Annotated in this window: 94 protein-coding genes and 1 other annotated feature (2 of these 95 running past the window's edge); of the genes, 53 read left to right on the forward strand and 41 right to left on the reverse strand. The window is 42.8% G+C overall.

What is annotated here, in order from left to right:
- The 5 genes from LDO73_RS03040 to LDO73_RS03060 all read right to left on the reverse strand — a co-directional run.
- A protein-coding gene (locus tag LDO73_RS03040) for a M16 family metallopeptidase (protein WP_224060135.1) crosses the window boundary here: on the reverse strand, window positions 1–1,896 show its 5' portion. It extends 894 nt beyond the left edge of the window; the window shows 1,896 of its 2,790 coding nt (coding positions 1–1,896); its start codon is at window positions 1,894–1,896; its stop codon lies off the left edge, out of view.
- Window positions 1,886–3,592: an ABC transporter ATP-binding protein/permease gene (locus LDO73_RS03045; protein ID WP_224060136.1), complete on the reverse strand. Its 1,707-nt coding sequence runs from the start codon at window positions 3,590–3,592 to the stop codon at window positions 1,886–1,888. Before LDO73_RS03045 ends, LDO73_RS03040 begins: the two co-directional genes overlap by 11 nt.
- 47 nt (window positions 3,593–3,639) lie before the next feature.
- Entirely contained in the window at window positions 3,640–6,414 is a 2,775-nt protein-coding gene (locus tag LDO73_RS03050; protein WP_224060137.1) for a secretin and TonB N-terminal domain-containing protein, read from the reverse strand.
- Between the two features lie 118 nt (window positions 6,415–6,532).
- On the reverse strand, window positions 6,533–7,534 hold the full coding sequence (locus LDO73_RS03055) for a FecR family protein (protein ID WP_224060138.1): 1,002 nt from the start codon (window positions 7,532–7,534) through the stop codon (window positions 6,533–6,535).
- Window positions 7,534–8,070, reverse strand: coding sequence for an RNA polymerase sigma factor (locus LDO73_RS03060; protein ID WP_224060139.1), 537 nt, complete (start codon window positions 8,068–8,070; stop codon window positions 7,534–7,536). The genes LDO73_RS03055 and LDO73_RS03060 overlap by 1 nt, the downstream gene beginning before the upstream one ends.
- Window positions 8,071–8,235: 165 nt before the next feature.
- On the opposite strand from LDO73_RS03060, the gene LDO73_RS03065 reads away from it, so the two are divergent.
- Window positions 8,236–9,018 carry an energy transducer TonB gene (locus LDO73_RS03065; protein WP_224060140.1) on the forward strand — a complete coding sequence of 261 codons (783 nt, stop codon included), beginning with the start codon at window positions 8,236–8,238 and terminating at the stop codon, window positions 9,016–9,018.
- Between the two features lie 13 nt (window positions 9,019–9,031).
- Here the strand turns inward: LDO73_RS03065 and LDO73_RS03070 are convergent, their stop codons facing one another.
- Window positions 9,032–9,793 carry an AhpA/YtjB family protein gene (locus tag LDO73_RS03070; RefSeq protein ID WP_224060141.1) on the reverse strand — a complete coding sequence of 254 codons (762 nt, stop codon included), beginning with the start codon at window positions 9,791–9,793 and terminating at the stop codon, window positions 9,032–9,034.
- A gap of 140 nt (window positions 9,794–9,933) precedes the next feature.
- Here LDO73_RS03070 and serB point away from each other — a divergent pair, with 140 nt between their 5' ends.
- From serB to nadR, 3 genes are all read left to right on the forward strand, one after another.
- Window positions 9,934–10,911, forward strand: coding sequence for a phosphoserine phosphatase (serB, locus tag LDO73_RS03075; protein WP_036950248.1), 978 nt, complete (start codon window positions 9,934–9,936; stop codon window positions 10,909–10,911).
- Window positions 10,912–11,118: 207 nt separating this feature from the next.
- Window positions 11,119–12,501 carry a DNA repair protein RadA gene (radA, locus tag LDO73_RS03080; RefSeq protein ID WP_224060142.1) on the forward strand — a complete coding sequence of 461 codons (1,383 nt, stop codon included), beginning with the start codon at window positions 11,119–11,121 and terminating at the stop codon, window positions 12,499–12,501.
- A 132-nt stretch (window positions 12,502–12,633) separates the two neighbouring features.
- Window positions 12,634–13,872, forward strand: a complete 1,239-nt coding sequence (gene nadR / locus LDO73_RS03085) for a multifunctional transcriptional regulator/nicotinamide-nucleotide adenylyltransferase/ribosylnicotinamide kinase NadR (protein ID WP_224060143.1) — start codon at window positions 12,634–12,636, stop codon at window positions 13,870–13,872.
- Between the two features lie 208 nt (window positions 13,873–14,080).
- On the opposite strand, the gene ettA is transcribed toward nadR, so the two are convergent.
- Window positions 14,081–15,748, reverse strand: a complete 1,668-nt coding sequence (gene ettA, locus LDO73_RS03090) for an energy-dependent translational throttle protein EttA (RefSeq protein WP_224060144.1) — start codon at window positions 15,746–15,748, stop codon at window positions 14,081–14,083.
- 332 nt (window positions 15,749–16,080) lie between these two features.
- Here ettA and sltY point away from each other — a divergent pair, with 332 nt between their 5' ends.
- Both sltY and trpR read left to right on the forward strand, forming a co-directional pair.
- Window positions 16,081–17,997, forward strand: coding sequence for a murein transglycosylase (sltY, locus tag LDO73_RS03095; RefSeq protein WP_224060145.1), 1,917 nt, complete (start codon window positions 16,081–16,083; stop codon window positions 17,995–17,997).
- A 130-nt stretch (window positions 17,998–18,127) separates the two neighbouring features.
- On the forward strand, window positions 18,128–18,445 hold the full coding sequence (gene trpR, locus LDO73_RS03100; RefSeq protein WP_224061126.1) for a trp operon repressor: 318 nt from the start codon (window positions 18,128–18,130) through the stop codon (window positions 18,443–18,445).
- A gap of 104 nt (window positions 18,446–18,549) precedes the next feature.
- Here the strand turns inward: trpR and yjjX are convergent, their stop codons facing one another.
- Window positions 18,550–19,086 (reverse strand): inosine/xanthosine triphosphatase, encoded by a 537-nt coding sequence (yjjX, locus tag LDO73_RS03105; RefSeq protein WP_224060146.1) that lies wholly within the window; start codon window positions 19,084–19,086, stop codon window positions 18,550–18,552.
- Between the two features lie 52 nt (window positions 19,087–19,138).
- On the opposite strand from yjjX, the gene gpmB reads away from it, so the two are divergent.
- On the forward strand, window positions 19,139–19,786 hold the full coding sequence (gene gpmB, locus LDO73_RS03110; protein ID WP_224060147.1) for a 2,3-diphosphoglycerate-dependent phosphoglycerate mutase GpmB: 648 nt from the start codon (window positions 19,139–19,141) through the stop codon (window positions 19,784–19,786).
- A gap of 62 nt (window positions 19,787–19,848) precedes the next feature.
- Here gpmB and robA read toward each other — a convergent pair whose 3' ends face one another.
- Entirely contained in the window at window positions 19,849–20,751 is a 903-nt protein-coding gene (robA, locus tag LDO73_RS03115) for an MDR efflux pump AcrAB transcriptional activator RobA (RefSeq protein ID WP_224060148.1), read from the reverse strand.
- 182 nt (window positions 20,752–20,933) lie between these two features.
- Here robA and creA point away from each other — a divergent pair, with 182 nt between their 5' ends.
- Window positions 20,934–21,440: a protein CreA gene (creA, locus tag LDO73_RS03120; RefSeq protein WP_224060149.1), complete on the forward strand. Its 507-nt coding sequence runs from the start codon at window positions 20,934–20,936 to the stop codon at window positions 21,438–21,440.
- A gap of 79 nt (window positions 21,441–21,519) precedes the next feature.
- On the opposite strand, the gene LDO73_RS03125 is transcribed toward creA, so the two are convergent.
- Together LDO73_RS03125 and arcA are read right to left on the reverse strand one after the other, a co-directional pair.
- Window positions 21,520–22,476: an Abi family protein gene (locus tag LDO73_RS03125; protein ID WP_224060150.1), complete on the reverse strand. Its 957-nt coding sequence runs from the start codon at window positions 22,474–22,476 to the stop codon at window positions 21,520–21,522.
- A gap of 246 nt (window positions 22,477–22,722) precedes the next feature.
- A complete protein-coding gene (arcA, locus tag LDO73_RS03130) occupies window positions 22,723–23,439 on the reverse strand; it encodes a two-component system response regulator ArcA (protein ID WP_004905684.1) in 717 nt (238 codons plus the stop codon).
- A 1,124-nt stretch (window positions 23,440–24,563) separates the two neighbouring features.
- On the opposite strand from arcA, the gene thrL reads away from it, so the two are divergent.
- From thrL to thrC, 4 genes are all read left to right on the forward strand, one after another.
- Window positions 24,564–24,632, forward strand: a complete 69-nt coding sequence (thrL, locus tag LDO73_RS03135) for a thr operon leader peptide (protein ID WP_108479263.1) — start codon at window positions 24,564–24,566, stop codon at window positions 24,630–24,632.
- Window positions 24,571–24,692 (forward strand) — a sequence feature (Thr leader region). Its footprint overlaps the gene before it by 62 nt.
- Window positions 24,693–24,716: 24 nt before the next feature.
- Complete coding sequence (gene thrA / locus LDO73_RS03140) at window positions 24,717–27,176, forward strand: bifunctional aspartate kinase/homoserine dehydrogenase I (protein WP_224060151.1); 2,460 nt, start codon at window positions 24,717–24,719, stop codon at window positions 27,174–27,176.
- A gap of 3 nt (window positions 27,177–27,179) precedes the next feature.
- On the forward strand, window positions 27,180–28,109 hold the full coding sequence (gene thrB / locus LDO73_RS03145; RefSeq protein ID WP_224060152.1) for a homoserine kinase: 930 nt from the start codon (window positions 27,180–27,182) through the stop codon (window positions 28,107–28,109).
- Window positions 28,110–28,112: 3 nt separating this feature from the next.
- Complete coding sequence (thrC, locus tag LDO73_RS03150) at window positions 28,113–29,408, forward strand: threonine synthase (RefSeq protein ID WP_224060153.1); 1,296 nt, start codon at window positions 28,113–28,115, stop codon at window positions 29,406–29,408.
- A gap of 69 nt (window positions 29,409–29,477) precedes the next feature.
- On the opposite strand, the gene LDO73_RS03155 is transcribed toward thrC, so the two are convergent.
- The 5 genes from LDO73_RS03155 to LDO73_RS03175 all read right to left on the reverse strand — a co-directional run bounded on the left by LDO73_RS03155 (window position 29,478) and on the right by LDO73_RS03175 (window position 33,235).
- Window positions 29,478–30,140, reverse strand: a complete 663-nt coding sequence (locus tag LDO73_RS03155) for a hypothetical protein (RefSeq protein WP_224061226.1) — start codon at window positions 30,138–30,140, stop codon at window positions 29,478–29,480.
- Window positions 30,141–30,198: 58 nt separating this feature from the next.
- Window positions 30,199–30,408 (reverse strand): hypothetical protein, encoded by a 210-nt coding sequence (locus tag LDO73_RS03160; protein WP_224060154.1) that lies wholly within the window; start codon window positions 30,406–30,408, stop codon window positions 30,199–30,201.
- Window positions 30,409–30,663: 255 nt separating this feature from the next.
- Window positions 30,664–31,080, reverse strand: a complete 417-nt coding sequence (locus LDO73_RS03165) for a hypothetical protein (protein WP_224060155.1) — start codon at window positions 31,078–31,080, stop codon at window positions 30,664–30,666.
- Between the two features lie 96 nt (window positions 31,081–31,176).
- On the reverse strand, window positions 31,177–32,559 hold the full coding sequence (locus LDO73_RS03170) for a Cu(+)/Ag(+) sensor histidine kinase (RefSeq protein ID WP_224060156.1): 1,383 nt from the start codon (window positions 32,557–32,559) through the stop codon (window positions 31,177–31,179).
- On the reverse strand, window positions 32,552–33,235 hold the full coding sequence (locus LDO73_RS03175; RefSeq protein WP_224060157.1) for a heavy metal response regulator transcription factor: 684 nt from the start codon (window positions 33,233–33,235) through the stop codon (window positions 32,552–32,554). Before LDO73_RS03175 ends, LDO73_RS03170 begins: the two co-directional genes overlap by 8 nt.
- A 157-nt stretch (window positions 33,236–33,392) precedes the next feature.
- Here LDO73_RS03175 and LDO73_RS03180 point away from each other — a divergent pair, with 157 nt between their 5' ends.
- The 4 genes from LDO73_RS03180 to LDO73_RS03195 are packed head-to-tail and all read left to right on the forward strand — an operon-like array spanning window position 33,393 to window position 39,549.
- Window positions 33,393–34,772 (forward strand): efflux transporter outer membrane subunit, encoded by a 1,380-nt coding sequence (locus tag LDO73_RS03180; RefSeq protein WP_224060158.1) that lies wholly within the window; start codon window positions 33,393–33,395, stop codon window positions 34,770–34,772.
- A gap of 10 nt (window positions 34,773–34,782) precedes the next feature.
- Entirely contained in the window at window positions 34,783–35,127 is a 345-nt protein-coding gene (locus LDO73_RS03185) for a copper-binding protein (protein ID WP_224060159.1), read from the forward strand.
- Window positions 35,128–36,408 carry an efflux RND transporter periplasmic adaptor subunit gene (locus LDO73_RS03190; protein ID WP_423810871.1) on the forward strand — a complete coding sequence of 427 codons (1,281 nt, stop codon included), beginning with the start codon at window positions 35,128–35,130 and terminating at the stop codon, window positions 36,406–36,408. It abuts the gene before it with no gap.
- A gap of 3 nt (window positions 36,409–36,411) precedes the next feature.
- A complete protein-coding gene (locus tag LDO73_RS03195) occupies window positions 36,412–39,549 on the forward strand; it encodes an efflux RND transporter permease subunit (protein ID WP_224060161.1) in 3,138 nt (1,045 codons plus the stop codon).
- An 86-nt stretch (window positions 39,550–39,635) separates the two neighbouring features.
- On the opposite strand, the gene LDO73_RS03200 is transcribed toward LDO73_RS03195, so the two are convergent.
- Both LDO73_RS03200 and yaaA read right to left on the reverse strand, forming a co-directional pair.
- Entirely contained in the window at window positions 39,636–40,649 is a 1,014-nt protein-coding gene (locus tag LDO73_RS03200) for an aldo/keto reductase (protein ID WP_224060162.1), read from the reverse strand.
- Window positions 40,650–40,856: 207 nt separating this feature from the next.
- Entirely contained in the window at window positions 40,857–41,633 is a 777-nt protein-coding gene (gene yaaA / locus LDO73_RS03205) for a peroxide stress protein YaaA (RefSeq protein WP_224060163.1), read from the reverse strand.
- A 613-nt stretch (window positions 41,634–42,246) separates the two neighbouring features.
- On the opposite strand from yaaA, the gene tal reads away from it, so the two are divergent.
- Both tal and mog read left to right on the forward strand, forming a co-directional pair.
- Complete coding sequence (gene tal / locus LDO73_RS03210) at window positions 42,247–43,200, forward strand: transaldolase (RefSeq protein WP_224060164.1); 954 nt, start codon at window positions 42,247–42,249, stop codon at window positions 43,198–43,200.
- 232 nt (window positions 43,201–43,432) lie between these two features.
- A complete protein-coding gene (mog, locus tag LDO73_RS03215; RefSeq protein ID WP_224060165.1) occupies window positions 43,433–44,017 on the forward strand; it encodes a molybdopterin adenylyltransferase in 585 nt (194 codons plus the stop codon).
- A gap of 92 nt (window positions 44,018–44,109) precedes the next feature.
- Here mog and satP read toward each other — a convergent pair whose 3' ends face one another.
- Entirely contained in the window at window positions 44,110–44,676 is a 567-nt protein-coding gene (gene satP / locus LDO73_RS03220; RefSeq protein ID WP_211886709.1) for an acetate uptake transporter, read from the reverse strand.
- 352 nt (window positions 44,677–45,028) lie between these two features.
- On the opposite strand from satP, the gene dnaK reads away from it, so the two are divergent.
- Window positions 45,029–46,936: a molecular chaperone DnaK gene (dnaK, locus tag LDO73_RS03225; RefSeq protein ID WP_224060166.1), complete on the forward strand. Its 1,908-nt coding sequence runs from the start codon at window positions 45,029–45,031 to the stop codon at window positions 46,934–46,936.
- 110 nt (window positions 46,937–47,046) lie between these two features.
- Window positions 47,047–48,195 carry a molecular chaperone DnaJ gene (dnaJ, locus tag LDO73_RS03230; RefSeq protein ID WP_224060167.1) on the forward strand — a complete coding sequence of 383 codons (1,149 nt, stop codon included), beginning with the start codon at window positions 47,047–47,049 and terminating at the stop codon, window positions 48,193–48,195.
- 61 nt (window positions 48,196–48,256) lie between these two features.
- Here dnaJ and LDO73_RS03235 read toward each other — a convergent pair whose 3' ends face one another.
- Both LDO73_RS03235 and LDO73_RS03240 read right to left on the reverse strand, forming a co-directional pair.
- Entirely contained in the window at window positions 48,257–49,624 is a 1,368-nt protein-coding gene (locus tag LDO73_RS03235; RefSeq protein WP_423810882.1) for an amidohydrolase, read from the reverse strand.
- Between the two features lie 137 nt (window positions 49,625–49,761).
- The gene (locus LDO73_RS03240; protein WP_224060169.1) at window positions 49,762–50,610 is read right to left on the reverse strand and encodes an EamA family transporter; all 849 of its coding nucleotides are present in this window, start codon (window positions 50,608–50,610) and stop codon (window positions 49,762–49,764) included.
- Window positions 50,611–51,004: 394 nt separating this feature from the next.
- On the opposite strand from LDO73_RS03240, the gene nhaA reads away from it, so the two are divergent.
- Complete coding sequence (nhaA, locus tag LDO73_RS03245) at window positions 51,005–52,192, forward strand: Na+/H+ antiporter NhaA (RefSeq protein WP_224060170.1); 1,188 nt, start codon at window positions 51,005–51,007, stop codon at window positions 52,190–52,192.
- 190 nt (window positions 52,193–52,382) lie between these two features.
- The gene (nhaR, locus tag LDO73_RS03250) at window positions 52,383–53,306 is read left to right on the forward strand and encodes a transcriptional activator NhaR (RefSeq protein ID WP_036950297.1); all 924 of its coding nucleotides are present in this window, start codon (window positions 52,383–52,385) and stop codon (window positions 53,304–53,306) included.
- A 76-nt stretch (window positions 53,307–53,382) separates the two neighbouring features.
- Here the strand turns inward: nhaR and rpsT are convergent, their stop codons facing one another.
- Window positions 53,383–53,643: a 30S ribosomal protein S20 gene (rpsT, locus tag LDO73_RS03255; protein ID WP_036950300.1), complete on the reverse strand. Its 261-nt coding sequence runs from the start codon at window positions 53,641–53,643 to the stop codon at window positions 53,383–53,385.
- 599 nt (window positions 53,644–54,242) lie between these two features.
- On the opposite strand from rpsT, the gene ribF reads away from it, so the two are divergent.
- The 9 genes from ribF (at window position 54,243) to LDO73_RS03300 (ending at window position 67,119) form a co-directional block, all read left to right on the forward strand.
- Complete coding sequence (ribF, locus tag LDO73_RS03260) at window positions 54,243–55,181, forward strand: bifunctional riboflavin kinase/FAD synthetase (protein WP_224060171.1); 939 nt, start codon at window positions 54,243–54,245, stop codon at window positions 55,179–55,181.
- Window positions 55,182–55,209: 28 nt separating this feature from the next.
- Entirely contained in the window at window positions 55,210–58,020 is a 2,811-nt protein-coding gene (ileS, locus tag LDO73_RS03265; RefSeq protein WP_224060172.1) for an isoleucine--tRNA ligase, read from the forward strand.
- Window positions 58,020–58,523, forward strand: coding sequence for a signal peptidase II (lspA, locus tag LDO73_RS03270; RefSeq protein WP_224060173.1), 504 nt, complete (start codon window positions 58,020–58,022; stop codon window positions 58,521–58,523). The genes ileS and lspA overlap by 1 nt, the downstream gene beginning before the upstream one ends.
- A 103-nt stretch (window positions 58,524–58,626) precedes the next feature.
- On the forward strand, window positions 58,627–59,097 hold the full coding sequence (gene fkpB / locus LDO73_RS03275) for an FKBP-type peptidyl-prolyl cis-trans isomerase (RefSeq protein WP_036950308.1): 471 nt from the start codon (window positions 58,627–58,629) through the stop codon (window positions 59,095–59,097).
- On the forward strand, window positions 59,078–60,031 hold the full coding sequence (gene ispH, locus LDO73_RS03280; protein WP_224060174.1) for a 4-hydroxy-3-methylbut-2-enyl diphosphate reductase: 954 nt from the start codon (window positions 59,078–59,080) through the stop codon (window positions 60,029–60,031). The genes fkpB and ispH overlap by 20 nt, the downstream gene beginning before the upstream one ends.
- A 223-nt stretch (window positions 60,032–60,254) precedes the next feature.
- On the forward strand, window positions 60,255–61,076 hold the full coding sequence (gene dapB, locus LDO73_RS03285) for a 4-hydroxy-tetrahydrodipicolinate reductase (RefSeq protein ID WP_224060175.1): 822 nt from the start codon (window positions 60,255–60,257) through the stop codon (window positions 61,074–61,076).
- 448 nt (window positions 61,077–61,524) lie between these two features.
- Entirely contained in the window at window positions 61,525–62,688 is a 1,164-nt protein-coding gene (carA, locus tag LDO73_RS03290) for a glutamine-hydrolyzing carbamoyl-phosphate synthase small subunit (protein WP_224060176.1), read from the forward strand.
- 14 nt (window positions 62,689–62,702) lie between these two features.
- Window positions 62,703–65,924 (forward strand): carbamoyl-phosphate synthase large subunit, encoded by a 3,222-nt coding sequence (gene carB / locus LDO73_RS03295; RefSeq protein WP_224060177.1) that lies wholly within the window; start codon window positions 62,703–62,705, stop codon window positions 65,922–65,924.
- Between the two features lie 166 nt (window positions 65,925–66,090).
- Complete coding sequence (locus LDO73_RS03300; RefSeq protein WP_224060178.1) at window positions 66,091–67,119, forward strand: MerR family transcriptional regulator; 1,029 nt, start codon at window positions 66,091–66,093, stop codon at window positions 67,117–67,119.
- A gap of 83 nt (window positions 67,120–67,202) precedes the next feature.
- On the opposite strand, the gene LDO73_RS03305 is transcribed toward LDO73_RS03300, so the two are convergent.
- The 3 genes from LDO73_RS03305 to metC form a co-directional block, all read right to left on the reverse strand.
- Window positions 67,203–68,102, reverse strand: coding sequence for a PhzF family phenazine biosynthesis protein (locus LDO73_RS03305; protein ID WP_224060179.1), 900 nt, complete (start codon window positions 68,100–68,102; stop codon window positions 67,203–67,205).
- A 141-nt stretch (window positions 68,103–68,243) separates the two neighbouring features.
- Window positions 68,244–68,918, reverse strand: a complete 675-nt coding sequence (locus LDO73_RS03310) for a DedA family protein (RefSeq protein ID WP_224060180.1) — start codon at window positions 68,916–68,918, stop codon at window positions 68,244–68,246.
- A 137-nt stretch (window positions 68,919–69,055) separates the two neighbouring features.
- The gene (gene metC, locus LDO73_RS03315; protein WP_224060181.1) at window positions 69,056–70,240 is read right to left on the reverse strand and encodes a cystathionine beta-lyase; all 1,185 of its coding nucleotides are present in this window, start codon (window positions 70,238–70,240) and stop codon (window positions 69,056–69,058) included.
- Between the two features lie 361 nt (window positions 70,241–70,601).
- On the opposite strand from metC, the gene exbB reads away from it, so the two are divergent.
- The 4 genes from exbB to yedF all read left to right on the forward strand — a co-directional run bounded on the left by exbB (window position 70,602) and on the right by yedF (window position 74,821).
- Window positions 70,602–71,576 carry a tonB-system energizer ExbB gene (exbB, locus tag LDO73_RS03320; protein ID WP_224060182.1) on the forward strand — a complete coding sequence of 325 codons (975 nt, stop codon included), beginning with the start codon at window positions 70,602–70,604 and terminating at the stop codon, window positions 71,574–71,576.
- Between the two features lie 5 nt (window positions 71,577–71,581).
- A complete protein-coding gene (gene exbD / locus LDO73_RS03325) occupies window positions 71,582–72,013 on the forward strand; it encodes a TonB system transport protein ExbD (protein ID WP_224060183.1) in 432 nt (143 codons plus the stop codon).
- A gap of 1,357 nt (window positions 72,014–73,370) precedes the next feature.
- Complete coding sequence (yedE, locus tag LDO73_RS03330) at window positions 73,371–74,585, forward strand: selenium metabolism membrane protein YedE/FdhT (protein WP_224060184.1); 1,215 nt, start codon at window positions 73,371–73,373, stop codon at window positions 74,583–74,585.
- Window positions 74,582–74,821: a sulfurtransferase-like selenium metabolism protein YedF gene (gene yedF, locus LDO73_RS03335; protein WP_006657165.1), complete on the forward strand. Its 240-nt coding sequence runs from the start codon at window positions 74,582–74,584 to the stop codon at window positions 74,819–74,821. Before yedE ends, yedF begins: the two co-directional genes overlap by 4 nt.
- Before the next feature lie 712 nt (window positions 74,822–75,533).
- On the opposite strand, the gene LDO73_RS03340 is transcribed toward yedF, so the two are convergent.
- On the reverse strand, window positions 75,534–76,043 hold the full coding sequence (locus tag LDO73_RS03340) for a GNAT family N-acetyltransferase (RefSeq protein WP_224060185.1): 510 nt from the start codon (window positions 76,041–76,043) through the stop codon (window positions 75,534–75,536).
- A 236-nt stretch (window positions 76,044–76,279) separates the two neighbouring features.
- Window positions 76,280–77,185, reverse strand: coding sequence for a recombination-associated protein RdgC (rdgC, locus tag LDO73_RS03345; RefSeq protein WP_132496167.1), 906 nt, complete (start codon window positions 77,183–77,185; stop codon window positions 76,280–76,282).
- Window positions 77,186–77,361: 176 nt separating this feature from the next.
- Here rdgC and mak point away from each other — a divergent pair, with 176 nt between their 5' ends.
- The gene (gene mak / locus LDO73_RS03350) at window positions 77,362–78,270 is read left to right on the forward strand and encodes a fructokinase (protein ID WP_224060186.1); all 909 of its coding nucleotides are present in this window, start codon (window positions 77,362–77,364) and stop codon (window positions 78,268–78,270) included.
- A gap of 623 nt (window positions 78,271–78,893) precedes the next feature.
- Complete coding sequence (locus tag LDO73_RS03355) at window positions 78,894–80,843, forward strand: bifunctional 2',3'-cyclic-nucleotide 2'-phosphodiesterase/3'-nucleotidase (protein WP_224060187.1); 1,950 nt, start codon at window positions 78,894–78,896, stop codon at window positions 80,841–80,843.
- A gap of 263 nt (window positions 80,844–81,106) precedes the next feature.
- Here LDO73_RS03355 and LDO73_RS03360 read toward each other — a convergent pair whose 3' ends face one another.
- From LDO73_RS03360 to sbcD, 4 genes are all read right to left on the reverse strand, one after another.
- Complete coding sequence (locus LDO73_RS03360; protein ID WP_154602757.1) at window positions 81,107–81,406, reverse strand: hypothetical protein; 300 nt, start codon at window positions 81,404–81,406, stop codon at window positions 81,107–81,109.
- A 452-nt stretch (window positions 81,407–81,858) separates the two neighbouring features.
- Window positions 81,859–82,458 carry a nitroreductase family protein gene (locus LDO73_RS03365; protein WP_224060188.1) on the reverse strand — a complete coding sequence of 200 codons (600 nt, stop codon included), beginning with the start codon at window positions 82,456–82,458 and terminating at the stop codon, window positions 81,859–81,861.
- Window positions 82,459–82,675: 217 nt separating this feature from the next.
- Window positions 82,676–86,359, reverse strand: a complete 3,684-nt coding sequence (locus tag LDO73_RS03370) for an AAA family ATPase (RefSeq protein WP_224060189.1) — start codon at window positions 86,357–86,359, stop codon at window positions 82,676–82,678.
- Window positions 86,360–86,361: 2 nt separating this feature from the next.
- Entirely contained in the window at window positions 86,362–87,576 is a 1,215-nt protein-coding gene (sbcD, locus tag LDO73_RS03375) for an exonuclease subunit SbcD (RefSeq protein WP_224060190.1), read from the reverse strand.
- 378 nt (window positions 87,577–87,954) lie between these two features.
- Between sbcD and phoB the strand changes: the two genes are divergently transcribed.
- The 3 genes from phoB to brnQ all read left to right on the forward strand — a co-directional run bounded on the left by phoB (window position 87,955) and on the right by brnQ (window position 91,810).
- Complete coding sequence (gene phoB / locus LDO73_RS03380; protein WP_224060191.1) at window positions 87,955–88,644, forward strand: phosphate regulon transcriptional regulator PhoB; 690 nt, start codon at window positions 87,955–87,957, stop codon at window positions 88,642–88,644.
- Between the two features lie 23 nt (window positions 88,645–88,667).
- On the forward strand, window positions 88,668–89,987 hold the full coding sequence (gene phoR, locus LDO73_RS03385; RefSeq protein ID WP_224060192.1) for a phosphate regulon sensor histidine kinase PhoR: 1,320 nt from the start codon (window positions 88,668–88,670) through the stop codon (window positions 89,985–89,987).
- Between the two features lie 494 nt (window positions 89,988–90,481).
- The gene (gene brnQ / locus LDO73_RS03390; protein WP_224060193.1) at window positions 90,482–91,810 is read left to right on the forward strand and encodes a branched-chain amino acid transport system II carrier protein; all 1,329 of its coding nucleotides are present in this window, start codon (window positions 90,482–90,484) and stop codon (window positions 91,808–91,810) included.
- Window positions 91,811–91,884: 74 nt separating this feature from the next.
- On the opposite strand, the gene ggt is transcribed toward brnQ, so the two are convergent.
- The 3 genes from ggt to LDO73_RS03405 form a co-directional block, all read right to left on the reverse strand.
- On the reverse strand, window positions 91,885–93,651 hold the full coding sequence (ggt, locus tag LDO73_RS03395; RefSeq protein ID WP_224060194.1) for a gamma-glutamyltransferase: 1,767 nt from the start codon (window positions 93,649–93,651) through the stop codon (window positions 91,885–91,887).
- A 212-nt stretch (window positions 93,652–93,863) separates the two neighbouring features.
- Window positions 93,864–94,466 carry a peroxiredoxin C gene (locus tag LDO73_RS03400; RefSeq protein WP_224060195.1) on the reverse strand — a complete coding sequence of 201 codons (603 nt, stop codon included), beginning with the start codon at window positions 94,464–94,466 and terminating at the stop codon, window positions 93,864–93,866.
- A gap of 206 nt (window positions 94,467–94,672) precedes the next feature.
- Window positions 94,673–95,284 (reverse strand): ACP phosphodiesterase, encoded by a 612-nt coding sequence (locus LDO73_RS03405; protein ID WP_224060196.1) that lies wholly within the window; start codon window positions 95,282–95,284, stop codon window positions 94,673–94,675.
- A gap of 193 nt (window positions 95,285–95,477) precedes the next feature.
- Between LDO73_RS03405 and queA the strand changes: the two genes are divergently transcribed.
- From queA to pgpA, 11 genes are all read left to right on the forward strand, one after another.
- Window positions 95,478–96,560 carry a tRNA preQ1(34) S-adenosylmethionine ribosyltransferase-isomerase QueA gene (gene queA / locus LDO73_RS03410; RefSeq protein WP_224060197.1) on the forward strand — a complete coding sequence of 361 codons (1,083 nt, stop codon included), beginning with the start codon at window positions 95,478–95,480 and terminating at the stop codon, window positions 96,558–96,560.
- 75 nt (window positions 96,561–96,635) lie between these two features.
- Window positions 96,636–97,763 carry a tRNA guanosine(34) transglycosylase Tgt gene (tgt, locus tag LDO73_RS03415; RefSeq protein ID WP_224060198.1) on the forward strand — a complete coding sequence of 376 codons (1,128 nt, stop codon included), beginning with the start codon at window positions 96,636–96,638 and terminating at the stop codon, window positions 97,761–97,763.
- A gap of 216 nt (window positions 97,764–97,979) precedes the next feature.
- Window positions 97,980–98,312, forward strand: a complete 333-nt coding sequence (gene yajC, locus LDO73_RS03420) for a preprotein translocase subunit YajC (protein WP_006815785.1) — start codon at window positions 97,980–97,982, stop codon at window positions 98,310–98,312.
- A 27-nt stretch (window positions 98,313–98,339) separates the two neighbouring features.
- Complete coding sequence (secD, locus tag LDO73_RS03425) at window positions 98,340–100,187, forward strand: protein translocase subunit SecD (protein WP_224060199.1); 1,848 nt, start codon at window positions 98,340–98,342, stop codon at window positions 100,185–100,187.
- 10 nt (window positions 100,188–100,197) lie between these two features.
- Window positions 100,198–101,166, forward strand: a complete 969-nt coding sequence (gene secF / locus LDO73_RS03430) for a protein translocase subunit SecF (RefSeq protein WP_132496178.1) — start codon at window positions 100,198–100,200, stop codon at window positions 101,164–101,166.
- Between the two features lie 114 nt (window positions 101,167–101,280).
- Window positions 101,281–101,730, forward strand: a complete 450-nt coding sequence (gene nrdR, locus LDO73_RS03435) for a transcriptional regulator NrdR (RefSeq protein WP_006662792.1) — start codon at window positions 101,281–101,283, stop codon at window positions 101,728–101,730.
- A 5-nt stretch (window positions 101,731–101,735) separates the two neighbouring features.
- Complete coding sequence (gene ribD, locus LDO73_RS03440; protein WP_224060200.1) at window positions 101,736–102,851, forward strand: bifunctional diaminohydroxyphosphoribosylaminopyrimidine deaminase/5-amino-6-(5-phosphoribosylamino)uracil reductase RibD; 1,116 nt, start codon at window positions 101,736–101,738, stop codon at window positions 102,849–102,851.
- A gap of 102 nt (window positions 102,852–102,953) precedes the next feature.
- Window positions 102,954–103,427, forward strand: coding sequence for a 6,7-dimethyl-8-ribityllumazine synthase (gene ribE / locus LDO73_RS03445; protein WP_224060201.1), 474 nt, complete (start codon window positions 102,954–102,956; stop codon window positions 103,425–103,427).
- A gap of 70 nt (window positions 103,428–103,497) precedes the next feature.
- Entirely contained in the window at window positions 103,498–103,914 is a 417-nt protein-coding gene (nusB, locus tag LDO73_RS03450) for a transcription antitermination factor NusB (protein ID WP_224060202.1), read from the forward strand.
- Between the two features lie 128 nt (window positions 103,915–104,042).
- Complete coding sequence (gene thiL, locus LDO73_RS03455; protein WP_224060203.1) at window positions 104,043–105,014, forward strand: thiamine-phosphate kinase; 972 nt, start codon at window positions 104,043–104,045, stop codon at window positions 105,012–105,014.
- A gap of 10 nt (window positions 105,015–105,024) precedes the next feature.
- Window positions 105,025–105,534, forward strand: a complete 510-nt coding sequence (gene pgpA / locus LDO73_RS03460; RefSeq protein WP_224060204.1) for a phosphatidylglycerophosphatase A — start codon at window positions 105,025–105,027, stop codon at window positions 105,532–105,534.
- 64 nt (window positions 105,535–105,598) lie between these two features.
- Here the strand turns inward: pgpA and dxs are convergent, their stop codons facing one another.
- The 3 genes from dxs to xseB form a co-directional block, all read right to left on the reverse strand.
- On the reverse strand, window positions 105,599–107,464 hold the full coding sequence (gene dxs, locus LDO73_RS03465) for a 1-deoxy-D-xylulose-5-phosphate synthase (RefSeq protein ID WP_224060205.1): 1,866 nt from the start codon (window positions 107,462–107,464) through the stop codon (window positions 105,599–105,601).
- A 174-nt stretch (window positions 107,465–107,638) separates the two neighbouring features.
- A complete protein-coding gene (gene ispA / locus LDO73_RS03470) occupies window positions 107,639–108,556 on the reverse strand; it encodes a (2E,6E)-farnesyl diphosphate synthase (RefSeq protein WP_224060206.1) in 918 nt (305 codons plus the stop codon).
- A 3-nt stretch (window positions 108,557–108,559) separates the two neighbouring features.
- The gene (gene xseB / locus LDO73_RS03475; protein WP_224060207.1) at window positions 108,560–108,811 is read right to left on the reverse strand and encodes an exodeoxyribonuclease VII small subunit; all 252 of its coding nucleotides are present in this window, start codon (window positions 108,809–108,811) and stop codon (window positions 108,560–108,562) included.
- A 223-nt stretch (window positions 108,812–109,034) separates the two neighbouring features.
- Here xseB and thiI point away from each other — a divergent pair, with 223 nt between their 5' ends.
- Window positions 109,035–110,486: a tRNA uracil 4-sulfurtransferase ThiI gene (gene thiI, locus LDO73_RS03480; RefSeq protein ID WP_224060208.1), complete on the forward strand. Its 1,452-nt coding sequence runs from the start codon at window positions 109,035–109,037 to the stop codon at window positions 110,484–110,486.
- Between the two features lie 54 nt (window positions 110,487–110,540).
- Here the strand turns inward: thiI and yajL are convergent, their stop codons facing one another.
- Together yajL and panE are read right to left on the reverse strand one after the other, a co-directional pair.
- Complete coding sequence (yajL, locus tag LDO73_RS03485; RefSeq protein WP_224060209.1) at window positions 110,541–111,134, reverse strand: protein deglycase YajL; 594 nt, start codon at window positions 111,132–111,134, stop codon at window positions 110,541–110,543.
- Window positions 111,097–112,008 carry a 2-dehydropantoate 2-reductase gene (gene panE, locus LDO73_RS03490; RefSeq protein ID WP_224060210.1) on the reverse strand — a complete coding sequence of 304 codons (912 nt, stop codon included), beginning with the start codon at window positions 112,006–112,008 and terminating at the stop codon, window positions 111,097–111,099. The genes yajL and panE overlap by 38 nt, the downstream gene beginning before the upstream one ends.
- A 173-nt stretch (window positions 112,009–112,181) precedes the next feature.
- On the opposite strand from panE, the gene LDO73_RS03495 reads away from it, so the two are divergent.
- Window positions 112,182–112,673 carry a YajQ family cyclic di-GMP-binding protein gene (locus LDO73_RS03495; protein ID WP_224060211.1) on the forward strand — a complete coding sequence of 164 codons (492 nt, stop codon included), beginning with the start codon at window positions 112,182–112,184 and terminating at the stop codon, window positions 112,671–112,673.
- A gap of 76 nt (window positions 112,674–112,749) precedes the next feature.
- Here LDO73_RS03495 and LDO73_RS03500 read toward each other — a convergent pair whose 3' ends face one another.
- A complete protein-coding gene (locus LDO73_RS03500) occupies window positions 112,750–114,111 on the reverse strand; it encodes an MFS transporter (RefSeq protein ID WP_224060212.1) in 1,362 nt (453 codons plus the stop codon).
- Between the two features lie 717 nt (window positions 114,112–114,828).
- Window positions 114,829–115,343, reverse strand: the 3' portion of a protein-coding gene (gene cyoE, locus LDO73_RS03505; RefSeq protein ID WP_224060213.1) for a heme o synthase. 373 nt of this gene lie beyond the right edge of the window; the window shows 515 of its 888 coding nt (coding positions 374–888); the start codon falls outside the window, past its right edge; it ends in the stop codon at window positions 114,829–114,831.

Consider the following 115,343-nt stretch of genomic DNA (forward strand, 5'->3'; position numbering starts at 1 on the left):
TGGTGCGGTCAGCTTTAAATTCAGTAACTGCAACGCGGTTTCGAGATTATCAACGGGGGTTTTACCGCGATAACCGTGGTTAAGCAGCTCGCTATAAGGGCGAACGCTGACCTGATTTTGCTTGGCTAATAACGCCAAATCACGAGCGCTGTAATTGCCATAACCGCTGCTTTCTGGCAGCTTCATTGCCCAGTCGGTTAAGCCTGCGGTTTGCAGTGTTTCAAGGGAACGTCCACCCGGTAGCTGTAAGTTAAACTGAATATCATCTTTAAGATTTTTATCCGTTTTAACAATCACTTTAATGCCATTGCTGAGTGTCCACTGTTCCGTTTTTTCGATAGGAAGTGACGCTTGTTCAGTAATTGTGCCTTTTGCTACAACGGGTAATTTCAGGCTAATGGCTTGAGAACGCAGCGTGAATGGCCCCGGTTGTGTTTGGCGAATACGTTGCCACTGTTCACTGAAGGTTTGTTTGTTCACTGCCTTTTCATCGGTATCAGGGCCAATCAGCGCTAAGCGTGGAGATGCGACCTGTAAAAGGCTAGCCACATGGCGCTGTAAATCTTGAGGTTGGATATTTTTGGTTAATTGGTAGCTATTATCCAACTGCTGACGTTTGTTCCACATCGGCATCTCATATTCGAGTGCGGTGGTCAGCTGCCCTGCTAAGTATTCATTACTATAACGCTGCTCGGAACCTGCTTGTTGGCTAAGTTTTTTCAACATGCCTTGTTTAGCGCTATCCAGTTCTTGCTGAGTCACAGGCTCAGTCGCTAAGCGTTGCAGTTCAGTAAACAGAATTTCGGTAGCGCCCGCGTAATCATTGCCTTTTGGATGGATGATCATTAGCTGCTGAAGGCGTTGGTTATCCAGCATTGCCCCTTGTTCATTAATACTAATGGACGGCAAAACACCATTATCCACCATCACGGAAAAACGTTGATTCAAGATGGTTAACCATAAATTATCCATCAGGTCGTCGGTTTGACCTTGGCGAGTATTCAGCGGTGCGGAGACATTTTTTTGCAGTGAAAACTGAACGTAGCGCGCGCCTTGTTCCTTATCAAATACCCCTTGAACGAGCATATTGTTGGAATCGGCAAAGCGCTTCCATTCTGGGGAATCTTGGGAAATTTTTTCAGGCTTCGGTAATGCAAATAAGGTTTTTACTTCATCACGTACTGTCGATGCGCTGAAATCCCCAATAATCAATAAGCTCATGCGCTGAGGCTGATACCACGTTTTGTAGTAGGCCTTGGCTTGCTCAATAGGGGCTTGGCGAACCACATCAAGGGAGCCAATAGGGTTACGCTCTACGTAGCGGCTACCGTGGTAACGTAATTTTTCGAGGCTATCATTAATGCGATAGCCCATACCTTGACGTAAGCGCCACTCTTCAATAATGACTGGGCGCTCTTTTTCAAATGCCTCGGTATCGAAGGTCATATTTGCAGCCCAATCTGCCATCACTTGTAACCCAGTACTGACTTGCGCTGGCGTGGCATTTGGCAGTGACAATTTATATAAGGTGCTGTTGATGCTGGTGATCGCATTAACGTGGCTACCGAGTTTAAGCCCTTGTTGTTCTAATTGCTTAAAGCCTGTGGTACCCGGAAAGTGTTGGGTGCCTTTAAACGCCATATGCTCAGTAAAATGGGCTAAACCGAGTTGCTGTTCGGTTTCCTGCAATGAACCTGCATTGACCAATAAACGCAGCTCGACCCCGGGTTGGTTGCGTTGAAGCAGATAAACTTGCAGCCCATTATCGAGTTGATAATGTTGCAAATCTTGACGTACTGGCAGCAATGTTTGTTCGCCAGATTGTCGAGGTGCGCCGTTAACACAACCGCCTAAAAGTGCCGCAACAACGGCGACCAAGGTAATTTTACGAAGCATATTCTGGGGCTCCTGTCATAAATGGGGTATTTTGCGTTGTTTCAGATAAACGCAGATGCTTATCAGCTAATTGGTCAATAAAGCCTTGGTGGCTAACCAAAATGATGCTGCTGGCGGGAAGCTGAGCTTTCAGCATATTCAGTAAAGCGAGTGCACTCGGCTCATCAAGAGCGGAGGTCATTTCATCCAATAGCATTAACTTCGGTCGATTCAGAAGCAGTCGCGCAAACATAATGCGCTGCTGTTCACCGCCAGAAAGTCGGTTGTTCCAATCGGTTTCCAAAGACAGTTGTGAATGAAGTTTTTCCAACCCAACAAGGGTCAGCGCATATTTCAGATCCGCAGCCGCAAATTGGCTGGCATCTTGTGGGTAAGCCAATAAATTATCTAAACGGCTTATTGGTAAATAAAGCCGTTGTGGGATCCACATTAAGTTATCCGTACGTGTAATTTTGCCGTCAAAAAATGGCCAATGACCGCTTAATGTGCGCAGTAACGTGGATTTACCAATACCAGAACGACCGGAGATCAACATCAGCTCACCGCTGTTGATGCTAAGATCAATGGCGCTCAGTAGTAGGCGATGATCTGCCGTAAATAGGCTCAAGTTTGCCGTTAACGGTACGCTATCTTCGTTGATCGTGGCTTCTGGGGTTTTATCGTTTTCCAATAACACCACGAAGTTATACAGACGCGCGACGGTGGCTTGCCATGCCGCAATCTCTTTATAGGCAAAAATAAACCAACCCAATGAAGTCGCTACACTGGTGAACGCTTGACGTAGCTGCATTAATCCACCCAGCATAATTTCACCCGCTAAAAACTTAGGTAATGCGAGCAAAACAGGGGCGAGGGCGGTGACTTGCTGATAGCCAACGGTATAAAACGATAAATTACGTTCGCAGCGAATGAGCTGATTCCAGTTACGAATAATTTCACTGAAACGTGCCATTAGCTCTTTACGATCTTGGCTTTCACCCCTTTGCCCTGCGATAGCATCCCCATGTTGGCGGCAATTAATCAGTGAACTACGGTAATCGGCTTCACGACGCTGTTTATCCATATGCAGGCGGCGCAGTGGGAAACCGATGAGTTGGGTAAATGCGATCCCGATAATGGTGTAAATAATACAGGCCCAGAACATATAGCCCGGAATGGTCCAATCACTGTCGGCGAAACTCAATGAGAGGCTTCCTGAAAGCGTCCACAAAATCGCAGCAAAGGAGATTAATGTCAGCATTGAGTGCAGGAAGGTGACTAACAGATTTAATGTGGATTCAATCAGTAAGCGAATATCTTCCGCGATACGTTGGTCTGGGTTATCGGGCTCTTGGGATGCGAGCCTCAGCATATAGTGCTTACTGTTACTGGAAAGCCAACGACCGAGCACTTGCTCAGTCATGCCTTTACGCCAACGGATAATCAGCATCTGCTTGAGGTAGGTGCCCATCACCACCACAAAAATCAGTCCGCTGACTAAAATCACAAAGTATTGCAGCAGCCCATACAGTGCTTGTCCGTCCAGCTTTTGCAGGGCGTTATAGAAATCCCCGTTCCACATGTTCATTTTGACATTGAACCAGACGGAAGAAAGAGTAAGCCCTAACGAGGCAAACAGCAGCACCCAGCACAAAAGGGCAGCACGCTGCCCCCAAAAAGGTTTAACTAAATAGAAAAATTGTTTAATGGTCTTCATGACACTATTTCTTCGTTATGGAGTTTGACATTGCTCACGGCTATCACTTAGAGATCGTAATTCACTTGCAGCCAGAACTGGCGACCCGGATCATAAGATTTGATCGTGCGGTCATCGAACATAAAGCGGTCTGCAATATTTTTATTATTCAGTACGTTATTCACTTCAACAGAGAATCCAAAGCCGTAAGCAAAGTCGGGTTTCCAGCCTAGGCGGGTATCCCATGTGTATTTGCTAGCAAAGTTTTGCTTGGTGTATTTGCGTAACTGACCATATTCAGGATCGGTGTAGTAGGCGTTGTCATAGCGAACGGCTTGATCACGAGAACCCCACCATTGCAGGCGGTTGTACCATGTAACGTCATACTCATCCCAAACACTGGTCATCTCTAGGTTAAGCTTAATCGGCGAGTTAAAGCTGGTGGATGGCAGTTTTGATGAATCAATCACTTTACCGTCGTACCACACTTTGTTGAGGTTAACTTTATTACCCGGATCGAATGAGTTATAGCCAGAGTCTTTTGGTGTATTACTTTCGCTTTGCTGCCATGTGAACGAGGCGGTCATAACGTGGGATGCCTCTGCCCATTCCCATGGTTGGCTATTGTTGACAGATAATGTCACGGTATCGTGAGAGCTGCGTCCACCGTTGTCGTACATACGGATGCTGCGTTTATTTTCATCGCGGCTGTTGTACTTAGTACGGGTACGCACTTCGTCGTAGCCTTCACGGTGAACATACTGTAAGCGCCAAGTGGTCGATAAGATTTCTTGTTGCAGCGCGAGGGTGAGCTCATCGTTATAAGGGGTTTTAAGGGAGTCGATCCCTTCGTAGTCTTTTTTGTTGTCCCATTTATTATTTTCGGGGATCAGTGAGCATGGGTCGAAATATCCTGCACATGTTTGCATGCCACCATTTTGTGCCCCATACAGAGCATAAGTTAGCATTGAGCGACCGTAATAGCGGTTCGCACCAGCAATTAACAGCGTTTTCTTATCGCCAAATAAGTCATAGGTACCTGAAAGACGAGGGGCAACGTTGGTGCGATTAACAAAGTCATCGCGATCAAGACGAACCCCAGGGCGTAAGGTTAATTTTCCGTATTGAATATTGTCATCAAGGAAGATGGCGTAATTGGTATAATCTGCGGAGTAGCTGCCTTTTTTAAAGCGGCTGATATTCGTTAAGCTCCCAGAGTAGTCATCACCCATAAGATTTCCAGAATAAGTATATTGGAAATAATCATGGTCACGGACATAAGTCCCTTTGGTGTAATTGATTTCAGCCCCTGCGGTTGGCTGGTGAGTTAACCCTAAGTTATCTTCTTGCGGATTAAAACGCATAACCGTTTTCAGACTATGGGTATTTTGTTTCGACTCTAAATCCCCCAGTCCTCCACTATTGCGTTCTGTGGTGCCAAGGTAGTTGTAGTCATCATCGAATTTGATTGCTCGCACCATCAATGAATATTTTTGATCGTTTTTACGATCATCTTTCAAGCTTTGAGTATTGGCGGTCGCTTCAAATTGACCTAAATCGAATTGATGTTTGAATACAGCGGTCAAGCCTAACCCATCATGGGTTGAGTCATAGCCAGAATTACTGATTGATGAAGAAAATAAACGACTATCATAAGAGGCGTAATTGGCTGATAAGTCTAATGAGCTCTTCTCTGATAAATTCATCGAATACTTCAAGAAGTAGTTATCGGAGGTACGACGCTGATTTTTTTTACCCGAGTCTGAGTAGATAGGCTCAATTGTATTATTTTCTAAAACATAGGCTTCGCCACCCGTCACCGTCATCGGAATGTTTGAACTACGGCGAGATGCTGAGAATACCACACCTGAATTTTCCGTTACGCCCAATTCAAACCAGCCACCAAAATCATTTTTATCGTAGCGATTCTGGAAACGAGCTGGGTTGGCGGTATCGTTTTTGGTGGTATCGATAGACTGGTTAGAATCGTGGAACAGATTATTCCAGCCAGAACGGGTTAAGCGGTAGTATGCGTGAGCGCTATTTTCCCCTTGCCAACGGCGGCTATTTACCTCAACGGTTCCTCCCGTAAAGCCACCGAATTCCACTGGGATGTTGTTATCATAAACAGCCATGCTATCAATCAAGCGGCTGTCGATGTAAATCCCTTGGTCGCTGCTGCTGAGTTTGGTGGCGGTTTCCCCTAAACCATTATCGGCAGGGTCAAAGTCATTGTTGAAGCTGACACCGTCAAGGCGATAGGCGTTCTGGTAGCTACTGGAACCATGAATAGAAATACGTGAAGGCTTAATTTCCCCTTGGTTCATGGAGTTGCTATCGTTATTGGCAAACTGCACCGCAGGGTTGGTTTTCATCAAATCGGTAATATTGCCGTCACCAGTATTTTTTTGGCTGATCTCTTCTGAGGTGACATATTGCGGCGCAGACATGACGTCCATGGCAGGGTGATTTTGCACCACGCCAGACACTTGAGTTTCAGGTAAAACTAACGTGCCTTGGTTTAAATTTTGAGGACGAATAACCAGCATGCCGTTTTCGTTAACCAGCTCTAACCCGCTACCAATAAGAATTTTTTGTAATGCGGTTTGTGGGGTATAGCTGCCAGAAAGCGCAGGAGCGCGCAGCCCGTTGAGCTGGCTTTTGTCATACAGAAGTGAAACCTGACCTTGGCGACTGATTTGATCAATCGCACTTGCCAATCCTTGTTCTGGTAATGAGAAAGTAATTTCTTGGGCGATAGCAGATTGGCTGACTAAAGCACTGGTGACCGCCAGTGACAGCGCAATCGGCTTGAATCGACCGAGTGTGAATTGAATTGCCATGGATATCCCTTATTCTTAAGCTGCACGAAAAATGTGCTAAAAAGTCGTCAATAAAAATGAAGCTACTTAAGAAGAGGGTGAAATGAGAATTATCCTCACCTGCAAATGAAAATATTTTTTATTTATTTTTTTTGTTTTGGATAATCAAAAGGTTATTTTTATCCTGATACACGACTTGCACAGGAAGGAGGGAGGGAAGAGCCTGAAAAAAGGTATCTGGCTGTTGAAGGTTGATGCGTCCAGATATTTTCCGGTTAGCTAAATTGCTCGGGGAGAGTTCAACCTGAAAGTCGGAATAGGTTTTTAATTCAGACAGGACTTCACCAAGGGGTTTATCCACAAAGCTGAGTTCACCAAAACGCCATCTTGCCACCTCTTGTGGGATGACTGAATTGAGCGCGATTTTGCCATTGATATTTGGGCTTAGCGCACTTTGCCCAGCAAGCAGTAATACGGGTTTTTGATGGTTGAGGCTTTGAAAGCTTACAATCCCTTGGCTGACATTGACCGCTACCTGCTCGCCTTTTTTATTCACTTCAAATTCCGTACCCACCACTTGAATTCGTCTCTGATCGACGTTGATAACAAACGGGCGATAAGGATTGGACTTCACTTTAAAGTAAGCGGAACCTTGGTCTAAATAGAGCTGGCGGATCGGTGTTTCATAAGCGACTCGAATGCGGGTATCGCGATTGAGAAAAAGCTGAGAGCCATCCGACAACGTCACCTCTTTGGTGGAGTCAGTGGAAACCAGCGTCATGTTATTGAGCAACATGGAGGGAAGCTGGCTGTAAGGTAAAAACAGGACCGCGGCGATAAAACAGGCGGCAACGAGATGGCCGAGAGGCTTCCAAAACGATGAAAAGCCGAATTTTGAAGTCGTCTGTTTAACAGGCTCAGGGCGTGGAACTTTTTCAATATCTTGCCAAATTCCCGCGATTGCCTCATAGGCATCCTCATGGGTTTTTGAAGCACGTAACCAGGTTTTAAATTCTTGAGATTGTTGGTCACTGAGCCGTTGGCTATGGACACGGGTAAACCACAGCGCCGCATCTTCGTCGATACGTTGTTGCTCGACTGACGAGGTATTTTCTGGCTGCTGGGTTTGGTTATTTGCCATTACGGATGATTGCTCTGATCGTCTAGATATTTTTTACAATGCACTAATGCCGCTGCAATATGTTTTTCCACCATACTGATAGAAATTTCCATACGCTCTGCAATTTCACTTTGAGATAACCCATCAAAGCGATACAGCAAAAAGGCTTCTTTACGTCGTGGAGGCAAAAGATCAATCGCCTCGCCAAGTCGCGCAATCCGCTGTTGGTGCTCTAAAATTTCGCTAGGATCGGCAGTGGTTTGCTCAAAACTTTGTTCGTGCACCACTTCATCAATTGAGGTATGAGACTGGCTCTGTTGATGATTCCGTCGCCAATGGTCAATTAACACATTGCTAGCGATTTTAAACAGATAAGCACGGTTCTCCTTCACAGGATCCTGTGCTTTACGGTTTAGCCATAGTGTAAACACATCCTGTGATAAATCATCCGCATCGTTACTATTACCTAGTCGACTGCGGAAAAATCGCACAAGCTGACCGTAGGTTGATTGATATGCGCCGCTTATTTTGCGGGCAAGGGATTTATCGATAGTCATTTTCTGGTGTCAAAAGTGAAAATAGTTTAATAATTAGCTCAAATTGACTTTATAAATTAAATCAATGCCTTGTAGTTACTATTGTTATTTTATTAATAATAATGAATATCATTTTGATTTGTATTATGCCTATAATCAGCGAAAAATAAAGATGTGAGGCAAAATATGAACAGCAGTGTGGGGCAGCTGGGAAGCCCAATTTTTCGTCCTCTGGGCGGTTTATGTGGAAGTCTTGTTTTCCATGGAATACTGGCAATGCTTTTTATTGGGTGGTTTACAGCAAACCTACCCAAAACTGGGGTTTTACCACCCGCAATCTCTTTACAATTAGGGCTTTATCAACTGGAGCAGCAGCGGGAGCCAGAGGTTAATAATGCGCCTAAACAGCAGATGGCAACACGAGAAGAAATTGAGCCTGAAGTCGTTGAAAAAGCAGAAAAGTTACCCCAAACACCACTGGTTGATAACGGAACATTGACGCGCGTCACCGAGAAAAAACGCCCGCCAAAGAAAAAGCCAGTTCAAGAGAAAAAAGTGGTGGAAGAAGCCCCCGTTTCGACTCAAGAATCCGAAGTGACTTCGGTGCCAACTTCTGGCAGCGCTTCTAATAGCAGTGCGAATTTTGCGAGCAGTGCCGCTGCACCTGTCAGTGGTGATAATGGGTGGGAAAGTGAAGTTCATCAACGGTTAGCGAAAGTAAAGCGATACCCACGCGCTGCATTGCGTTTTCGTTCAACGGGCGTTTCTCAAGTCAAAATTATTGTGGATAACCAAGGCAAGTTAGTGAGTGCCAGCTTGATTAACTCGTCAGGCACCAAAATCCTTGATAAAGAAGCGCTAGCCACTATAGAACGAGCAGCACCGTTTCCAATGCCACCCGAAACTTTGTTAGCTAACGGAAAAGTGGAGATTATTGCACCGATCTCGTTTGATACGACGTCAATCTAGACGGAATTGGCCGTTACTGCTTTTCTGATAATTTGCGTGCCACCCGTCTTGGTCGATGTGGGCTTGGATCTTTTCGGCGTTTGGCGCGTGGTGATTTTAAGGGGTTACGTGTATTTTTAGCCCCTTTTGTCCCATTACTCTGCACTTCGGGCTTATCTTCATTCTCTTCCGTGTTTTCATCAGGTTCGATAATCAATTGCTGCTGACCTTTCTTTTTCTTCAGGCGCATTAGGGTGTTCGCCAAAATAAAGCCAATACATAAAGATAATAAAATAAATACGCGCATGATATTAACGGTGTTATCGGCTTGCTGAAGATCGGTGGTCAGTGATTCCGTATCGATGGTTAGGCGTAAATACCCTTTGGGTTCTTGTGCGCCCTGTACGGGTACCACTAATTGATAATGAAAATTTTGTAGCTCTGACTTTCCATCAAGGGAAAGCCGTTCTTTAACGCTTGCAGGCTCTCCGACTTGGGTGATTAGTGCGCCAGCCGCCGTGTACAAACTTGCATCCAAAATATAGTGATCTTTAGCTAGATGATTTAAATTGGCATTAATTCGTTCTAAATTAAAATCTTTGCTGCCGGGAACCATATAATCGGATAAGCTGAATGCCACTTGCTCAGCTAATACTTGAGTTAATTGCTTAAATTGCTCCAGCCGGCTTTGACTTTGGCTATATCCTAAGTATGAAACCCCATGCATTAAGAAGGTTATCAGCGCAACGCAAACAATGATAATAACGGTTTTGTGCAGCCTAAATGGGAGTTTCATAGGAATAATCGTGCTCTTTGTCTGTTTTATCGCAATTAGCAAAGTCATGAAGCGTTAACTTGCTGGAAAATTTAAGTATAGTAATTTTATGCAGGGTATACATTATAAAAAAGTTGTATCCACAACAGGAGCTAATTTTCATGCCAACGAGTTTGACCTACTGTTATCTGCCTGATGAAATTCAAAAATGGCCGGGTTTACCCTTATCGCTAAGTGGTGAAGAAGTGATGCCATTGGATTATCGTGCAGGGGACACTGGGTGGTTGTTATATGGTCGCGGTTTAGATAAAGCGCGTATCAGTGATTTCCAGCAGCGTTTAGGGATAGCGATTGTGATTGTCTCCTCTTGGCGCATTGATGATTACCAAGTTGTCCGTATCGCAGGCAGCATTACCCCTCGCATCAAAAAACTGGCGGATGAAAGCCAGCTGGATGTAGTACCACTCGGTAAAATTCCACGCCTGCGATCCCCTGGGATCTTACTCATGGACATGGACTCTACCGCGATCCAAATAGAATGTATCGATGAAATTGCTCGTCTGGCAGGGGTCGGCGATCAAGTTTCTGAAGTCACTGAGCGCGCCATGCAAGGGGAGCTCGATTTTACGGAAAGTCTACGTGCTCGTGTGGCGCTACTCGAAGGTGCTGATGCCGCTATTCTCGACCAAGTCCTTGAAACCCTGCCGTTAATGCCGGGGTTAACCAGCTTAGTTCGTAAACTACAAGCGATGGATTGGCATATTGCTATTGCTTCCGGCGGATTCACGTTCTTTGCCGATAACCTACGCCAGCGATTAAAACTGGTCGCGGCAGTTGCCAACCACCTCGAAGTCAAAAATGGCAAACTGACAGGCAAAGTCAAAGGGGCAATTGTCGATGCAAAATACAAAGCGCAAACCCTCGTTAAACTAGCAGAAAAACTGAACATCCCAATGGAGCAAACCGTCGCCATCGGTGACGGAGCAAACGACCTGAAAATGCTCAGAAAAGCAGGGTTGGGGATAGCGTACCACGCGAAACCAAAAGTGTTTGCAAGGGCGAAAGTGGGGATTAAGCATGCAGACCTCATGGGAGTCTTATGCGTCCTAAGTGGTGGCCTCAAGCACGAGGAGCGCTAAAATTTTCGTCATATTTCGGGTTGTAGGGGTGTTGGCTTCTTTCGGCTATCCTAGTCACATACTTGTGTATGCTCCTAGGAGTATCCTAAATTGCCGCCTGCCTACAACGCCGAACTATTTAGAAAATTGGTGGAAGTTGAAGGTCAAAGAATTAAAGATTTAAAAATAAAGCGTTAAACATTTTTATTGGGTGATTAAGGAGTGGCTGTGGCGAAAGGTGCGAAAAGGGCATTTGTGTGTAATGAGTGTGGGGCGGATTATCCGCGCTGGCAGGGGCAGTGTAGTGCCTGTAATGCATGGAATACCATTACGGAAGTGCGTTTGGCATCGACGACTGCGGCGCGTACGGATAGGCTGACGGGGTATGCGGGAAATGCGGCGGGCGTTAGCAAAGTCCAAAAACTCTCTGAGATTAGCCTCGAAGAACTGCCGCGCTTTACCACTGGGTTTAAAGAATTTGACCGCGTGCTGGGTGGTGGGGTTGTGCCGGGCAGTGCCATCCTGATCGGGGGAAACCCTGGAGCGGGGAAAAGTACCTTGTTGCTGCAAACCATGTGCTTACTCTCGCGGGAGATGAAAACCTTGTATGTGACGGGGGAAGAATCCCTACAACAAGTCGCTATGCGCGCCCACCGATTAGGGCTACCGACTGACTCACTCAATATGCTGTCGGAAACCAGTATCGAACAAATCTGCCTGACCGCAGAGCAAGAGCAACCTAAGCTGATGGTCATCGACTCCATCCAAGTGATGCACATGGCGGATATTCAATCCTCGCCGGGCAGTGTGGCGCAAGTGCGTGAAACCGCTGCCTATCTGACTCGCTTCGCAAAAACTCGCGGCGTGGCGATTATTATGGTGGGCCACGTCACTAAAGATGGTTCACTGGCTGGACCAAAAGTCCTTGAACACTGTATCGACTGCTCCATTATGCTCGATGGTGATGCCGACAACCGTTTTCGTACCTTACGCAGCCACAAAAACCGCTTTGGTGCCGTCAATGAGCTGGGCGTATTTGCCATGACGGAACAAGGCTTAAAAGAAGTCAGCAACCCATCTGCTATCTTTTTAAGTCGTGGGGATGAAGTTACGTCTGGTAGCTCTGTGATGGTGGTGTGGGAAGGTACGCGACCATTGCTGGTGGAGATCCAAGCCCTTGTCGACCACTCCATGATGTCCAACCCGCGTCGTGTGGCGGTGGGGCTGGAACAAAACCGTTTAGCAATTTTGCTGGCGGTACTGCACCGTCACGGTGGATTACAAATGTCTGACCAAGACGTGTTTGTGAACGTAGTGGGCGGAGTGAAAGTGACGGAAACCAGCGCCGACCTCGCGCTATTACTCTCTTTGGTTTCCAGTTTTCGTGATCGTCCATTACCTCGCGACCTCGTGGTATTCGGCGAAGTGGGTCTGGCAGGGGAAATTCGCCCAGTCCCAAGCGGGCAAGAGCGTATTTCCGAAGCCGCAAAACATGGTTTCAAGCGCGCCATCGTGCCTCACGCCAATATGCCGAAAAAGTTGCCGGCCGATATGAAGGTTTATGGGGTGAAGAAGTTGGCGGATGCGCTCAGTATTCTCGATGAGTTCTAAATTATCGTCATGCTCCGCGCTGTCGCGTTGTTGCTTGCGCCTAGCGACAGCACGGATCATTTAGATAATGATGAGATAGCGAGAGAAAAGATTCTCTGTTAAAAAGGGAATAAAAGCGAAAGGACAAATAATATGGCTGAATTTGACTATCTAAAAAGCGCCATCAAAGGTGCGGGTTACACATTGCAGCAAGTAGCTGACGCGACCGAGATGACCAAAGGCTATCTCAGCCAGTTAATTAACGACAAAATTAAAAGCCCCAGCGCGCACAAAATCGCGGCGCTTCATCGCTTTTTAGGCTTAGAATATCCGCTTCAACAAAAAACCATTGGCGTTGTTTTCGGTAAATTTTATCCGCTCCATACGGGGCATATCTATCTGATTCAACGAGCTTGTAGCCAAGTGGATGAGCTACACGTAATCCTCTGTCACGATGAGCCTCGTGATAAAGAGCTGTTTGTGAATAGCTCTATGTCACAACAACCAACCGTCAGTGACCGCCTGCGCTGGTTATTACAAACCTTTAAATATCAGAAAAATATCCATATTCACTCCTTTGATGAGCAAGGGATTGAACCGTACCCTCACGGTTGGGAAGTGTGGAGCGATGGGATGAAAGGCTTTATGAAAAAGCACAACATCAACCCTAGCTTTATCTATTCCGGCGAGCCTCACGATGTGCATCGCTATAAAAAATACCTTGGGATCGAAACCATTCTTATCGATCCTGAACGCACATTTATGAATATTAGCGGCAACCAAATTCGCCAAGCGCCATTCCGCTATTGGGAATATATTCCAACCGAAGTGAAGCCATTCTTTGTGCGTAAAGTGGCGGTGTTAGGCGGCGAATCAAGCGGTAAATCCACCCTCGTCAATAAATTGGCAAACATCTTCAATACCACCAGTGCGTGGGAGTATGGGCGTGATTATGTGTTTAGCCACCTTGGCGGTGACGAGATGGCGCTGCAATATTCTGATTACGATAAAATCGCGTTAGGTCATGCTCAATATATTGATTTTGCTATTAAATATGCAAATAAAGTGGCGTTTATTGATACGGATTTTGTCACCACGCAAGCATTCTGTCTGCGTTATGAAGGGAAAGAACACCCATTTGTGCAGGCGCTTATCGATGAATACCGTTTTGACCTTGTTATCTTGCTGGAAAATAATACCCCGTGGGTAGCGGATGGCTTGCGTAGCTTAGGCAGTGATAAAGACAGAATGGAATTTCAAACATTACTGATTGAAATGCTGAAGAAAAATAATATTGAGTTTGTGCATGTGGAGTCGTCAGATTATGATTCGCGCTTTTTAGAGTGTGTTTCGTTAGTTCAACAATTACTCATGCTAGATAATTCAATGTAATTAAGAAAAACGGCCCCTAAGGGGCCGTTAGACCATATCCAAATCTATCTGGTTTGGATATGGTTCTTTTGGGTTGTAAAATTAACAAGGAAAATCAATTTATTGATTTTCGCCTGATAACACAAAGAGGGAAAAAACACGCTTTTATCCCTCTTTGTCACCAACCTTACGGCACCCAAAAGTGCCGTTTTTTGATCATAAAAAGGGACTATTTAGTCATCTTTTTGTACTTGATGCGGTGTGGTTGCAGCGCATCCGCACCTAAAGTGCGTTTCTTATAATCTTCGTACTCAGAGAAGTTACCTTCGAAGAAAGTGATATTGCCTTCATCTTGGTAGTCGATGATGTGCGTTGCGATACGGTCAAGGAACCAACGGTCATGGGAAATAACCATTGCGCAGCCCGGGAATTCTAACAGGGCGTTTTCCAGTGCGCGTAAAGTTTCAACGTCGAGGTCGTTGGTTGGTTCATCGAGCAGAAGTACGTTGCCGCCAACTTGCAGCAGTTTTGCCAGATGTAAACGACCACGCTCACCACCAGACAGTTCGCCCACGCGTTTACCTTGGTCAATGCCTTTAAAGTTAAAGCGACCAACGTAAGCACGGCTTGGGATCTCAAAGTTACCAATGCGCATGATGTCTTGACCGTTGGAAATCTCTTCCCACACAGTTTTGCTGTCATCCATTGCATCACGGAACTGATCCACAGAAGCAATTTTCACGGTATCACCCAAGGTGATTGAACCAGAATCTGGCTGCTCTTGACCGGAAATCATACGGAACAGGGTAGATTTACCCGCACCGTTTGGACCGATGATCCCGACAATCGCCCCTTTAGGGATCGAGAAATTCAGGTTGTCGATCAGAACGCGATCACCGTAAGACTTGCTCAGGTTTTCCACTTCGATAACTTTGTCACCTAAACGTGGTCCCGGTGGGATAAACAGCTCGCTGGTTTCGTTACGTTTTTGGTATTCAACACTGTTGAGCTCATCAAAGCGAGCCAAACGCGCTTTACCTTTAGACTGGCGACCTTTCGGGTTTTGACGGATCCACTCAAGTTCTTTCTCGATGGATTTACGACGAGCGGCTTCTGTTGACGCTTCTTGCGCCAGACGCTCATCTTTTTGTTCCAACCAAGAAGAGTAGTTACCTTCCCATGGAATACCTTCACCACGGTCAAGCTCAAGGATCCAACCGGCAACGTTATCGAGGAAGTAACGGTCATGGGTGATCGCCACAACGGTGCCTTCGTAGTCGTGCAGGAAGCGCTCTAACCAAGCAACGGATTCGGCATCCAAGTGGTTGGTTGGTTCGTCGAGCAGCAGCATGTCTGGTTTTTCCAGTAGCAGGCGGCAGATAGCCACACGGCGGCGCTCACCCCCAGACAAGTTTCCGATAACCGCATCCCAAGCTGGCAGGCGCAGTGCGTCAGCAGCACGTTCCAGTTGGTTATCTAAATTATGACCGTCTTGTGCGGCAATAATCGCTTCTAACTCGCCTTGGATTTTCGCAAGTTTGTCAAAATCAGCGTCTGGATCGGCATATTGCGCATACACTTCGTCTAAGCGAGTTAAAGCGTTCTTCACTTCGCTGACCGCTTCTTCAACGGCTTCACGAACGGTATGTTCCAGATTCAGTTTTGGTTCTTGTGGCAGATAACCAATTTTAATACCCGGTTGAGGGCGAGCCTCCCCTTCGATATCGGTATCAATACCCGCCATGATACGCAGTAACGTTGATTTACCTGCACCGTTGAGACCTAAAACACCAATTTTCGCCCCAGGAAAGAAGCTCAGAGAGATGTTCTTTAAAATATGACGTTTCGGGGGAACTACTTTTCCCACTCGATACATACTGTAAACGTATTGAGCCAATTTATTTTACCTTTTGTTTTATAAAGGGAATTTTAATTTTTCTCTGTTTTTTATCCTTATCAATTAACGTGACCCATTAACAAGGAAAAACAGCCATAAACGGTTTGTCATGAACTATACCCGATCGCCCCTAGGCTGGTCTAGGTTATCCGTGTTGTCAGGGTTAACGAATCGAATAAGTAAAAGATTGTAAACCCAACCATTTCAAGAAATCTCCTCTGTTGCTGGCTGAAAACTTTAGGTAGCATTAACATTATTGATATATCTAATGAATGCTTTGAGTATGTTTGAGGTCAATCTCTAACAAGATTTAAGCGATGGAGCGAATAAACATGAAAGGTTGGTTAGCGGCAGTTCCGGTCACCATGCTGTTGGTATCCACAACAGTTTGGGCTGATTCTCTACAGGCACAACGTGAACGTTATCAGGCAATTAAGGTCGCTTGGGATGCCAATAAGATGGATGAAGTTGAGCGTTTATTGCCAACCTTACGTGATTATCCGCTGTATCCGTATTTGGAATACCGCGAGCTGTCACAAGATTTAGACATTATCTCGCCAAAACAAGCGCAAGAATTTATCGACGCATACCCAACGTTGCCTGTAGCGAAAACTCTCAAAAACCGGTTTGTGAATGAGCTGGCGCGTCGCCAAGAGTGGACATCGTTATTGGCATTTAGCCCTGAGCCGCCACAACCTGCTGAAGCGCAATGTAATTTCTATTTTGCGAATTGGGCGACAGGAAATAAACAGGTTGCATGGCAAGGCGCTGAAAAAATGTGGCTCAATGGTAATTCCATGCCTGCGGCGTGCGACAAACTGTTTACTGAATGGGAAAAAGCCGGATATCTTTCAACGGATATGATTTTGGCGCGTATTCACCTTGCTATCAAAGACGGTAACACGTCAACGGCAACTTACCTCGCGAAACGCCTACCAAGCAGCTACAAAACTATCTCTGATGCGTTAGTGAAACTGCAAAATGACCCCGCTTCGGTTGTCTCATTTGCGAAAACTTTGACGCCGACCGATTTTACGCGTCAAGCCACATTAGCTGGATTTAGCCGCTATGCGCGTCAATCTCCTGATGCTGCACGCACGGCATTAGCGGGGATTAGCTCTGCTCAGAAAATGAATATGGCAGAAAACCAGCAAATGAAAGACAGCATTGCATGGCAATATATGGGGGGTGATGTCACTCCTGAGCAGGCAATGTGGCGTGATGAAGTGATCCGTGAAACCAATTCTGCCGCTTTAAAAGAGCGCCGTGTACGTTTAGCGCTGGGAGAAGGGGATAAAACGGGTTTAGCCTCATGGTTGCGACAACTGCCGAACGATGTAAAAAATAAGGAAGAATGGCAATATTGGCAGGCTATTACCTTGATTGACCAAGGTAAAACCGCTGAAGGTGAAAGCATACTGCGAGAATTAACATCGAAGCGTGGTTTCTACCCGATGGTAGCCGCCCAGCAGCTAAAAATGGATTACCCAGTCATGGTGAATAAAGCCGTGAAACCTGACGCCAGTATTCACAGCATGCAGCAAATTCAGCGTATCCGTGAGCTAATGTATTGGGAGATGGACAATCTAGCGCGCTCAGAGTGGATCAATTTGGTCTCTTCTATGTCCCCTAATCAACAAGAGCAGCTCGCCCGTTATGCTTTCGATAATAAGTGGGCAGATTTGAGCGTTCAAGCGACGATCACGGCAAAGTTGTGGGATCATCTGGAAGAACGTTTCCCACTGGCGTGGGAAAAACAGTTTGATAATTACACTCGCAGTAAAATGATCCAAAAAAGCTATGCTATGGCCATTGCTCGCCAAGAAAGCGCATGGAACCCGCAAGCGCAATCTCCAGTTGGCGCGACAGGCTTAATGCAGTTAATGCCAGCGACAGCAAAACATACGGCGCAAAAGCAAGGTATCACTGGTTATGTGAATGCAGGGCAACTGACTAACCCTGTGATGAACATTGAGTTAGGTACCGCGTATCTTGATGATGTTTATCAGCAATTTGGCAATAACCGTATCTTAGCCAGTGCGGCGTATAATGCCGGTCCATCGCGAGTGACTCGTTGGTTAGGCAACAGCGCAGGACGTATCGATGCGGTAGCTTTTGTGGAAAGTATTCCGTTTGCAGAAACCCGTGGTTATGTGAAGAATGTTCTCTCTTACGATTTGTTTTATAAACATTTCTTAGGTGAAAAAGGCAATGTGTTATCCGCGAACGAATGGAATATGAAGTATTAATTTGTATGGAATTTCATCTTGTTGGTAGGTTTGGTTTATCTTCAACAAGATGAGTACTGTATTTTTAACTATACGCGATAGTGTTCTGTGCTATTATTTGTACTAGTTTAATAGTATGGAAGGGTAGATGATGACTGTAGAATATACACCAGACCCGGCGTTAACCGCCGATGAAAATGCGGATTGGCAACGTTTTGTAGAGCTGCTGCAAATGGCCTTTGAGCAAAATATACAGGATTCGATTCTTCAGCTATTACTGACACCGGATGAACGGACGGCTTTAGGGACTCGCGTTAGGATTGTTCAGGAATTAATGCGCGGTGAAATGAGCCAGCGTGAATTAAAAAATGAGCTTGGCGTAGGCATTGCTACCATTACTCGTGGCTCAAACAGTTTAAAGTCAGCCCCTATTCCGGTAAAAGAGTGGCTGGAATCTAAGCTACTGTAATTTTTGATTATCTTTTAATACAGCCAATGATTATTCTCAAAAAATAAAAGTGGGGCTCTTATTGCTAAGAGCCCCACATGCATTTTAAATCATTTTGAGTATAATTAGTCTTCTATGTTATTTAGCTCTTTATAAATTTCGTGTTTAATAGGAACTAAAGCCAGTATTAGCGCTTGTTGATAAACGCTGGTGCGAGTCAACACGCCATTGGTGAAAAAGCCAATCGCGCCGCCTTGTTGCTTGATATTATTGATACCAGTAAGGTCAGCCATTTCATCACCCAGTTCACGGCCTTCACGGATCCCCGCAAGCACTTTTTCTGGGATCATAATACTGGCAGAACGGGATTCTCCACGGATTTGATGGTGCTCAATCACAATCCATGCAAATGTCATGTCATCTTCAACACCCGCCTCAATACCCACCCAAAAGTCAGCTTCTGGGCGTACTTGGCGTGATGCCATCACACGTTGTCTTGCTCCTGTACGGGTCTCATTATTACCGATAGGTTGCTGTGGAACACTGCTATCGACATTAATATCTTCAATTTGATAACTGCCAGGCCCAAAAACGGCATCGAAAGCAAGATGAATCGCTTTAATTTTGGCTGGATTCGTCGTTGCAGCTATAACTTGGTACATTAATTATTTTCCTTTGAACACATACTTTGTACAGTAATAACGGAACACATCTATGTTACAGGTTTATCTTGTTCGCCATGGCGAAACTGAATGGAACGTTGCACGTCGCATACAGGGACAATCTGATAGCCCTTTGACTACTTTAGGTCGTCAACAGGCAATGCAGGTCGCTCAACGGGTTAAATCCGAAGGTATTACCCATATTATCACTAGTGATATGGGACGCACACTTGAAACTGCACAAATTATTGCACAAGTGTGCGGGTGTGAAATTATCACAGAACCGCGTCTGCGTGAATTAAATATGGGTGTCTTGGAGCAACGAGAAATTGGCTCGCTGTCTGAACAGGAAGAACAGTGGCGTCAAAGCCTGATAAATGGTGCCGAAGGTGGCCGTATTCCAGAAGGGGAATCTATGGATGAACTCTTCACGCGTATGTTTGCGGCGTTAAATGGTTGCCTTGAACTGCCAGAAGGAAGTCGTCCATTATTGGTCAGCCATGGCTTGGCGCTTAGTACATTGTTAAGTCGTATCTTAGGTGTGCCTGCAAACTCGCCGCGCCGCTTGCGTCTACGTAACTGCTCGCTATCTCGCGTTGATTATCAAAATAGCCCATGGTTAGCCAATGGCTGGATTGTGGAAACGGCGGGGGAGGTGACGCATCTTTCTCAGCCTGCCCTTGATGAACAGCAAGGTTAAGATGTAAAGCAGCGAAAAAGAAAAAGGCGTTTCAGTGTATGAAGCGCCTTTGTTTTTGGTGTTTAGTTAGCTTCAGGCTTTTTGATCGGAACATAATAGCTGAATGCTTCAATGTGCGTTCTTGGATCTGTATCCGTTATCTCATTGTGCGTCACATTTTTGATTTTGTAGTTTTCTACATCATAGCCTGGACGGCGAGTGAGATTCAGTTTTGGCAAGTAGACACCATAAACATGGTAAAGGAACTCTTGCATTCTTTCTCTCGTCGTCTCACCACGATAATTAAATTTCACATATTCGCCTGCGGGGATCGTAACATGGCTATATTCGGTGTTACTAAAGCTCGCATCTTCGGGTTTCACTGCGGTGGTATAAAACACCGTTTGCTCATCATCTTTATCGGCACTATGAATCGCATGATGCAAACCAAATACTTCGGAAGCGACTTTGGTGGTGTGCTCTAAATAATATCGCCAGAAAGACTGACGCATTTGTGAGCAGGCGGTTGACCACTCTTCAAGCACATAGGAACAACTTTGCTCCAAACCAACCAATGGCTGCTCGACCATCGTGACAAATTCATAATCCAGTGGAGAGTGTTCATCTAACACGATCGGTGGACAAATACCGGTTGCGCACCATTCTTCAGTGCGGCGATAAAATGCAGGCGTCAGATTGAACTGTTTTTTAAAAGCGCGAGTGAAAGTTTGTTGTGAATCAAATCGATACTGTAATGCAATATCAAGAATGGGACGGCTCGTTAAGCGCAGTGCAACCGCGGCACGAGATAGGCGTCTAGCGCGAATATAAGCACCAATTGCTTGGTCGGTCACATCCTTGAACATTCTCTGTAAATGCCACTTTGAATAACCCGCTCTTGCGGCAACATTATCTAAAGACAATGGTTTATCAAGGTTATCATCTATCCAACGAAGAAGGTCGCGAATAATATTTGTTTGATCCATGGATATCCCCAGGCAATACGACTCACAGAACAGATATGAGTAATCAATGAGTGGCTATTCTATAACAAGTTACCTTTTTCGTTTATAGTAAATGAGTTGTATTTAATAATTAGTTAATAAACAGAATTATTGCCGTTTAGGTTATTTAAAATTCAGATGTTAAGCTGAAAAGGGAATACTGTATGCGTTCTTCCAAATTTAAAAAAGGTATTGCGAAAGGTAATACACTGAAAAACCTCATTTTAGGATCAATGTTGTCTATACTATCTTTTATGGCAGTCGCAGAAGAAATCGGCTCAGTGGATACGGTATTCAAGGTGCTTGGCCCTGACCATAAAATAGTCGTTGAAGCTTTTGATGACCCGGATGTGGACAATGTGACTTGCTACCTAAGCCGTTCAAAAACGGGCGGGATTAAAGGCGGACTTGGATTAGCGGAAGATACCTCGGACGCGGCCATTTCCTGCCAACAAGTGGGTCCTATTGAGCTAAATGACCGAGTGAAACGTAACCCGAAAAAAGGGCAGGTGGTTTTCCAAAAGAGAACGTCACTGGTGTTTAAAAAGCTCCAAGTGGTTCGTTTTTACGACCCAAAACGTAATGCACTCGTCTATTTGACCTATTCCGATAAGATGATCGACGGCTCGCCTAAAAATGCGTTAAGCGCTGTGCCGATTATGCCGTGGTGATGGGTTAAGATGTCAGTAATACACTTTACTGGCATCTTATTTAAAATGACTCATGCTAACAATCAGTTCACTTTGATTATTATGACCAGAATGGATCCGCATGCCATTTTTCCGGGAAGCCTGCGCTATCTAAATAGCTTTTTACGCAGTGGTATTTTCCTATTAATGTTGTTAAATCGTCATATAAATTAATATCTTGTATACCTAAAGACAATAATATTCTATGTGTCATTGCGAATGAGGTATAGATGCGATTGTCATTTGTTGGTGAGGTATTAAGTAATCGAATGATATGTGAAGGTGCCCGTAAGTTTGCGTTCCATAATCGACTATGGTGAGCACAACGATTTCTTATATCTCTAAGTGTTCTAGCCCAAGAACAAAGTATTTTAAAACTAGGCGCGCCAAATTCTAGTGCCATTGAATCCAATGGAGCACCAGAACGTTGGTTGATAATAGGTGTATTTAAGTTATCGTATATCTTTAATATTGTTCCAATACTGAGAAACTCACAGGCTATCCAAAATGGAGGTAAAAATTTATAGTTATCATGGGTAGTATTGTAATATTTTGATTTATAATGAGAGGCATACTCTTCTTTTGTATTTGAAAACTCATTACTTATCTTGTTACGAATAGAGTCAATAGAGTAGGTATTATTGTTTTTTATATTGAACCATTGATTATCAAGATACCAAAAAGGGTTACCACTAATAGAGGACATGACTTGATCTAAGCGGCTTCTTAATTTTATTTCAATTCTCGCAATAGCCTTGAAAAGAATAAATCTAATTTGTTCATCAAATCGATATATATCAACAGCATCTTCAAAATATTCACCTAGTCTATAGTTTTTTCCTGTAGGGCAACTAGGGTCTAACAAAGGGTGAAGGTAAATTTTAAAGTGGTAGTAGTTTATTTGAGATAATATTTTCTCTGCGATATTTTCATCAATAAAACTAAGCTGTTTTATTTTTAGATCTGAAATGATGTCCGAAGGTGTTTTATACGGCTTTATATAAGGGATATAAGGCATATTCTTGCGGTTCCATCGCGATTTTTATTAATAAAAAAGCTCATTACATTCCTAAAAAACGAATGAACGTTATAAAAGGAGCATAATGAGCGTTGTTGTCCCTAATTATGCTTATCTATTTTTTTGTGTCAATATTTTTTCTTATTACTAGATTGAGCTTTAAATGATTTTTTTCAATAAAGGCAATTAATTGTTTTATTGAAAAAAAAACCGGCTTGCGCCGGCTTTTCATTAATCAGAATGAAATCATTCGTCTAAATCACCGCAGAAACGGTAGCCTTCACCGTGGATGGTGGCAATGATTTCAGGGGTATCTGGCGTAGACTCAAAGTGCTTACGAATGCGACGGATAGTCACATCGACTGTTCTGTCATGAGGTTTTAACTCACGGCCAGTCATTTTCTTCAGTAAGTCTGCACGAGTTTGGATTTTGCCTGGGTTTTCACAGAAGTGAAGCATTGCACGGAATTCACTACGTGGTAATTTGTAGTGTTCACCAGCAGGGCTCACTAAAGAACGGCTATTAATGTCTAATTCCCAGCCATTGAATTTATAGCTCTCAACCAGACGGCGTTCTTCTGTACCACCCGCTAAATTCATAGTACGGGACAGTAAGTTACGTGCACGGATAGTTAATTCGCGTGGGTTGAATGGTTTGGTGATATAGTCATCAGCGCCGATTTCAAGACCAAGAATCTTATCAACTTCGTTATCACGACCAGTTAAGAACATTAATGCAATACTTTCTTGCTCACGTAGTTCACGAGCCAGCAGTAAGCCGTTTTTGCCTGGTAAGTTAATATCCATGATCACTAAGTTGATGTCATGTTCAGAAAGAACATTATTCATTTCTTCACCATCGGTGGCTTCATGAACAACATAGCCTTCCGCTTCAAAGATACTTTTCAGCGTATTACGTGTGACAATCTCGTCTTCAACGATCAAAATGTGTGGGGTCTGCATATTTGCTACCTAAAGTATTAAAATAAAAATACTGAACCCATAGGCCGTTTCCAGTTAGGTGGTTGTTGGTATGATTATCTGGAAAAACACGTCTATGAGTATAAATTTGTCTTTACATTTTTCAGTGACTTAACGTTGCCTATCCATTAGGCAAAATGGCCATAAAACTTACCAAAACTTAAGCACTTTCCCAATATTGGGCTGTTAACAGCAATATAACAGCTAATACTGCATTTACCACCTAAAAAACTAACTTTTGTTGATACATATCAAAATCAATTGTAGCACGTTAACAATGATTGTTAGGTAGATAATTATACCAAAATTATTTGTTATAGAGATATCGAATTGACGATAAAAATAATAGAAAAAAGGAGAGATAATGCTCGTTTTTCATCGTGATACCGTACAGAAAGGTAGATATGAATAGGGATGAAGACATTTGGATTTAACTTAAGCTAAGTCACGTAAGTCATTTTTGCGTCTTCAGAACGCCTTAAAATCGTCAGAGAGTAAAATTTCGTTTAGCACATCAAAATCGCGTAAAAAAAGTATTTTTAGTTTTTTATAAGAAAAACTAAGTGATTACACTTACTCTCTTTGCGTGAATCTATTTTGTTTTACAAAAAAATAACAAGAATCCTCAGAAATATCTGAATTAATGTTTGCATGTTTATAATTAACTGAATGACTATTCAGTTTCTTATGTGCAATTTTGATCTAAAACTAAGTAGGATTTTTTAAGGTTAGTAAAAATATTGATCAAGATTAATAAGCGGGAGGAAGATAGGTCATTGATAGCAATTTATTTCAAATTTACTGTTAGGACATACGGTTAAAATGCCGCCATCAAATTTGAGTTTTGATTGTTTTTTATGCAGATCGTGTGGTTATTTTTCAAATAAAATTAAAATCTATTAATTTGAGAATTAATAAACTTTAAAACTGAAATTTTGGGGCTATCTCTCTTTTTATGAAGATATTTTTGATGGATACAGTGGATCTCTGAGCAGAATTGTCGCTACTTCTGGGGGCATAAATGCAAATAAATTTGACATTATTGTGTGATTACTTTAACCGTATAGGGAGAAACCGAAATGTTCCCTACGAGACAAACAAATTTTATGCGTAACATCAGCCTGACTACGATTATTACCACCACCACCGTGACCACAGGAAACGGGGCGGGCTGACGCATCCAAAAAATAAAAATGAAAAAGCCCGCATCCTAAAAAGATGTGGGCTTTTTTTTGGCGCTAATTCAGGAGAGAAATACCATGCGTGTGCTTAAATTTGGCGGTACTTCAGTCGCAAATGACGAACGGGTACTTAATGTTGCTGATATCGCGGAAAGCAAATTGGCAGATGGACAAGTCGCTTTGGTGCTATCTGCACCGGCGAAAATCACTAACCATTTGGTAGCGATGATTGAAAAAACGGCAGCAGGTCAGGATGTCATCACGCATGTGAGTGATGCAGAAATGATTTTTGCTAATCTATTAAAGGGATTAAAAGAAAAGCAGCCCGGCTTTGAATATGACAAACTGAAAAAGCTGACTGAACACGAATTCGCGCAAATTAAACAAGTACTGCATGGTATTACTCTTCTAGGACAATGTCCTGATAGCATCAACGCCTCTATTATCTGCCGTGGTGAGAAGCTCTCTATCGCCATCATGGAATCTGTATTAAAAGCTCGCGGTCATAAAGTCACTGTGATTGATCCGGTGAAAAGCTTGCTGGCCAAAGGTCACTATCTGGAATCCACCGTCGATATCAATGAGTCTACTAAACGCATTGCGGAGCTGAACATTCCTAAAGACCATTTCGTGTTGATGGCAGGGTTTACGGCTGGAAATGAGAAAGGTGAACTGGTGGTGCTAGGCCGTAATGGTTCCGACTACTCGGCTGCGGTATTAGCGGCATGTTTACGTGCAGATTGCTGTGAAATTTGGACAGATGTTGATGGGGTTTATACTTGCGACCCGCGTTTAGTGCCTGATGCCCGTTTACTCAAAGGGATGTCATACCAAGAAGCGATGGAGCTTTCCTATTTTGGCGCGAAAGTTTTACACCCTCGTACTATCGCTCCAATTGCACAATTCCAAATCCCTTGCCTGATCAAAAACACCACTAATCCAAGCGCACCGGGTACGCTGATTGGTGATGGTCAAACGGATGCTAGCACGCCAGTAAAAGGGATCACTAACCTGAATAATATGGCGATGATCAATATCTCTGGTCCGGGTATGAAAGGTATGGTCGGTATGGCCGCACGTATTTTCTCGGTTATGTCTCGTAAAGGGATCTCTGTGGTGCTTATTACGCAATCATCGTCGGAATACAGTATCAGTTTCTGTGTGCCGCAAAATGAGCTACAGCGCGCTCGAGGTGCATTAGAGGAAGAATTTTATTTAGAGCTTAAAGACGGCGCATTAGACCCGTTAGATGTGATGGAGCAACTGGCTATCATCTCCGTTGTTGGGGATGGTATGCGGACGTTAAAAGGCATCTCCGCACGTTTCTTTTCAGCATTAACCCGCGGCAATATCAACATCGTTGCTATCGCACAGGGCTCGTCTGAGCGTTCAATTTCTGCGGTGATCGCCAATGAGTCAGCCACTTCAGCGGTGCGTTTATGTCACCAAATGTTGTTCAATGCGGAGCAAGTGATTGAGGCCTTTATTGTCGGTGTAGGCGGCGTAGGTAATGCATTGATCGAACAGATCCACCGTCAACAACAGTGGCTGAAGCAAAAACATATTGATCTACGTGTCTGTGGGATAGCGAACTCAAGAGCGATGCTGATCAATATGCAAGGAATTGATTTAGATAATTGGAAAGCAGAATTAGCCGAAGCCAAAGAGCCGTTTAGCCTCAGCCGTTTGATCCGTTTAGAGCGTGAGTATCACTTTTTAAACCCGGTGATCATCGACTGTACGTCCAACCAAGAGATTGCGGAGCAATATGCTAGCTTCTTAAAAGACGGCTTTAACGTCGTTACGCCGAACAAAAAAGCCAATACATTGTCGATGGATTATTATCATCAACTTCGTACCGCTGCCGAAAGCTCAAAACGTAAATTCCTTTATGATACCAACGTAGGGGCGGGTTTACCGGTTATCGAAAACCTACAAAACTTACTGAACGCAGGGGATGAATTAGTTCATTTCAGCGGAATTTTGTCAGGCTCCCTGTCATTTATTTTCGGTAAATTGGATGAAGGGATGTCCTTATCAGAAGCGACAACGCTCGCGAAGGAAAAAGGCTTCACAGAGCCAGATCCTCGCGACGATTTATCCGGCATGGATGTGGCGCGTAAATTACTGATTTTAGCCCGTGAAGCGGGTTATGAATTAGAACTTAGTGACATCAATATTGAATCTGTACTCCCTGCTGATTTCGACAGTTCAGGCAGTGTTGCTGAGTTTATGACTCGTTTACCACAACTTGATGCCCAATTTGCTGCGCGGATAAAAGCGGCAGAAGCAGAAGAAAAAGTGTTACGCTATGTGGGTCTTATCGAAGAAGGTCGCTGTCAGGTGAAAATGGTTGCTGTTGACGGAAATGACCCACTGTTTAAAGTAAAAAATGGCGAAAACGCACTGGCATTCTACACACGCTACTATCAACCAATTCCTTTAGTTCTCAGAGGTTACGGTGCTGGTAATGATGTAACTGCAGCGGGTGTATTTGCGGATATGCTGCGTACCCTATCATGGAAATTGGGAGTTTAAGAAGTGATCAAAGTTTATGCACCCGCTTCAATTGGTAATGTGAGCGTTGGATTTGATGTGCTAGGCGCAGCAGTCTCCCCGGTTGATGGTTCACTGCTCGGTGACTGTGTCAGCATTGAAGCGGCAGAGACATTTTCATTAGAAAACCAAGGTCGATTTGTTTCTAAGCTACCGAAAAAAATGGAACACAACATTGTTTACCAATGCTGGGAACTGTTTTGCGAGCGCCTTGGTAAAAAACTGAACGTGGCAATGACCCTTGAAAAGAATATGCCAATTGGTTCGGGTTTAGGTTCAAGTGCTTGCTCTGTCGTCGCTGCGCTGATGGCGCTCAATGAGTTTGCAGATAAGCCATTTGACCAAACGGCACTGCTTGGCATGATGGGCGAGCTAGAAGGGCGTATTTCAGGCAGTATTCACTATGACAACGTCGCGCCTTGCTACTTGGGGGGCTTACAGCTGATCATCGAGCAAAATGGCATTATTTCTCAGCCTGTCCCTGCGTTTGAAAATTGGTATTGGGTGATGGCCTATCCGGGAATTAAAGTTTCCACCGCGGAAGCGCGAGCCATTTTACCTGATAGCTATTCTCGTCATGACATTGTTAACCATGGACGCTATTTATCCGGCTTTATCCATGCATGTCATACTCATCAGCCTGAATTAGCGGTCACGATGATCAAAGACGTCGTCGCAGAGCCATACCGTACTCAGTTGCTGCCGGGTTTTGCGAAGGCGCGTGAACATGCGAAGAAAATTGGTGCGCTGGCATGTGGAATTTCGGGGTCAGGACCCACAATTTTTACTATTTGTGATGATAAAAAAATCGCAGAAGAGATGGTGCAGTACCTACAACAACATTACATTCAAAATGATGAAGGCTTTGTGCATATCTGTCGTTTAGATATGGCGGGTGCAAGGACAATAGGGTAAACGATGAAACTGTATAATTTAAAAGATAACAACGAACAAGTCAGCTTCGCGCAAGCCGTGAAACAAGGGTTAGGTAAGCAACAAGGGTTATTTTTCCCTCAAGACTTACCTGAGTTTAGCGCCAGTGAAATTGATGAATTACTGAAGTTGGATTTTGTCACTCGTAGTAGCCGTATTTTGAGTGCGTTTATCGGGGATGAAATTCCGGCAGCGCAGCTCGCTGATCGAGTTAAAGCGGCTTTTGCGTTCCCTGCACCCGTTTCTAAAGTGGAAGATGATGTGGCAACGTTAGAGCTATATCACGGACCAACATTGGCATTTAAAGACTTTGGCGGCCGCTTTATGGCACAAGCGCTAGGTCAAGTAGCTGGTGGTGCGCCAGTCACTATCTTAACCGCAACTTCTGGTGATACCGGTGCAGCTGTAGCCCATGCATTCTATGGTTTGGATAATGTTCAAGTGGTTATCTTATACCCAGAAGGCAAAATCAGCCCACTGCAAGAAAAACTATTCTGTACGCTGGGTAAAAATATCCATACTGTGGCTATCAAAGATGATTTCGATGCATGTCAGGCGATGGTCAAACACGCTTTTGATGATGAAGAACTGAAAAAAGCCCTGTATTTGAACTCTGCGAACTCCATCAATATTAGCCGCCTATTAGCGCAGATTTGCTATTATTTTGAAGCGGTTGCTCAGATCCCAGCAGAAAAACGCGATCAACTGGTGATCTCTGTGCCAAGTGGCAACTTTGGGGATTTAACCGCGGGCTTACTGGCGAAATCCATGGGGTTACCAGTGAAACGCTTTATCGCTGCCACTAACGTTAATGACACCGTTCCGCGCTATTTAGTCGATGGAAAATGGGCACCGCATCAAACCGTTGCGACATTATCTAACGCAATGGATGTAAGCCAGCCAAATAACTGGCCACGCATTGAAGAATTATTCCGTCGTAAAGGCTGGTCATTAAAAGAGTTAGGTTATGGTGCAGTGAGTGATGAAGTGACTCAAGAGACTGTACGTGAGTTGGATAAAAAAGGTTATTTATCAGAGCCTCATGCGGCGGTTGCTTATCGTGTCCTACGTGATCAACTGCAAGATGGTGAATATGGTTTGTTCTTAGGAACTGCCCACCCTGCGAAATTCAAAGAGAGCGTGGAAGCTATCTTAAATAAACAAATTTCGCTGCCAAAAGAGCTGGCGGAACGTGCTGATTTGCCACTGCTTTCTCACTTCTTACCGTCAGATTTTGCTCAATTACGCGAATTCTTAATGAAGTTAGCACCGAAGCAGTAATTGAAGTTCGCCGCTAAAGGAAATGTTAACAACGGAAGCTGAATCGGCTTCCGTTTTTTGATGAGGGAATTAATAGCTGGTACCATCCGTGCCATTTTGCCCACCATTTGACCCACCTTTGCCGCCTTTACCTGCTTGTCCCCCAATACCTGCATTTCCACCATTCCCGCCATTTCCACTACCGTCACCGTCTCCTCCATTACCACCGTGGCCACCATGACTTCCTCCGTTTCCGCCATTGCCACCACTACCATTGACGGATCCGTTTCCGCCGTTACCCCCGTTACCTAGGCCATCCCCGTTGCCACCGTGTCCACCGTCACCGCCATTTACACCACCATTTCCGCCGTTGCCGCCATTTCCATTACTACCGGAAGTTGCGTGACCTCCATGGTTGCCGTGACCCTGACTACCGCCGTTGCCACCATTTCCACCATGTTGACCATTACCTCCGCTGCCACCATTGCCACCGACTCCGCCATTACCGCCGTTCCCTCCACTGCCATGTTGCCCATGAGTGCCATTAACGCCATTATCGGAAAGATGGAAATAATAATTTCTGCAATAAAAAGGAACACAAAAATGTGACTGCGAAATATTATCGATAATAATATGTTTATTTAAATGGAATAAATTGGCTTTATTAATATGAAGGTTGTTGGAGTGACTTAATATTGGTGTTGCTGTGAAAATTAAAATAGAGAAAAATTGAAATAGAGATTGATTAACCATTGTTTCCTCCATCCCCCTTCATGAATGAAGGGGGAAATAATCAAATAATTGGGTTTATTTAATTTCCATTACCACCGTTTCCACCATTGCCTCCATGCCCGCCGCTACCACCGCTTCCACCATGACCGCCATTACCCCCGTGTCCACCATTACCGCCGTTACTCCATAGATATTCGGTGGCGGTTTGCTGAGAATCGGTCGGTACGGTCATGGAAAGAGCTGATAAAGGAAATAATAAGGTAACTAAGATAGTAGATATTTTATGCATATAAATTCCTCGTTATAAAGTAGATTAATTAAACTGCAAGGGAAGTTTAATTAATAATCAGTTGTAATCAATATGTGGAATTAGATAACTGATTAATTAAATTTAATGAGGATAAATATTATTTATTAATCTTGATGGTTTTAGAGGCGTCAGGTATAAATAAAAACCACCATGATAAAATGATGGTTTTATACATGGTGGTTCAGTTTTATATTTATTTTTGAATTTATTAGTTTGTTCTTTAATTAATCATTATTAATTATTTTTATGTGAGTTTAATATAACCGTTGCCTTTTCTTCTTTAGTCAAAGTAGAAAAGGTTGTTATGCCATTGATTTCATTGGACTGTGCATTAGTAGATTGTTTTTTATGGTCATTTATCATTTTCTCCATGGTTGGAGATGTATTGTTTTTTGAAAAACTGAGGGAAACTGCTTGTTTTTCATGCTCTTCTAGTTCTGAAAAAGATGAACCAGAATTAATATTTTTTTCTGTATTGATACCAGCTTGATTTAGATGTTGGTTAATTGCCTGCTGATTTGCTGGTGACGTATTATTTTCATTAAAATTTAATGCAGTGGCAGCATTTTGATGAATATTCGTGTCAGTTTGAGAATAAGCTAGGCTAATGGTGCTAAGCATGATAGCAACTGTAATAATACTTTTCTTCATGGTAAATCCTTATTAGGTGATATGTTTTGTTAGCATCATAATAAGGTTTTATTTCTGTCTCAAAGGTGACAGTAAAATGACAAAGTAGACATCTATTTATTTTTCTGTCGGTATAAATAAGGTAAATCGCGTAGAGTATTCATCGGATGTGACATTTATGGTTCCTTTATGAGCCAGAATAATGGATTTGACAATCGCGAGACCAATACCACTCCCTTCATTTTTTCTTTGTCTGGATTTATCTACACGATAAAAACGATCAAAAAGTTTTGGTAAATGTTCTTCAGAGATTTTTTTCCCCGGGTTGCTAATAATGATTTCAACACCATTTTTAACATCAGAGAGATTAATACTTACAGCATCGCCTTTAGGCGTATAGCGAATCGCATTTGAAATCAAGTTGGTTAATGCGCGTCTGAACATCTCTTTGTCTGCCAATATCGGCTTGGCATTTCCAATTACTTTTAGCCTAATACCATTATCCTCAGCGAGGAACTCAAAATAATCAAAAATAACAGAGATTTCATTTCTTATATCTATATTTATTTTTTCGGGCAGTAGCATATTGTCATCTGCTTTTGCTAGAAACAACATATCAGAAATCATTCTTGATAGGCGATTATATTCCTCTAAATTAGAGTACAAGACCTCAATGAGTTCTTCTTTAGAACGATTTTTACTTAATGAAATTTGAGTCTCTGTCATTAAATTAGTAATAGGCGTTCGCATTTCATGAGCGATATCGGCTGAAAAATTAGTTTGTCGAACAAATACATCTTCAATTTTAATTAACATTTGATTGAAAGAGATAGTGAGCTGCTTGAGCTCTTCAGGAACAGTGTTTGGATCTAAACGAATACTTAAATTTTCTGAAGTGACATTCTTAATTTCATCACTGACTTCTTTTAAAGGTTTCAACCCACGAATGACCAGTAAATAAACAATGAAAATACTGAGCACACAGGTAATTAATGCAGTAATTATTAGATTGTTAATTAATGAGTCTAAGTAGTCATGATGAAAATTTAATGATAATGCAGTGACTAATCTGTATTTATCATTGCTTTGAGGTAATTCAATAAATGTTTCTGATAATCGATAACTTTCAAAAGGTTGTGGCTTAAGATTCCCACTAGGATGATAGCTTTTTAGTTGGTTGATAATGTCTGATGTTGTACTGGATGCCGCTAAAATTTTTCCATTTCTATCTTCTAAATAAAATATAATATCCTGATGCTCATCAATAATCGTTTTTATCTGAGATAGCATTTCAATGCTATTGCCATTATTTTTAGTGAGAAGGCTATGGATCGTTAAGTTTATTTGATTTATTGAATACTCATCTTGCTGTTTGAAATGAATAACAACAGATTTTATCATGATAGCGCTAAATATAAATAGAGCAATGGAGAGGGTAATACTTATTGAAATAATAAGACGTGCAGAAATTGATGAGGAAAACTTAAATAATTTATTCATCTTGAGGTAGCTCAAATAAGTAACCCATTCCTCTTATTGTATGGATCAATTTTGGTTCATAGTTGAGATCTATTTTCGATCTAAGTCTTTTTACTGCAACATCGATGACGTTTGTATCACTATCAAAATTCATATCCCATACTTTTGAGGCAATTAAAGAGCGGGATAAAACTTCGCCTTGATGGAGAGCAAAAAACTCAAGTAATGAAAACTCTTTACTGGTTAAATTTATTTTATCATTAGCGCGAATCACTCGCCTTTTGATTAGATCGATTTGTAAGTCGGCTATGGTGAAACGTGTTTTTTGTATGGCATTATTTCCACGGCGTAATAATGTTCTAACTCGAGCGAGTAACTCAGAAAAGTCAAAAGGCTTGATTAAATAGTCATCTGCACCTAATTCTAAACCTTTAACACGATGTTCAACATTTCCTAATGCCGTTAACATTAGAATAGGCGTGTTTTTTCCTATGCTTCGTAAATTTTTTGCGATTTCCCACCCATTGATATCGGGTAACATGACATCAAGAATAATTAAATCATACTCTTCTGTGGAAGCCATATGTAAACCCGTAATTCCATTTTCAATTGCATCCACAATAAATCCAGATTCAGTTAAGCCTTTGGACAGATACTCTCGAGTTTTTTTTTCATCTTCAACAACGAGTAATTTCACAATAGCCTCTAAATATATTGGGGATGGAAGGCACATTTTAGTCATCGAATGATTGAAATGTAAAATGACAAATTTGTCATTTTCATGTCATGAATCTAACAGGATGGAATTTCTACACTAGCAAAATATAGATAATCAATAGAGGTATAGCTAGACCATGTATAACCTTAAGGTATTATTGCTAGCAAGTAGCGTAATTTTGACTGGATGTATTTCTCTTGAGCCTGAATACCAGCGACCTAAGCTTAATATTCCTGTAAATATAGAACCTAGCTTTACCTCGTTGATGGACGAAAATAAAACAGTATTTATACTTCCTAGTTGGACAGATTTTATTGTTGACCCTAACATGCAAGAAATCATAAAAATTGCATTGGAAAAAAATACTGATTTATATCTTACTGTTCTTGATATAGAAGAAGCAAAAATACAGTTCGGCATTACAGAGTCGGAGCTTTATCCTAAAGTAGGAGCTTCTTTAAGTAGTGAGTATAGTAAAAACCTACAAGGGGAGAGAGCGTTATCTAAAAAATATAGTTCAGGTATTGATATTAGCTATGAATTGGATTTTTTTGGCAAAATAAAAAATTTAACACAAGCAGATAGCGCTAAATTTTTAGCCTCGAAAGAGTTAAATCGAGCTGCTGAGATTATAACGATTAAAACTGTTGCTCAAGCCTATTTAGATATTGTCTACAACCAAGAGTTACTAAGTATAGCGGAAGAGACAAAATCGAGTTATTTAAATAGCCAATCAATTGTGATGCAAAAATTAATAACTGGAAGTGCGACGGCTTCTGATGTCGAACAAGCCAAAGGTCAAGTTCAATCTATTAATATAAAAATGGAAAAAATTAAAGTTGAGATAGATAAAAATAAAAATTTATTGAATTACTTAACTAACAATTATACTAAAAATATTGATGTAGTATCAGTGAAATATACACCTATTACTATTCCTAAAAATATTCCTTCAGAAATTTTATTGAGTCGCCCTGATGTGATGGCTGCTGAACAAAATATCATTGCTGAAAATGCAAATATTGGTGTGGCCAGAGCCGCTTTTTTTCCATCAATTTCATTTAATACTGGTTTATCAAGTAGTAATGAGTCTATTTCAGGTTTGTTTGACTCATCAAATGGTATATGGAATTTTATTCCAAAAATCACATTACCAATTTTTACTGGTAATAAAAATAATAAGAATTTAGAGCTAGCAAACATTAGAAAAAATAAAAGCATTGTGAATTATGAAAAAAGTATTCAAACAGCTTTTAGGGAAGTTAAAGATTTCATGGCGCTAAAATCTAGTATTGAAAATCAAGTTAATTCTCAACAAGCTTATGTTGTCACCTTAACTAATATATTAAATCAAAAGCAAGCTGGTTATAAATATGGAAGCTTGAGCTACTTAAATGTTCTAGATGCTCAAAGGGATTTGTTTGCTGAAAAACAAAATTTATTAATGCTGGAAATAGAACAGCAAAAAAATGAAATCAATTTATTTTCTGCCTTAGGTGGCGGGAATATTAACTAATGAGGTTGTAATGAAAAATTTAAATAAAGCAATAATGGTCATGTCTATTTCTCTTTTTACTACTATTGGATATGCCAGCTCTACGGTAGATAGCCATTCATCTCATCATGAAGAGAGTTCAGTATCAATTATTAGTGCAGAAGGAAAACTCATTTCAATAGATAGAGAAAATAAAAAACTAACAATTAATCATAATGAAATAAAAAGTATCAATTGGCCCCCAATGACAATGCGATTCACTTATCAAAATGAAAAGATGATTGAAGGTCTTAGTGATGGTGATAACTTGATATTTTCATTTATTCAAAATGGAAATATTTCATTATTGGAATCCATTGAAAAAAAATTTGAGTAAATGGAGGGATCTATGTCATTAGTTAATTTAACTAAGGTTATCATACTGATCATTATCTCAAGTATGCTTTCAATCTTTATATATAGATATTTTTTCACGATTGAAAAAAATACGCTAAAAACAGAAGCTAAAGAGCGTCAGGTTCTGTATTGGTATGATCCTATGTATCCAAGTACTAAATTTGCACAACCGGGTAAATCTCCATTTATGGATATGGATTTGATGCCTAAATATGCAGATGAAAATACGGACTCGACTCAACAAAATGGTATCACGATTAATCCTGCACAAATTCAAAACTTAGGACTGAAGACAACCGAGGTAACATGGGGGAAGCTAAACTATGACATGACGTTTCCCGCTGAAATTGCATTCAATGATCATCAGTTTGCTGTGGTTCAAGCCAGAGACGCTGGTTTTGTCGAAAAAGTCTATCCATTTGCAATTGGTGAGAAAATAACAGCAGGAACTCCTTTGGTTGATTTAACGATCCCTGCCTGGGTGGAGGCTCAAAGTGAGTATCTTGCTTTAAAAACAATTGAAAATAACCCAACAAATTTAAATAGTGTTTTAGAACGTCTACGTTTAAATGGCATGCCTGAAGAATCTATCAAAACGTTTGTGAATACAGGAAAGGTTCAAACTCGTTTTGTCATCAAAGCACCTATATCTGGTGTCATTACTGCACTGAATTTGCGGTTAGGCATGAATGTCACTAAAGATGCTGTTATCGCTCAGATTCAAGGTACGGATCCGCTATGGGTGAATGCATCGCTTTCACAATCTATTGCCGATTTACTTGATAATAATATTAGCTTTTCTCTGTCCATTCCCGCGTTTCCAACCCATAAATTTGTTGTTACTGATTGGGTTATCTTACCTAGCGCCGATGTTGCCAGTCGTACAATTAATATTCGTGCCAAAATTGATAACAAGAACAATCTGTTAAAGCCTGGTATGACAGCATATTTGAATTTGATCGCAACAACGAATGAAGCCATATTAATTCCATCTCAATCGATTGTTGATTCAGGCAAAGAGCAGCATGTTATTGCGGTTGGTGAGAATGGGGAGTTTATTCCCAAAAAAGTGAAAGTCATTCGCGAATACCAACAAATGACAGCCATTTCAGAAGGCCTTGAAGTTGGCGAAAAAATTGTGACTCAAGGTATTTTTCTCATCGATTCAGAAGCCAATATTTCTGGCGCTTTAGAACGTATGCGCGAAAAAACTGAGGATCACGCCTCCGTCGATCATTCTGCTCATAAAATGTCGGAGTAAGCTATGTTGGAATGGATTATTAGGCGCTCAGTAGCCAATCGGTTTTTAATCATGATGGGGGTGGTCTTCCTCATCATTGGGGGTGTATGGAGTATTAAAAATACGCCTGTTGACGCACTACCTGATTTGTCAGATGTTCAGGTTATAATCAAAACAACTTACCCGGGTAAGGCCCCCCAGCTTGTTGAAAATCAAGTGACCTACCCGATTACAACCACAATGCTATCTGTCCCAGGTGCAAAAACAGTTCGCGGCTTTTCTGCATTTGGAGACTCCTACGTCTATGTTATTTTTGAAGATAACACCGACCTATATTGGGCGAGATCGAGAGTTTTAGAATATTTAAATCAAGTTCAAACAAAATTACCTCAAGGTGCGGTCTCGTCAATTGGACCAGATGCCACAGGTGTTGGTTGGATTTTTGAATATGCTCTGGTTGATAAGAGCGGAAAGCATAATTTAGCCGAACTACGTGCTTTACAAGATTGGTTTTTAAAGTATGAACTAAAAGCCTTACCTAACGTATCAGAAGTCGCTACGGTCGGTGGGGTAGTTAAGTCTTACCAGATTATTGTCGACCCCCTAAAACTGGCACAGTTTTCAATCACACTTCCTGAAATTAAGCAGGCCGTTGATGCCTCCAATCAAGAAGCGGGTGGATCATCAATAGAAATTGCAGAAGCCGAATATATGGTGAGGGCGACAGGTTATCTTCAATCCTTAGATGACTTTAATAAAATATATCTCAAAATGTCAGAAAATGGCGTTCCACTTTATTTACGGGATGTTGCTCGCATTCAAGAAGGACCTGAAATGCGAAGAGGTGTTGCGGAATTAAATGGTGAAGGTGAGGTCGTTGGTGGTGTTATTCTGCTTAGGTCGGGAGAAAATGCGCGGGATGTGATTCGAGATGTAAAACAGAAATTAAACGATTTAAGCAGCAGCTTACCTGACGGTGTACAAATTGTAACGACCTACGATAGAAGCATACTGATTGATAATGCGATAGATAATTTAAGTTATAAATTACTTGAAGAATTTATTGTCGTGGCATTGGTTTGCGCTATTTTCTTATGGCATTTTAGGTCGGCATTAGTCGCGATAATATCCTTACCTCTTGGGCTTTTTATTGCGTTTATCATCATGCGTTATCAAGGCATAAATGCAAATATAATGTCTCTTGGTGGTATTGCTATTGCGATCGGAGCCATGGTAGATGCCGCTATTGTCATGATTGAGAATGCACATAAAAAATTAGAGCATTGGCAGAACGAGAACGAAGGAAAAAACCTTGAAAATGCTCAGCGTTGGAAATTAATTACAGACTCTGCTGTTGAGGTTGGACCTGCATTATTTATTAGCTTATTAATTATTACATTATCGTTTATCCCTATTTTTACCCTCGAAGGGCAGGAAGGGCGTTTATTTGGTCCTCTGGCATTTACTAAAACGTATGCCATGGCTGGTGCCGCTGCATTGGCGCTGATTGTGATTCCTATTCTTATGGGGTATTGGATTCGAGGAAAAATACCGAGCGAAACCAAAAATCCTTTAAATCGTTGGTTGATTTCTATCTATAGCCCGATTCTATTAAAGGTTTTATCTTGGCCAAAAACGACGTTATTCATCGGTATTTTGGCTTTATTTACTGTTATATGGCCATTAAAGAACCTCGGTGGTGAGTTCTTACCTTCAATTAATGAAGGGGATTTACTTTACATGCCTTCGACATTACCGGGTGTCTCTCCTGCTCAGGCGGCTTTTTTATTACAAAATACGGATAAACTAATTAAAAGTATTCCAGAGGTTGATACCGTTTTCGGTAAGGTAGGTAAAGCGGAAACGGCTACAGATTCAGCCCCTATGGAAATGATAGAAACAACGATTCGCTTAAAACCTAAAGATGAATGGCGTCAAGGAATGACGTTAGAAAAAATTATTGAAGAGTTGGATGAAACGGTGCGTTTACCTGGGGTAGCAAATCTATGGGTTCCACCGATACGAAATCGTATTGATATGCTTTCTACAGGCGTAAAAAGCCCTATTGGCATTAAAGTCTCAGGGAAAGATCTACAGGAAATAGACGCATTTGCACAAGAGATTGAGAAAGTCACGAAAACCGTACCCGGTGTTGTTTCTGTTTTAGCGGAAAGGCTAGTCGGAGGACGCTATATTGATGTGAAGATTGATCGCGAAAAAGCCGCTAGATATGGAATGAGTATTAGCGATGTGCAAGCTTATATTTCTATGGCGACGGGAGGCGAAATGATTGGTGATACAGTTGAAGGAATAGAGCGTTACCCTATTACGCTTCGTTACCCCCAAGATTACCGAAATAGTGTTTCTGCTCTGCAGCTATTACCTATTTTGACCCCGAATAAGCAGCAAATTGTTTTAAGCGATGTCGCGGATGTAGTCATAAATATTGGTCCGCCGATGCTGAAAACTGAAAATGCACGTCCAACGAGTTGGATCTATATTGATGCTCGAGGGCGAGACATGGTTTCTATTATTTCAGATATCGATACCGCGATAAAAAATAATGTTCAAATAAAGCCAGGAGTTAGCTATTCATTTACTGGGCAATTTGAGTTGCTTGAAAGAGCCAATCAAAAACTCATGCTTATGGTTCCTGCAACAATCATGATTATTTTTGTATTACTTTATTTGGCGTTTAGGCGTTTTAGTGAAGCCTTACTGATTTTACTCAGTCTTCCTTTTGCATTAGTTGGCGCAGTTTGGTTTTTATATTGGATGAACTTTAATTTATCCGTGGCGACAGGAACAGGATTCATTGCCTTAGCTGGGGTTGCTGCTGAATTTGGTGTCGTGATGTTGATTTATTTACGGCATGCAATTGAAGATCAGGAAAAAATGCAAGGTACTCATAAACTGTCAGCGGTAGATTTAGATAATGCGTTATATGAAGGTGCTGTACTAAGGGTTCGACCAAAAGCAATGACTGTGGCTGTTATATTGGCAGGCTTATTACCTATATTATTGGGAACTGGAGTGGGTTCTGAAGTCATGAGTCGAATTGCAGCACCAATGATTGGTGGAATGATCACAGCACCATTGCTCTCATTATTTATTATTCCAGCTGCATACAAGTTAATTTGCCAGTTTAGATATAAAAAGTAGTTTCATTCAAGACGAAAAGAGTGTCTCAATTACACAGTACGAACCGTGGTTGAGACACTCACTTAGGAACTAAAATATGATTGAGTTTACTGCTCGTTATTTAATACATACTCGTCATTTAAGATTAGCTCGATAGCTTTGAGCTCATGCTGGCTAAAATCACGATTTTCCATCATGCCAAGTGCATCATCGATTTGGCTGATACGGCTTGCGCCGATAAGTACGGAAGTAATGCGGTCATGGCGCAGCAACCAAGCTAATGACATTTGACTCAATTTTTGTCCACGATTTAAGGCTAATTCATTGAGTTTTTTCACTTTTGCTAAAGTAGCAGATGTAAGCCTTTCTGGCGGTAGTGATGGGTTACCTGCTGCGCGGGAATCAGCGGGAATACCATTGAGATAGCGATCCGTTAAAATACCTCCGGCAAGTGGTGAGTAGGCAATCGAGCCGACACCTTCCTCTTCGAGCAAATCGAGGAGACCTTCTTCAGGGGTACGTTCTAGCATGGAGTATTTAGGCTGGTGAATAAGGCAAGGTGTGCCCAGTTGATCGAGTATACGGATAGCTTCTTGCGCCGTTTCTGCGGGATAATTCGAAATTCCCACATAAAGCGCTTTACCTTGTCGAACGATCAAATCAAGGGCGGCCATGGTCTCTTCTAGCGGGGTCTGAGGATCGGGCCTATGGTGATAGAAAATATCCACATAATCGACCCCAATTCTTTTTAAACTTTGATTGAGGCTGGCAACTAAATATTTTTTACTGCCCCAATCACCATAAGGACCTTCCCACATGGTGTAACCTGCTTTGGAGGAGATCACCATTTCATCGCGATAAGGGCGAAAATCTTGTTGTAGGATGCGACCAAATTGTTGTTCTGCAGAGCCAGGAGGCGGTCCGTAATTATTGGCGAGATCAAAATGGGTGATCCCATGATCAAACGCATGCCTTAACATTGCTCGGCAGTTATCAATTGGCTTGTTGTCACCAAAATTATGCCAGAGCCCTAAAGAGACAAGGGGGAGCTTTAATCCACTCCGACCGCACTGACGATATTCCATATCTGTGTAACGATGTGACGCAGCAGAATATGGCATGGCTCACCTCCAAAATAAATGGCAAAGATTTACTCGGATTTTGGCATAACTCTGTCGAGCTCACTGGTGAAAGAATGCTATACAGCTTAAGGAATGATTATTTTATCGCCAGATTGTGACGGGGATTTGAAATAAGATATCGTATGTTGAGTATGAGGCTTATAGGGTGTGATGCATTTCCCATAAGCCAACAAAGTGAGTCTATGATTAGGCGTGTTCAGGGCGAGTAAAGACTAATTCATTACCTTTCGATTGCGCTTGATCAAATTGGTAGCCTTCTAAATTAAAGTCAGATAGCTGTTCGGATTTAGTCAGTTTATTTTGAATAATAAAACGGCTCATTAATCCGCGCGCTTTTTTTGCATAAAAACTGATGACTTTATATTTACCATTTTTCTCATCTAAGAAAACGGGTTTGATAATTTCAGCGTCCAATTTTTTGGTATTCACAGACTTAAAATATTCATCAGAAGCTAAATTAACGAGGATATTATCCCCTTGGGCTGCCAGTGCTTTATTTAAATGCTGAGTGATGATATCTCCCCAGAATTCATATAAGTCTTTGCCTCGACTGTTTTTAAGGCGAATCCCCATTTCTAAGCGATAAGGCTGCATTAAGTCTAATGGACGCAGTACCCCATATAGGCCAGACAACATACGTAAATGCTGCTGAGCAAATTCAAAATCAGCGGGAGAAAATGTTTCGGCTTGCATGCCGGTATACACGTCCCCTTTGAAGGCTAGGATGGCTTGGCGTGCATTATCTGGGGTAAAGTTTGGCTGCCATTCACCGAAACGTGCCGCATTCAGCCCAGCAAGTTTGTCGCTAATTTTCATTAAGCTTGCGATATCCGCTGGTGTGAGTGTTCGGCATGTTTTAATCAGTTTCTCAGACTCAGAGAGTAGCTCGGGTTGAGTAAACATGTCGATGGCGAGCGGGCTTTCGTAGTCTAATGTTTTGGCAGGTGAAATAGTAATCAGCATAACTTGACCCTTATGATAGTAAATTTATCCATTACTTTAACAAAAAATCAGATGGAATGGCGAATCGCTGTAATAAGTCGCGCTTATGATGATTATTTGGTTTACTGATGAGATTATTCTACCTAGCTAAATGCATTCAGTTTCTAGGCATGCTGCGAAAACGATTGCTGATCAAATAGTTGCTTTCCAAGAGATTTCCTCGCTTGCAGCAACGTAGATGCGTGATATTATCATGGGACGGTGCGGCGCTAGCCTCAATTCCTTAATAATACACAAAGTAGTTTAAGTTGCAGGTGAGTGGCTAGTCAGCGTAGCCAACACCGCTACAACTTGAAGTATGACGGATTCACCTTAAATAGTTCAAGTGGTAGGTAGGCGGCAAGAGAACGAATTCCTAGGTGCATACATAAGTATGTGACTAGGGCGAGTGAACGTAGCCAACACCCCCTACAATTTGAAATGTGACGGGTTCACCCTAAATAGTTCAAGTGGTAGGTAGGCGGCAAGAGAACGAATTCCTAGGAGCATACACAAGTATGTGACTAGGGTGAGTGAACGTAGCCAACACCCCTACAACTTGAAATATGACGGGTATAACAACGAGATTAAAGAAATGACCGACAAACTAACCTCCTTACGTAGTCTGACCACTGTTGTTGCCGATACTGGCGACATCGAAGCGATGAAGCTGTACAAACCACAAGATGCGACGACTAACCCATCGCTGATTTTAAATGCTGCACAAATTCCTGAGTACCGTAAATTAATTGATGAAGCGGTAGAGTGGGCGCGTAAGCAAAGCAATAACCGTGAACAACAAGTTGTTGATGCATGTGACAAGCTGGCTGTTAATATCGGTTTAGAAATTCTGAAATTAGTCCCAGGTCGTATTTCAACAGAAGTTGATGCTCGTCTTTCTTATGATGAAGAAGCGTGTATTACGAAAGCTCGTCGTCTGATGAAAATGTACAACGAAGCGGGTATCAGCAATGACCGTATTCTGATCAAATTAGCCTCTACTTGGCAGGGTATCCGCGCGGCGGAAAAACTGGAAAAAGAAGGCATCAACTGTAACTTAACTTTATTATTCTCTTTTGCTCAAGCGCGTGCTTGTGCGGAAGCAGGTGTTTACCTGATCTCTCCATTCGTAGGTCGTATCCTTGACTGGTACAAAGCTAACACAGACAAAAAAGAGTATGCGGCTCAAGAAGATCCAGGTGTAGTTTCAGTTACTGAAATCTACAATTTCTACAAAGCTCACGGTTACAAAACGGTGGTTATGGGAGCAAGCTTCCGTAACGTTGGCGAAATCATTGAGCTGGCAGGTTGTGACCGTCTGACTATCTCTCCAGCGTTGCTGAAAGAGCTGTCTGAGTCTCAAGGCGAATTGGTTTGTAAACTGAAAGATGAAGGTAAAACTCAAGAGCCAGGCGCTAAACTGACTGAAGCTGAGTTCTACTGGCAGCATAACCAAGATCCAATGGCGGTTGATAAACTGTCTGACGGTATCCGTAAGTTTGCTGTAGACCAAGAAAAACTGGAAAAAATGATCGCAGCTCTGCTGTAATTATCATTTATTACCATTTTTCGTTAAAGACCCAGTCAATTGACTGGGTCTTTTTATGCTGTTTTTTCATTGATTAAACTCTCAATTCCACATTTAGACACAAACACAACGCTGTCAGGCATTCGACCTCATGGTATGATGCACCATGTTTATCATTATTGGCTTGGTATTAATTGAGTTAGTACTTTCTTGCCAAATGAACGAATTTAAATGATCAATTTTTGAGGTTTGTATGAATGAGTTGCGCATAGGTCTGGTGTCGGTTTCTGATCGTGCTTCAGGCGGTATCTACGAAGATAAAGGGATTCCAGCACTGGAGGAGTGGTTAACGAAAACCATCACCACCCCTTTTCGTTTAGAAACTCGTTTGATTCCTGATGAGCAAGTCATGATAGAGCAAACGTTGTGTGAGCTGGTGGATGAATTTTCGTGCCATTTAGTCCTGACCACTGGCGGTACGGGGCCTGCTCGCCGAGATGTCACTCCAGATGCAACGCTTGCGGTTGCTGATCGCGAAATGCCTGGGTTTGGTGAACAGATGCGCCAAATTAGCCTTAAATTTGTACCAACGGCGATTTTATCTCGTCAAGTCGGCGTGATCCGCAATCAGTCACTGATTTTAAACTTACCGGGGCAGCCAAAAGCAATTGCTGAAACCTTAGAAGGGCTGAAAGATAAAGAGGGAAATGTGCTGGTATCCGGCATTTTTGCGAGTGTGCCATACTGCATTCAATTACTCGATGGCCCTTATATTGAAACAAACGAAAGTATCGTTAAAGCTTTCCGGCCAAAGTCGGCTATTCGTACTGCCGAGTAATCCCTTCTAAAAAATCAGGCAGAACGCCATGTCTGCCTGATAATTCTTGTTACAATTTTCTTTTTGTCTATTTAGCTTAACAGCCTATCAATTTAGCTGCGCTGACCAATTGGCAGAATGGTTTTGCCATACTGTTCATTTAAGATTTCCGCGACAGCCAGATAGAATGCGCTCGCTCCGCAGATAATTCCTTCATAGCCTGCATATTGAAGCAGCGTGGCATCGTTGGTCAAATTACCCACGGCTAACATTGCAAACAGTACAGTTAGGCTGCCGAAGATAAATTGCAGCACGAAATTTGCCTTGAAGGTGCCTAAGAACATGAAGAAAGTAAAGATCCCCCATAAAAGAAGGAACATCCCTAAAAATGCGGGGTCAGTTGCTTCGGCTAATCCCATGGTCGGTAAAAACAGCAGACCGACTAACGCAAGCCAAAAGAAGCCGTAAGAGGTAAATGCTGTCGCGCCGAACGTATTGCCTTTCTTATATTCAATAAGCCCAGCAATCACTTGCGCGATACCACCATAAAAAATTCCCATACTTAAAATTACAGATGAGAGAGGGAAAAAGCCTGCATTATGAATATTTAGCAGGATTGTTGTCATACCAAAGCCCAATAAACCAAGTGGGCCTGGATTGGCAAGCGAACTAGATTGCATATAACCTCTGGTAAAGTATTTAAAAATCAAATAGATATAATTGATGCTTGTAGCCCCATAGGACAGGGAGGCGCATAATACGCAGTTTTAATTGTCGAAACAATGATCAAGAGACGGGTTTTTTTGTATTAAATGTAAAACTTTTTTAGCTTTCCCCCTTGATGAATGAATTTGTGACCCCATCTTTAAGACATCAACAGTTATCAATCTAAATTATTGCGAATTGCAAAAAAAATTAAGGTTGCAAAAAAAATCAAGGTTGAAGTAAAAACTCCCTTGAAAATGAAATATTGAGCCTTATATAGATTGATATCGAAATTAAATGAAAAGAATTCCTTTGGAGGCGTTTTAAATGGGTAAAATTATTGGTATCGATTTAGGTACAACTAACTCATGCGTTGCAATTATGGATGGCACTACTGCGCGTGTTCTTGAGAACAGCGAGGGTGATAGAACTACTCCTTCCATCATTGCATATACACAAGATGGTGAAATTTTAGTTGGTCAGCCAGCAAAACGTCAGGCTGTCACTAACCCAGAAAATACATTATTTGCGATCAAACGTTTGATCGGTCGTCGTTTCCAAGACGAAGAAGTTCAGCGTGATGTGTCTATCATGCCATACAAAATTGTAGCGGCTGATAACGGTGATGCATGGTTAGATGTGAAAGGCCAAAAAATGGCACCACCACAAGTTTCTGCTGAAGTTCTGAAAAAAATGAAGAAAACAGCGGAAGACTATCTGGGTGAGCCAGTGACTGAAGCAGTTATTACTGTTCCAGCTTACTTTAACGATGCTCAGCGTCAAGCAACCAAAGATGCAGGTCGTATCGCTGGTTTAGAAGTAAAACGTATCATCAACGAACCAACAGCAGCAGCGCTGGCTTACGGTTTAGATAGAGAAATCGGCAACCGTACTATCGCGGTTTATGACTTAGGTGGTGGTACATTCGACTTATCAATCATTGAAATTGATGAAGTTGATGGTGAAAAAACGTATGAAGTTCTGGCAACCAACGGTGACACTCACTTAGGTGGTGAAGACTTCGATACTCGTTTAATCAACTACTTAGTTGACGAGTTTAAGAAAGAACAAGGTGTTGATCTGCGTAACGATCCACTGGCAATGCAACGTCTGAAAGAGTCTGCTGAAAAAGCAAAAATTGAGCTGTCTTCTGCTCAACAAACTGACGTTAACCTGCCATACATCACTGCGGATGCGACAGGTCCAAAACACATGAATATCAAAGTGACTCGTGCAAAACTGGAGTCACTGGTAGAAGATTTAGTTAAGCGTTCTATGGAGCCAGTTAAAGTTGCTCTGCAAGACGCTGGTTTAAGCGTAGGCGACATCAACGACGTTATCTTAGTTGGTGGTCAGACTCGTATGCCAATGGTTCAAAAAGTCGTTGCTGATTTCTTCGGTAAAGAGCCACGTAAAGACGTGAACCCAGACGAAGCCGTTGCAATGGGTGCAGCAGTACAAGGCGGTGTATTAGCGGGTGATGTTAAAGACGTTCTGTTACTAGACGTAACTCCACTGTCTTTAGGTATCGAAACCATGGGTGGCGTGATGACTTCGTTAATTTCGAAGAATACCACAATCCCAACTAAACACAGCCAAGTGTTCTCTACTGCGGAAGATAACCAAGCAGCCGTGACCATTCACGTACTGCAAGGTGAGCGTAAACGTGCGGGTGATAACAAATCACTGGGTCAGTTTAACTTAGATGGTATTCAAGCAGCGCCACGCGGTATGCCGCAAATCGAAGTGACTTTTGACATCGATGCTGATGGTATCTTGCATGTTTCTGCGAAAGACAAAAACAGTGGTCGCGAGCAAAACATCACCATTAAGGCATCTTCTGGTCTGAATGACGAGGAAATCGAAAAAATGGTACGCGATGCAGAAGCTAACGCTGAAGCAGACCGTAAATTTGAAGAGTTAGTTCAGGTTCGCAACCAAGCAGACCAACTGATTCACGGTACTCGTAAACAAATCGAAGAAGCAGGTGACAAATTACCAGCTGAAGATAAAGCGAACATCGAAAAAGCAACTTCAGAGTTAGAAGCTGCTTCTAAAGGTGAAGATAAAGCTGAAATCGAAGCGAAAATCCAAGCGCTGGTAACGGCATCAGCGAAACTTCTGGAAATTGCACAGCAACAAGCTCAAGCGGGCACTGCAGGTGCAGAAGCGAAGAAAGATGACGATGTTGTTGATGCTGAATTCGAAGAAGTTAACGACAAAGACAAAAAATAAGGCCCTTAGCGGGCGCAGTGACTATCGCAATAATGTTAAATAGTGACTGATACCGGACACGGGCGTTGAGGGAACTCTGCGCCCGTGTCTGCATGTTAAGGGAAAAATAAATGGCGAAAAGAGATTTTTATGAGGTTTTAGACCTCGAAAAAAATGCTTCAGAAAAAGACATCAAGCGAGCGTACAAGCGCTTAGCAATGAAATACCATCCTGACCGCAATCAGGAAAACAAAGATGAATCTGAAGAGAAATTTAAAGAGATAAAAGAAGCTTACGAAATCCTGTCCGATGAGCAAAAACGTGCCGCTTACGACCAATATGGTCATGCCGCGTTTGAACAAGGCGGTATGGGTGGCGGCGGTGGATTCGGCGGCTTTGGTGGCGGCGACTTCAACAGTGATATTTTTGGTGACATCTTCGGTGACATCTTTGGTGGCGGTCGTCGTCAACAGCGCCCAAGCCGTGGTTCTGATCTGCAATACAACATGGAACTGACTCTTGAAGAAGCAGTCCGTGGAGTGACCAAAGAGATCCGTATTCCAACGCTCGAAAGCTGTGACGTGTGCCACGGTAGCGGTGCAAAACCAGGCACTAGCGCAGATACATGCCAAACCTGTCACGGTATGGGCCAAGTACACATGCGCCAAGGTTTCTTCTCGGTACAACAACCTTGTCCAACCTGTCATGGTCGCGGGAAAGTCATCAAAGACCCATGCAACAAATGTCATGGTCAAGGTCGCGTTGAGAAATACAAAACCTTATCTGTTAAGATCCCAGCAGGGGTTGATACGGGTGACCGCGTTCGTTTATCCGGTGAAGGTGAAGCCGGTGCGAATGGTGCACCAGCAGGGGATTTATTCGTTCAAATGCATGTTTTACCTCACGATATTTTTGAGCGTGATGGTAATAACTTACATTGCGAAGTGCCAATCAACTTTGCAGCAGCAGCACTGGGCGGCGAAATTGAAGTCCCAACCCTTGATGGTCGCGTTAAACTGAAAATTCCTGCGGAAACCCAAACGGGCAAAACATTCCGTATGAAAGGTAAGGGCGTGAAGTCGGTACGTGGTGGTATACAAGGTGACTTAATGTGTCACATTGTTGTCGAAACCCCGGTCAAGCTGAATGAGAAACAAAAAGAGTTACTTAAAGAATTTGGTGAGTCATTAGGTGGCACGGGTGGCGAGAAAAATAGCCCACGTTCAAAACGCTTTTTAGATGGCGTGAAAAAATTCTTTGATGACTTAACCAATAAATAATGGTTAATCGCTAAGTTAAAGATCATGGCTGATCCAGTGAAATACTGAATCAGCCATTTTTTTATTTCACTGTTTCACCGCTAGCAACTACGGTTTTACGAACTTGATCCGCAAATTGCAGAGCTTCTTTCACAATCGCATTTTCATCAACTGTGAGCACTTTGCGGTCTTCCATTAATAGATTCCCGTCCACAATAGTATGGCGCACATTAGAAGCATTTGCGCCGTAAACCAGTGCAGCATAAGGGCTATACATCGGTACCATATTTGGTGATTTTGTATCGACAACGATGATATCCGCCAATTTCCCCGCTTCTAAAGAACCTAACTTATCTTCCATGTGAATGGCTTTCGCGGAGCCTTTTGTCGCTAATTCAACGACGGTAATTGGAGGCATTGCAGCTCTATCTTTATTTTCGAGCTTATGAATTTTACCCACTAAATTTAGTTCGTTCATGGTCGTTAAGGTATTGCTGGACATCGGGCCATCGGTTCCTAAGCCCACACGAACCCCTTTCGCTAACATCGCAGTCACTGGAGCAACACCTTTGGCTGATTTGGTATTGGCACTGACATTATGAGCAACACCGACATCGTACTGTTTGAGTAGGTCGATATCCTTTTCATCAACCATAATGGCATGAGCGGCAATCACTTTGTTATTCAGGGCACCGATATCTGCCATATATTGAACCGGGCTTTTTCCGCCAGTACGTTTAGCAATTTCTTCTTGTTCTCGGTCGGTTTCTGCTAAGTGGATCATCACTGGAACATTAAGTTCTTGAGAAAGCTTAGCGATTTTCTGTAGATGCTCAGTGGTGTTGGTATAAGGTGCGTGAGGAGCAAAAGCTGGCGTAATGCGAGGGTGGTCTTTGTATTGGTTGATAAAATTCACGGCATAAGCGATACCTTCATCTGCATTTTTAGCATCAGCAACTGGGAATTTGATCACAGATTCCCCAAGGATCGCACGCATACCAATTTTATCGACAGTTTTCGCAACCTCATCTTCGAAATAGTACATATCCACGTAAGTCGTGACGCCGCCTTTGAGCATCTCGACATTGGCTAAGTTAGCGCCTACTCGCACCATCTCGCGAGAAACCATCTTGCTCTCTAATGGGAAAATATAACGGTGTAAACGGTCAGGGACATCATCGGCAAGGGAACGAAATACGGTCATTGATGCGTGAGTATGGGTATTGATTAACCCAGGCATGACAATATCGCCATCAACATTTAGCTGTTTTTTAGCGGTATATTGCGTGGCAAGCTCAGGGCCGCCAACTGCGATAATTTTATTTTTATCAATAACAACGGTTCCATTCTCAATAACTTGATTATTGGCGTCCATTGTTAAAACGGTACCATCAACAATGATTAAATCCGCTGGAGTGGCGGCAAGTGCCGCGATAGGTGCTGCCATCATCGATATGGCAACGAGAGATCGGAGTAATGTCATTCTTACCTCATGACTCAATGAAAAATAGGGCTAAAAGTTACTAGTATTAAATATTATGGGTATCAAATATAGGACGTAAAACTCATATTCTAAGCACCACTATCTTAACTGGATAGTTTCGCCAGTAACACCCCAAGTAAAATCACAACACAGGCAAGCACACGCATTGCGTTAAATTTCTCTTTGAGAAAGACAATGGAAAGAAACATAGCAAAAAGGACGCTAGTTTCACGAATAGCGGCAACGAGTACGATTGGTGCTTGGCTCATTGCCCAGATTGCAATGCCATAACTAATTAGCTGCATCAACCCGCCAAGCAAGCCTGAGCGCCAATATTGCCTAAACCCGTGGAGTAGCGAACTTTTGTATTTCATCACTCCGGGGATGGCGAGTACCGCGCCATTTAATAAAAACAGCCATAGGGTATAAACAACCGGATCTTGGCTGGCTCTAGCACCATATCCATCTGAGAGGGTATAACAAGCCGTAAAAAAGGCGGTGCACAGTGCAAAAATAAGCGCTTTACCTTTGATATTCAAAGTGAATTTTCGACCTGCAAACGCGATGGCTACCACGCCTGAAATGATGAAAATAATCCCTACAAAACTCATAAATGGTAAGGATTCATTGAATAAAACAATACTTAATAACGCGGTGATTAACGGGGCTGAGCCGCGAGAAATAGGGTAAATCTGGCTGAGATCGCCATGGTTATAAGCTTGGCTGAGAAAATAGATATAACCGATGTGAAATAATACTGACAAAGCTAGCCATGGGACGGCATCTGGAGACGGTAGCCCAAACCAAAAGAGGGCTGGAATAGTTAAAATCCCAGAAAAAACGGCAATCATCACCAAACCAAAGAAGCGGTCATTACCAAATTTAACCAGAGCATTCCAACTGGCATGGCAAAACGCGGCAAACAGCACAGAAAGCAGAACGTATAGGGACATAATAGTGAGAGACAGTGATTGCCTAAGAGTGTATCGAGTATCACATAAAGCGTCTTTTTTATGAAGTGGCGCACAAGAAAGAGAGGGTGGGGTTTTTTATTTTTGCGAAGGGCTTCGAAAATAAAAAAATAAACGATTTTTTTGACTATCTGTAAAGGCCACTTTTCATTAGTCTCTAAAAAAGTTGAACTTTTAAAGCGCTTTACCCAGTAAATTTATTGTTGGTTTTTAGAATAGTTGCCTATAGTTAAATTAACGATTTATTATCATTCGTCGTGATCTCGATTGCTAAATATTCGGAAATTACGATCATTAATGGATAAATAAACGATTTTTTACGAATTAATGATTATCATAATATTAACATTCAAAAATATTTTTTGAGGTTATTCATATGACAGCAATTATTCGTAAATTTTTAAAGTTAGAAGCAGCAGGAGGGCTACTCCTAATTATTGCTGCCATTGTCGCTTTAATAATGGCTAATACGCCATTACAGGGAGCCTATCAGCAATTTTTAGATATTCCGGTAGCCATTAAAATCTCAACATTTGAATTAGATAAGCCTCTGATTCTATGGATTAATGATTTCTTAATGGCCGTGTTTTTCCTGGTTGTTGGTTTAGAGGTAAAGCGCGAGTTATTAGAAGGATCTCTTGCGGGGCGTGATAAAGCGATATTTCCAGCAATTGCGGCTGTGGGTGGAATGATTGCACCAGCGTTAGTTTACTTAGCGTTTAATGGTGCAGACGATATTACTCGTCAAGGTTGGGCTATCCCTGCAGCAACAGATATTGCGTTTGCGTTGGGTGTGATGGCGTTATTAGGTAAGCGAGTTCCTACCGAACTAAAAGTATTTTTATTGGCATTAGCAATCATTGATGACCTTGGTGTTATTGTGATTATTGCCTTTTTCTATACCAGCTCAGTTTCTGTAGTCGCATTGAGTTTAGCTGCACTGTGTGTGGCAATACTCTGTCTAATGAACTGGAGACGAGTTGAAAACACCGCAGCTTACTTGGTAATAGGCCTAATTTTGTGGGTTTGTATTTTGAAATCAGGTGTTCATGCCACTCTGGCCGGAGTGATTGTTGGTTTCTTAATTCCATTAAGAGGGACTAATAATACCAAACCGTCAGAAGAATTAGAGCATGTGCTGCACCCTTGGGTTGTTTATCTTATTTTGCCTATCTTTGCATTTGCAAATTCAGGTGTACAACTCAATGGCGTCACCCTTGATGGCTTAATGAGCCCATTACCACTTGGCGTTGCAGCGGGCTTGATACTGGGCAAACCAGTCGGTATTTTCTTATTTAGTTGGATTTCGGTAAAAGTAGGGTTGGCTAAATTGCCTGCATCGATTAACTTGAAGCAAGTGTTTGCTGTTTCTGTGCTTTGTGGGATCGGTTTTACTATGTCTATTTTTATCACAGGCCTCGCTTTTGAAGGGCTTGATGAAGTGTATAGTACCTACTCGAGACTGGGTATTTTAATCGGTTCAACAACCGCTGCATTGTTAGGGTACTTTATGTTAAGGGTAGTGTTACCGAAACCAAAAGTTTCGCACAGCGATGCACAATAAACATAATAGACGTAATTATTAGTAAGAATTTTCGAGTTAATCTTCTATGATATGCCCGCGGTATGTGTTGCATACTGCGGGTATTTTAACTTATAACTCCCGATTACGGGGTACGGGTAAAGCGTATGGTCAGTATGTACCGAGGTCATTATGTACTACGGTCATTATTGGCGATACAAAAGGAATCGATATGCGGGTTTCACATCTTAATTTTAACCACCTTTACTATTTTTGGCATGTTTGCAAAGAAGGCTCTGTTGTCGGTGCCGCTGAGGCTCTTTACCTGACTCCACAGACAATTACTGGGCAGATTAAAGCACTCGAAGAACGGTTAGGTGGCAAATTATTTAAACGCCAAGGTCGAGGGCTAGTGCCTTCTGAGCTGGGACAACTGATTTTTCGTTATGCTGACAAAATGTTTATGCTCAGCCAAGAAATGCTGGATATCGTCAACTACAGTCGAGAATCTAATCTGCTGTTTGATGTGGGGGTGGCTGACGCATTATCGAAACGTTTAGTCAGTCGTGTACTAGAAACAGCAGTTGTAGAACATGAGCAAATTCATTTACGTTGCTTTGAATCGACTCATGAGCTGTTACTGGAGCAATTAAGTCAGCACAAGCTGGATATGATTTTATCGGATTGCCCTGTGGACTCTTCACAGCAAGAGGGGTTGTTCTCCGTTAAATTAGGCGAATGCAGCGTCAGTTTTTTCTGCCGTCAGCCAGTACCGAAGAAACCATTTCCTGAATGTCTAGAGGAGCGTAGGTTATTAATTCCGGGGCGTCGCTCGATGCTTGGCCGCCATTTATTAACATGGATCCGTAATAAAAACCTGCAAGTTGAAGTACTCGGTGAATTTGATGATGCAGCATTAATGAAAGCATTCGGGATGTATCATAATGCAATTTTTGTGGCACCATCTTTATATGCAAAAGATATTTTTGCTGATAATGAAGTGCAAGAAATTGGCCGCTTAGATAGCGTTAAAGAAGAGTATTACGTGATTTTTGCGGAAAGAATGATCCAGCACCCAGCAGTACAACGTGTCTGTAACAAAGATTTTTCTGAGTTATTTTCAGCGCCGTTCGATAATTTAGAACAGAAAGTTTAGAACCAAAAGTGTAAGGCAAGAAATTAGCAGACAAAAAAACCGGCCTAAGCCGGTTTTTTATAATCAAGAAGCGAAATTACATTGCTTTGATTTGAGCAACTAAGTTAGCTTTATGACGTGCAGCTTTGTTTTTGTGGATCAGGCCTTTGCTAGCGTGGCGATCAACAAGAGGTTGCATGTCATTGAATGCTTTCTGAGCAGCTTCTTTATCGCCTGCAGCGATAGCAAGGTAAACTTTCTTAATAAAAGTACGTACCATAGAGCGACGGCTAGCGTTGTGCTGGCGACGTTTCTCTGATTGAACGGCACGTTTCTTAGCTGATTTGATATTAGCCAAGGTCCAACTCCCAAATGTATTCTATTGAGGACAATTTAAAGGTCAAGGAATATGCCCTTTCGCCCTTCATTTGTCAATGGATTTGTGCAAATAAACATCGTGTACTTCGATGCCAATGCGTTGTGAATGGTGCAAGATTCTACCAGCAAATATCAGAAGAATACAGATCTGAGCGCGAAAAAAAGCATAATTGATAGAAGATATTTTAAATCATTTTTCAGAAAAATTTTTTTTAGTGATATCAAACGTTCATCAAGATGAAATTGAATTATAACTAGAGTGTTTTTTGTACACTTGGGTTTGTTATACAAAATGGATGATAAGAAAACTATAAAAATTAAATATTTTTAGAGATCTCCGCGTCAATTTGTTGTATTGATAATCTATTGGTTATCCAAACTTTTTTGATTTACCTATCGACAATATTCAGATTCAGCAGTGCGGTGTCGTGCAGAAAGATGCTTAGCAGTGTAAAATCATCTGATTAAATAGTGTAGTGATCAAAAAAATAGGGTTTAATGAAAGCTTTTACGAACTTAGGTTAACCTTATGCGTCGTACAAGGTATAATCCTGCAATTTCCTCGGTATTGAGCCAGTTATGGAGCTAATTCGCGGTATACAAAATATCCGGTCGTACCATCATGGTTGCGTACTGACTATTGGTAATTTTGATGGTGTTCATCGTGGGCACCAAGTATTACTTCAAAATTTGAAGCTCAAGGGTAAACAGTTAGGTTTACCAACTGTTGTGATGATATTTGAACCACAACCCCTTGAATTTTTTACAGGTGATAAGGCTCCTGCGCGTTTGACACGCCTAAGAGATAAAGTGAAGTATCTTGCTGATAGCGGGGTCGATTATCTATTATGTGTGGAATTTAACCAGCATTTTGCCTCACTAACGCCAGATGCTTTTGTGTCTGACTTATTAGTCGACAAACTCGGTGTGAAATATCTCGCCATTGGTGATGATTTCCGGTTCGGAAAAAATCGGATGGGTGATTTTTCTTTTTTACAGCAAGCCGGTCAAAAGTTTGATTTTGAAGTTGCAGACACCGAAAGTTTTTGTGATTCAGGTGTGCGTGTTAGCAGCACTGCAATCCGTAAAGCGATACAAAACAATGATCTGACATTAGCTGAAAATTTATTAGGTCACACATACTGCATTAGTGGGCGTGTGGTTCATGGTAATCAGCTAGGTCGTACGATAGGTTTTCCGACAGCAAACCTACCGTTAAAACGTTTAGTCACCCCCGTGACTGGCGTGTATGCTGTAGAAGTTCATGGTCTGGGTGATAAGCCTGTACCGGGCGTGGCAAACATTGGCACACGCCCAACGGTATCTGGAAAAGGTACCCAGTTAGAAGTCCATCTGATTGATGCACATATGGATTTATATGGGCGTCATATTGATGTTGTGTTACGTAAAAAATTACGTGACGAACAGCGGTTTGCTTCGTTGGACGCGCTGAAGGAGCAAATTGCTAATGATGTAGTTGCAGCCAGAGAATATCTCGCAGCAATTGGAATCAGATAATTTAGCGGAAAATTGGAACTGAGAATCGATGAGTGACTATAAAAATACCCTGAATCTACCAGAAACAGGGTTCCCAATGCGTGGCGATCTCGCTAAACGCGAACCACAGATGTTAGAGCGCTGGTACAAAGAAGGTTTGTATCAGGCAATCCGTAAAGCAAAATCGGGCAAGAAAACCTTTATTCTGCACGATGGTCCTCCGTATGCTAACGGCAGTATTCATATTGGTCACTCAGTAAACAAAATTCTCAAAGATATTATTATTAAATCCAAAGGGCTGGCGGGCTTTGATTCCCCATACATCCCTGGTTGGGATTGCCATGGCTTACCTATTGAACACAAAGTTGAACAAATCGTAGGTAAACCAGGGGAGAAAGTTTCCGCCGCTGAATTTCGTGCAAAATGCCGTGAATATGCCAAAGAGCAAATTGAAGGGCAAAAAGCTGATTTTATCCGTTTAGGTGTGCTAGGTGAGTGGGACAAACCTTACTTGACCATGGATTTTAAAACCGAAGCGAACATCATCCGTGCACTGGCGAAAACTGTTGCAAATGGTCACTTAGTGAAAGGTGCAAAACCCGTTCACTGGTGTACAGCATGTGGTTCTTCATTGGCTGAAGCGGAAGTCGAGTATTACGACAAAACATCTCCATCTATCTACGTTCGCTTCCCTGCGGTAGATAGCAACGCCGTTTGCGAAAAATTTGGTGTTTCTAGTGATAAAACGCCATCTTTAGTGATCTGGACGACAACGCCTTGGACTCTACCAGCTAACCGTGCAATCTCTCTGAACCCAGAATTCAAATACTCTCTGGTGGATGCGAATGGCGATTTAGTCATTCTGGCAACTGACCTAGTTGAAGAAGTTATGAAGACTGTTGGTGTTGAGTCATGGTCAGTATTAGGCGAGTGCGAAGGTAGCGCATTAGAATTACTGCGTTTCGAACATCCATTTATGGGCTTTGATGTTCCTGCAATTTTAGGCGACCACGTCACGCTAGATGCGGGTACTGGTGCGGTACATACAGCGCCAGGTCATGGTCCTGAAGACTATGTTGTTGGACAAAAGTATGGTTTAGAAACAGCGAACCCAGTAGGGCCAGATGGCTGTTTCTTACCAAATACCTACCCAACACTAGACGGTTTATTTATTTTCAAAGCTAACGATGTGGTGCTGGAAATTTTAAATGAGAAAGGCTTACTGATGTATAAAAAAGCTATCTCTCACAGCTATCCATGCTGCTGGCGTCATAAAACTCCAGTTATTTTCCGTGCGACACCACAATGGTTTATCGGCATGGATAAAAACGGCTTGCGTGAGCAATCTCTGAAAGAGATCGACATTGTTCAGTGGATCCCAGGTTGGGGTCGTGCGCGTATCGAGTCAATGGTTGAAAACCGCCCTGACTGGTGTATTTCACGTCAACGTACTTGGGGTACCCCAATGTCGTTATTCGTGCACAAAGAGACTGAAGAGCTGCATCCGCGTACTTTAGAGCTGATGGAAGAAGTCGCTAAACGCGTTGAAGTTGATGGTATCCAAGCATGGTGGGATTTAGACCCTGCTGAATTGCTAGGCGCGGATGCTGAAACTTATCGCAAAGTACCAGACACGTTAGACGTTTGGTTCGATTCAGGATCCACCCACTTTGCTGTGGTTGATGCGCGTCCAGAATTCCATGGTAACTCTGCGGATATGTATCTGGAAGGTTCTGACCAACATCGTGGTTGGTTCATGTCTTCTCTGATGCTGTCTACTGCGATGAAAGGCAAAGCACCTTACCGCCAAGTTCTGACCCACGGTTTTACCGTTGATGGTCAAGGCCGTAAAATGTCTAAATCTTTAGGTAATACGGTTAGTCCGCAAGATGTGATGAATAAACTGGGTGCAGATATCCTGCGTCTATGGGTGGCATCAACCGACTATACGGGCGAAATTGCGGTTTCTGATGAAATTTTAAAACGTGCTGCGGATTCTTATCGTCGTATCCGTAATACCGCGCGTTTCTTCTTGGCAAACTTAAATGGTTTCAACCCAGAAACCGATATGGTGAAACCAGAAGATATGGTGGTGTTAGATCGCTGGGCGGTTGGTCGTGCATTAGAAGCACAAAAAGAGATTATGAAAGCGTACGATGAGTATGATTTCTTGGGTGTTATCCAACGCTTAATGCATTTCTGCTCTATCGAGATGGGCTCGTTCTACCTGGATATTATCAAAGACCGTCAATATACCGCGAAAAGTGATAGCGTTGCGCGTCGTAGCTGCCAAACTGCACTGTTCCATATCGTGGAAGCGTTGGTTCGTTGGATTGCACCCGTTCTGTCCTTCACGTCTGATGAAATCTGGAACGAATTACCGGGTAAACGCTCTCAGTTCGTTCTCACTGAAGAGTGGTATAACGGCTTATTTGGTTTAGATGAATCAGAAGCGATGAATGACAGTTTCTGGGCTGAGCTGTTAGCCGTACGTGGTGAAGTGAACAAAGTTCTGGAACAAGCGCGTACAGATAAGCACATTGGTGGCTCGTTAGAAGCTGCGGTAACCCTATATGCAGATAGCGCATTAGCCGCTAAGTTAAATAGCTTAGGCGATGAACTGCGTTTTGCGCTGTTAACATCTCAAGCGAATGTCGCTGATATTGCAACGGCGAATGCGGATGCACAAGACAGTGAACTGAAAGGCCTGAAAATTGCCTTCAGTAAAGCGGCAGGGGAAAAATGCCCTCGTTGCTGGCATTATGCAAGTGATATTGGTGCAGTGGCAGAACAACCCGAAATCTGTGGTCGCTGTGTGACTAACGTAGCCGGAAACGGTGAATTACGTAAGTTTGCTTAATGAAGACACCTATTTGTTCTACTGGTTTGCGTTGGCTGTGGCTGACGGTTGTGATTATCATCGCAGATTTAGGGATTAAGCATTTAGTCTTAAAAGACCTTGTTCTGTATGAAGCACATCCGGTGATTCCGTTTTTTAACATTATGTATGCTCAAAACTTTGGTGCAGCATTTAGTTTTCTGGCGGATAAAGGTGGCTGGCAACGTTGGTTCTTTGCGGGTATTGCGATTGCGATTTCTATCATCTTAATGGTGATGATGTATCGTCAAAGTGTGAAAAAACGCCTCAGCAATATTGCTTATGCATTAATTATTGGTGGTGCAATCGGTAATTTATTTGATCGCTTAGTGCATGGCTTTGTGGTTGACTACATTGATTTTTATGTTGGCAACTGGCACTGGCCGACCTTTAACTTGGCGGATATGGCCATTTGTATTGGTGCGGCATTGGTGATTTTTGAAGGCTTTTTGCCAGATAAACCCAAACAGCAAGATACTAAGTAGAGCAGATAGTGCGATAGGTTGATAAAACCCAATATTGCATATTAATCATCTCAGCCCGACGATAGTCGGGCTGAACTTTATGATAAAAAAACAGGTTTAGATTATGTCGACTCAAATACAGGCGCAGAGTTCTGTTTTACTGCATTTCACTCTGAAATTAGAAGATGGCTCCACGGCAGATTCTTCTCACGCACAAGGAAAGCCTGCGTTGTTTGCTCTTGGAAATGATTCACTGTCGCCAGAATTAGAAGCGCAACTTATTGGGCTATCTGAAGGTGAAAAGAAAACATTTTCCTTAGCAGGGGATACGGTATTCGGGAAACATAATCCAGACTTAGTGCAATACTTTTCATTGCGTGATTTTATGGAAACGGGGATCCCTGAAATTGGCACCATCATGCTGTTTACGGGCATGAATGGGAGCGAAATGCCGGGCGTGGTGAAAGCGATTGAAGGGGAATCAATTACTGTTGATTTTAACCATCCTCTTGCTGAGCAACAAATTACCTTTGAAATTGAAGTTCTAGAAATAGACCCACAATTGGAGAGTCACCATGCAAATATTAATGGCTAATCCTCGTGGATTTTGTGCGGGTGTTGACCGTGCAATCAGTATTGTTGAACGCGCGTTAGAAATTTATGGCGCGCCGATTTATGTTCGTCATGAAGTGGTGCATAACCGCTATGTGGTTGATGATTTACGCCAGCGTGGCGCTATTTTTATTGAAGAAATCTCTGAAGTTCCTGATGGCTCTATTCTGATTTTCTCAGCGCATGGCGTTTCACAAGCCATCCGCCAAGAAGCCCGTTCCCGCGATTTAACCATGCTATTTGATGCGACTTGCCCATTAGTGACCAAAGTACATATGGAAGTGGCTCGCGCCAGCCGTAAGGGTAAAGAAGCGATTTTAATCGGCCACGCAGGGCACCCTGAAGTGGAAGGGACAATGGGGCAATATAATAACCCTGAAGGGGGAATGTATCTTGTTGAAAGCCCAGAAGACGTTTGGAAGCTACAGGTAAAAGATGAAAACAACCTGAGTTTTATGACGCAAACGACGCTTTCAGTGGATGATACCTCCGATGTGATTGATGCGCTTACCCGTCGATTCCCAAATATTGTGGGACCTCGTAAAGACGATATTTGCTATGCAACCACGAACCGCCAAGAAGCTGCGCGTGAGCTAGCGGAAAAAGCTGATATCGTGTTAGTCGTCGGTTCGAAAAATTCGTCAAATTCAAACCGTTTAGCTGAATTAGCTTCTCGAATGGGGAAAGCTGCATTTCTGATTGATGGTGCTGAAGATATTCAAATTGATTGGTTAAAAGATAAGAAAATTATTGGATTGACTGCAGGGGCATCAGCCCCCGATATTTTAGTCCGCCAAGTGATTGATAGACTTAAAGCGCTGGGTGCAGACTCGGTGGTTGAGCTACAAGGACGAGAAGAGAATATCGTTTTTGAAGTACCAAAAGAGTTGCGTGTAGACGTTAAAGAGATTAGTTAACACATTGATTTTATTATTATAGTGGCAGCGGATTTAGCCGCTGCTACTTTCTGTTTTTCATCATTCCATTCTATCTCAATACAATTTTTTCTGATAATCATCCCCCTCTCTACGGTTTTATTAATATCTCCAGATTAGTGCTGGCGTCCCGATTCAAGATTCTTTAAGGTATAACCAAGATTTTATTTTGGTTTTCGCCTCAATATTTACGAAAGGATCAAAAATGGCAGATTCAACTGTACGCGTTGCGATTGTCGGTGCGGGTGGGCGCATGGGACGCCAATTAATTCAAGCAGCACAAGAACAAGACGGAATTCAACTTGGCGCAGCCATTGAGCGTGAAGGCTCTTCGCTTATTGGCATTGATGCGGGTGAGCTGGCGGGAATTGGGCAAATAGGTGTGAAAGTCGTTGGTCACTTAGATTCTGTTGTTAATGATTTTGATGTACTGATTGATTTCACTCGCCCTGAAGGCACTTTGCAATATTTAGTGTTCTGCCAATCTCATCAAAAAGGCATGGTCATTGGAACAACAGGGTTTGATGAACAAGGAAAATTGGCAATTGCAGAAGCAGCAAAATCTATCCCAATTGTCTTCGCTGCCAATTTTAGTGTTGGTGTGAATCTGGTGCTGAAGTTACTGGAAAAAGCGGCGAAAGTGATGGGAGATTACACTGATATTGAAATTATTGAAGCTCATCATCGTCATAAAGTCGATGCACCTTCAGGCACTGCACTGGCGATGGGTGAATCTATCGCAGATGCATTAGGAAAAGATCTGAATGAGTGCGCAGTGTATGCACGAGAAGGCTATACCGGAGAGCGTGAACCGGGCACGATTGGTTTTGCTACTGTACGTGCTGGTGATATTGTTGGTGAGCACACTGCGATGTTTGCCGATATTGGCGAGCGTGTAGAGATAAGCCACAAAGCTTCCAGTCGTATGACTTTTGCAAAAGGCGCGATAAGGGCATCATCTTGGGTTAGTGTTAAGAAATGTGGGCTATATAATATGAAGGATGTCCTTAATCTTGATGATTTATAGTTTTATTTAAAATAATTTTTTGTTTAAAATCAGATGACTTCATTTGAAGTCTCTGGTTTGTTTGGTTTTAGTTTTGAATTAATGATTAGTTTGTTTTTTATGGCTGTATTCTTGATTTTTTTCCTCTTTTCCACTCAAAAATTGCACTTTAGATCCTCACTTGTCTGCGCTATTATCCATTTTGCACTTTTCTTCGCTATTAACCGTTTGCTTTTTTACCCATAAATGGTTATTTCATTAGCCTTCTATAGAAAAAATAGGTAAGAATGCAAAAAAGTAAGCTAAAAGTGAAAAAAATGCATTTTTTTCTAGACAAGACTCTATCCCATCATTAGAATGCGCGCAATTTGCCAAAAATCTGCTTAAAAACTCATTTTGGCATTGATTTAGATCGCAAAATCTGAATTAATATGCAAAAAACGTGATTGATTATTCTCCGGAGGATGTTTTGATTAAGTCAGCTATATTGGTTCTGGAAGACGGAACCCAATTCCACGGGCGCGCCATTGGTGCTGAAGGGGCCGCTATTGGAGAAGTCGTTTTCAATACTTCAATGACCGGATATCAAGAAATAATTACTGACCCTTCCTATTCCCGCCAAATTGTTACTCTCACTTATCCCCATATTGGTAATGTCGGCACTAATGCTGATGACGAAGAATCTCCAAACGTACATGCTCAAGGCCTTATCATTCGTGACTTACCATTAATCTACAGTAACTTTCGTGGTCAGGAAGGATTATCTGAATATCTGAAACGCCACAATGTAGTGGCTATCGCCGATATCGACACGCGTAAATTAACCCGCCTGTTAAGAGAAAAAGGCGCGCAAAATGGTTGTATCATCGCAGGGGATAACCCAGATGCGGCGTTGGCTTTAGAAAAAGCACGCAGCTTCACAGGTTTAAACGGCTTAGATTTAGCAAAAGAAGTTTGCACCAAAGAGATTTACAGCTGGACTCAACGCTCTTGGAACTTAGAAGAAGGGCAACCAGCTGCAACAAAAGAAGATGAATTACCATTACATGTAGTTGCTTATGACTTTGGTGCGAAACGTAATATTCTACGTATGTTAGTTGACCGTGGTTGCCGATTAACCGTGGTTCCAGCAACAACACCAGCAGAAACTGTATTAGCGATGAATCCAGATGGGATTTTCTTATCAAACGGTCCTGGCGACCCAGCCCCTTGTGACTACGCTATCAATGCCATCCAAGAATTCTTAAAAACTGAAATCCCAGTATTTGGTATCTGCTTGGGTCACCAATTGCTGGCATTAGCAAGCGGCGCGAATACCGTGAAAATGAAGTTTGGTCACCACGGTGCTAATCACCCAGTTAAAGATTTAGACAAAGACGTGGTGATGATCACGGCTCAAAACCACGGTTTTGCGGTTGATGAATCCACACTACCCGACACATTGCGTGTGACACACAAATCGCTGTTTGATGGCACTTTACAAGGTATCCATCGCACAGATAAACCTGCATTCAGTTTCCAAGGTCACCCAGAAGCCAGTTCTGGTCCTCATGATGCCGCAGGTCTTTTTGACCACTTCATTGATTTAATCAATGAATACCGTCAAAACACACCACGTTCAAACGCAAAATAATCGGGAGCAAGAAAATGGCAAAACGTACAGATATTAAAAGCATTCTGATCCTCGGTGCGGGCCCGATTGTTATCGGTCAGGCGTGTGAGTTTGACTACTCAGGTGCACAGGCATGTAAAGCACTGAGAGAAGAAGGTTACCGCGTTATTCTGGTGAACTCGAACCCAGCGACTATCATGACTGACCCTGAAATGGCGGATGCAACCTATATAGAGCCAATTCACTGGGAAGTGGTACGTAAAATCATTGAAAAAGAGCGCCCAGATGCGGTATTACCAACTATGGGTGGACAAACAGCCCTAAACTGTGCGCTGGAACTTGAGCGTAAAGGTGTACTGGCTGAGTTTGGCGTGACCATGATTGGTGCGACTGCGGACGCAATTGATAAAGCAGAAGACCGTCAACGCTTTGATAAAGCGATGAAAAAAATCGGTTTAGGTACTGCGCGTTCAGGTATTGCCCACACAATGGAAGAAGCTTATGCCGTCGCTGACGATGTGGGCTTCCCATGTATCATTCGTCCATCCTTCACCATGGGTGGTTCAGGTGGCGGTATTGCGTATAACCGCGAAGAATTTGAAGAGATCTGTACTCGTGGTTTAGATTTATCCCCAACTAACGAACTGTTAATCGATGAGTCGTTAATTGGTTGGAAAGAGTACGAAATGGAAGTGGTGCGTGATAAGAAAGATAACTGCATTATCGTCTGCTCCATCGAAAACTTCGACGCAATGGGAATTCACACCGGTGACTCCATCACCGTCGCACCTGCGCAAACACTGACTGATAAAGAATACCAAATCATGCGTGATGCTTCGATGGCAGTACTGCGTGAAATCGGTGTTGAAACAGGCGGTTCTAACGTTCAGTTCGCGGTTAACCCGAAAGATGGCCGCTTAATCGTTATCGAGATGAACCCACGAGTTTCTCGTTCATCCGCACTCGCTTCAAAAGCAACGGGCTTCCCAATTGCTAAAATCGCAGCCAAATTAGCAGTCGGTTACACCCTCGATGAGCTGATGAATGACATCACTGGCGGTCGTACCCCTGCGTCATTTGAACCCTCTATCGACTACGTTGTGACCAAAATTCCTCGCTTTAACTTCGAAAAATTCGCAGGAAGCAATGACCGTCTGACTACCCAAATGAAATCTGTGGGTGAAGTGATGGCCATCGGTCGTACATTCCAAGAATCTATGCAAAAAGCGCTGCGTGGTCTGGAAGTAGGCGCAACAGGCTTCGACCCGAAAGTGAGCCAGGACGACCCTGAATCGTTAACGCGCATTCGTCGCGAACTGAAAGATGCGGGCTCTGACCGTATTTGGTACATCGCTGATGCATTCCGCGCAGGCTTATCGGTCGATGGTATTTTTAACCTGACTAATATCGACCGCTGGTTCTTAGTGCAAATTGAAGAGCTGGTGCGTTTAGAAAACGAAGTGGCAGAGTTAGGTATTAATGGTCTGACTAAAGATTTCCTACGCCAACTGAAGCGCAAAGGTTTTGCGGATGCGCGTCTGGCAAGTTTAGTGGGCGTGTCTGAAGCGGAATTACGTAAATTACGCCAAGGTTATGATTTACATCCAGTTTATAAGCGTGTAGATACCTGTGCGGCTGAATTTGCCACAGATACCGCGTATATGTATTCCACTTATGAAGAAGAGTGTGAATCTAACCCGAATAGTGACAAGCCAAAAATCATGGTGTTAGGCGGTGGTCCAAACCGTATCGGTCAAGGTATCGAATTCGACTACTGCTGCGTACACGCCTCATTAGCGCTGCGTGAAGATGGTTACGAAACCATCATGGTGAACTGTAACCCAGAAACAGTTTCTACCGACTACGACACGTCAGACCGCTTATATTTTGAATCGGTCACATTGGAAGATGTACTAGAAATCGTCCGCATCGAGCAGCCACAAGGCGTGATTGTCCAGTATGGCGGACAAACACCTCTGAAACTCGCGCGTGCGCTGGAAGCGGCGGGAGTTCCTATCATTGGCACTAGCCCAGATGCAATCGACCGTGCAGAAGACCGTGAGCGTTTCCAACAAGCTGTTAACCGCTTAAACCTGAAACAGCCACAAAATGCGACAGTGGCAACCATTGAACAGGCCGTTGAAAAAGCCGCGGGCATCGGTTACCCGCTGGTGGTTCGCCCGTCTTATGTCCTAGGTGGCCGTGCAATGGAAATCGTCTATGACGAAGTTGACCTGCGTCGTTACTTCCAAAATGCAGTGAGCGTTTCTAACGATGCGCCAGTCTTACTCGACCGTTTCCTTGATGATGCGATTGAAGTTGATGTGGATGCAATCTGCGACGGTGAAATGGTGCTGATTGGCGGAATTATGGAGCACATTGAGCAGGCGGGTGTTCACTCCGGTGACTCAGCATGTTCTCTGCCAGCTTACACGTTAAGCCAAGAAATTCAGGATGTGATGCGTGAACAAGTGCGTAATCTCGCCTTTGAATTACGTGTTCGCGGCTTGATGAACGTACAGTTCGCTGTGAAGAACAACGAAGTTTACTTGATTGAAGTGAACCCGCGCGCAGCAAGAACGGTGCCATTTGTTTCTAAAGCAACAGGTGTACCACTAGCGAAAGTCGCGGCGCGTGTTATGGCTGGCCAAACACTGACTCAACAAGGCGTTACTGAAGAAGTTATTCCGCCTTACTACTCAGTCAAAGAAGTGGTTCTGCCATTCAACAAGTTCCAAGGTGTTGACCCAATCCTCGGGCCAGAAATGCGCTCAACGGGTGAAGTGATGGGGGTTGGCCGCACATTTGCTGAAGCATTTGCTAAAGCGATGTTAGGCAGCAACTCAACCATGAAGAAATCCGGTCGCGCACTGCTGTCTGTTCGTGAAGGCGATAAAACGAAAGTTGTTGATTTAGCGGCGAAACTGCTGAAACACGGTTTTGAGTTAGACGCGACTCACGGAACGGCGATTGTCCTGGGTGAAGCGGGTATCAACCCACGTTTAGTGAACAAGGTTCACGAAGGTCGTCCACACATTCAAGACCGTATTAAGAATGGTGAGTACAACTACATCGTGAATACAACGGCAGGTCGTCAAGCGATTGAAGATTCAAAACTCATTCGTGGCAGCGCACTGCGTTACAAAGTTCACTATGATACAACCCTCAACGGTGGCTTTGCGACGGCGTTATCTCTGAGCGCAGACCCAACCGATAAAGTGATTTCTGTTCAAGAAATGCACGCATTAATTAAATAATCATTGATTCGATGATTATTAACCCCAGTGGCGTTATCGCCTCTGGGGTTTTTTTATGGGTAGCGAAAAGTGGAATAAATTAAAATAAATGGAAAATAGTGCACAATAGTGATTGACCCTCACGTAACGTGAGGCACTAACCTGCATTTCAGGACAGGAGGCGCAGATGCTATTTCAAGTGGGTGAGATTGCAGAGAAAACAGGATTAACCATTCGTACCCTTCACCATTATGAAGAGATTGGTTTATTACTGCCGACTGCCAGAACCGATGCAGGTTATCGACTCTATAATATGCAATGTATTGAACGTTTGACGCAAATTCAGATGCTGCGTCAGGTGGGAGTCAAACTGAAAGACATCGGTGAGTTACTTAATGGTCACAGTGGCGATATCTCTCTTTTGTTGCAAGAGCGTATTAGTCTGTTAACCGAGCAGATGAAGCAGATAGAAAAACTGCGTTCACGCCTCGAGCGGTTACAGCAGCAAATGCAGCAGGGAGATAATCCCACTCAGGCTGATTGGTTTTCATTATTGGAGATGATGTCGATGTTTGATAAATATTTTACCCCTCAAGAACTTGAGCAATTGCCGCTATACACGGCGAACACATTGAAAAACCAAGAGTGGCAGCAGCGGGTCGCTACAGTAAAATCGTTAATGGAAAAAAGTGAATCACCGCAATCGGCCGAAGTACAAGCTGTCGCGGTTGAGTGGATGACTGCCTTGGAAAGAGATACGGGCGGAAACCCAGATTTCTTTGCGCGTTTAAATCAAATTCACTTAACCGACAATGAGCTAATGTTCTCGACAGGGATCACTGAAGCGATGATTGACTTTGTAGCTCGGAGCTTTAGTGAGTACCAACTGTCGCGTTTTGAACCTCATTTAACCGCAGAGCAATTTGCTTTTGTTAGCCAGCATTACTTTGAATCAGGCAAAGTGTGGCCTGAATTTATTTCAGGAATTTATAATGCATTGAAAGCGGGGGATGCGCCAGATTCGCCTAATGTGCAGAAGTTGGCGGGGATGTGGTTAACCATGTTTAACCAATTTACTGGGGGCGATCCGCTATTGCAGGAAAAAATCTGCACGATTTACCGCGAAGATCCGGTGATTTCTCAAGGAACTTGGATGACGCCAGAAATTGGGCAGTATCTGTTTTCTGCCATTAGTTTCTTATTGGCGAAGCAATAACAGCGTAAGTTAGCAATCCATTCCTGATATCAAAGTCGCGACAGAATATGCCGCGACTTTTTTGTTTTAGTCGAGTTAGTAGACTAAAAATGGACGGTTTGGATACCGATTGTTGCGGCTTGTCCACCCACACAAACTCGACTGACAGCTTGATCTTGATGAGAGATTTCCACTTGAATTTGCGAGGAGCATTCCATTGCTCGCCCTTGCTCTAACAGAAAATGGGTTTCTGTGGGGAAGATATGCTTCACTAGATAACAACCAAGAGCACCGCTTGAGCTACCAGTTGCAGACTCTTCATTAATTCCGTAGAGCGGAGCAAAATTTCGGCAATGAGCAGTAAAAGAAGATGACTGGCTTAACTCAAAAACATGAAAACCAATCGAATCAAACTCACGGCTCAGTTGCGCGATAGCATCATAATTAGGTTTTAAATTATCTAATTGATTGGGTTGCACGGGGACTAAAATATCAGGTAATCCAGTGGAGATAATTTCAATGGGTAAGCCTGTTTCCGTGATTGCCTCGGTTGGGATACCTAATGCTGCGGCGACGACATTTACATCAGGCCCTTGGCGGGTAACGGGAAGAGTTTGTTGCATAATGACCCCATCAGCACTGACCGTAACATTTAAAATACCTGCTTTGGTTTTTTGGGAGTAAGTGCCAGCGCCCAATTGATTCAGTGAAAATAAGGTAAAAAAGGCAGCCAATGTCGCGTGCCCACAAAAGTCGACTTCACTTTCAGGAGTGAAAAAATCCACTTTAAAATCTGTTTCTTCACCCGCGCTTTCTCCGGTATAGACAAATGCCGTTTCGGAAAATCCCACTTGGCGAGCAATCGCAATTTTTTGTGCATCACTGAGTTTCGGGGGATTGAGTACGACTCCGGCAGGGTTTCCGCCTGTGTTATTTCGAGTAAATGAATTTACAAGGTGAACGTTAAGTGTGTGTTCATCTGTAGGTATTGCTGTGTTTTGCATAGTGACTCCAAGGTAATTAAGCGCTTTTTTATTATTTATGGGGATGAAAGGGGCGCATATTGAGAGGTAGATGTGGGTTTTGTAGCGGCGACCAAGCACTGAAACTTGTGTTGGTCGCGTGAGATGATTTAGGCGTGCAATTTAGCTTTCTTTACTACCTTTCAGGGCTTTACGGTGTTTCCAGTAGACAATAATGGAACCAATCAAACCACTGACCAACAGCACAACAGGGATGATCATCAGTGCGGTGATTACGACTTGCTCATGCTCTTTAACGAAAGGGATTTGGTTAACGGCATAGCCCAAAGTCACAATAATACCGACCCACAATAACCCGCTAAGCCAGTTGAATAACTGGAAACGGCGATGGCTTAAATCGGATAATCCCGCTAACAATGGAAGTAATGTTCTCACGAATGCCAGAAAGCGCCCGATCAATAATGCATACAAACCTTGTCGGTTAAACATATCATTGGCTTTTTTATGATATTCCTCAGGGAGTTGAGAAAGCCAGCGTTTAACTATCTTAGTTTCGCTTAACCAGCGCCCTTGAATAAATCCAAGCCAGCAGCCTAAACTTGCGGCGGTCGCCAACAGTAATATTGTGGGGACAAAGTGCAGAACGCCTTTGGCAATTAACGCGCCAGAAAGCAGTAAAAGGGTATCACCCGGTAAAAATGCAGCGGGGAGAACGCCATTTTCTAATACAATTACCACAAAGAGTACGGTGTAAATCACCCAGAGAACTTCTGGGTTGGAGAGCTTCATAAAATCGTGGTGCCAAAGTGCCAGTACGATTTCGCGTATGACTTCCATAATCGTTCCTGTGTCTGCATAAAGCGAATCATTGGGCTCTATATTACAGGAAAAATTTCAGCCTAGTTTGATTTGTTTGGGTAATTATCTAAAAGGCAGCGATTAACTGCCTAATAGTAAGGAAGAAATATTGATGTTTAAATACGTGAGAAAGCGCGTTGTAAATCATCAATGAGATCTTGCGGATGCTCTAAGCCGACATGTAGACGGAAAAATGACCCGTTTTCAGGCTGATAATCGTATTGGCGCATACTGAGTAAATCTTCGGTTTGATAACCAAGAATCAGTGATTCAAACCCGCCCCATGAATACCCCATTTTAAAATGGCTAAAGTGGTCGAGAAAATCACTAAACTGTTTAGGGGATAACCGCGAATTTAATTGAAATGAAAACAAACCGTTACAGCCGCTAAAGTCCCGTTTAAAGAATTCATGCCCAGGGTGGCTTGGGAGTGCAGGGTGAAAAACACGCGCAACCGCAGGGTGCTCTGCTAACCAGTTTGCGACGGTTAAACTGTTCACTTCATGCTGCTTGAGACGGGTTGGTAGGGTGTGAAGTCCTCTACCTGCCATGTAAACAGTATCAGGATCGGCAGTTTGCCCCAATAAATATGAATTTTCTCGCAAAGTTTCGATGCAGCGTTGGTTGGCAACAGCGACCCCTAACATGCCATCCGAATGACCATTAATGTACTTTGTCGCGGATTGAATGGAGACATCCACATCAAATAGAAGAGGTTTGAGTAATACGCCCGCAGCCCATGTATTATCGATCATGATAATGATTTCAGGGGATTTTTGACGAATGGCTTTTACGATAGCGGGCAGGTCATGGACTTCCATGGTGATAGAACCCGGAGACTCTAAAAAGACAATTTTGGTATTTGGGCGAATTAAATTGGTAATTTTTGCGCCAATTAATGGGGAGAAATAACTAGTTTCAACATTCAACTTAGTGAGGATTTTGTCGCAGAAGTTTTGTGTCGGATCATAGGCAGACCCGGTGACCAGAATATGATCCCCCGCGCTGATAAACGACATAATGGCATTGGTGATTGCTGCTGCACCTGAAGGATAAAGAACACAGCCAGCACCACATTCCAACTCAGTCATCGCTTCTTGGAAAGCAAAATGGGTCTGTGTACCTCGGCGACCATACATTAATACGCCATTCGCACGATTACGCACTGCGTGCTTTTTATCTTCTACCGAATCAAAAATCACGGAAGAGGTGCGTTGAATGACAGGGTTTACCCCTTTTTGAGTGAATTTAGGGTTTCTACCAAGATGTACTAACTGGGTTTCGGGTCTAATGTTTGCCATTGGGCTATCCCTTATTTACCGATAGAAAATCAAATAATTGGCTAAGTTATCACCTGACGTTAAATGATTTTGGTTGTCCAAGGCAAGAACAAAAGTCGCTAGCTGAATTTTCTTCACTATAAAAAGAAAAATTATGATGAGGCGGTTTTTGCTATCAATCATAATGCAGATAGATTGAAAAAATTGCGAATACTAATGATAATTACTATCAATTCGTGGTGTGTTTGATATTATCTGACATCTTGACGAAAAGAGATGAATACGTGAATCAAATTTCGCTTTTAATGGTTAGTCGATGAATGGCACAATCATCGATATAAATTTTTTTATACAACACAAATAAGAGAGTAAAGGCCAACTGATGCGTAAATTAACAGCTTCTATTCTATTGGCGATCGGCTTAATGGGCACGGCATCCGCAGAAACAACACCCGCTGTCACTCCTACTACTACACCAGTAGCTAATCAAGGTTCAACGGCAGCCCCTGCAAATACACCTTCCACAACGGAAGTGACTGCTACTCAAGCAACGACAATTCCAGCAACTACAACTCCAGCAACTACAACTCCAGCAACTACATCGGAATCTGTCGTGACAAACACGGTAGTGACTGAAAATATTGAGATTGCGGCTGACAGTCATGGTGGCGGTTTTGATCAGGATTTATCGGTTTGGGGTATGTACCAAAACGCAGATGTTGTTGTAAAAATAGTGATGATTGGTCTGTTACTCGCATCTGTGATTACATGGGCGCTATTCTTATCCAAAGGTAGTGAGATTTTAATTGCACGTCGTCGTTTAAAAGATGAAGCAAAAGCAATTGCAGAAGTAAAATCTCTTGATGAAGCGGTATCTATCGCGGAAGGCTTTAAAGCGGGCAGTATTACGCGCATGTTATTAGCTGAAGCGACAACCGAAAGAGCACTTTCGGCAAACAGCCAAGATCTTGCTGGTATTAAAGACCGTACCGGTTTCCGTTTAGAAAGAGCAGTTGCAGCAATCAGTCGTTATATGGGACGTGGAAATGGTTATTTAGCAACTATTGGTGCGATTTCTCCATTTGTCGGTCTATTCGGTACCGTGTGGGGGATCATGAACAGCTTCATTGGTATTGCTCACTCACAAACCACAAACTTAGCCGTTGTTGCTCCAGGGATCGCTGAAGCGTTGCTGGCGACGGCAATTGGTCTTATCGCCGCTATTCCTGCAGTGGTTATCTACAATATTTTTGCCCGTATGATCAACAACTATCGTGGTCAAGTGGGTGATGTTGCTGCACAAGCAGCGTTGTTACTGGGGCGCGACCTCGATCTGGCAAACAGCAAAGCAAGGTAATTATTATGGCAATGCGCTTAGGTGACGAACAAGACGATAGCGGTGAAATGCATGAGATCAACGTAACACCGTTTATCGATGTTATGTTGGTTCTGCTGATTATCTTTATGGTTGCAGCGCCACTGGCTACCGTTGATATTAAAGTCGACTTACCTGCTTCCACTGCGAAGCCTCAGCCTCGACCAGAAAAGCCAGTATTCTTAACTGTGAAATCAGATAATCAGCTGTTTATCGGCGAACAAGCGGTCAGTAAAGAACAATTAGGTTCAACTCTTGATCAAGCGACAAACACCAATAAAGAAACCACAATTTTCTTCCAAGCGGATAAAAGTGTGGATTATGAAACGATGATGGATGTAATGAATGCGTTGCGTCAATCGGGATATCTTAAAATTGGTTTAGTTGGAATGGAAGCAACAGCGGCTAACGCTAACTAGCTAAGTTGTTTCACGTAATAATGCGTTTTATCTCTGTATCGCGGGTGATATTTTTACGTTGATGCTTTGAGATAAAACGCATTTTTTTATGCTTATCAATTTTCATTCATCGTATCTTTTGCATATTTTTGCAACATTTCTGATAAAAAAGTGCTTTCTCTTTATAGCTGCACAAATAAAAGGTTTAATTTTATTCGGAATTTCTTCTGATTTTATTTAGGTTAGGGTGATTTTAAATTTTGCTTACATAAAATCACTTTCAAAAAAAGACTTGATAAGGTTAATTGAAAATAAACCATCCATATTGTGAGGGATTATTCATATACAGAGTAATTTCATTGAATACTCCAATTAGGAGTATCTATTTTGGGGGATTTGGTGTGGGTTACCATGGAACTTGCTGATTATTAGAATAATCATCAATAAATGCGAAATCATCGTTCAAAATAACAGCAGGTTTAACCTGTTAGATGATACTCAAACAAAAAGAGAGAACAATAAAAATTATTAATACATTTAATTCTAATTGAAATGATAAAAAAAGTGAGTAAATAAGCTGAATGATTTTATTAATATAAGTGTTATTAATAAAATTATTTTAAATGTACCTGAATAATGAAATATAAATATGTAATTAGTGTTATAAATGCCAAGTTGATGCTTTGTTGGTGGTTTTAAGTCTAATTTATTGTTATCTATTATGTTTTCCGTTTCATGATAACAATCCTTAAATAAAATAAAAAAACACTTGCGCAACATTTCACGAGCGCTATAATGCAGCCAATAACATTTAGAAATACTTTTTAATAACTTTTCATCTCGAGTTTTTTATTTTTCAATTTACTAATGCTAGGGAATAAATAAAGTACTAATTGATGTTTGATTAGGCTTTATATTAAAAATAAATATAATCAATCATACTCGAGTGTACGATGTTTAGTTGTTAGATGTAAGTTCGGATGTTATTACTGAAGTCAAATGGGCTGACTTTAGACGACACACAGCAAAATGATGTAATAAAAATATTTCATATTATACTCCTCTATAAATAAGATAAGACTATATTTCCATACGCCATCATTACGATGGCGTTTTTTTGTATAGCTATTTATCTTTTAAGCATCAACAGAACCATCAGAATTTATGTAAAGAATAGGTAACATGCTGGGTGATGAAGCATGTGGCTAAATCAATCTTTCTGAGAATATTAATAATTTATTATTTAATGATAAAAAGTATCAGAGTATGATGTGCACCTCTTCGCTGTGGGGCATTTAGCTATACATCATGTAGCAACACATCATACAACAGCGAAATTCTTTGCCAGGTACTGGCTTGAATCATTCTGGAAGTAAAAATGACTTGGTCTGAGTTTAAATCTCACTATCTCATCGGTTTTTGGAAACCGTTACCTGCGGTGATTGCGGCAGGTATCTTATCGACTTATTATTTTGGTTTAACGGGCACTTTTTGGGCTGTAACCGGTGAATTTACCCGCTGGGGCGGGCATATCATGCAGCTATTTGGTGCGCATCCAGAAGAGTGGGGCTATTTCAAAGTTATCGGTTTTCAAGGATCGCCATTAGATAGAATTGATGGTGTGATGATTATCGGTATGTTTGCTGGCTGTTTTGCCGCAGCACTTTGGGCAAATAATGTGAAAATTCGCATGCCGCAGCATAGGGTTCGAATTTTTCAAGCCATCCTTGGCGGAATTATTGCTGGATTCGGCGCTCGTCTAGCCATGGGATGTAACTTAGCGGCATTCTTTACGGGTATCCCTCAATTCTCGTTACACGCTTGGTTCTTTGCTGTAGCAACTGCTGTCGGTTCCTACTTTGGTGCCAAATTCACACTACTGCCGATGTTTCGTATCGCGGTAAAATTGAAAAAGGTCTCAACTGCATCGCCATTAACTCAAAACCTGAATACAGCTAAAAAACGCTTTAAGTTAGGCATGGCTATCTTTGCTGTCGCACTTGCATGGGGTTTTTATACATTGCTGGATGCGCCAGTCATGGGCTTTGCTATCCTATGTGGGATTGGTTTTGGTTTACTGATTGAACGCGCCCAAATTTGTTTTACCTCAGCATTTCGTGATTTATGGATCACTGGTCGTACTCATATGGCGAAAGCGATTATCATTGGTATGGCAGTTAGTGCTATTGGTATTTTCAGTTATGTGCAATTGGGCGCGGCACCTAAGATTATGTGGGCAGGTCCAAATGCTGTGATTGGTGGGTTACTGTTCGGATTTGGTATTGTCTTGGCGGGTGGTTGTGAAACCGGCTGGATGTACCGTGCCGTTGAAGGTCAAGTTCATTACTGGTGGGTTGGTTTCGGTAATATTATTGGAGCGACTATCTTAGCGTATTACTGGGATGATTTAGGCCCATGGTTAGCGACAGACTTTGACAAAGTGAACTTGCTCGAGACATTTGGTCCACAAGGTGGCTTGCTCGTCACATACGCTTTATTAGCCATTGCATTTATTTTGATGCTGGTATGGGAAAAGTATTTCTTCCGTAAACGTGCCCAAAAACTGGCAAATACTTCCATGGAGGCCGCATGAGCCATAAAGAAATAGTACCGGATTATCGATTAGATATGGTGGGTGAACCTTGCCCGTATCCTGCGGTTGCGACGCTAGAAGCGATGCCGTCGTTAAAACCCGGAGAGATATTAGAAGTGGTGAGTGATTGCCCACAATCTATCAATAATATCCCTTTAGATGCAAAAAATTATGGTTATAAAGTGTTAGATATTCAACAGGATGGTCCGACTATTCGTTATCTTATCCAAAAATAGCAAATACGCGTCATATTTTGCACTGTCGCGGTGTTGGCTTCATGCGTTTGCCCTAGTCACATACTTGTGTATGCTCCTAGGGTCTAACGCATTTGCCGCCTTGCGGCAGCACAAACTATTTAGCGTATTGGTATTAGTCATATTTTGCACTGTCGCGGTGTTGGCTTCATGCGTTTGCCCTAGTCACATACTTGTGTATGCTCCTAGGGTCTAACGCATTTGCCGCCTTGCGGCAGCACAAACTATTTAGCGTATTGGTATTAGTCATATTTTGCACTGTCGCGGTGTTGGCTTCATGCGTTTGCCCTAGTCACATATTTGTGTATGCTCCTAGGGTCTAACGCATTTGCCGCCTTGCGGCAGCACAAACTATTTAGCGTATTGGTATTAGTCATATTTTGCACTGTCGCGGTGTTGGCTTCATGCGTTTGCCCTAGTCACATACTTGTGTATGCTCCTAGGGTCTAACGCATTTGCCGCCTTGCGGCAGCACAAACTATTTAGCGTATTGGTATTAGTCATATTTTGCACTGTCGCGGTGTTGGCTTCATGCGTTAGCCCTAGTCACATATTTATGTATGCTCCTAGGGTCTAACGCATTTGCCGCCTTGCGACAGCACAAACTATTTAGCGTATTTCAGTGATACCCTAAAATATTAAAGCTACCTATCAGTCGTGAAATTACAACTGATTGTTATAGGTGATAGTTCGGTTACTCATCCTGCCAGTTCTCAATATCCAGCACAAGCTCACACTCATCATCGATATAGCCACCTGTCGGAATAAAGCCGAGTTTCTGGTAAAACTCAAATGGGCTTTCTTCACCTTCACCGCAACTATTATACAGCCGTGGGTAACCTTTCTTTTTCAAGTAACGGATCACTTGAATTAATGCTTCACGACCAAATCCTAATTTTTGATAAGGCTCGGCTATCATAAATCGCCATAGCATAATGCCATCGTATTCAAGCTCATCATCATCTAATCCAGAATGCAGCATAATGAATCCGACCGGGACATCATCCGCATAAATGCCTCGGTACCAAGCACAGTCAGAGAATTGCGCCTCAACCATGGAATAGGCATTATCTGCCACCATGCTACGTTGTGCTTCACTGAGTGTATGGCTCAGCAAACAGATTTCCGAAAAGTTTTCAGCTGTTACCTTCTGCAAGGAGACAACGGAATTTTCATCCACTTCTGGCTCGATGAACTCTATCATAACCATTCCTTCGCTCGAATATTGACCAAAGCTTCACGAGGAAGCTGCTTGAGTTGTTATTATTGAATAATCAAAATTGCTACTGATTTGTTACATGGATGTAATTTAATCAACCAGAGATCGGGGAGGCAGTCAATGACTTAATTGTGGCTATGCAAGCGGGGTCTAAAAAGAAAATGGCAACTTGCGTAAATGCCCGTTGCCATCGTGAAGTCAGGATAAAAAGCTAAATAATATTAATGTTCGGCTTCACCGCCAAGAACATCAATTAAGCGAGCGATTAAGGCGCTGAGTTCGCCTGTCATCAGAATATAATCAGCATCAAATTTCTGAGCAAAATCTTCTTTAGGAATGTCGTCATTTTGCTCTTTTAGTTTTTCACTGAATTTCAATTTCTTCAGGGAGCCGTCATCTGACAGCATAAACTGAACGCGCTCTTCCCAATCTAACGATAATTTAGTGACTAATTTGCCTGCTTCAATATGGGTGGCAATTTCATCAGAAATTAAGTCTTGTTTCTTACAACGGATGATCCCGCCTTCTTCTAAAATTGCTTTTAGCTCCGCTTCATCCATAGCGGCAAAACCTTGAGGTAATGCGCCAGAACGCACCCATTCAGTTAGCGTTAATTCAATCGGGTCTTTAAAGGTCAGGGGAACAACAGGAAGCGAGCCTAAGCTTTTGCGTAATAGCGCTAAATTATCTTCGGCACGCTTAGCACTAGCGGCATCGACAATAATTAGCTGATTAACGGTATCAATCCAAATGTAGGTTTTGCTGAATTTACTGAATGCGCGCGGAAGTAAGTCATGAACCACTTCGTCTTTTAACGAGGCTTTTTCAGTTTTTTTCAGTTGGCGACCTTGGTCAGCTTCTAATTTTTCAATTTTCTCTTGCAATGCTTGCTTAATCACGGGGGATGGCAGCATCTTATCTTCTTTCTTGGCACAAATAAGAATTTGGTTATTTGCAGCATGGGTGAGTGCATCTGCGCCACGCATTGGCGGAACCCAGCCTGTTTTCATCATGTCTTGGCTTCCACAAGGGGTATAAGCTAGCGGCGCAAGTTGTCTTTCCAGATCATCCGCGGAGAGTGCCAAATCCCGATTCAGGCGATAGACCAATATATTCTTGAACCACATGAAAAACCTACCTTTGTCATTAAAAACATGTTTAGCAAGGCGGACATGATAGCGAATTGTCCGTTATTAAGCGAAAAAAAATGCCCGCCATTTTGCGGTGTTTTACTTTCTATAAAGGTCGCCTAATAATGTAAGCAGGCAATTAAATGAAAAATCGATAATAAGCGAGTGCCATTATGAGGATAGGGATTGATTTAGGCGGTACAAAAATTGAAGTGGTCGCGCTGGATGATGGCGGTAATATTTTATTTCGTCAGCGTATACCAACGCCACGAGGTGATTACCAAGGCACTCTCGATGCAATCAAGCATTTAGTCGATGAGGCCGAAGCGGCAACGGGGCAAGTTGGGAGTGTGGGGTTAGGGATCCCCGGAACACTTTCCCCAGTGACGGGAAAAGTGAAAAATGCCAATTCTACGTGGTTAAACGGACAACCATTCGATAAAGACCTTGCTCAATGTTTAGGTCGCCCGGTGAAAATGGCGAATGATGCCAATTGTCTGGCAGTTTCAGAAGCCGTAGATGGCGCAGGTGCAGGCGCTAAAGTGGTATTTGCTGTGATCATCGGAACGGGCTGCGGCGCAGGGATCGCCATTAATGGACAAGTTCATTCTGGCGGAAATGGTGTAGCAGGTGAATGGGGACACAACCCTTTGCCATGGCAAGATGACCAAGACAGGCTATTTCTGGCTGACGAAAAATGTTATTGCGGACTGAGTGGCTGTACGGAGCAATTTGTTTCCGGTACAGGCTTTATGGCGGATTACAAAAAGCTGGCCGGAGAATCCAAAACAGGCACCGAAATTGTTCAATTGGCGCAAAATGGCAATAAACATGCGATAAAAGCCTTTGAACATTACCAAAATCGCCTAGCAAAAGCATTAGCACAAGCCGTCAACATGCTAGACCCAGACGTCATAGTGCTAGGGGGCGGAATGAGCAACGTCGATGCGCTCTATGAAAACCTGCCAAAAAAGATTCGCCAATGGGTGTTTGGTAGAGAGTTTGATACGCCAATTCGGAAGGCGGAGCATGGGGATTCGAGTGGGGTGCGGGGGGCGGCCTGGCTCTGCTCTGAGGGTTAATGCTCGTCATACTTCACGCCGTAGCTGCGTTGGCTACGCTCGCTAACCCTAGTCACATACTCGTGTATGCTTCTAGGGACTAGCTTCATTTGCCGCCTTGCTCGTCATACTTCACGCTGTAGCTGCGTTGGCTTCGCTTACTAGCCCTAGTCACATACTAATGTATGCTCCTAGGGACTAGTTTCACTTGCCGCCTTGCTACAACGCGAATTATTTAGAGCATTGGGTGAGGGGAAGGGCGAAAAAAGGCAAAAGAAAGGTAAAAGCAAAAGAAGGGCTAAAGAGAAAAGCGAGCTGGTGGATTTTGCTACTGATAAAGTGAGTATTGGTGAGTTATTTGGGGAATAGCGGGTTTTATCGATAACTCAAATAATAGCGGTGATTTTTATCGGATAAATCTATTTTTGTGAGCTATATAAAAGTCGGGATTCATAAATGGACTAAAACCGTGATTTAGTCACAAAAAATGGTTACTGTTTGCAGGCATTATCATTAAAACTTGATATCCAACACACAGTGACAGGCTCAATTTCGGGTATGGTTGTTTTTTTGCTCAATAACCATGAAATGAATCTGGATTTTATGAGAGGCATTCTCTCAAAAGGCAACAAAGGGGATTTAACGTGAAAAAGGCTCTAAAACTTTCATCTTTGGCACTGCTGGTGGCATTTAATGCCAACGCTGCCACGGTTGACTTGCGTGTCATGGAAACATCCGATGTACACAGCAACCTCATTGACTTCGACTACTACAAAGACAAGCCTACCGAACAATTTGGTCTGGTACGTACTGCGACATTAATCAAAGCTGCTAAAAATGAAGCCACCAACGCTATCCTCGTGGATAACGGCGACTTAATTCAAGGTAGCCCACTGGCTGACTATATGGCCAACAAAGGCTTAAAAGAGGGGGAATCTCACCCTGCTCATAGCCTAATGAACACCATGGGTTACACCGTCGGTAACTTTGGTAACCACGAGTTCAACTTTGGTTTAGATTACCTGAAACAAGCCATTGCAGGCGCGAAATTCCCTTACGTCAACGCCAATATCGTTGATGCTAAAACCGGTGAAAACTACTTCAAACCGTACATCATTGTTGATACGCCGGTAAAAGACCGTGATGGCAAAATACATACCATTAAAGTCGGTTATATCGGTTTTGTGCCGCCACAAATCATGATTTGGGATAAACCAAACTTAGAAGGCAAAGTGAAGGTGAATGACATCACTGAAACCGCTAAAAAGTTTGTACCACAAATGAAAAAAGAGGGCGCTGACCTGATTGTGGCAATTCCTCACTCAGGATTCTCACAAGAGCCATACAAAGCGATGGCAGAAAACTCTGTGTACTATCTCAGCGAAGTACCGGGCATTAACGCCATTATGTTTGGTCACTCTCACGGTGTGTTCCCAAGTAAAGAATTTGCCGAGATTAAAGGCGTCGATGTGGCAAAAGGCACAGTTAACGGTATTCCAGCCGTTATGCCAGGACAGTGGGGTGATCATTTAGGTGTGGTCGATTTGGTGGTTAACAATGATAGCGGCGATTGGAAAGTGGTTGAAGCTCAAGCCCATGCCCGCCCTGTTTATGATAAAGCCAACAAGAAAGCACTGGTTGAGCGCGATGAATCACTCGTGAAAATCATCCAAGAGCAGCATCAAGGTACTCGTGATTTCGTGGGTAAACTGATTGGTAAAGCCTCTGAAAACATGTACAGCTACTTGGCATTAGTTCAAAGCGATCCAACGGTTCAGATTGTGAATGATGCTCAGATGGATTACACCCGTAACTTTATCCAAGGCGACCCAGACTTAGCTGACTTACCAGTATTAGCGGCAGCAGCACCATTCAAAGCAGGTGGACGTAAAAATGCGCCTTCTGAGTTTGTTGAAGTGGAAAAAGGGGATTTAACCTTCCGTAATGCTGCTGATTTATATCTCTATCCAAATACTTTAGTGGTTGTGAAGGCAACAGGTGCGGATGTGGTTGAGTGGTTAGAGTGCTCTGCGGGCATGTTCAACCAAATTGATGCGCAGTCAACTAAGCCACAAAGCCTGATCAACTGGGATGGTTTTAGAACCTATAACTTTGACACCATTAGCGGTGTAAATTACCAGATTGACCTGACTCAGCCAGCTAAATATGACACTGATTGCCAAGTGGTCAATAAAGATGCAAATCGTATCAAAAATGTGACTTACCAAGGCAAACCAATCGATCCTAAAGCGGCGTTCTTAATCGCGACCAATAACTATCGTGGTTACGGCGGTAAATTTGCTGGTACTGGTGATGCGCATATTGCGTTTGCTTCGCCAGATGAAAACCGTGCAATTTTAGCGGCTTATATCGCTAAAGTATCTAAAGAAAAAGGCGAAGTGGTTTCGAAGGCTGATAATAACTGGTCCTTCACGCCAATTAAAACCGATAAAAAACTCGATGTACGTTTTGAAACTTCACCAAGTGAAAAAGCCGCCGAGTTTATTCAGCAACATGCTCAATATCCAATGAAAAAAGTGGGTACTGACGATATTGGTTTTGCTATTTACCAAGTTGATTTAACCGCTAAGTAATCGCAGTCATAAAATATTGATAACCGAAAGCCTGTCACTTGTGTCAGGCTTTTCTTCATAGAAATGTATGTTCGATGACATTCATATGAAAAAATAATTAGGGAAAGTGCCATAAAAGAAAGAGGCATAGAGGAATAGAAAAATAACTGACTGGCAATGTGCCAGCAAAAGCGGATTAATACAGAAATAAAATTCGGGGAGTTTAAACTTAAGAGTAAATGGCAGCTCCCCGAAATATTATGCTTATTAGATCTTCAATTAACTTATTCATAAGTCACGTTTAACATAGGTAATTTACTGTATTTGTCATATTCAACTTTGACATACTCGGATTCCACTTTTTTACCATTTTGCAATGAACCTGAAGCGGTGACTGTTTTACCATTACGATAACAATCAATATTTACGTGAGTTTTTTGTGAAATATCCACTTCACACTGAGGCTCATAGATATAACCACCAAATGAAACTGTACCTCCTGAAGATGGGTTGATATTACTTGCAAAAGAACAACTCGAAATGAAGATTGCCACTACAGTAGTTAATAAAGATAAACGTTTCATAGTCCACCCCCTTAATAACACTGACCACCATCCAATACTGCTTCTGTGCTCTTATTTTTAGTGTAGTTCAAATATTGATAATGCAAAAATAAAAGTTTGGTCTATAAGTAAATACTATTACCATGAGGATATAACATATTGATGTCAATCAAGTTAAGGTTGTTTTTCAGTTTTATATAAGTGATTAAGAATACTATTTTTTATAAAATTGCGACCAATATATAAAAAATAAATATTATTTTTGAATAAGTGCTAATTGGTTTTGATTAATATCCCAGAGGTGTTTTTCTGTTGGGGTAATTTGCGATAGTTGAGGATTTTATATTGTTAAGAGTTTAATGAAATTCAGATTTGTTATATAAATAAATATATAATGATTTTGGTGGATAAATAAAATAAAGCCTCTGCAAACATTTGCAGAGGCTATAAAGATAATAACGATTAGTGATGAATTATTTGAATACTTTGAAACGAACGTCGTCGTCCATAAAGTCTTTATCACCAGCTGGTTGCTCAATTGAACCAAATACCATTTGAGCGCGTAAAATCCAATTCGCTGGGATATTCCACTCTTGTTGAACTTGATTATCAATTAATGGGTTGTAGTGCTGTAATGATGCACCCACATTTTCCTGAGATAATGTTGTCCATACTGCCAGCTGCGCCATACCGCTCGCTTGTTCTGACCAGATAGGGAAGTTATCTGCATAGAGTGGGAATTGCTCTTGTAAGCCAGTCACTACGTTTTTATCTTCAAAGAAAAGAACGGTACCTGCACCTGCTGCAAAGCTATTAATTTTTTGCTCAGTTCCCGCAAATGCCGCTTCTGGTACGATAGCGCGTAACGCTTCTTTGGTGATATTCCACAGTTTTTTATGTTCTGCACCAAATAACACCACAATACGTGAAGTTTGTGAGTTAAATGCTGATGGGGAGTGCTTAACCGCTTCTTTGATAAGCTCAGCCACTTTCTCTTCCGAGATTGGTAATGAATCGCCTAAGTTATAAATAGTGCGACGATTTTTAATCATTTCGATAAATGCGTTAGACATGTTTGTCCCCTTGCTTTTGTTTAGAGCACGGCAATTTATTGAACAACCTCAGAAGCCGTAACTTGTTTCGATATAAATTGTTTCGATGTGAATAACTATAAAGGTATCCCAACCAAATCATAGAAAAAAAATTTAACCTTAATGTTCAAATTTTTGAATGTTGTTATGAAAATACAATAACTTCATGTAGTTATTGTGTTTTTTTGGCTCGGAGTAGTTAACTAACACGATAATGGCTTGGAAGCTCACTAAAGCCGAGTCCGTTAGTTTTTTTCACTGCAATTTGTACTGGAATTCGTTCTTTCATCGCTTCCACATGGCTAATCACCCCAATGGTTTTTCCTGATGCATTTAGGCTCTCTAATGCATCTAGGGCGATGTCTAAAGTTTCAGCGTCTAGCGTACCGAAGCCTTCATCTAAAAAGAGTGACTCTAATTGTGTGCGATGGCTCACCATGTCAGAGAGTGCAAGGGCTAGCGCGAGACTGACTAAGAAGCTTTCACCCCCGGAAAGGGTCTTCGTATCGCGAATGCTATCCCCTTGCCAACCATCAATAACTTGTAATTCGAGGTTGGCTAAATGGCTACGTTGTAGCAAATAACGACCATGCAATTTATCGAGTTGCTGGTTAGCGAGCGAGACTAAACAGTCTAGGGTTAGCCCTTGAGCATAGCGACGGAATTTATCCCCTTCAGCGGAACCGATTAAGGTATTGAGATAACTCCAATCGTCGTAGCTTAATTGGCTCTGTTCAATTTTATTCAATAACTCGCGCTGTTGGTGACGCTGTTGCTGATCACGCTCAAGCTGGTTAATGATTTGCCCTTGTTGCTGGTTCAAGATCTTGATTTGGCTCTCTAACTGTTCGAGAGCTTGCTGAATTTGTTCCACAGAAAACTCAGTGAATTCCACTAAACGTTGTTGCTCATGATTTGCTATGGCTGACTGGCTTTCTTGGTAGCGAGTTTCCGCCTCCAGCCGCTGTTGAGTCACTCGTTGTTTAAGCTGCTCCAGCTCAATTTTCTCTTCAGTAGGCAGTAAGGCATTAAGGAATTGCTCTTGAGTTTCGAAGGGGCTGCTATTGAGTGCAGCAACAAACTGAGCGTGAGCGGCTAGCTGTCGCTGGCTAAGTTGCTTCAATTGGTGATCAAGTTCTTGGGCACTCCCGTTGAGTGCGGCAATATTTTTATCTATTGCGCTAATTTGTTCTGAAAGCGTATCAACTTGATGTGTGTATTGAGCTTGTTTTTCTTGCATTTTTTGAATAAAAACAGCAACTGTTTGGCCTTCTAATAGATTCTGGCGTTGCATGTTTTTTTGTTCAATTTGCTGATTTAATTGCTCTAATTGCTGCTGTTGAGCAGAAAGTTGCTGAGCTAATTGCTGAGCATTCGCTGTTTCAGCTGCAAGCGTTGCCGTATCAACTTCAATATTTTTGGTGATTTGCAGGAAGGTTGCTTTTTGCGCTTCATAATATTGCCCGCGTTGCTCAATCTCTTGTAGCCAGGTGGTAAATTGCGCTTGATTTGGCAATGTGAGATTGAATGGAGCCAGCGAGGCTGTAAGCTGCTGTGTTTGTTGTTCTAGGCGTTGTTGCAGAGATTGCTGCTCAGCTTGGTTATCTTCTAATTGCTGTGACTGATGCTTAAGTTTTTCATCAAGGAGAGATAACTCAGAAAACAGCTGTTTAGCTTGAGCTTGCTGTTCATAATATTGGTTTTTAGCCTCTTGGTACTGACGCTCTAACTGTGCAAATTCATTGATGATGGCTTGCTGAGCGGTAAGCTTTTCTTGTAATTTAACAAGGGATTGCTCTACCGCTGACGCGGTTTTGGCTAGTTCAGGGATATGTGCTTGCTCACATGCCTTTAGCCATTGATTGTTCAGATTATTGAACTGCTCTTGTAGCTGCTTTTGAGCCAATTCGTTATCTTGCTGGCGGCGTTTGTCTGCTTGCAATAAGGCTTGCTGCTCAGTGAGCTTTTGTTTTTCGGTCTCAATTTGAGTCATTAGCGTAGCCAGTTGCTGCTGGGTCTCATTGGGCATAACGGCTTGATATGATGCTAAAGCAGGGTGCTCCAATGAACCACAAAGAGGGCATGGAATCCCTTCAATGAGCTTTTGGCGTTCATGTTCTAAGCTGACAATTGTTTGTTCCAGCTGAAGTTTTTGCTCCAAAACTTGATGTTGAGGCTGGAGCTGAGTCACTCTATCTTGCGCAATGGTAATCTGTTGTGCCAATTGGTTGATAGATTCGCTGAGTTGGTTTTGCAACTGAGTTTGTGACTGTAATTGCTGCTGTTTTTCCTCATGTTGAGCCAGTAAAACAGGCAGTATTTTCGCGTGTTGCAAATGCTCTTGTCGCTGTGAAATTGCGACCTTAATTTCTTCAATACTGTGCTTTTCTTTATATTCCTGAAACTGCTTTTCTAGCTGATTAAAGCGAGAGTGCTGCTCTTCTAAATGGCTTTGAGCCAGTTGAGATTCTTTGGATTTTTGCTGCTGAACTTGTTGTAGGGTTTGCCATTCAAGGTTGATAGCTTGCTGCTTTTTCTGACTTTGAGTTAGGCGTTCTGTGAGTTCATAAATAAATTTCCCTTGCTGTTGCCAGCTACCGAGTTGAGCGACAATTTGGGCATCATTTTGATGTTCTTGTAGAAATAACTGGGTTGTATTCAATTCATTATTGGCATGAAAAATTTTCTGCTGAGTGCTCTCTACACTCGATTTTTTCTGCAAATATTCGCCATTTAGCTGATTCAATTGCTCGGCAAATTGGACTTTTTGCTGGTTAAGCTGTGTGAGCAAATTGTCGAGTGGTCGCACTTCGTTATCGATCATTGCCGTGGTTTTTTGTACCCACTCTTTATATTGGTTTTGTTCCGACTGAGCTTGAGTGTGTTGGGTGACTAATGGCAAGCGCTGCTTTTGAGCGTCTTCTAAAAGTAATGTGGTGCGCTGCTGTTTTTGGGTCTGTTCATCGAGTTGAGTTTGCAAGCTTTGCACTGCCATCCAATCAGGGCGTAAGGCTTCCGCTGGTGCGCTTTGTGCCAGTTTATGCAAGCTGGGTTCGGCGGCTTGATATTGCTGTAGAGCTTGCTGCTGTGCAATCTGTAATCGCTGGGTATTTTGCACCAATTGTTGATGTTGCTGGTGCCATGTTAGCGCTTGTTGATGGCGGTTTTTATTCTGGCTCAGTTGCTGTTCTTGCGCTGAATATTGTTGCTGTTTTTCAACAAGTTCTTGATACTCTGATTCAGTAAGTAAGTTAATACTGCCCGCTTGCGCTCGAAGAATATCGAGATCGGTTTTAGCTTGTTTATGTTGGTTAAAAATATACACCGAAATCTGGCTGTAAATTTCGGTGCCAGTGATCTCTTCCAGTAAATCGGCACGCTCTTTTTCGGTGGCATTTAAAAAGGCGGCAAAATCCCCTTGAGAGAGCAAAATAGATTTAGTGAAACGCCCAAAATCGAGCCCGGTGATTTGCACAATTTTTTCACGAACTTCACTGATTTTTTCTGCGATGATCTGCCCATCAGCGACGGTTGCAAGCTCTGCTTTTGCATCTTGCAGGTTACCATCGGGTTTATTATTTGCTCGGCGTTGACTCCAAAATGCGCGATAAGCGATGCCTTTAACTTCAAACTCCACTTCCGCTAAACATTCACCCGTATGGCGGGTCATCAACTCATTTTTGCTTTTTGATATTGCGCCTAACCGTGGAGTTTGGTGGTAAAGCGCAAGGCAGATGGCATCCAATAAAGTGGTTTTTCCCGCGCCAGTCGCTCCTGTGATGGCAAATAACCCATTACTGGCAAAAGGCTCTTCTGTGAAATCAATCTTCCATTCACCTTTTAGGGAGTTAATATTTTTCAGGCGTAAGCTTAAGATTTTCACAGTTATTCTCCCTGCTCATTGCGCAAGTTGGCGTAGGATTGCTTGAACAGCTGCAATAAACGTTGCTCTAACGCTTTGTCTTCCAATGCCTCTTCGGTAAGTCGTCGAGTAAAGACTTCTTCGGCGGTCAGCTCATTTAATGTTTCATTCTGCGGAGTGAGGTTTTGACCAGTCTGTGCCCGCCGCGCTCGGCGTAGGCGAACCACTTCAACAGGGAGTTCTTGAGTAAGAGCTTCAATACGTTGTTGTATATCACCAAGATAGTCTTGAGTGGCGACTTCAATATCTAACCAAATAGGGAGCTCATTTTCTGGGATGGGTAAGTCTATTAATTGTTTTTGTAATTCTTTCAAAGAGCCCTTTAAACTTAATAGCGGTTGGAAAACCGGAATTGGCAGTAAAGTAACATTGGCAAATTGGTGCTGGTTAAATTCGACTAAGCAGACACTTTTTTGTTGCTGTGACTCATCAAAACTGAGTGCAATTGGAGAGCCGCTATAGCGAATATGTGCTTGTCCACCAATTAGTTGAGGACGATGGATATGTCCGAGCGCAATATAATCTGCGGGTGGGAATGCACCAGAAGGAAAAGCATCCAATGTGCCAATATAAATCTCACGCACTGAATCTGTCAGTTCTGCACCGACGACAGTCAAATGCCCTGTGGCAATAATCGGGATATCTAAGCCCAGCTCTGTACGTTGTTCAACGGCTTTTTGGTAACAGCTTTGGTAGCGTTCATGAATGGCATTTTGTAATGAAAGTTGTTTTTCTTCACTGCTTTGCCCCGCAATGCTGACTTGGATATCTCGCGGTCGCAAAAAGGGGATTGCGCACACCAATCCATTTGGGTTCCCTTGCTTATCTTTCAATGTGATGACAGGGGATTCGCTGTTTGATGTGATGACGTGAGTATTTAAATAACGTAATAACGCGCTGGATTCATTCAAAACAGAGACAGAATCATGGTTACCACTCAAGATAACTAATTGGCAGCCTGTTTTTTGCAAATCAACAATAAACTGATTGTAGAGTTCGCGCGCATAACTTGGGGGCGCGCCAGTATCAAAGACATCGCCAGCCACAATCAGGGCATCCACTTGGTACTGTTTGACTTGCTCGATTAGCCAACGCAAAAAGTGTTGGTGTTCAGCAGATCGATTTTTAGTGAAAAAATACTGACCTAAATGCCAGTCTGAAGTGTGGATGATGCGCATGAGCTAGCGGTTCCTATAATTATGAAGCTTTTACTATATTAATATTCAGACGCTTTATACTAATATTCAAACCATTTGGTTTGTTGCGTCACAGTATACCGTATAGAGGCTAAGTGAAGGCAAAGGCATGGCAAATTAAACAGTAAAAAAGAGAGAGTTGCGAAGCGCTTCGCAACGAAAGCGAAAACCTAGGCTTGTGGTGATATCGTTGATTTGTCGTGAAATGAATGATGTGGCGTTAATATTTCACTTACATGACATTAAACTGTTAATCTAATGATAGATCTTGATTGTGCGTTGAGATATTCATAATTCTGTCACAAAACTGACGCATAATGCGGTCACATTAAAAATCTCTTCTTATTTACAGGAACAATCATGGCAAGACGCATTCTAGTCGTTGAAGATGAAGCGCCCATCCGAGAAATGGTTTGTTTTGTATTGGCACAGAATGGTTTTCAGCCTACAGAGGCTGATGATTATGATTCTGCGATAGCGCAATTGGTTGATCCACTTCCTGATTTAGTATTATTGGATTGGATGATCCCCGGAGGTTCCGGTATCCAAGTCATTAAACATATGAAGCGTGATAGTGCCACGCGAGATGTCCCCGTGATGATGCTAACAGCAAGGGGTGAAGAAGAAGATCGCGTGAAAGGATTAGAAGTGGGAGCGGATGATTATCTCATTAAACCGTTTTCACCAAAAGAATTGATAGCCCGGGTTAAAGCCATTTTACGACGAATCTCTCCAATGGCGACAGAAGACATTATCGAGATGAACGGGCTAGTGCTTGACCCTACCTCTCATCGCGTTACCAGCAAAGAAATTCCCATTGATATGGGCCCTACCGAATACAAGTTACTTCACTTCTTTATGACCCATCCAGAGCGAGTTTATAGCCGCGAGCAGTTACTCAATTATGTTTGGGGTGCAAACGTGTATGTGGAAGACAGAACGGTGGATGTCCATATTCGTCGTTTAAGAAAAGCGTTAGAGTTAGATGGACATGATAAGATGGTGCAAACGGTTCGTGGTACTGGCTACCGCTTCTCTGTTCGCTATTGAGAAACCATTAGGGAGAAACATGGGTGCTTGAACGCTTATCCTTAAAACAGCTGATTTGGGGGCTGTTTTTATTTATTTTACCCGCATTGATACTGTCTGTTTTTATTGGACACCTTCCGTGGCTGCTAGTGATCTCTCTACTCGCGGCACTCATTTGGCACGGATATAACCTGCTAAAGCTTTCTGACTGGCTCTGGTTGGATAGAAGTATGCTGCCGCCGGATGGCAAAGGGGGATGGGAGCCGATATTTTATGGTATCTATCAGATGCAGCAGCGTAACCGTAAGCGTCGCCGTGAACTAGGGCAGTTGATTAAGCGATTTCGCAGTGGGGCTGAATCCTTGCCTGATGCCGTGGTAATAATGACCACCGAAGGCAATATATTTTGGTGTAACCGCCACGCTCAACAGCTTCTTGGTTTTCGCTGGCCAGAGGATAACGGACAGCATATTTTTAACTTGTTACGTTATCCTGATTTTAGCCGTTATTTCACCGTGAAAAATTATGACCAAGCGCTGACGATTGAGCTTAACAGTGGCGAAATTGTTGAGTTTCGTATCTTACCGTATGCAAGTGATCAGCTTTTGATGGTGGCTCGAGATGTGACTGAAAAACGCCGTCTAGAAAAAGCCCGTAGAGACTTTTTTGCTAACGTGAGCCATGAGTTGCGTACGCCATTGACCGTTATTCAAGGTTATCTTGAAGTCATGGATGATCAAGAAGGCACTTCACCGATGAATAAAAAAGCGTTGTCGGTGATGCAAGAGCAGACTCATCGAATGGATAACCTTGTGAAGCAATTGCTGCAATTATCCCGTATTGAGGTTGCCCCTCAAATTAATCTTGATGAACAGATTAATATGCCGGTCATTCTTAAGATGATTGAACAAGAAGCGATTAGTTTAAGCCAAGGGCGGCACGAGTTTGAATTCAGTATTGATGAAAAACTTCGAGTTCATGGCAATGAAGAGCAGCTACGAAGTGCGGTGGCTAACTTAGTGTATAACGCCATAAACCATACACCAGACGGTACGAAAATTATGGTGAAATGGCAACGAACCAGCAATGGTGCACAGTTTAGTGTGAGTGATAATGGTCCGGGAATTCCAGCGGAGCACCTTCCTCGCTTAACAGAGCGTTTTTATCGTGTGGATAAAGCGCGCTCAAGGCAAGGTGGCGGTGGAACAGGGCTGGGCTTAGCAATTGTTAAGCATGCCGTTCAGCACCATAGTAGCCAGCTCTCAGTCACCAGTCAGGTTGGCAAGGGCAGTGAGTTTTCATTCACATTACCACCAGTGTTTATTGTGTCAGATAAAAAAACGAATACACTAAGCGCTAAATAATCGAAAATCCCAAGCCTTGCTAATAAAATCATTGTGTTAGCAAGGTTTTTTGTTTTGTAATTCATCCCATATTGGTGTTATTTCTAACGCCTGCGCTATATTTTCAATTTTATCCTGAAATTTTCTTCATCTTATTCTGCCAAAATCTCGTCAGTGCGGTTAAAAAATGTTTTGTTGATGATTTTTTAGCCTGAATATATACGGGATATTGCAATTTTACTGATAGTAATCACTGGTTCTTAAATTTAGTTTGGTACATTGTTCTTGTTTTTGGGTTTGCTATTGCCTTTTTTCCCTACAAAAGTTTTACTTGTCGCCAGTTATTGGCGATTTTTACTGTTTTTTGATGTTTAGTATTATAAAGCTAACCAAAGCATGCATTTTATATTGTTAATGCAATGTTGATCAGAACTCTATTTCGTCATATATGTTCCAATAGGTTACCGATGAAGTGACCTGTTTTTATTTCATAATTTACTAAAAATTAACATAATATGGCTCATCGTTTATCATCCAGAGATATCCTCGCCTTAGGTTTTATGACCTTTGCGCTGTTTGTTGGGGCTGGAAATATCATTTTCCCGCCAATGGTCGGTTTACAAGCCGGTGAACAAGTTTGGACTGCGGCACTTGGCTTCTTAGTCACTGGTGTCGGCCTTCCTGTTCTTACCGTTGTTGCATTGGCGAAAGTGGGGGGCGGTATTGAAGCGCTCAGCACGCCAATTGGCAAAACCGCCGGTCTGCTATTAGCTATCGTTGCGTATTTATCGGTGGGGCCTCTTTTTGCGACCCCAAGAACGGCAACAGTTTCTTATAAAGTGGGTATTGCACCACTGCTGGGCGGTGAATCTGAAATATCGCTGCTGGTTTATAGTGCCATCTATTTTGTACTGGTGATCGGTATTTCGTTATATCCAGGTAAATTGCTAGATAGCGTTGGGCACATTTTGGCACCAGTCAAAATGTTGGCGCTGGCAATTTTAGGTGTTGCTGCTGTTATGTGGCCTGCCGGACAACCGATTTTGGCAACCCCTGAATATCAAGATATGGCATTTTCCAATGGCTTTATTAATGGCTATTTAACGATGGACACATTAGGTGCCATGGTTTTTGGTATTGTCATTGTGAATGCGGCGCGTTCCCGTGGTATTGAAAACTCATCATTATTAACTCGCTATACCATGTGGGCAGGTTTAATTGCTGGGGTGTTATTAACTCTGGTCTATTTATCGCTGTTCAAATTGGGCGAAAATAGCGGGTCATTGATTCCAAATCCTGCTGATGGCGCTGATATTCTTCACGAATATGTTCAATACACGTTTGGTAATTACGGTAGCTTCTTCTTAGCGGTGTTGATTTTTGTTGCCTGTATGGTGACAGCGGTAGGGCTAACCTGCGCATGTGCTGAGTTCTTTAGTCGCTATGTGCCAATTTCTTACCGTAAATTGGTATTGATTTTAGGCTTGTTCTCTATGGTGATTTCAAACCTCGGACTGAGTAAGCTGATAGCGTTCTCATTGCCGGTATTGGTTTCGATTTATCCACCTTGTATCGTTTTAATTTTGATGAGCTTTACGTTGAAATGGTGGCGTAACCCAACCATCGTGATTGCTCCAACGATGTTAACAAGTTTTGTGGTCGGTTTGGTTGGTGCAGTGAAAGCATCTGATAACTTGAAGACTTATATCCCAGACTGGATGACATCTATTCCACTATATCAGCAAGATTTAGCATGGTTATTACCATCGCTGGTTGTGTTAGTGGTTGCTGCGCTGTGTGACAGATTGATCGCACCATCAAGTGAGCATCATAAGCACGCATAATATATTGTAAATAGATAAAAAAATGCCAGTAGATGATAAATCAGCTGGCATTTTTCATTTTAATTATCGATTAATCAATTCACACCTACCGCACTGCCTGCGGGGCGACGAACGTCGTTGGAGCCGTAAATAAAGCCTTCACGGACTTTGCCAGAAACAGCAGAGTCGTTGCCGGAAGATTTCGCACTCACACCCGCACCGTCAGGAATGCCGATCATAATTAGCTCGGCAGCGCCCCATGGGGTCTGCTCCACCATCTTATAACCCATCTTATCGAGTAGTGCTAAACTGTCTTTGGAGACACCGCGTTGCTCATAATAAACCTCGTCTGGCAGCCATTGATGGTGAATGCGAGGGGCATTCACCGCTTCTTGTGGCGGCATGCCATGGTCAATAATGTTTAATGCGGTTTGCAAGGTAATCGAAATGATCCTTGAGCCTCCCGGTGAACCGAGTACTAAGAATACTTTGCCGTCTTTAGTGACAATTGTCGGGCTCATTGATGATAGTGGGCGCTTACCGGGGGCGATAGAGTTTCTTTCCCCTTGCACTAACCCATACAGATTTTTCTCACCAACTTTGGTGGTGAAATCATCCATTTCATCATTCAGGAAGAAGCCTGTACCCGGTGGGATCACGACAGAGCCAAATCGACCATTAATCGTATAAGTGGTTGAAACGGCATTACCTTTATCATCCACGACAGAATAATGGGTGGTTTCCGGTTTTTCGTGTGGCCCCATTCCAGGTTGAACTTCAGTAGATGGCGTCGCTTTATTTGGTACAATTTCTTTGCGCAGCTCGGCAGCATACTGTTTGCTGAGCAGTTTACCCGTTGGGTTATCCACAAATGCTGGGTCACCTAAGAATGTATTGCGATCCATATAGGCGTGGCGCATCGCTTCAGTCAGCGTATGAATATATTCTGCAGAGTTGAAGCCCATCTCTTTGAGATCATAACCTTCTAAAATATTGAGGGTTTCACAGATAGTTACGCCGCCCGAACTTGGTGGTGGTGCAGAGATAAATTTGTAACCACGGTAGGTACAGCTAACGGGTGTGGTATCTGAGATGGTGTAATCAGCAAAGTCTTGAGCTGTTAGGATCCCGCCATTTTTCTTGGATGCGGCTTCTACGATTTTAGGAATATCTCCTTCATAGAATGCAACGGGGCCTTTATTGGCGATTTTTTCCAGTGTGTTTGCCAAATCGGTTTGTACCAGCAAGTCTCCCGGTTGGTAAGCACTTCCATTTGGTTTTAAGAAGATCCGAGCCACTTCGGGATCTTGTTTGAAGCGTTCGGTTGTGGTGTCGAGTACGTCGGTATCGCCACGGGTTAGGACAAAGCCCTCTCGAGCGAGCCTAATTGCGGGTGCCATTACTTGCTGGCGGCTCATAGTACCGTATTTTTCAAGGGCATAATCTAAGCCTTTCACTGTACCTGGCACACCCGATGCGAGGTAGCCATATAAGCTGGCATCTTTGATAAGTTTGCCGTCTTTATCTAAATACATATTGGCACTGGCGGCTTTCGGCGCTGTTTCGCGGAAGTTAATAAAGATATCTTTACCATCCGCAAGGTGTAGCGTCATAAAACCACCACCACCAATATTGCCACAGCAAGGGTTAACAACGGCTTGGGCATAACCGACTGCCACCGCTGCATCCACCGCATTTCCTCCTGCTTTTAAAATGTCAGCACCAATTTGTGATGCAAGGTGTTGAGAGGAGACAACCATGCCTTTTGTTGCTTCAACGGCAGGTTCAGAAGCGGCATAAAGTTGACTTGAAGTTAGCAACGAAATCAGTAGTAAAGAGGGGCGCAATGCATTTTTTATCATTGGTATCTCCCGATTTAGTGAAGGAAGTAACGCGTAGATGTAATACAAATAAATAATTTGTTAAATATTTGTATCATCCAGATATAGCATGAATGATTTGAAGGGTTGAATAACAAAAGTGAAAAAGTGTTAACGCGGTAGGATAAATTTTAGATAGGCATAGATACAAAAATGCCGGCATAAAGCCGGCACTTAAAACTTAACAGACTGAATTATAGGTCACTTGCGTTTTTAGTCAGGTAAGCAGCAACGCCTGTTGGAGATGCTTTCATACCTTCTTTGCCTTTTTCCCACTGAGCTGGGCAAACCGCACCGTGCTCTTCGTGGAATTGCAGCGCGTCAACCATACGCAGCATTTCGTCGATGTTACGGCCTAATGGCAGGTCGTTAACTACTTGGTGACGAACAACACCATTTTTATCAACTAAGAAAGAACCGCGCAGAGCAACACCCGCTTCTGGGTGCTCGATGCCGTAAGCTCGCATGATGTCGCGTTTGATATCAGCAACCATCGGATATTTAACTTCACCGATACCGCCGTTATCAACAGGCGTTTTACGCCATGCGTTATGAACGAATTCTGAGTCGAAAGAAACACCAACGATTTCTACGCCGCGTTTTTTGAATTCTTCATAGCGATGGTCGAATGCAATCAGTTCGGAAGGACATACAAAAGTGAAGTCCATTGGCCAGAAGAAGATCACAGCTGGACGACCGTTCAGGTGCTTCTTCAGGTTGAAGTTCTCAACGATTTCACCATTACCAAGAACAGCAGCAGCAGTAAAGTCAGGGGCTTGACGTGTAACCAGAACCATAATGTACTCCTATGAGTTTTAAGGGTTTCTATCTCCGCAATTGAAATGGGGCATGCGGATAAATATAACCTAAGGATAAGGTTTTATCCTTGGAGAATAAAGACATTAAAACCAATCAATATGATAGCTTTTACCTATCAATGGTATCAATTTGGCAGATTAATATCAATAAGATAGTTTTATTCCATTAAAGTGCAAGTTTTAATTTATTCGGATGCACGTAATGTGAACTCTTGGACAAAAAGTTGCTGTTTTGCCGTCTCAATCATTTGTGGATAAAACTGAAAGAAAATATGTTCAAGTTCTAGATAATTAAGCAGAAAATCATTAAATGACCCACTCAGGGCTGTAAGTTTTGGGCGGCGCTTTGCCATGCCATTAAGTGACTTACCGATGTACGCTTTTTCTGCGTATTTCGTCAGCCATTGTTGAGACCAAAGATACTCATTTAACTCCTGAAATTTTTCAGGGGTATGACACAAATCTGGTTCAATGGTTTGCCTAGCAAAATGCACAAAATCAGAGAGTGAATGTGAAGGAACGAGACGCTCCCAATGCCGAGAAAGAAAATGATCCCAGACTAAATCTAAGGTGATCGGCGCGACTCGGCGGTATTCTTCGCGAAATAGCTGACGAGCTTGTTTGACGAGCGGATGGGTATCGGTGGTTCTATCTACGGCTCTGTGCATACGGATCCCTGCAACCACATCAGGCGAGTAATCTCCCGCAGGGTTGCCGCGTACATAGTCCGCCATCATGTTTCCCAATAGGGAGCTTTTGGCAAGATAGGCTAGGTGAAGATGAGCAAGATAGTTCATGGCGGTACTATAAACGAAAAATTTCAGAAACGAAAAAATGAAAGAAAAAAGAGTGCCGACACATTCCGTGCGGTTTCAGAAAATATTTGCATAATATTGGTTCTTTTTTATACAAAGTGGCGCTTATTTCTTGCGCCAAAGGCAGTGCAGCACTAGACTAGTCGCCTTATTTTTTTAGATTGATGTCAATACAATGCGTGTATCCGATTTTACTTTTGAATTACCAGAAGAACTTATTGCCCACTATCCTCAGGCTGAGCGTAGCTCATGTCGCTTACTTGGTCTTGATGGTGCCACGGGACAGCTCACGCATGGTGTGTTTACCGATATTCTTGAAAAATTGGAGCCAGGGGATTTGCTAGTGTTCAACAACACTCGCGTGATCCCTGCTAGATTGTTCGGTCGTAAAGCTAGCGGCGGTAAAATTGAGGTTTTAATTGAGCGTATGCTCGATGACCATCGTGTTTTGGCCCATGTTAGAGCCTCTAAAGCACCAAAAGAAGGCACCGCGCTGCTATTGGGTGAAGATGAAAGTGTGAATGCAACGATGCTCGCTCGTCACGGCGCACTGTTTGAGCTGCGTTTTGATGATGCGCGCGATGTATTAAGCATTCTTAACCAAATTGGGCACATGCCATTACCTCCGTATATCGACCGTCCAGATGAAGAGTCGGATAAAGAGCTGTATCAAACCGTGTATAGCCAGCGTCCGGGCGCGGTTGCTGCACCAACAGCGGGTTTGCACTTTGATGAGCCTTTATTAGAAGCATTACGCCAAAAAGGCGTTGAGATGGCATTTGTGACATTGCATGTCGGGGCGGGAACGTTCCAACCAGTGCGTGTTGATTCCATCGAAGACCATATTATGCACTCTGAATATGCAGAGGTTCCGCAAGAGGTGGTTGATGCTGTGTTGGCGTGTAAGGCGCGTGGAAATCGTGTAATTGCGGTAGGGACGACATCTGTTCGTTCACTCGAAAGCGCCGCGAAGGCCAGCGAAAACGCTTTAATTGCTCCATTCTTTGATGATACCCAGATATTTATTTATCCGGGTTATGAATATCAAGTGATTGATGCCCTGATCACTAACTTCCATTTACCAGAATCCACATTAATTATGTTGGTCTCTGCGTTTGCGGGATATCAAAACACCATGCAGGCCTATAAAGAAGCTGTTGAGCAAAAATACCGTTTCTTTAGTTATGGTGATGCCATGTTTATTACGCCAAACGCCAATGCTCGCTTTGAGCAAGTCGGCTTGGCAGAACAAGAATAAGTGGCGGCGTAGCTGCTTGCTTAGATTCAGTAACCAGTAGCACCAGACTGTTTTTCTGATGCTAGGAGATAAAACGTGAAATATGAATTACAGACAACCGACGGCAATGCGCGTCGTGGTCGCCTGATTTTTGAACGCGGCGTGGTAGAAACTCCGGCGTTCATGCCAGTAGGAACTTACGGCACGGTTAAGGGGATGACCCCTGAAGAAGTGAAAGAAACCGGTGCTCAAATTTTACTGGGCAACACTTTCCACTTGTGGCTACGTCCGGGTCAAGAAATCATGAAATTACATGGTGACCTGCACGATTTTATGCAATGGCAAGGCCCGATCTTAACGGACTCAGGCGGCTTCCAAGTCTTTAGTCTTGGTACAATGCGTAAAATTAAAGAAGAAGGCGTTCATTTCCGTAATCCAATTAATGGTGAAAAAGTCTTCTTAAGCCCTGAAAAATCGATGGAAATTCAGTACGATCTCGGTTCCGATATCGTGATGATTTTCGACGAATGTACGCCGTACCCAGCGGATTGGGATTACGCAAAGACATCAATGGAAATGTCATTACGTTGGGCAGCACGTAGCCGTCAGCGCTTTGATGAATTGAATAATAAAAATGCGCTGTTTGGGATTATCCAAGGCAGTGTTTACGAAGATTTACGCGATATCTCCGTGAAAGGGCTGGTGGAAATTGGCTTTGATGGGTACGCTGTAGGCGGCTTAGCAGTCGGCGAACCAAAAGAAGATATGCACCGTATTTTAGAGCATGTATGCCCGCAAATTCCGGCAGAAAAACCACGTTACTTAATGGGCGTTGGTAAGCCGGAAGATTTAGTGGAAGGCGTACGTCGTGGCATTGATATGTTTGACTGTGTGATGCCGACACGAAATGCACGCAACGGACATTTATTTGTCACTCATGGCGTGGTAAAAATTCGTAATGCGAAGTATAAGTCAGACACATCATCTCTCGATGCAGAGTGTGACTGCTATACTTGTCGTCATTACAGCCGTGCGTATTTGCACCACCTTGATCGCTGTAATGAAATTTTGGGTGCGCGCCTTAATACCATCCATAATTTACGTTACTATCAACGCTTAATGGCGGGTATTCGCCAAGCGATTGAAACGGGTAATTTTGAACAGTTTGCCTCTGATTTTTACGAGAAGATTGGGAAACCTCAGCCTTCATTCGATAGAGAGTGAATTTAAGTGCGAAGTTAGCCCGAACTGTGTAGCATATCGGGCTGTATCCTTTGTTCTTTGCGCTGTTTTTAAATTATTGGCATCAGTAATTTGAATTATTTAGTGTAAATAATAGTTTTTATTTCTAGTTACAGAGCGGTTTGATGTATTTTATGTCATTAGAACTAGTTAATATGTATGTTTGAAATTGCTTTCAATAACAATGAGGAAAGTTGAATGAGTTTTTTAATTTCTGAAGCTGCGGCATCTGCAGGCGCACCAGCACAAGGTAGCCCATATTCACTGATTATCATGCTGGTAGTTTTCGCACTGATTTTCTATTTCATGATCCTGCGTCCACAACAAAAACGTGCTAAAGACCACCGTAAGCTGATGGAATCCATTGCAAAGGGTGATGAAGTTTTAACCACTGGCGGTTTAATCGGGCGTGTGAATAAAGTTTCTGAAACAGGTTATGTTGTTCTTGAACTGAGTGAGAACACTGAAGTAACTATCAAACGTGATTTCGTTGCTGCTGTTCTACCTAAAGGCACAATGAAAGCAATCTAATTCTGAATTTTCCCGAAGGGAACTGCCGTGCTAAACCGTTATCCTTTATGGAAGTATCTGATGTTGATCACTGCGATCCTCATCGGTTTGCTGTATGCACTTCCAAACCTATATGGTGAGGATCCGGCTGTTCAGATCACTGGCGTGCGGGGAACCGCCGCCAATGAACAAACGCTGATCCAAGTCCAAAAAGCTTTAGAAACAGACCAAATTCAGAGCAAATCTGTTGCTCTCGAAAATGGGGCAATTTTAGCCCGTTTCAACAACTCTGACGTTCAGTTACGTGCTCGTGAAGTCATCATGAATGCACTGGGTGACCAGTATGTTGTTGCATTAAACCTTGCACCTGCTACACCAAAATGGCTTGAGACTCTCGGTGGTGAACCGATGAAGTTGGGTCTGGACTTACGTGGTGGGGTTCACTTCCTAATGGAAGTTGATATGGACACTGCATTAGGTAAATTGCAGGAACAAAACATGGATGGTTTGCGTAATGACTTGCGTCAAGCAGGTATTGCGTACTCTTCTATTCGTAAAGGCAGTGATTACAGCGTCGAAGTTCGCTTCCGTAACGCTGACGATCGCAGTCTTGCTGAGAAAACACTGGCGCGTAAATACCCAGACTTAGTGTTTTCTGATAGCGGCGATAACACCATGATTGCGGTTATGACGGATGAGCGCTTACGTGAAGCACGTAACTACGCCGTCTCTCAAAACATTACTATCATCCGTAACCGTGTTAACCAATTAGGTGTGGCTGAACCACTGGTTCAACGCCAAGGTGCGGATCGCATTGTTGTTGAATTACCGGGTATCCAAGATACTGCGCGTGCAAAAGAAATCTTAGGTGCAACTGCGACCTTAGAATTCCGCTTAGTGAATACTGGCGTAGATAGCGCAGCGGCTGAAAGTGGACGAATTCCGGGTGACTCAGAGCTTAAATCTGATCGTAATGGCGTGCCTTATGTTCTGTATAAGCGTGTTGTCTTAACGGGCGACCATATCACTGATTCTACATCCGACACCGATGAAAATGGTTATCCGCAAGTGAGTATTAGCCTTGATAGTGCCGGTGGCTCAATCATGTCTGACTTTACTCGTGACAACCAAGACAAGCTGATGGCAACCCTGTTTGTTGAATACAAAGACAGTGGTAAAAAAGATGCCGCAGGTCGTGCGATTTTAGTTAAAGATGAAAAAGTGATTAACGCCGCGCGTATCCAAGCTCGTTTCGGTAGCAAATTCCGTATTACGGGAATTGATAACGCGAACGAAGCACGTCAGTTATCTTTACTGCTGCGTGCGGGTGCATTGATTGCGCCAATCCAAATTGTTGAAGAACGTACTATCGGTCCAACATTGGGTATGCAAAACATCGAGCAAGGTCTGAAAGCGTGTATTGCGGGTCTGTTAGCGTCTATCCTGTTTATGATTATTTACTATCGTAAATTTGGTCTGATCGCGAGTAGCGCACTGATGGCAAACTTGGTGATGATTGTTGGTGTTATGTCCCTATTACCGGGAGCAACATTAACCATGCCGGGTATTGCGGGTATTGTTTTAACCCTTGCGGTTGCCGTCGATGCCAACGTTTTAATAAACGAACGTATCAAAGAAGAACTTCGCAACGGACGCTCAGTGCAACAAGCGATCCACGAAGGGTATAAAGGCGCATTCTCAAGTATTACCGACGCAAACTTAACGACCTTAATCACCGCAATTATTTTGTATGCAGTGGGTACAGGTTCGATTAAAGGCTTTGCGATTACGACAGCGATTGGTGTCGCAACCTCTATGTTTACAGCTATTGTTGGTACACGCGCAATCGTGAACCTGCTATACGGCGGTAAACGTATTAACAAGCTGTCAATTTAAGGAGCACGTTGTGGCACAGGATTATACTGTTGAACAATTGAACTATGGCCGTAAAGTCTATGACTTTATGCGCTGGGACAACGTTGCCTTTAGCATTTCTATCATTTTACTGATCGCTTCTTGTGTGATTATCGGTGTTAAAGGCTTTAACTGGGGACTCGATTTTACGGGCGGTACCGTCATTGAAATCAACCTTAGCCAGCCTGCTGATTTGGATAAAATTCGTGATAGCCTGTCTAACACGAATCATAAAGATCCATTAATCCAAAACTTTGGTAGCAGCCGAGATATCATGATCCGTTTACCGCCAGTTGAAGGCGTAGCGGGTCAAGAAGTCGGTAAAGAGATCATTACTATCATCAATAAAAACGTTGATGAGCAAGCCACAGTTAAACGTATTGAATTCGTGGGACCAAGCGTAGGTGCTGAGTTAGCACAAACAGGGGCATTAGCGTTATTAACAGCGCTGATTTGTATCCTGATTTACGTTGGTTTCCGCTTCGAATGGCGTTTAGCGGCAGGTGCCGTATTGGCTTTGGCTCACGACGTGGTAATCACCTTAGGTATTCTGTCTCTATTTCATATTGAGATTGATATGACTATCGTGGCGTCATTGATGTCAGTTATCGGTTACTCCCTTAACGATAGTATCGTGGTTTCTGACCGTATCCGTGAAAACTTCCGTAAGATCCGTCGCGGTACACCATACGAAATCATGAACGTCTCTTTGACTCAAACATTGAGCCGTACCATCATGACATCAGCTACAACATTATTAGTGGTTCTGATGCTGTATCTGTTTGGTGGCGCGATGTTAGAAGGCTTCTCATTGGTTATGTTAATCGGTGTGACAATTGGTACGATTTCATCTATCTACGTGGCTTCTGCATTAGCACTGAAGATGGGAATGAAGCGTGAGCACTTAATTCAGGCGAAAGTCGAGAAAGAAGGCGCAGACCAAGAGTCTTTATTACCATAACGAATACAGGCACTCGTGTCTCATAAACACCCTGAGGATAAATAATCCTCAGGGTGTTTTTCATTTCAGGTCTGAGTTACACTATCTACCCTATAAATCGAATTAGGAATTCCTATGCATTGCCCATTTTGCTCAGCTGTAGATACGAAAGTGATTGACTCGCGTCTGGTTGGTGAAGGCTCACAAGTGCGCAGGCGTCGCCAATGTTTGGTTTGCCATGAGCGTTTCACCACATTTGAAGTGGCGGAACTTGTTATGCCTCGGGTAATTAAAAGTGACGACATTCGAGAGCCTTTCGATGAAGAAAAGCTCAACAGAGGCATGTTGAAAGCCTTAGAAAAACGCCCTGTCAGTTCCGATGCTATCGATCAAGCCATAATTTCTATTAAATCCCACCTACGGGCAACTGGTGAGCGTGAAGTTCCCTCTAAGCTGATTGGCAATTTGGTGATGGATGAACTCAAAAAACTCGATAAAGTGGCTTACATTCGCTTTGCCTCGGTTTATCGTAGTTTTGAAGATGTACGCGAATTTGGCGAAGAAATTGCCAAGTTACAGGACTAATACCGATGCTTGAACAAGACCGTATCTACATGGCCCGCGCCTTTGAGTTGGCAAAAAAAGGGCGCTTTACGACATCACCGAACCCAAATGTGGGCTGCGTGATTGTGCGTGAAGGTGAAATTGTCGGCGAAGGCTACCATCAAAAAGCGGGGGAGCCACATGCGGAGGTCCATGCGCTTCGGATGGCGGGTGATAAAGCGAAAGGCGCAACAGCATACGTGACCCTTGAGCCTTGTAGCCATCATGGTCGTACCCCGCCTTGCGCAGAGGCGTTAATTAATGCGGGGATCACCCGTGTAGTCGCTGCAATGCAAGACCCAAATCCTCAAGTGGCTGGCCGCGGCTTATTTATGCTCTCTCAAGCCGGAATCGACACTGCCAGCAATATTCTGTTGGAAGAAGCCGAAGCACTAAACCGCGGCTTTTTAAAACGTATGCGTACCGCATTTCCTTACATTCAATTAAAACTCGCGGCATCATTAGATGGCAAAACCGCATTAGCGAATGGGGAAAGTAAGTGGATCACGAGCCCCGCAGCGCGTAAGGATGTTCAAGTGCTACGAGCCCAAGCCAGCGCTATTTTGAGTACCAGTAATACCGTGCTTGCTGATGATCCTGCTTTGACGGTGCGTTGGAATGAATTACCTGCGGATATTCAAGCACAATACCCAGAAGAAAAGCTGCGCCAACCTATTCGTATCGTACTAGACCGCCATAATCGCGTGACGCCAGAGCATAAAGTGACGCAGTTAGAAGGTGAATGCTGGCTAATACGCTCAACACCGGATACCACAGAAACATGGGCAGGGAATGTTGAACAGCTCGCTATTCCTGCAGATGATAATGGCATCGATTTAGTGATTCTGATGATGCAATTAGCGAAACGTAATGTGAATAGTATTTGGGTAGAGGCGGGCGCTAAGCTTGCAGGTTCGTTATTAAAACTCGGTTTAGTCGACGAACTGATTGTCTATATCGCACCTAAATTACTTGGGGATACTGCGCGTGGGTTAGTGAGTCTCCCTGAATTAGGCGCGTTATCAGATGCGCCTCAATTTGAATTTACTGACGTTGAAAAAGTCGGAAATGACCTTCGTGTCAGGTTACGCCCTGTATGGTAAATGTGTTTTTTTAGCGGTTTGCTGAAATTCACTCGTACGGTTACCTAAAGAATGTGATAAAATCCGCGCCCCGCGGGTTGTAATTAATATTTGAGGAAGATTATGAACGTAATCAAAGGTGTTGTTGCTGCGCCAAAAGCGCGTGTTGCTATCGCTATCGCTCGTTTTAACAACTTTATTAATGATAGCCTGCTGGACGGTGCTGTTGACGCGTTAGAGCGTATTGGCCAAGTTGCTCAAGATAACATCACCGTTGTTTGGGTGCCAGGTGCTTATGAATTACCACTGACCGTGAAAGCACTGGTTGAAACCAAAAAATATGATGCAGTTATCGCATTAGGTACTGTTATTCGTGGCGGTACTGCCCACTTTGAATTTGTTGCGGGTGAGTGCAGCTCAGGTCTGTCTCATGTTGCATTAAATAGCGAAGTTCCTGTGACTTTCGGTGTATTAACCACTGAGAATATCGAGCAAGCCATTGAGCGAGCTGGTACTAAAGCAGGTAACAAAGGTGCAGAAGCTGCACTGACCGCTCTCGAAATGATTAATGTGATTAAAGCTGTAAAAAGCAAATAATGCGCGCCATATCTCGGGCTCTATGAGTTCGCGATATGTTGTGTAGTTTTTTTTATTTAAGGGGAATCTTGTGAAACCTGCTGCTCGTCGCCGCGCTCGTGAGTGTGCTGTACAGGCCATTTATTCATGGCAATTATCCGGTAATCCTATTGCCGACGTAGAATATGAATTTATTGCTGAACAGGACATGTCTGACGTTGACGTAACCTATTTCCGTGAGCTAATTTCTGGTATTGCAAACAATGCTACTAAGCTGGATCAATTAATGTCACCTTACTTATCTCGTCAGTTAGAAGAGTTAGGTCAAGTTGAGAAAGCAATTTTACGCGTATCAATGTATGAACTAAGCTATAGACAAGATGTACCTTTCAAAGTTGCTATCAATGAAGGTATTGAATTAGCAAAAGTTTTTGGTGCTGAAGACAGTCATAAGTTTGTCAACGGTGTGCTAGATAAAGCAGCACCTGCGGTACGTCGTAAGAAATAAACATAATCAGGTTCCCTCCTGTAATACGTAAGTCATAATGGGTAGGCTGGGTTCCAGTCTATCCTAGTACTTATGTCTGGCTTTTCAGTTTATGACAAGTGAGACATAGCGAAAATGGAAAATCTACCATGTCATATGGCGAATTTGACCTCATCGCACGCTTTTTTAATCGCCAGCCTGTAAACCGACGTGATGTTAATATCGGTATTGGCGATGATTGTGCGCTAATGACTATCCCTGAAAAACAGCAACTTGCTGTGAGTACCGACACCCTAGTTTCTGGTATTCATTTTCTACCCGATATCTCTCCCGCTGACCTTGCCTATAAATCCCTAGCTTCAAATTTAAGTGATCTTGCTGCGATGGGGGCAGATCCTGCTTGGGTTTCTCTCGCCATTACTTTGCCAAGTGTAAATAGTGAATGGTTGCAATCTTTTAGCGATATGTTGTTTGAACAACTGAATTACTACGGAATGCAGCTGATTGGGGGAGATACGACACGCGGGCCAATGAGTTTAACGTACACCGTTCATGGTCTTGTACCTACTGGCAAGGCATTATCTCGCTCTGGTGCACGTAATGGCGATTGGATTTACGTGACTGGCACTTTGGGAGATAGTGCAGCGGGGCTTGCGATACTGCAAAATAGATTACATCCTGAAAGCCCAGAGCATAAACAGTGGCTGATTGAGCGTCATTTACGACCACAACCGCGTATTTTGCAGGGGCAGGCTTTACGCAATCTGGCTTCATCAGCGATTGATATCTCAGATGGGTTAGTTTCCGATCTTAATCATATATTAAAAGCGAGCGGTTGCGGAGCGCGGATCAATCTCGATGCTTTACCACAATCTGATGCATTGAAGCAAAATTGTTCAATTGAGCAAGCACGGATTTGGTCGCTAAGTGGCGGTGAAGATTATGAGCTATGCTTTACGGTACCGGAAATGAATCGGGGAGCCTTAGAAGTTGCGCTTGCTCATACGGGGTCAGGTTTTACCTGTATTGGTCAAATCAAACCTCAATCCGAAGGGATCAGTTATTTTTGTGATAACCAAGCTGTTGAGGTTGACCTCAAGGGCTTCGATCATTTTGTTTAGGAAGATATCCATGGCGACCGCTCAAGAAAAAGCAGCAGCAAAAAAACGATTGAATATGCGTAATCCGTGGCACCTTCTAGCGACGGGTTTCGGAAGTGGTTTATCGCCAATTGTTCCTGGCACAATGGGTTCATTAGCCGCCATTCCATTTTGGTTGCTAATGGACAAACTCCCTGTTTGGAGCCTCTGGGTTATTATTGTCGTTGGATTCTGGTTTGGATGTTGGATATGCCAGCGAACTTCCGATGATATGAGGATCCATGATCATGGCAGTATTGTTTGGGATGAGTTTATTGGCATGTGGATTACGTTAATGGCCATCCCTGTGGTGAGTATCCAGTGGGTCCTCACTGGCTTTTTGATTTTCCGTGTTTACGATATGTGGAAACCTTGGCCAATCCGTATTTTTGATCGCCGAGTCAGTGGTGGGTTTGGCATTATGATTGATGATATTATTGCGGCAATCTTTGCTTATTTCACTATCTGGCTGCTGGTTCATTACCATGTGATGCCATTCTAATGTGATGAATTTATATGTAAAAAAAGACCGCTTAAGCGGTCTTTTTCATATCTTAAATAGTGAGTTATTTTTGCTGGTAATTAGTGATTGATTTCACAATGCCAGCCGCATCCAAACCAAGGTCAGTTAATAACTCATCTTGGGTACCTTGAGGAATAAAGAAATCCGGTAGGCCCAAGTTCAGAACAGGGAGAATTTTCTTCTCGCTCATCAGGAATTCATTCACACCACTGCCTGCACCACCCATAATCGCATTTTCTTCTAACGTCACGATCAGGTCATGGGTATTAGCCATTTCTAAGATCAGCGCTTTATCTAATGGTTTCACAAAACGCATATCCACGACAGTGGCATTGATTTGTTCTGCGGCTTCTAAAGCGTTGCTCAGTAATGTACCAAAGCTGAGGATCGCTACTTTTTCACCTTGGCGGCGGACAATCCCTTTACCAATTTCAAGAGGTGCTAGTGGCATTAACTCAGCCCCTGTACCTGCGCCACGAGGGTAGCGAACCGCAGTAGGACCTTCTTGATAATGGTAGCCAGTGTGCAGCATTTGTCGGCATTCATTTTCATCACTTGGAGTCATGATCACCATCGTTGGGATGCAACGCAAGAATGAAATATCAAATGATCCTTGGTGGGTTTGACCATCTGCACCGACGATACCCGCACGGTCAATAGCAAACATCACTGGGAGTTTCTGGATAGCGACATCGTGGATCACTTGGTCGTAACCACGTTGTAAGAAAGTAGAGTAAATTGCCACGATTGGGTTATAACCCCCAATGGCAAGCCCTGCTGCGAAGGTGACAGCATGTTGCTCGGCAATCGCGACATCAAAATATTGGTCAGGGTACTCTTTCGAAAAACGAACCATACCAGAGCCTTCACGCATCGCCGGGGTGACGGCCATCAGTTTATCGTCGCCTTTAGCCTCTTCACATAACCAATCTCCAAAAATTTTCGAGAACGTCGGTCTGGTATCTTTGCTTTTTGGTAACGTAAAAGTAGCGGGGTCAAACTTAGGTACGGCGTGCCAGCTAATTGGGTCTTTCTCTGCTGGCTCATAGCCGCGACCTTTTTTGGTCATAATGTGCAGGAATTGAGGGCCTTTTAACTCGCGCATATTTTTTAACGTTTGGATAAGCGCAATCACATCGTGCCCGTCAACAGGACCAATGTAGTTAAAGCCTAGCTCTTCAAACATGGTGCCAGGCACAACCATACCTTTGATGTGTTCTTCCGTTTTCTTGAGTAACTCTTTGATTGGCGGAATGTTCGAGAAAACTTTCTTTCCACCTTCACGCAGAGTGGTATACAGCTTGCCGGAAAGTAAATGGGCTAAATGGTTGTTCAGTGCGCCAACGTTTTCTGAAATCGACATTTCATTATCGTTGAGGATCACCAGCATATCGGGCGCAGCGTCCCCTGCATGGTTCATGGCTTCGAAAGCCATGCCCGCCGTAATAGCGCCATCACCGATAACACAAACTGTTTTGCGATTTTTATCTTCTTTTTCTGCGGCGATAGCCATACCTAAACCGGCACTAATGGAGGTTGAGGAATGACCAACACTGAGAATGTCGTACTCGCTTTCGGCACGCCATGGGAATGGATGTAACCCATTTTTTTGACGAATGGTGTCGATTCTGTCACGGCGTCCAGTCAAAATTTTGTGTGGGTACGCTTGGTGACCGACGTCCCAAACAAGATTATCAAACGGGGTTTTATAGACATAGTGCAGAGCAACCGTTAATTCAATAGCGCCCAATCCAGATGCAAAGTGACCGCTCGAGCGACTGACGCTATTTAGTAGAAATTGTCTCAGTTCATCACAAAGCTTTGGCAAGCTTTCTTTTGGCAGAAGGCGCAGTTCATCAGGCGTCTCTGCCAGTGCCAGCGTTGGATATTTCGCGGTATCTATACTCATTAGGTGCTCACTACTTAAATTAATTAGGGCGATGCCTGTTAACGTCGAGCGGTTGCTGACCGTGATTTTTTTGCGTTGGTCATATTTTATAAGTCGTCACAACGGCTCTAAGTTACTCAGGTAATCAATGTTATAATTATCGGTCTTATCTATACCAAAAGGCAAAGCATATTGTCAGCTTTTGCGCTCAATAACAAAATTGGCTAACGCTCTCAACAGCTCCGTATTGTAACCTTGGGATTGCAATGATTCTAAAGCTGCAATCGCATCTTGATAGAGCTCTTTGGCTTTTTGTTGGGCAGCTTCAAGGCCTAACAGTGATGGATAAGTGCTTTTTTCATGTTGTTCATCAGCACCTTGGCGTTTGCCCGTTACTGCGCTGTCTCCGATGACGTCTAGAATATCGTCTTGAACTTGAAAGGCAAGCCCAATAGATTCAGCGTATTTATCTAAACTTGCTAATGCTTGGTGACCTTTATTACCTGCAGCATAGGCACCGAGACGAATAGCGGCTCGAATTAACGCCCCAGTTTTATGCTGGTGGATACGCTCGAGTGAAATCAGATCAACGCACTTGCCCTCAGCATCAAGATCTAACGCTTGTCCACCACACATACCTGCTAAACCGCTGGCATAAGCCAGTTCTGCAATCATGGCAATGCGGTCTTTATCAGACACATCAGGCATAGGGGCGCTGGAGAGTAATTGAAATGCGAATGTTTGTAAGGCATCTCCGGCGAGTACGGCATTACCTTCACCAAACTTTATGTGGCAAGTTGGCTGCCCGCGGCGCAGATCGTCGTCGTCCATGGCAGGTAAATCATCATGGATCAGCGAATAAGCGTGAATGCATTCTACAGCGGCAGCTGGCGCATCTAAGTTATCAAGGCTAACGCCCAGCATTTTACCGACGGCATACGTTAAGAAAGGACGTAAGCGCTTACCCCCGAGTAAAGTGCCGTATTTCATAGCTTGCGCTAATGGCAAATCAGCAAAAGGGAGCGAGTCTAATGAGGTCAATAAATATTGATTAACTCTATCGTGAGCTTGGCGTTGCTGGCGCACAAAGGTGTCTGGGTGTTGTTCGGACATAATTTATTCTGTATCAGGTGAGAAATTGTCGAGGGCTTTATTTTCGTCATCGCTCAGCAAAATTTGTACACGCTGTTCTGCTTGCTGGAGAACTTTTTGACCTTGCTTAGCAATTTGGACGCCTCGCTCAAATTCGTTTAAGGCATCTTCCAAAGGTAGCTCTCCAGATTCTAGGCGAGCGACAATTTGCTCAAGCTCTTGAAGGGAGTTTTCAAAACTAACAGAGGGAACTTGCTGAGATTTTTCTTTAGCCATAGTCGTTAATCACTAATGTTAAATCACTTAAAAGTGGGAGGAACTTTAATTATTGTGCAGACTAACTTAGTCTCGCAATGGTTACAATTTATTATTGGTGTTTTTAGATTCAGTACGCAAGATAGTGCTATAATGCGCCTCTTTATTGACAACTGGTAAAGTGCACGAGAGTCACTTTTTCGCAACGTCCGTTTGCCCCACTAACCAAGAACATGCCACGACTATGAAGTTTATTATTAAGTTATTCCCAGAAATTACAATCAAAAGCCAAACCGTTAGACTCCGTTTTATTAAAATTCTAACCAGTAATATCCGCAATGTATTGAAGAGTCTTGGCGAAGAGATCTCGGTTGTCCGTAATTGGGATAACATTGAAGTGCGTGTTAAAGGGGAATCAAAGCACGACGAAGTTTGTGACATGCTGAGCCGCATTCCTGGCATTCACCACATTTTAGAAGTGGAAGAGAAGCCTTTCACCAGTTTACACCATATTTTTGAAATGACACTGGAAGCCTATGGGGCATCGGTGGAGAACAAAACGTTTTGTGTGCGTGTGAAGCGCCGTGGTAAACACGAATTCTCATCCATTGATGCAGAGCGTTATATCGGCGGCGGCTTGAATCAGCATATCGCCTCCGCAAAAGTGAAACTGAAAGATCCAGATACCACCGTACATTTGGAAATTGAAGATGACAAGTTGATCCTCGTGAAAGCTCGCATCGAAGGGATCGGCGGTTTCCCGATTGGTACACAAGAAGATGTGCTGTCGTTAATCTCTGGTGGGTTTGACTCTGGCGTGTCTAGCTACATGTTAATGCGCCGTGGTTGCCGTGTGCATTACTGCTTCTTTAATCTTGGTGGCGCAGCCCATGAAATTGGTGTGAAGCAAGTTGCTCACTATTTATGGAACCGTTTTGGTCGCTCTCATAAAGTGCGTTTTATTGCCGTCGACTTTGAACCTGTTGTGGCTGAAATTTTAGAGAAAATCGATGATGGCCAAATGGGCGTCGTATTAAAACGTATGATGGTACGTGCGGCCTCTAAAGTGGCTGAGCGTTATGGTGTCCAAGCTATCGTGACTGGTGAAGCGCTCGGTCAGGTTTCTAGCCAAACATTAACTAACTTGCGTTTAATCGATAATGCTTCTGACACGTTAGTTTTACGTCCGCTGATCTCTCATGATAAAGAGCACATTATCAAGTTGGCTCGTCAAATTGGTACGGAAGATTTCGCAAAAACTATCCCAGAATATTGCGGTGTAATTTCGAAAAGCCCAACCGTGAAAGCGGTAAAAGCGCGTATTGAAGCGGAAGAAGAGAATTTTGATTTTGGTATCTTAGAATCTGTTGTTGAGCAGGCGAAAAACATTGATATTCGCCAGATTGCGCAGGAAAGTCTTGAGAAAGTACCTGAAGTTGAGATGGTCAGCCAACTCTCGACAGACGATGAAGTTATCGTCGATATTCGCTCAATTGATGAATTTGAAGACAAGCCATTGAAGGTCGAAGGAATTGAAATTAAACACATTCCATTCTATAAATTGAGCACGCAATTTGGTGATTTACCCAAAGAGAAAACATACCTGCTGTATTGTGACCGTGGCGTGATGAGCCGTCTGCAAGCCCTATACTTGAAAGAGCAAGGCTTTGAGAATATTAAGGTTTATCGCCCATAAGTTGTCAGGTGATGTTGAATGAAAAAGCGAGCTGATTAGCTCGCTTTTTTGTTTTTAGTCTTCCAGATAATCATTAATGCCCGGTGGTAAAACTAGCTGTGAGGCGACATTGGCGGCTATTTTTCGTCCCTGCAATAATTCAATCAATTTCAGAGCAAAGTCAAAGGCTGTTGCAGGGCCTTGGCTAGTCAGTAAATTCACTCGCTCATCAAAGTAGACGCGCTTATCGACCCATTTATGGGCGGGAATTTTGTCCTGCATGCTTGGAAAACCAGTCATATTTCCGAGTGGGAATAGCTGGTGGTGTTCCAATACTAATGCTGGTGCGGCACAAATTGCAGCCACAATTTTACCGTCTAGGTGCATGCGTCTGACTTTTTCAACCACTAATGGACTATCACGAAAAGCTTCTGCGCCAGCAAGTCCACCTGGTAAAATGATGGCGTCAAAAGGTTCATCTGCAACCTGGATGATTGGCACGTCTGCAATCAGCTTAATACCGCGGGATGCTGTTATTTCTAACGTTCCGTCTTCCGTCACACTGGCTAATGTCACCTGAATTCCTGCACGAACCAGTAAATCGGCGGTTGTGACAGTTTCGATTTCTTCACTACCATTGGCGATGCATATCAGCACGGAGGTTTTCATAACGTTGTTCTCTATTTTTAATTAAGTGGTACAAACGGTCATTCTCAGGAGTGGATAAGCCATGAGCTCGCGCTTTTATGATTAAGAATCCAGTAATATAGTCAATTTCGGTGCGCCGATGGTGTCGAATATCTTGTAGCATGGATGAATAATTGTCGGAAGTATTATGAATGATGCTATAGATATATTCAGTCAGCTCTGCTTTGTCAGTGTGAACTCCTTCCATCTCCATGACTTGGCAACATTCATCAATCAGTTCTGTGATCTGCTCAGGGTAGTGGATTAATTCTCCATTAGCACAATTATATTCAGTCGTGAGGGGGTTAATTACACAGTTAGCAACTAATTTTCGCCAACTCGTATTGAGAATTTGATTATGCCAAGCCACATCGGGTAGCGCTTCATGCAAAATATTTGCGATAGGATAATAGGCTTCTGCTTGTGAATTTACCGCACCAATGTGGGTGACTCCGTTGGCGGAATGAAAAACTTGATTATTATCTTGCCATGCCGCATGAGTTGTGACCCCGCTCAAAAATGGATGGCGCAATGTACCTAATTCTTCCAACGTGCCTAATCCGTTATGCAGTAAGAGAATTGGACTAGTTTCAGGAATAATGGGCAACAGGGGCAATAAGGCATCTGAAACTTGCCATGCTTTCAAACAGACGATCACTAATTCACTTGTGTGTAGATGCTGATGATTATTGCAAGGAATTAATTCACGGAAAATTTTATCGTCGGGTCCATTAACATCAACGAATAAGTCGGATTGAGCAACTCGCAACCATCCTTGAACATCGTGTCCTTGCGAAGTGAGAGAGGCTAGCCAAAGTTTACCAATAGCGCCACAGCCAATCAGGGTTATTTTCATCAGTTTTCCCTACTATTCTAGCGTCGTTGAGTTTATGACTTAACACCATCATAGCGATTTTAAAGCAACATCGAAATGATGCGTTATATTATACCAGTGAGTCAATCTGACAACATGGAGTGTCATGGGCAAATAAGCTATTATAAGCCGATTGATTATAGGAGAGCCTTAAAATGCCATCATTTGATATTGTATCTGAAGTTGAAATGAGCGAAGTACGAAACGCGGTAGAAAATGCTCAGCGCGAACTGACCACCCGTTGGGATTTTAAAAATATCACTGCAAGCTTTGAACTGAATGATAAAAATGAGTCTATTAAAATGACCAGTGAGTCAGATTTCCAAGTTTTGCAATTAGTGGATATTTTAAGAGAGAAAATGGCGAAACGGGGAATTGATGGCGCAGTGCTGAATGTCCCCGAAGAGATTGTACATAGTGGTAAAACGTACAGCGTGGAAGTGACTTTAAAACAAGGCATTGAAGCGAGTATGGCGAAGAAAGTTGTTAAACTGATTAAAGACAGCAAGTTGAAGGTACAGGCACAAATTCAAGGTGAACAAGTGCGTGTAACAGGTAAGGCGCGAGATGATTTACAAGCTGTTATGGCATTAGTCCGTGGCGGCAATTTAGGCCAACCATTCCAGTTCAATAACTTCCGCGACTAATTGATAAGTGTGTTTTAGTTATTGAAAATAGCCTGCTAATTGCGGGCTATTTGTTATTTATAAGATTTACGTGTGATTAAGCGTGAACAATGGCTTCAAGCTCTGCTCGGTTAACCACTTTTTTATCAATCTTGATATAAATACTCATCTCTTCAGCAACCACAACTACATCAAGTACACCGTTCATGGCTTTTAATTGTTCTTGAAGTTTGGTGATATTTTTAAAGCGATGTGGGAGAACCATGCGAATACTACTGACGTAAGGCGGTTGTTTCATGGTTAAGCTGATAACAAACCAGATAACACAAAGTAGTAATCCGCCGATAAATACGGTGCTGGCCCCTTCAAATTTATACAACCAGCCTCCCAGAATTCCGCCTAATGCTACCCCTAGAAATTGGCTGGTGGAGTAGACACCCATAGCCGTTCCTTTGTATCCGGCAGGGGCTTCTTTACTGATCAGGGACGGTAAAATGGCTTCCATCACGTTAAATGCAATAAAGAACAGTTGGATCCCTAAGAAGATAATCCAAAGCTGTTGACCTGATTGCCATAAAACAATTTCCGCAGCCGCTAAGAGCAAAATACAGAACAGGAAAACCTGCTTCATTTTGCGTTGTTTTTCCGCGTAAATAATAAAAGGAAGTACGCAAACAAAGGCGGCTAACATGGTGACTAAATACGCTTTCCAGTGATCTTTTGCCAAGTAACCTGCATCGGTCATGATCAAGGGTAGGGCGACAAAGCTGGACATTAGCAGAGTATGCAGGCTTAAAATCCCGACATTCAGTTTGAGAAGTTGGGGATTAAGTAAAACGGCTTTTAAATTGCTTTTAACAAAAGCAGATTCACGGTTTACAACATGGTGAGTGTTATTGGGTACCACAAAGAGGGTAATGAAAATAGCGCCAACGGCTAATAAGGTGATCCCCCAGAATAAACCGCTTAAACCAACGGCATGGGTCACAATAGGTCCTAAAACTAAGGCAATAGCAAATGTTACGCCAAAGCTAATACCCAAAAATGCCATCGCTTTTGTACGATTTTGTTCGCGAGTCAAATCCGATAATAAAGCCATAACGGCAGCAGAGATAGCACCAGCGCCCTGTAAAGCTCGACCAATAATAATGCCCCAAATAGAATCGCTTAATGCGGCAATGGAGCTGCCCACAATAAAAATCAGTAACCCAAAAATAATCAGTGGTTTACGACCAATGCGATCAGACATTAAACCAAAAGGGATTTGAAAAACAGCTTGGCTAAGCCCATAAATACCAATTGCCAAACCAATCAAAAACTCGTTAGCGCCCTGTAAGTGCATTCCATAACTGGTGAGGATTGGGAGCACCATAAACATGCCGAGCATGCGAAGGGAGAATACGGACCCTAGTCCCCAAGTGGCACGGAGTTCTATAGCTGTCATTTTATTATCGTTCATAAATACTCTTCATATTTCGGGTTGTAGCTGTGTTGGCAGCGCTCACCAACTCAGGTCACATACTAGTGTATGCTCCCAGAGATTAGTATCACTTGCCGCCTTGCTACAACACGAACTATTTTGAGTATTCGAATCTTCATATTCCGGGTTGTAGCTGTGTTGGCAGCGCTCACCAACTCAGGTCACATACTAGTGTATGCTCCCAGAGATTAGTATCACTTGCCGCCTTGCTACAACACGAACTATTTTGAGTATTCGAATCTTCATATTCCGGGTTGTAGCTGTGTTGGCAGCGCTCACTAACTCAGGTCACATACTTATGTATGCTCCTTGGGATTAGTTTCACTTGCCGCCAATACTCTTCATATTTCGAGCTGTAGCGGTGTTGGCTACGTTCACTAACCCTAGTCACGTAGTTATCTACGTTCCTAGGGATTAGCTTCACTTGCCGCCTAGCTACAACTCGAACTATTTTGAGTATTAAATTTCAATGAGCTTAAATTATTCTTCTTATTTCGGGTTGTAGCGGTGCTGGTGTTAATTCAATTTAAAATCAATAAGTTAAGTGGTTTTTCTATATGGCAATACTGGCTTATTGATAGCAGGCGGCTATTTAACCATAAAAATCATCACAAAAATATTCGCAGACAAAGAAAAACGGCGGGAAGTTTGCACTCCCCGCCGTTTGAACGCATTTATTGTCAATAATGCAATAAATTATCGGACTAACGCTATAACAGTATCGCTTGTAACGGTTGGGTCAACTGACATCATCACACTCAGCGAGGTAATCGCCACAATGGAAAAGATGAACAGTTTGCGCGCCCAAACTCGGTCGTCATTTTCGGTTTTGAAACCAGAAATTGCCATACCAAGCCACCATAAGCTAACCGCAGCGCCGACAATCAGATATTTATAGCCTGCGTATCCGCTAATCGCTAACATTAATGTTGCGACCATAAATGCAAGGATATACAAGAAGATATGAGTCTTAGCGACAGATATACCCTTGATCACCGGTAACACTGGAATGTTTGCGGCTTTATAATCCTTAAAGCGGAAAATTGCTATGGCATATGAGTGCGGCATCTGCCACAAGCTGAAGATTAACAGCAGGATTAAGGCTCCAGCGTCAAATTCATTTGTGACAGCGCAGTAGCCAATAACTGGTGGCGCTGCGCCAGATAGGCTGCCAATCAACGTGCCATATACTGACTTACGCTTCATGTACA

This window comes from Providencia alcalifaciens, assembly GCF_915403165.1.
Lineage (GTDB): Bacteria > Pseudomonadota > Gammaproteobacteria > Enterobacterales > Enterobacteriaceae > Providencia > Providencia alcalifaciens_C.

Excerpts from the sequence above, each read along its gene's own strand:
- LDO73_RS03045 (WP_224060136.1), bottom strand. The coding sequence starts at position 3,592 with ATGAAGACCATTAAACAATTTTTCTATTTAGTTAAACCTTTTTGGGGG.
- LDO73_RS03050 (WP_224060137.1), bottom strand. The coding sequence starts at position 6,414 with ATGGCAATTCAATTCACACTCGGTCGATTCAAGCCGATTGCGCTGTCA.
- LDO73_RS03055 (WP_224060138.1), bottom strand. The coding sequence starts at position 7,534 with ATGGCAAATAACCAAACCCAGCAGCCAGAAAATACCTCGTCAGTCGAG.
- LDO73_RS03060 (WP_224060139.1), bottom strand. The coding sequence starts at position 8,070 with ATGACTATCGATAAATCCCTTGCCCGCAAAATAAGCGGCGCATATCAA.
- LDO73_RS03065 (WP_224060140.1), top strand. The coding sequence starts at position 8,236 with ATGAACAGCAGTGTGGGGCAGCTGGGAAGCCCAATTTTTCGTCCTCTG.
- LDO73_RS03070 (WP_224060141.1), bottom strand. The coding sequence starts at position 9,793 with ATGAAACTCCCATTTAGGCTGCACAAAACCGTTATTATCATTGTTTGC.
- serB (WP_036950248.1), top strand. The coding sequence starts at position 9,934 with ATGCCAACGAGTTTGACCTACTGTTATCTGCCTGATGAAATTCAAAAA.
- nadR (WP_224060143.1), top strand. The coding sequence starts at position 12,634 with ATGGCTGAATTTGACTATCTAAAAAGCGCCATCAAAGGTGCGGGTTAC.
- sltY (WP_224060145.1), top strand. The coding sequence starts at position 16,081 with ATGAAAGGTTGGTTAGCGGCAGTTCCGGTCACCATGCTGTTGGTATCC.
- trpR (WP_224061126.1), top strand. The coding sequence starts at position 18,128 with ATGACTGTAGAATATACACCAGACCCGGCGTTAACCGCCGATGAAAAT.
- yjjX (WP_224060146.1), bottom strand. The coding sequence starts at position 19,086 with ATGTACCAAGTTATAGCTGCAACGACGAATCCAGCCAAAATTAAAGCG.
- gpmB (WP_224060147.1), top strand. The coding sequence starts at position 19,139 with ATGTTACAGGTTTATCTTGTTCGCCATGGCGAAACTGAATGGAACGTT.
- robA (WP_224060148.1), bottom strand. The coding sequence starts at position 20,751 with ATGGATCAAACAAATATTATTCGCGACCTTCTTCGTTGGATAGATGAT.
- creA (WP_224060149.1), top strand. The coding sequence starts at position 20,934 with ATGCGTTCTTCCAAATTTAAAAAAGGTATTGCGAAAGGTAATACACTG.
- LDO73_RS03125 (WP_224060150.1), bottom strand. The coding sequence starts at position 22,476 with ATGCCTTATATCCCTTATATAAAGCCGTATAAAACACCTTCGGACATC.
- arcA (WP_004905684.1), bottom strand. The coding sequence starts at position 23,439 with ATGCAGACCCCACACATTTTGATCGTTGAAGACGAGATTGTCACACGT.
- thrA (WP_224060151.1), top strand. The coding sequence starts at position 24,717 with ATGCGTGTGCTTAAATTTGGCGGTACTTCAGTCGCAAATGACGAACGG.
- thrC (WP_224060153.1), top strand. The coding sequence starts at position 28,113 with ATGAAACTGTATAATTTAAAAGATAACAACGAACAAGTCAGCTTCGCG.
- LDO73_RS03155 (WP_224061226.1), bottom strand. The coding sequence starts at position 30,140 with ATGGTTAATCAATCTCTATTTCAATTTTTCTCTATTTTAATTTTCACA.
- LDO73_RS03160 (WP_224060154.1), bottom strand. The coding sequence starts at position 30,408 with ATGCATAAAATATCTACTATCTTAGTTACCTTATTATTTCCTTTATCA.
- LDO73_RS03165 (WP_224060155.1), bottom strand. The coding sequence starts at position 31,080 with ATGAAGAAAAGTATTATTACAGTTGCTATCATGCTTAGCACCATTAGC.
- LDO73_RS03170 (WP_224060156.1), bottom strand. The coding sequence starts at position 32,559 with ATGAATAAATTATTTAAGTTTTCCTCATCAATTTCTGCACGTCTTATT.
- LDO73_RS03180 (WP_224060158.1), top strand. The coding sequence starts at position 33,393 with ATGTATAACCTTAAGGTATTATTGCTAGCAAGTAGCGTAATTTTGACT.
- LDO73_RS03185 (WP_224060159.1), top strand. The coding sequence starts at position 34,783 with ATGAAAAATTTAAATAAAGCAATAATGGTCATGTCTATTTCTCTTTTT.
- LDO73_RS03190 (WP_423810871.1), top strand. The coding sequence starts at position 35,128 with ATGGAGGGATCTATGTCATTAGTTAATTTAACTAAGGTTATCATACTG.
- LDO73_RS03195 (WP_224060161.1), top strand. The coding sequence starts at position 36,412 with ATGTTGGAATGGATTATTAGGCGCTCAGTAGCCAATCGGTTTTTAATC.
- LDO73_RS03200 (WP_224060162.1), bottom strand. The coding sequence starts at position 40,649 with ATGCCATATTCTGCTGCGTCACATCGTTACACAGATATGGAATATCGT.
- yaaA (WP_224060163.1), bottom strand. The coding sequence starts at position 41,633 with ATGCTGATTACTATTTCACCTGCCAAAACATTAGACTACGAAAGCCCG.
- tal (WP_224060164.1), top strand. The coding sequence starts at position 42,247 with ATGACCGACAAACTAACCTCCTTACGTAGTCTGACCACTGTTGTTGCC.
- mog (WP_224060165.1), top strand. The coding sequence starts at position 43,433 with ATGAATGAGTTGCGCATAGGTCTGGTGTCGGTTTCTGATCGTGCTTCA.
- satP (WP_211886709.1), bottom strand. The coding sequence starts at position 44,676 with ATGCAATCTAGTTCGCTTGCCAATCCAGGCCCACTTGGTTTATTGGGC.
- dnaK (WP_224060166.1), top strand. The coding sequence starts at position 45,029 with ATGGGTAAAATTATTGGTATCGATTTAGGTACAACTAACTCATGCGTT.
- dnaJ (WP_224060167.1), top strand. The coding sequence starts at position 47,047 with ATGGCGAAAAGAGATTTTTATGAGGTTTTAGACCTCGAAAAAAATGCT.
- LDO73_RS03235 (WP_423810882.1), bottom strand. The coding sequence starts at position 49,624 with ATGATGGCAGCACCTATCGCGGCACTTGCCGCCACTCCAGCGGATTTA.
- LDO73_RS03240 (WP_224060169.1), bottom strand. The coding sequence starts at position 50,610 with ATGTCCCTATACGTTCTGCTTTCTGTGCTGTTTGCCGCGTTTTGCCAT.
- nhaA (WP_224060170.1), top strand. The coding sequence starts at position 51,005 with ATGACAGCAATTATTCGTAAATTTTTAAAGTTAGAAGCAGCAGGAGGG.
- nhaR (WP_036950297.1), top strand. The coding sequence starts at position 52,383 with ATGCGGGTTTCACATCTTAATTTTAACCACCTTTACTATTTTTGGCAT.
- ribF (WP_224060171.1), top strand. The coding sequence starts at position 54,243 with ATGGAGCTAATTCGCGGTATACAAAATATCCGGTCGTACCATCATGGT.
- ileS (WP_224060172.1), top strand. The coding sequence starts at position 55,210 with ATGAGTGACTATAAAAATACCCTGAATCTACCAGAAACAGGGTTCCCA.
- lspA (WP_224060173.1), top strand. The coding sequence starts at position 58,020 with ATGAAGACACCTATTTGTTCTACTGGTTTGCGTTGGCTGTGGCTGACG.
- fkpB (WP_036950308.1), top strand. The coding sequence starts at position 58,627 with ATGTCGACTCAAATACAGGCGCAGAGTTCTGTTTTACTGCATTTCACT.
- ispH (WP_224060174.1), top strand. The coding sequence starts at position 59,078 with ATGCAAATATTAATGGCTAATCCTCGTGGATTTTGTGCGGGTGTTGAC.
- dapB (WP_224060175.1), top strand. The coding sequence starts at position 60,255 with ATGGCAGATTCAACTGTACGCGTTGCGATTGTCGGTGCGGGTGGGCGC.
- carB (WP_224060177.1), top strand. The coding sequence starts at position 62,703 with ATGGCAAAACGTACAGATATTAAAAGCATTCTGATCCTCGGTGCGGGC.
- LDO73_RS03300 (WP_224060178.1), top strand. The coding sequence starts at position 66,091 with ATGCTATTTCAAGTGGGTGAGATTGCAGAGAAAACAGGATTAACCATT.
- LDO73_RS03305 (WP_224060179.1), bottom strand. The coding sequence starts at position 68,102 with ATGCAAAACACAGCAATACCTACAGATGAACACACACTTAACGTTCAC.
- LDO73_RS03310 (WP_224060180.1), bottom strand. The coding sequence starts at position 68,918 with ATGGAAGTCATACGCGAAATCGTACTGGCACTTTGGCACCACGATTTT.
- metC (WP_224060181.1), bottom strand. The coding sequence starts at position 70,240 with ATGGCAAACATTAGACCCGAAACCCAGTTAGTACATCTTGGTAGAAAC.
- exbB (WP_224060182.1), top strand. The coding sequence starts at position 70,602 with ATGCGTAAATTAACAGCTTCTATTCTATTGGCGATCGGCTTAATGGGC.
- exbD (WP_224060183.1), top strand. The coding sequence starts at position 71,582 with ATGGCAATGCGCTTAGGTGACGAACAAGACGATAGCGGTGAAATGCAT.
- yedE (WP_224060184.1), top strand. The coding sequence starts at position 73,371 with ATGACTTGGTCTGAGTTTAAATCTCACTATCTCATCGGTTTTTGGAAA.
- yedF (WP_006657165.1), top strand. The coding sequence starts at position 74,582 with ATGAGCCATAAAGAAATAGTACCGGATTATCGATTAGATATGGTGGGT.
- LDO73_RS03340 (WP_224060185.1), bottom strand. The coding sequence starts at position 76,043 with ATGATAGAGTTCATCGAGCCAGAAGTGGATGAAAATTCCGTTGTCTCC.
- rdgC (WP_132496167.1), bottom strand. The coding sequence starts at position 77,185 with ATGTGGTTCAAGAATATATTGGTCTATCGCCTGAATCGGGATTTGGCA.
- mak (WP_224060186.1), top strand. The coding sequence starts at position 77,362 with ATGAGGATAGGGATTGATTTAGGCGGTACAAAAATTGAAGTGGTCGCG.
- LDO73_RS03360 (WP_154602757.1), bottom strand. The coding sequence starts at position 81,406 with ATGAAACGTTTATCTTTATTAACTACTGTAGTGGCAATCTTCATTTCG.
- LDO73_RS03365 (WP_224060188.1), bottom strand. The coding sequence starts at position 82,458 with ATGTCTAACGCATTTATCGAAATGATTAAAAATCGTCGCACTATTTAT.
- sbcD (WP_224060190.1), bottom strand. The coding sequence starts at position 87,576 with ATGCGCATCATCCACACTTCAGACTGGCATTTAGGTCAGTATTTTTTC.
- phoB (WP_224060191.1), top strand. The coding sequence starts at position 87,955 with ATGGCAAGACGCATTCTAGTCGTTGAAGATGAAGCGCCCATCCGAGAA.
- brnQ (WP_224060193.1), top strand. The coding sequence starts at position 90,482 with ATGGCTCATCGTTTATCATCCAGAGATATCCTCGCCTTAGGTTTTATG.
- ggt (WP_224060194.1), bottom strand. The coding sequence starts at position 93,651 with ATGATAAAAAATGCATTGCGCCCCTCTTTACTACTGATTTCGTTGCTA.
- LDO73_RS03400 (WP_224060195.1), bottom strand. The coding sequence starts at position 94,466 with ATGGTTCTGGTTACACGTCAAGCCCCTGACTTTACTGCTGCTGCTGTT.
- LDO73_RS03405 (WP_224060196.1), bottom strand. The coding sequence starts at position 95,284 with ATGAACTATCTTGCTCATCTTCACCTAGCCTATCTTGCCAAAAGCTCC.
- queA (WP_224060197.1), top strand. The coding sequence starts at position 95,478 with ATGCGTGTATCCGATTTTACTTTTGAATTACCAGAAGAACTTATTGCC.
- yajC (WP_006815785.1), top strand. The coding sequence starts at position 97,980 with ATGAGTTTTTTAATTTCTGAAGCTGCGGCATCTGCAGGCGCACCAGCA.
- nrdR (WP_006662792.1), top strand. The coding sequence starts at position 101,281 with ATGCATTGCCCATTTTGCTCAGCTGTAGATACGAAAGTGATTGACTCG.
- ribD (WP_224060200.1), top strand. The coding sequence starts at position 101,736 with ATGCTTGAACAAGACCGTATCTACATGGCCCGCGCCTTTGAGTTGGCA.
- ribE (WP_224060201.1), top strand. The coding sequence starts at position 102,954 with ATGAACGTAATCAAAGGTGTTGTTGCTGCGCCAAAAGCGCGTGTTGCT.
- thiL (WP_224060203.1), top strand. The coding sequence starts at position 104,043 with ATGTCATATGGCGAATTTGACCTCATCGCACGCTTTTTTAATCGCCAG.
- pgpA (WP_224060204.1), top strand. The coding sequence starts at position 105,025 with ATGGCGACCGCTCAAGAAAAAGCAGCAGCAAAAAAACGATTGAATATG.
- dxs (WP_224060205.1), bottom strand. The coding sequence starts at position 107,464 with ATGAGTATAGATACCGCGAAATATCCAACGCTGGCACTGGCAGAGACG.
- ispA (WP_224060206.1), bottom strand. The coding sequence starts at position 108,556 with ATGTCCGAACAACACCCAGACACCTTTGTGCGCCAGCAACGCCAAGCT.
- xseB (WP_224060207.1), bottom strand. The coding sequence starts at position 108,811 with ATGGCTAAAGAAAAATCTCAGCAAGTTCCCTCTGTTAGTTTTGAAAAC.
- thiI (WP_224060208.1), top strand. The coding sequence starts at position 109,035 with ATGAAGTTTATTATTAAGTTATTCCCAGAAATTACAATCAAAAGCCAA.
- yajL (WP_224060209.1), bottom strand. The coding sequence starts at position 111,134 with ATGAAAACCTCCGTGCTGATATGCATCGCCAATGGTAGTGAAGAAATC.
- panE (WP_224060210.1), bottom strand. The coding sequence starts at position 112,008 with ATGAAAATAACCCTGATTGGCTGTGGCGCTATTGGTAAACTTTGGCTA.
- LDO73_RS03495 (WP_224060211.1), top strand. The coding sequence starts at position 112,182 with ATGCCATCATTTGATATTGTATCTGAAGTTGAAATGAGCGAAGTACGA.
- LDO73_RS03500 (WP_224060212.1), bottom strand. The coding sequence starts at position 114,111 with ATGAACGATAATAAAATGACAGCTATAGAACTCCGTGCCACTTGGGGA.